Source organism: Planifilum fulgidum, from assembly GCF_900113175.1.
Lineage (GTDB): Bacteria > Bacillota > Bacilli > Thermoactinomycetales > DSM-44946 > Planifilum > Planifilum fulgidum.
Genome location: NZ_FOOK01000005.1, coordinates 1 through 115,343, shown reverse-complemented (window position 1 = coordinate 115,343; position 115,343 = coordinate 1). Strand labels below are relative to the sequence as shown.

The 115,343-nt window shown below is 60.4% G+C and carries 111 protein-coding genes (1 of these 111 running past the window's edge); 27 read left to right on the top strand and 84 right to left on the bottom strand.

Going from position 1 to position 115,343, the window contains the following annotated elements:
- From BM063_RS04435 to prfA, 10 genes are all read right to left on the bottom strand, one after another.
- Nucleotides 1-605 carry the 5' portion of a low molecular weight protein arginine phosphatase gene (locus BM063_RS04435; RefSeq protein ID WP_177198974.1) on the bottom strand. It extends 46 nt beyond the left edge of the window, so the window shows 605 of its 651 coding nt (coding positions 1-605); its start codon is at nt 603-605; the stop codon falls past the left edge of the window.
- A 28-nt stretch (nt 606-633) separates the two neighbouring features.
- Complete coding sequence (locus BM063_RS04430) at nt 634-1,353, bottom strand: ZIP family metal transporter (RefSeq protein ID WP_092036237.1); 720 nt, start codon at nt 1,351-1,353, stop codon at nt 634-636.
- A 10-nt stretch (nt 1,354-1,363) separates the two neighbouring features.
- Nucleotides 1,364-1,924, bottom strand: a complete 561-nt coding sequence (locus tag BM063_RS04425) for a manganese efflux pump MntP (RefSeq protein WP_092036235.1) — start codon at nt 1,922-1,924, stop codon at nt 1,364-1,366.
- A 386-nt stretch (nt 1,925-2,310) separates the two neighbouring features.
- Nucleotides 2,311-3,357: an L-threonylcarbamoyladenylate synthase gene (locus tag BM063_RS04415; RefSeq protein WP_483878450.1), complete on the bottom strand. Its 1,047-nt coding sequence runs from the start codon at nt 3,355-3,357 to the stop codon at nt 2,311-2,313.
- Between the two features lie 149 nt (nt 3,358-3,506).
- Nucleotides 3,507-4,037: a GNAT family N-acetyltransferase gene (locus BM063_RS04410; protein WP_092036231.1), complete on the bottom strand. Its 531-nt coding sequence runs from the start codon at nt 4,035-4,037 to the stop codon at nt 3,507-3,509.
- Between the two features lie 164 nt (nt 4,038-4,201).
- Nucleotides 4,202-4,516 carry a DMT family transporter gene (locus tag BM063_RS04405; protein WP_092036228.1) on the bottom strand — a complete coding sequence of 105 codons (315 nt, stop codon included), beginning with the start codon at nt 4,514-4,516 and terminating at the stop codon, nt 4,202-4,204.
- Nucleotides 4,516-4,848 (bottom strand): DMT family transporter, encoded by a 333-nt coding sequence (locus BM063_RS04400; RefSeq protein ID WP_245752017.1) that lies wholly within the window; start codon nt 4,846-4,848, stop codon nt 4,516-4,518. The genes BM063_RS04405 and BM063_RS04400 overlap by 1 nt, the downstream gene beginning before the upstream one ends.
- A gap of 208 nt (nt 4,849-5,056) precedes the next feature.
- Nucleotides 5,057-5,719: a stage II sporulation protein R gene (spoIIR, locus tag BM063_RS04395; RefSeq protein WP_092036222.1), complete on the bottom strand. Its 663-nt coding sequence runs from the start codon at nt 5,717-5,719 to the stop codon at nt 5,057-5,059.
- Between the two features lie 92 nt (nt 5,720-5,811).
- Nucleotides 5,812-6,705, bottom strand: coding sequence for a peptide chain release factor N(5)-glutamine methyltransferase (gene prmC, locus BM063_RS04390; RefSeq protein ID WP_092036220.1), 894 nt, complete (start codon nt 6,703-6,705; stop codon nt 5,812-5,814).
- A gap of 44 nt (nt 6,706-6,749) precedes the next feature.
- Entirely contained in the window at nt 6,750-7,817 is a 1,068-nt protein-coding gene (gene prfA, locus BM063_RS04385) for a peptide chain release factor 1 (protein WP_092036218.1), read from the bottom strand.
- 154 nt (nt 7,818-7,971) lie between these two features.
- Here prfA and BM063_RS04380 point away from each other — a divergent pair, with 154 nt between their 5' ends.
- The gene (locus BM063_RS04380; RefSeq protein ID WP_177198973.1) at nt 7,972-8,973 is read left to right on the top strand and encodes a CPBP family intramembrane glutamic endopeptidase; all 1,002 of its coding nucleotides are present in this window, start codon (nt 7,972-7,974) and stop codon (nt 8,971-8,973) included.
- A gap of 66 nt (nt 8,974-9,039) precedes the next feature.
- On the opposite strand, the gene BM063_RS04375 is transcribed toward BM063_RS04380, so the two are convergent.
- From BM063_RS04375 to BM063_RS04255, 25 genes are all read right to left on the bottom strand, one after another.
- A complete protein-coding gene (locus BM063_RS04375) occupies nt 9,040-9,474 on the bottom strand; it encodes a hypothetical protein (protein ID WP_092036214.1) in 435 nt (144 codons plus the stop codon).
- Nucleotides 9,475-9,503: 29 nt separating this feature from the next.
- Nucleotides 9,504-10,124: a thymidine kinase gene (locus BM063_RS04370; protein ID WP_177198972.1), complete on the bottom strand. Its 621-nt coding sequence runs from the start codon at nt 10,122-10,124 to the stop codon at nt 9,504-9,506.
- A gap of 129 nt (nt 10,125-10,253) precedes the next feature.
- On the bottom strand, nt 10,254-10,454 hold the full coding sequence (gene rpmE, locus BM063_RS04365; RefSeq protein ID WP_092036212.1) for a 50S ribosomal protein L31: 201 nt from the start codon (nt 10,452-10,454) through the stop codon (nt 10,254-10,256).
- A 154-nt stretch (nt 10,455-10,608) separates the two neighbouring features.
- Nucleotides 10,609-11,586 (bottom strand): M23 family metallopeptidase, encoded by a 978-nt coding sequence (locus BM063_RS04360; protein ID WP_092036210.1) that lies wholly within the window; start codon nt 11,584-11,586, stop codon nt 10,609-10,611.
- A 105-nt stretch (nt 11,587-11,691) separates the two neighbouring features.
- Complete coding sequence (rho, locus tag BM063_RS04355) at nt 11,692-12,954, bottom strand: transcription termination factor Rho (protein ID WP_425439124.1); 1,263 nt, start codon at nt 12,952-12,954, stop codon at nt 11,692-11,694.
- An 83-nt stretch (nt 12,955-13,037) separates the two neighbouring features.
- Nucleotides 13,038-14,003: a class II fructose-bisphosphatase gene (glpX, locus tag BM063_RS04350; protein ID WP_092036206.1), complete on the bottom strand. Its 966-nt coding sequence runs from the start codon at nt 14,001-14,003 to the stop codon at nt 13,038-13,040.
- A gap of 192 nt (nt 14,004-14,195) precedes the next feature.
- The gene (locus BM063_RS04345) at nt 14,196-15,443 is read right to left on the bottom strand and encodes a UDP-N-acetylglucosamine 1-carboxyvinyltransferase (RefSeq protein ID WP_092036204.1); all 1,248 of its coding nucleotides are present in this window, start codon (nt 15,441-15,443) and stop codon (nt 14,196-14,198) included.
- 39 nt (nt 15,444-15,482) lie between these two features.
- Complete coding sequence (gene fsa, locus BM063_RS04340; RefSeq protein ID WP_092036202.1) at nt 15,483-16,142, bottom strand: fructose-6-phosphate aldolase; 660 nt, start codon at nt 16,140-16,142, stop codon at nt 15,483-15,485.
- 93 nt (nt 16,143-16,235) lie between these two features.
- On the bottom strand, nt 16,236-17,090 hold the full coding sequence (locus tag BM063_RS04335) for a class II fructose-1,6-bisphosphate aldolase (protein ID WP_092036200.1): 855 nt from the start codon (nt 17,088-17,090) through the stop codon (nt 16,236-16,238).
- 81 nt (nt 17,091-17,171) lie between these two features.
- Nucleotides 17,172-17,984 carry a 3-keto-5-aminohexanoate cleavage enzyme gene (gene kce / locus BM063_RS04330; protein ID WP_092036198.1) on the bottom strand — a complete coding sequence of 271 codons (813 nt, stop codon included), beginning with the start codon at nt 17,982-17,984 and terminating at the stop codon, nt 17,172-17,174.
- Between the two features lies 1 nt (nt 17,985).
- On the bottom strand, nt 17,986-18,393 hold the full coding sequence (gene kal, locus BM063_RS04325) for a 3-aminobutyryl-CoA ammonia lyase (protein ID WP_245752013.1): 408 nt from the start codon (nt 18,391-18,393) through the stop codon (nt 17,986-17,988).
- Between the two features lie 35 nt (nt 18,394-18,428).
- Nucleotides 18,429-18,800, bottom strand: coding sequence for a response regulator (locus BM063_RS04320; protein ID WP_092036196.1), 372 nt, complete (start codon nt 18,798-18,800; stop codon nt 18,429-18,431).
- A gap of 345 nt (nt 18,801-19,145) precedes the next feature.
- Nucleotides 19,146-20,774: a CTP synthase gene (locus BM063_RS04315; protein WP_092036195.1), complete on the bottom strand. Its 1,629-nt coding sequence runs from the start codon at nt 20,772-20,774 to the stop codon at nt 19,146-19,148.
- 187 nt (nt 20,775-20,961) lie between these two features.
- Nucleotides 20,962-21,441: a DNA-directed RNA polymerase subunit delta gene (rpoE, locus tag BM063_RS04310; protein ID WP_143085231.1), complete on the bottom strand. Its 480-nt coding sequence runs from the start codon at nt 21,439-21,441 to the stop codon at nt 20,962-20,964.
- Nucleotides 21,442-21,694: 253 nt separating this feature from the next.
- Nucleotides 21,695-24,949, bottom strand: coding sequence for a fused isobutyryl-CoA mutase/GTPase IcmF (gene icmF / locus BM063_RS04305; RefSeq protein WP_092036190.1), 3,255 nt, complete (start codon nt 24,947-24,949; stop codon nt 21,695-21,697).
- The gene (locus tag BM063_RS04300) at nt 24,946-25,587 is read right to left on the bottom strand and encodes a TetR/AcrR family transcriptional regulator (RefSeq protein WP_092036188.1); all 642 of its coding nucleotides are present in this window, start codon (nt 25,585-25,587) and stop codon (nt 24,946-24,948) included. Before BM063_RS04300 ends, icmF begins: the two co-directional genes overlap by 4 nt.
- Nucleotides 25,584-26,540: a methylmalonyl Co-A mutase-associated GTPase MeaB gene (gene meaB, locus BM063_RS04295; protein ID WP_092036186.1), complete on the bottom strand. Its 957-nt coding sequence runs from the start codon at nt 26,538-26,540 to the stop codon at nt 25,584-25,586. The genes BM063_RS04300 and meaB overlap by 4 nt, the downstream gene beginning before the upstream one ends.
- A gap of 12 nt (nt 26,541-26,552) precedes the next feature.
- Nucleotides 26,553-27,695, bottom strand: coding sequence for an acyl-CoA dehydrogenase (locus tag BM063_RS04290; protein WP_092036351.1), 1,143 nt, complete (start codon nt 27,693-27,695; stop codon nt 26,553-26,555).
- A 197-nt stretch (nt 27,696-27,892) separates the two neighbouring features.
- A complete protein-coding gene (locus tag BM063_RS04285; protein ID WP_092036184.1) occupies nt 27,893-29,038 on the bottom strand; it encodes an acyl-CoA dehydrogenase in 1,146 nt (381 codons plus the stop codon).
- Nucleotides 29,039-29,097: 59 nt separating this feature from the next.
- Complete coding sequence (locus BM063_RS04280; protein ID WP_092036182.1) at nt 29,098-29,955, bottom strand: 3-hydroxybutyryl-CoA dehydrogenase; 858 nt, start codon at nt 29,953-29,955, stop codon at nt 29,098-29,100.
- A 39-nt stretch (nt 29,956-29,994) separates the two neighbouring features.
- Entirely contained in the window at nt 29,995-31,173 is a 1,179-nt protein-coding gene (locus BM063_RS04275; RefSeq protein WP_092036180.1) for an acetyl-CoA C-acetyltransferase, read from the bottom strand.
- Nucleotides 31,174-31,437: 264 nt separating this feature from the next.
- The gene (locus BM063_RS04270) at nt 31,438-32,070 is read right to left on the bottom strand and encodes a class D sortase (RefSeq protein WP_245752011.1); all 633 of its coding nucleotides are present in this window, start codon (nt 32,068-32,070) and stop codon (nt 31,438-31,440) included.
- 358 nt (nt 32,071-32,428) lie between these two features.
- On the bottom strand, nt 32,429-33,523 hold the full coding sequence (locus tag BM063_RS04265) for an LPXTG cell wall anchor domain-containing protein (protein WP_177198971.1): 1,095 nt from the start codon (nt 33,521-33,523) through the stop codon (nt 32,429-32,431).
- 370 nt (nt 33,524-33,893) lie between these two features.
- A complete protein-coding gene (locus tag BM063_RS17190) occupies nt 33,894-34,100 on the bottom strand; it encodes a hypothetical protein (protein WP_143085230.1) in 207 nt (68 codons plus the stop codon).
- Between the two features lie 318 nt (nt 34,101-34,418).
- Nucleotides 34,419-36,515 carry a (Fe-S)-binding protein gene (locus BM063_RS04255; RefSeq protein WP_092036172.1) on the bottom strand — a complete coding sequence of 699 codons (2,097 nt, stop codon included), beginning with the start codon at nt 36,513-36,515 and terminating at the stop codon, nt 34,419-34,421.
- Between the two features lie 422 nt (nt 36,516-36,937).
- Between BM063_RS04255 and BM063_RS04245 the strand changes: the two genes are divergently transcribed.
- On the top strand, nt 36,938-37,417 hold the full coding sequence (locus BM063_RS04245; RefSeq protein ID WP_143085229.1) for a hypothetical protein: 480 nt from the start codon (nt 36,938-36,940) through the stop codon (nt 37,415-37,417).
- Nucleotides 37,418-37,462: 45 nt separating this feature from the next.
- Here the strand turns inward: BM063_RS04245 and BM063_RS18135 are convergent, their stop codons facing one another.
- From BM063_RS18135 to BM063_RS04195, 9 genes are all read right to left on the bottom strand, one after another.
- Nucleotides 37,463-39,877, bottom strand: coding sequence for a M14 family metallopeptidase (locus BM063_RS18135; protein WP_218154408.1), 2,415 nt, complete (start codon nt 39,875-39,877; stop codon nt 37,463-37,465).
- A 187-nt stretch (nt 39,878-40,064) separates the two neighbouring features.
- Nucleotides 40,065-42,233: an endolytic transglycosylase MltG gene (locus tag BM063_RS04235; protein ID WP_177198970.1), complete on the bottom strand. Its 2,169-nt coding sequence runs from the start codon at nt 42,231-42,233 to the stop codon at nt 40,065-40,067.
- A gap of 364 nt (nt 42,234-42,597) precedes the next feature.
- Nucleotides 42,598-43,359: a lysine 5,6-aminomutase subunit beta gene (gene kamE, locus BM063_RS04230; protein ID WP_092036164.1), complete on the bottom strand. Its 762-nt coding sequence runs from the start codon at nt 43,357-43,359 to the stop codon at nt 42,598-42,600.
- A complete protein-coding gene (kamD, locus tag BM063_RS04225; protein ID WP_092036162.1) occupies nt 43,310-44,938 on the bottom strand; it encodes a lysine 5,6-aminomutase subunit alpha in 1,629 nt (542 codons plus the stop codon). The genes kamE and kamD overlap by 50 nt, the downstream gene beginning before the upstream one ends.
- A 90-nt stretch (nt 44,939-45,028) precedes the next feature.
- On the bottom strand, nt 45,029-46,696 hold the full coding sequence (gene kamC, locus BM063_RS04220) for a lysine 5,6-aminomutase reactivase ATPase KamC (RefSeq protein ID WP_092036160.1): 1,668 nt from the start codon (nt 46,694-46,696) through the stop codon (nt 45,029-45,031).
- Nucleotides 46,686-47,705: a lysine 5,6-aminomutase reactivase subunit KamB gene (gene kamB / locus BM063_RS04215; RefSeq protein WP_092036158.1), complete on the bottom strand. Its 1,020-nt coding sequence runs from the start codon at nt 47,703-47,705 to the stop codon at nt 46,686-46,688. Before kamB ends, kamC begins: the two co-directional genes overlap by 11 nt.
- 36 nt (nt 47,706-47,741) lie before the next feature.
- Nucleotides 47,742-49,019, bottom strand: coding sequence for a lysine 2,3-aminomutase (kamA, locus tag BM063_RS04210; protein ID WP_092036156.1), 1,278 nt, complete (start codon nt 49,017-49,019; stop codon nt 47,742-47,744).
- 81 nt (nt 49,020-49,100) lie between these two features.
- On the bottom strand, nt 49,101-50,177 hold the full coding sequence (gene kdd, locus BM063_RS04205; RefSeq protein WP_245752008.1) for an L-erythro-3,5-diaminohexanoate dehydrogenase: 1,077 nt from the start codon (nt 50,175-50,177) through the stop codon (nt 49,101-49,103).
- 371 nt (nt 50,178-50,548) lie between these two features.
- Nucleotides 50,549-51,949: a sigma-54 interaction domain-containing protein gene (locus tag BM063_RS04195; RefSeq protein WP_092036152.1), complete on the bottom strand. Its 1,401-nt coding sequence runs from the start codon at nt 51,947-51,949 to the stop codon at nt 50,549-50,551.
- A 240-nt stretch (nt 51,950-52,189) separates the two neighbouring features.
- Here BM063_RS04195 and BM063_RS04190 point away from each other — a divergent pair, with 240 nt between their 5' ends.
- Nucleotides 52,190-52,504: a cytochrome C oxidase subunit IV family protein gene (locus BM063_RS04190; RefSeq protein WP_092036150.1), complete on the top strand. Its 315-nt coding sequence runs from the start codon at nt 52,190-52,192 to the stop codon at nt 52,502-52,504.
- Between the two features lie 88 nt (nt 52,505-52,592).
- Here the strand turns inward: BM063_RS04190 and BM063_RS04185 are convergent, their stop codons facing one another.
- The 7 genes from BM063_RS04185 to BM063_RS17185 form a co-directional block, all read right to left on the bottom strand.
- Nucleotides 52,593-53,522, bottom strand: a complete 930-nt coding sequence (locus BM063_RS04185) for a phosphotransferase family protein (RefSeq protein WP_092036148.1) — start codon at nt 53,520-53,522, stop codon at nt 52,593-52,595.
- Nucleotides 53,523-53,592: 70 nt separating this feature from the next.
- Nucleotides 53,593-53,757 carry a XapX domain-containing protein gene (locus BM063_RS04180; protein WP_092036146.1) on the bottom strand — a complete coding sequence of 55 codons (165 nt, stop codon included), beginning with the start codon at nt 53,755-53,757 and terminating at the stop codon, nt 53,593-53,595.
- A gap of 73 nt (nt 53,758-53,830) precedes the next feature.
- Complete coding sequence (gene argS, locus BM063_RS04175) at nt 53,831-55,501, bottom strand: arginine--tRNA ligase (protein ID WP_092036144.1); 1,671 nt, start codon at nt 55,499-55,501, stop codon at nt 53,831-53,833.
- Nucleotides 55,464-55,919 (bottom strand): YwiB family protein, encoded by a 456-nt coding sequence (locus BM063_RS04170; protein ID WP_092036142.1) that lies wholly within the window; start codon nt 55,917-55,919, stop codon nt 55,464-55,466. Before BM063_RS04170 ends, argS begins: the two co-directional genes overlap by 38 nt.
- A gap of 31 nt (nt 55,920-55,950) precedes the next feature.
- Nucleotides 55,951-56,826 carry an agmatinase gene (gene speB, locus BM063_RS04165; RefSeq protein ID WP_092036140.1) on the bottom strand — a complete coding sequence of 292 codons (876 nt, stop codon included), beginning with the start codon at nt 56,824-56,826 and terminating at the stop codon, nt 55,951-55,953.
- Nucleotides 56,827-56,835: 9 nt separating this feature from the next.
- A complete protein-coding gene (speE, locus tag BM063_RS04160; RefSeq protein ID WP_092036343.1) occupies nt 56,836-57,663 on the bottom strand; it encodes a polyamine aminopropyltransferase in 828 nt (275 codons plus the stop codon).
- Nucleotides 57,664-57,670: 7 nt separating this feature from the next.
- Nucleotides 57,671-57,886, bottom strand: a complete 216-nt coding sequence (locus BM063_RS17185) for a hypothetical protein (RefSeq protein ID WP_143085227.1) — start codon at nt 57,884-57,886, stop codon at nt 57,671-57,673.
- On the opposite strand from BM063_RS17185, the gene BM063_RS04155 reads away from it, so the two are divergent.
- Nucleotides 57,873-59,924 carry a transglycosylase domain-containing protein gene (locus tag BM063_RS04155; RefSeq protein WP_092036137.1) on the top strand — a complete coding sequence of 684 codons (2,052 nt, stop codon included), beginning with the start codon at nt 57,873-57,875 and terminating at the stop codon, nt 59,922-59,924. The two genes, BM063_RS17185 and BM063_RS04155, sit on opposite strands and share 14 nt — an antisense overlap.
- Before the next feature lie 68 nt (nt 59,925-59,992).
- On the opposite strand, the gene BM063_RS04150 is transcribed toward BM063_RS04155, so the two are convergent.
- The gene (locus BM063_RS04150; RefSeq protein WP_092036134.1) at nt 59,993-60,217 is read right to left on the bottom strand and encodes a hypothetical protein; all 225 of its coding nucleotides are present in this window, start codon (nt 60,215-60,217) and stop codon (nt 59,993-59,995) included.
- A gap of 50 nt (nt 60,218-60,267) precedes the next feature.
- On the opposite strand from BM063_RS04150, the gene BM063_RS17560 reads away from it, so the two are divergent.
- A complete protein-coding gene (locus BM063_RS17560; protein WP_177198969.1) occupies nt 60,268-60,825 on the top strand; it encodes a hypothetical protein in 558 nt (185 codons plus the stop codon).
- Between the two features lie 534 nt (nt 60,826-61,359).
- On the opposite strand, the gene BM063_RS04140 is transcribed toward BM063_RS17560, so the two are convergent.
- Nucleotides 61,360-61,869, bottom strand: coding sequence for a YwhD family protein (locus BM063_RS04140; protein ID WP_092036131.1), 510 nt, complete (start codon nt 61,867-61,869; stop codon nt 61,360-61,362).
- A gap of 32 nt (nt 61,870-61,901) precedes the next feature.
- Complete coding sequence (locus BM063_RS04135) at nt 61,902-63,746, bottom strand: sensor histidine kinase (protein ID WP_177198968.1); 1,845 nt, start codon at nt 63,744-63,746, stop codon at nt 61,902-61,904.
- Nucleotides 63,747-63,988: 242 nt separating this feature from the next.
- Here BM063_RS04135 and BM063_RS04130 point away from each other — a divergent pair, with 242 nt between their 5' ends.
- Nucleotides 63,989-65,356: a PTS transporter subunit EIIC gene (locus tag BM063_RS04130; protein ID WP_092036128.1), complete on the top strand. Its 1,368-nt coding sequence runs from the start codon at nt 63,989-63,991 to the stop codon at nt 65,354-65,356.
- A 387-nt stretch (nt 65,357-65,743) separates the two neighbouring features.
- On the opposite strand, the gene BM063_RS04120 is transcribed toward BM063_RS04130, so the two are convergent.
- Together BM063_RS04120 and BM063_RS04115 are read right to left on the bottom strand one after the other, a co-directional pair.
- Nucleotides 65,744-66,313 carry a hypothetical protein gene (locus BM063_RS04120; RefSeq protein WP_092036123.1) on the bottom strand — a complete coding sequence of 190 codons (570 nt, stop codon included), beginning with the start codon at nt 66,311-66,313 and terminating at the stop codon, nt 65,744-65,746.
- Nucleotides 66,314-66,533: 220 nt separating this feature from the next.
- Nucleotides 66,534-67,292 (bottom strand): YheC/YheD family protein, encoded by a 759-nt coding sequence (locus BM063_RS04115; protein WP_092036121.1) that lies wholly within the window; start codon nt 67,290-67,292, stop codon nt 66,534-66,536.
- A 175-nt stretch (nt 67,293-67,467) separates the two neighbouring features.
- Here BM063_RS04115 and BM063_RS04110 point away from each other — a divergent pair, with 175 nt between their 5' ends.
- From BM063_RS04110 to BM063_RS04085, 6 genes are read left to right on the top strand one after another with little or no spacing between them, the layout of a single operon-like run.
- Nucleotides 67,468-68,346 (top strand): peptidase MA family metallohydrolase, encoded by an 879-nt coding sequence (locus tag BM063_RS04110; RefSeq protein ID WP_092036119.1) that lies wholly within the window; start codon nt 67,468-67,470, stop codon nt 68,344-68,346.
- Nucleotides 68,347-68,360: 14 nt separating this feature from the next.
- Nucleotides 68,361-69,062 (top strand): response regulator YycF, encoded by a 702-nt coding sequence (gene yycF / locus BM063_RS04105; RefSeq protein ID WP_092036341.1) that lies wholly within the window; start codon nt 68,361-68,363, stop codon nt 69,060-69,062.
- 5 nt (nt 69,063-69,067) lie between these two features.
- On the top strand, nt 69,068-70,897 hold the full coding sequence (locus BM063_RS04100; protein ID WP_092036117.1) for an ATP-binding protein: 1,830 nt from the start codon (nt 69,068-69,070) through the stop codon (nt 70,895-70,897).
- Nucleotides 70,894-72,231: a two-component system activity regulator YycH gene (gene yycH, locus BM063_RS04095; RefSeq protein ID WP_092036114.1), complete on the top strand. Its 1,338-nt coding sequence runs from the start codon at nt 70,894-70,896 to the stop codon at nt 72,229-72,231. The genes BM063_RS04100 and yycH overlap by 4 nt, the downstream gene beginning before the upstream one ends.
- A gap of 15 nt (nt 72,232-72,246) precedes the next feature.
- The gene (yycI, locus tag BM063_RS04090) at nt 72,247-72,969 is read left to right on the top strand and encodes a two-component system regulatory protein YycI (RefSeq protein ID WP_092036112.1); all 723 of its coding nucleotides are present in this window, start codon (nt 72,247-72,249) and stop codon (nt 72,967-72,969) included.
- A gap of 45 nt (nt 72,970-73,014) precedes the next feature.
- Nucleotides 73,015-73,821 carry an MBL fold metallo-hydrolase gene (locus tag BM063_RS04085; protein ID WP_092036110.1) on the top strand — a complete coding sequence of 269 codons (807 nt, stop codon included), beginning with the start codon at nt 73,015-73,017 and terminating at the stop codon, nt 73,819-73,821.
- A 69-nt stretch (nt 73,822-73,890) separates the two neighbouring features.
- Here BM063_RS04085 and BM063_RS17555 read toward each other — a convergent pair whose 3' ends face one another.
- Complete coding sequence (locus tag BM063_RS17555) at nt 73,891-74,199, bottom strand: hypothetical protein (RefSeq protein WP_177198967.1); 309 nt, start codon at nt 74,197-74,199, stop codon at nt 73,891-73,893.
- Between the two features lie 355 nt (nt 74,200-74,554).
- On the opposite strand from BM063_RS17555, the gene BM063_RS04075 reads away from it, so the two are divergent.
- The 3 genes from BM063_RS04075 to rlmH all read left to right on the top strand — a co-directional run bounded on the left by BM063_RS04075 (nt 74,555) and on the right by rlmH (nt 76,517).
- Nucleotides 74,555-75,742 (top strand): S1C family serine protease, encoded by a 1,188-nt coding sequence (locus tag BM063_RS04075; protein ID WP_245752007.1) that lies wholly within the window; start codon nt 74,555-74,557, stop codon nt 75,740-75,742.
- A 102-nt stretch (nt 75,743-75,844) separates the two neighbouring features.
- Nucleotides 75,845-76,066 (top strand): CxxH/CxxC protein, encoded by a 222-nt coding sequence (locus BM063_RS18260; RefSeq protein WP_092036106.1) that lies wholly within the window; start codon nt 75,845-75,847, stop codon nt 76,064-76,066.
- A complete protein-coding gene (gene rlmH, locus BM063_RS04065; RefSeq protein ID WP_092036104.1) occupies nt 76,038-76,517 on the top strand; it encodes a 23S rRNA (pseudouridine(1915)-N(3))-methyltransferase RlmH in 480 nt (159 codons plus the stop codon). Before BM063_RS18260 ends, rlmH begins: the two co-directional genes overlap by 29 nt.
- A gap of 63 nt (nt 76,518-76,580) precedes the next feature.
- Here the strand turns inward: rlmH and BM063_RS04060 are convergent, their stop codons facing one another.
- The 13 genes from BM063_RS04060 to BM063_RS04000 form a co-directional block, all read right to left on the bottom strand.
- Nucleotides 76,581-77,867, bottom strand: coding sequence for an adenylosuccinate synthase (locus tag BM063_RS04060; protein WP_092036102.1), 1,287 nt, complete (start codon nt 77,865-77,867; stop codon nt 76,581-76,583).
- 202 nt (nt 77,868-78,069) lie between these two features.
- A complete protein-coding gene (dnaB, locus tag BM063_RS04055) occupies nt 78,070-79,419 on the bottom strand; it encodes a replicative DNA helicase (RefSeq protein ID WP_092036100.1) in 1,350 nt (449 codons plus the stop codon).
- 100 nt (nt 79,420-79,519) lie between these two features.
- Nucleotides 79,520-79,966 carry a 50S ribosomal protein L9 gene (rplI, locus tag BM063_RS04050; protein ID WP_092036098.1) on the bottom strand — a complete coding sequence of 149 codons (447 nt, stop codon included), beginning with the start codon at nt 79,964-79,966 and terminating at the stop codon, nt 79,520-79,522.
- The gene (locus BM063_RS04045) at nt 79,963-81,915 is read right to left on the bottom strand and encodes a DHH family phosphoesterase (protein ID WP_092036096.1); all 1,953 of its coding nucleotides are present in this window, start codon (nt 81,913-81,915) and stop codon (nt 79,963-79,965) included. Before BM063_RS04045 ends, rplI begins: the two co-directional genes overlap by 4 nt.
- A 91-nt stretch (nt 81,916-82,006) precedes the next feature.
- Nucleotides 82,007-82,912: a DUF2232 domain-containing protein gene (locus BM063_RS04040; RefSeq protein ID WP_092036094.1), complete on the bottom strand. Its 906-nt coding sequence runs from the start codon at nt 82,910-82,912 to the stop codon at nt 82,007-82,009.
- A gap of 7 nt (nt 82,913-82,919) precedes the next feature.
- Nucleotides 82,920-83,231 carry a MazG-like family protein gene (locus tag BM063_RS04035; RefSeq protein ID WP_092036093.1) on the bottom strand — a complete coding sequence of 104 codons (312 nt, stop codon included), beginning with the start codon at nt 83,229-83,231 and terminating at the stop codon, nt 82,920-82,922.
- A 227-nt stretch (nt 83,232-83,458) separates the two neighbouring features.
- A complete protein-coding gene (gene rpsR, locus BM063_RS04030) occupies nt 83,459-83,686 on the bottom strand; it encodes a 30S ribosomal protein S18 (protein WP_106344074.1) in 228 nt (75 codons plus the stop codon).
- A gap of 39 nt (nt 83,687-83,725) precedes the next feature.
- Complete coding sequence (ssb, locus tag BM063_RS04025; protein ID WP_092036089.1) at nt 83,726-84,166, bottom strand: single-stranded DNA-binding protein; 441 nt, start codon at nt 84,164-84,166, stop codon at nt 83,726-83,728.
- Nucleotides 84,167-84,209: 43 nt separating this feature from the next.
- The gene (rpsF, locus tag BM063_RS04020; protein ID WP_092036088.1) at nt 84,210-84,500 is read right to left on the bottom strand and encodes a 30S ribosomal protein S6; all 291 of its coding nucleotides are present in this window, start codon (nt 84,498-84,500) and stop codon (nt 84,210-84,212) included.
- Between the two features lie 277 nt (nt 84,501-84,777).
- Nucleotides 84,778-85,878: a redox-regulated ATPase YchF gene (gene ychF / locus BM063_RS04015; RefSeq protein WP_092036086.1), complete on the bottom strand. Its 1,101-nt coding sequence runs from the start codon at nt 85,876-85,878 to the stop codon at nt 84,778-84,780.
- Nucleotides 85,879-86,001: 123 nt separating this feature from the next.
- The gene (locus BM063_RS04010) at nt 86,002-86,232 is read right to left on the bottom strand and encodes a DUF951 domain-containing protein (protein WP_092036084.1); all 231 of its coding nucleotides are present in this window, start codon (nt 86,230-86,232) and stop codon (nt 86,002-86,004) included.
- Between the two features lie 55 nt (nt 86,233-86,287).
- A complete protein-coding gene (locus BM063_RS04005; protein WP_092036082.1) occupies nt 86,288-86,917 on the bottom strand; it encodes a lysophospholipid acyltransferase family protein in 630 nt (209 codons plus the stop codon).
- 91 nt (nt 86,918-87,008) lie between these two features.
- Nucleotides 87,009-88,052 carry a YkvI family membrane protein gene (locus BM063_RS04000; RefSeq protein ID WP_092036080.1) on the bottom strand — a complete coding sequence of 348 codons (1,044 nt, stop codon included), beginning with the start codon at nt 88,050-88,052 and terminating at the stop codon, nt 87,009-87,011.
- Between the two features lie 101 nt (nt 88,053-88,153).
- Here BM063_RS04000 and yyaC point away from each other — a divergent pair, with 101 nt between their 5' ends.
- A complete protein-coding gene (gene yyaC, locus BM063_RS03995) occupies nt 88,154-88,741 on the top strand; it encodes a spore protease YyaC (protein WP_092036078.1) in 588 nt (195 codons plus the stop codon).
- 74 nt (nt 88,742-88,815) lie between these two features.
- On the opposite strand, the gene BM063_RS03990 is transcribed toward yyaC, so the two are convergent.
- From BM063_RS03990 to noc, 6 genes are all read right to left on the bottom strand, one after another.
- A complete protein-coding gene (locus BM063_RS03990; protein WP_092036076.1) occupies nt 88,816-89,685 on the bottom strand; it encodes a diacylglycerol/lipid kinase family protein in 870 nt (289 codons plus the stop codon).
- Between the two features lie 124 nt (nt 89,686-89,809).
- The gene (locus tag BM063_RS03985; protein ID WP_092036074.1) at nt 89,810-90,514 is read right to left on the bottom strand and encodes a DUF554 domain-containing protein; all 705 of its coding nucleotides are present in this window, start codon (nt 90,512-90,514) and stop codon (nt 89,810-89,812) included.
- A 26-nt stretch (nt 90,515-90,540) separates the two neighbouring features.
- Nucleotides 90,541-91,686 carry an aminotransferase class V-fold PLP-dependent enzyme gene (locus BM063_RS03980; RefSeq protein ID WP_092036072.1) on the bottom strand — a complete coding sequence of 382 codons (1,146 nt, stop codon included), beginning with the start codon at nt 91,684-91,686 and terminating at the stop codon, nt 90,541-90,543.
- A gap of 75 nt (nt 91,687-91,761) precedes the next feature.
- Nucleotides 91,762-92,628 (bottom strand): ParB/RepB/Spo0J family partition protein, encoded by an 867-nt coding sequence (locus BM063_RS03975; protein WP_092036070.1) that lies wholly within the window; start codon nt 92,626-92,628, stop codon nt 91,762-91,764.
- Entirely contained in the window at nt 92,621-93,382 is a 762-nt protein-coding gene (locus BM063_RS03970; protein WP_092036068.1) for a ParA family protein, read from the bottom strand. The genes BM063_RS03975 and BM063_RS03970 overlap by 8 nt, the downstream gene beginning before the upstream one ends.
- A gap of 199 nt (nt 93,383-93,581) precedes the next feature.
- On the bottom strand, nt 93,582-94,397 hold the full coding sequence (noc, locus tag BM063_RS03965) for a nucleoid occlusion protein (RefSeq protein WP_092036067.1): 816 nt from the start codon (nt 94,395-94,397) through the stop codon (nt 93,582-93,584).
- A gap of 345 nt (nt 94,398-94,742) precedes the next feature.
- Between noc and yfkAB the strand changes: the two genes are divergently transcribed.
- From yfkAB to BM063_RS03945, 3 genes are all read left to right on the top strand, one after another.
- Nucleotides 94,743-95,867 carry a radical SAM/CxCxxxxC motif protein YfkAB gene (yfkAB, locus tag BM063_RS03960; protein ID WP_092036339.1) on the top strand — a complete coding sequence of 375 codons (1,125 nt, stop codon included), beginning with the start codon at nt 94,743-94,745 and terminating at the stop codon, nt 95,865-95,867.
- A 205-nt stretch (nt 95,868-96,072) separates the two neighbouring features.
- A complete protein-coding gene (locus BM063_RS03955; protein ID WP_143085224.1) occupies nt 96,073-97,239 on the top strand; it encodes a ParM/StbA family protein in 1,167 nt (388 codons plus the stop codon).
- Between the two features lie 311 nt (nt 97,240-97,550).
- Nucleotides 97,551-98,924, top strand: a complete 1,374-nt coding sequence (locus BM063_RS03945; RefSeq protein ID WP_245752006.1) for an FAD-dependent oxidoreductase — start codon at nt 97,551-97,553, stop codon at nt 98,922-98,924.
- Nucleotides 98,925-98,983: 59 nt separating this feature from the next.
- Here BM063_RS03945 and rsmG read toward each other — a convergent pair whose 3' ends face one another.
- The 8 genes from rsmG to rpmH all read right to left on the bottom strand — a co-directional run bounded on the left by rsmG (nt 98,984) and on the right by rpmH (nt 105,644).
- A complete protein-coding gene (gene rsmG / locus BM063_RS03940; RefSeq protein WP_342713738.1) occupies nt 98,984-99,760 on the bottom strand; it encodes a 16S rRNA (guanine(527)-N(7))-methyltransferase RsmG in 777 nt (258 codons plus the stop codon).
- 36 nt (nt 99,761-99,796) lie between these two features.
- Nucleotides 99,797-101,683, bottom strand: a complete 1,887-nt coding sequence (mnmG, locus tag BM063_RS03935; protein WP_092036059.1) for a tRNA uridine-5-carboxymethylaminomethyl(34) synthesis enzyme MnmG — start codon at nt 101,681-101,683, stop codon at nt 99,797-99,799.
- Between the two features lie 102 nt (nt 101,684-101,785).
- The gene (gene mnmE / locus BM063_RS03930) at nt 101,786-103,162 is read right to left on the bottom strand and encodes a tRNA uridine-5-carboxymethylaminomethyl(34) synthesis GTPase MnmE (protein WP_092036057.1); all 1,377 of its coding nucleotides are present in this window, start codon (nt 103,160-103,162) and stop codon (nt 101,786-101,788) included.
- A gap of 158 nt (nt 103,163-103,320) precedes the next feature.
- Nucleotides 103,321-103,950: an RNA-binding cell elongation regulator Jag/EloR gene (gene jag / locus BM063_RS03925; protein ID WP_092036054.1), complete on the bottom strand. Its 630-nt coding sequence runs from the start codon at nt 103,948-103,950 to the stop codon at nt 103,321-103,323.
- Nucleotides 103,951-103,954: 4 nt separating this feature from the next.
- Nucleotides 103,955-104,701, bottom strand: coding sequence for a YidC/Oxa1 family membrane protein insertase (locus tag BM063_RS03920; RefSeq protein ID WP_092036052.1), 747 nt, complete (start codon nt 104,699-104,701; stop codon nt 103,955-103,957).
- 109 nt (nt 104,702-104,810) lie between these two features.
- Nucleotides 104,811-105,020 (bottom strand): membrane protein insertion efficiency factor YidD, encoded by a 210-nt coding sequence (yidD, locus tag BM063_RS03915; RefSeq protein WP_218154407.1) that lies wholly within the window; start codon nt 105,018-105,020, stop codon nt 104,811-104,813.
- Nucleotides 105,021-105,028: 8 nt separating this feature from the next.
- Nucleotides 105,029-105,388 (bottom strand): ribonuclease P protein component, encoded by a 360-nt coding sequence (rnpA, locus tag BM063_RS03910; RefSeq protein WP_092036048.1) that lies wholly within the window; start codon nt 105,386-105,388, stop codon nt 105,029-105,031.
- 121 nt (nt 105,389-105,509) lie between these two features.
- A complete protein-coding gene (gene rpmH, locus BM063_RS03905) occupies nt 105,510-105,644 on the bottom strand; it encodes a 50S ribosomal protein L34 (RefSeq protein WP_092036046.1) in 135 nt (44 codons plus the stop codon).
- 546 nt (nt 105,645-106,190) lie between these two features.
- Between rpmH and dnaA the strand changes: the two genes are divergently transcribed.
- From dnaA to BM063_RS03865, 8 genes are all read left to right on the top strand, one after another.
- A complete protein-coding gene (dnaA, locus tag BM063_RS03900; protein ID WP_092036335.1) occupies nt 106,191-107,528 on the top strand; it encodes a chromosomal replication initiator protein DnaA in 1,338 nt (445 codons plus the stop codon).
- A gap of 248 nt (nt 107,529-107,776) precedes the next feature.
- The gene (gene dnaN / locus BM063_RS03895) at nt 107,777-108,913 is read left to right on the top strand and encodes a DNA polymerase III subunit beta (RefSeq protein WP_092036044.1); all 1,137 of its coding nucleotides are present in this window, start codon (nt 107,777-107,779) and stop codon (nt 108,911-108,913) included.
- 18 nt (nt 108,914-108,931) lie between these two features.
- Nucleotides 108,932-109,147, top strand: coding sequence for a S4 domain-containing protein YaaA (gene yaaA, locus BM063_RS03890; RefSeq protein WP_092036042.1), 216 nt, complete (start codon nt 108,932-108,934; stop codon nt 109,145-109,147).
- Between the two features lie 16 nt (nt 109,148-109,163).
- Nucleotides 109,164-110,282 (top strand): DNA replication/repair protein RecF, encoded by a 1,119-nt coding sequence (gene recF, locus BM063_RS03885; RefSeq protein WP_092036040.1) that lies wholly within the window; start codon nt 109,164-109,166, stop codon nt 110,280-110,282.
- A gap of 4 nt (nt 110,283-110,286) precedes the next feature.
- Complete coding sequence (gene remB / locus BM063_RS03880; protein WP_092036038.1) at nt 110,287-110,571, top strand: extracellular matrix regulator RemB; 285 nt, start codon at nt 110,287-110,289, stop codon at nt 110,569-110,571.
- A gap of 11 nt (nt 110,572-110,582) precedes the next feature.
- Nucleotides 110,583-112,496, top strand: a complete 1,914-nt coding sequence (gene gyrB / locus BM063_RS03875) for a DNA topoisomerase (ATP-hydrolyzing) subunit B (protein ID WP_218154405.1) — start codon at nt 110,583-110,585, stop codon at nt 112,494-112,496.
- Nucleotides 112,497-112,549: 53 nt separating this feature from the next.
- Nucleotides 112,550-114,985, top strand: a complete 2,436-nt coding sequence (gyrA, locus tag BM063_RS03870) for a DNA gyrase subunit A (RefSeq protein ID WP_092036034.1) — start codon at nt 112,550-112,552, stop codon at nt 114,983-114,985.
- A gap of 115 nt (nt 114,986-115,100) precedes the next feature.
- The coding region (locus tag BM063_RS03865) for a transposase (protein ID WP_143085222.1) at nt 115,101-115,343 on the top strand (243 nt) is incomplete at its 3' end.

Genomic DNA, 115,343 nt, shown 5'->3' with positions numbered 1-115,343 from the left:
ACAATCCGGCGCAGCAGCTCCTCCAACCGATCGGCACAGCGGCGGTAGGTTTCCAGATCCCCGCCGAAGGGATCCGGAATATCCAGATCCTCCAGCGGGACGCCTTCCTTCTCGAGGGCTTCCCGCTCCCGGCGGATCGACTCCTCCAGGGAACGGATCGCATCCCCCGCATCGGAAGATTTCCCCTTTCCGGAGCCCAAGGCCCTGCGCGTCTCCAGCTCCGCGGTCATCTGTTCCAACCGCCTGATCCGCTCCCTCGTTTCACCGTCGGTCAGCGCATATTCCTTCAGGGTGAACACCTTTCCGACGCTCTCGGGATTCATCGAGATGAGGCGGCGTTTGTGGTCCAGCGTCATCGTCAAAATGAGGTCGGCCCAATCGATCAGTTCCGGACGGATCGACCGGGCGCGGTGGGAAAAACGGATTCCCCGTTCTCCGAGCACCCGGCGGGTGTTTTCCGAGGCTTCCGCGCCATCCATCGCGAACAGCCCCGCGGAACGGACGGACACCTTCAGCCCCTCCTCCCCCGCCAGGCGCGCCAGAATCGCTTCGGCCATCGGGCTGCGGCAGGTGTTGCCGGTACAGACCAGCAGAACGTTTTTCACCGGGTCCATCTCCCCCTTTGCTCCTCCATTATCCGTGAATTCTTTCGATGATATACATGAAAAGCACCCCCAATATCGCCCCGGCGGAAGCCGCGCGCCGGTCCATTTCCCATGCCCTGGGACCCACTTCCTGGGTGGCCACCCACAGGATCGTCGTGATGGCGAACACCAGTCCGGCGGACACCACATCGGGCCGATCCGCCAAAAACGCTTCGCCGATCCAGGCGCCCAGGGGAAGCATTCCTCCCGTGGCGGCGGCCGTAAGGAGAATGCGAAGGGGCGAGTGGCCGGAAACCTTCAGCGGAGCTGCCATTCCGATTCCCTCGGGCACGTTGTGCACCGCCATCGACAGGGCCAGGAGAATTCCCAGCCGGTGCTCGGTGTGAAAGCCGATGCCGATGGCCACTCCCTCCGGCGCGTTGTGGGCCGCCATCGCCAAAACCATGAGAAAACCCAGCCGGGCAAAGGTGGAGCGCTTTCCGCCGCCCCCATTCCTCCCTTCGAAGCGGTGCAGGAGGATCATCAACAACAGGGCGGCGGACATGCCCAACATCACGTGGGCCCAACTCCCGTAGCGGACAGCGGTGGAAAGGAGGCTCCCCAGGGAGACGGTCAGCATGACGCCCACCGACATCCCCAGGGAAAAGGAGAGCCCCCGCTGGGACAGGGAACCGAACCTCAGCACAACGAGGGCCCCGAGCAGGGTGGACATGCCGGAAAGGGTGCTGTATGCGATCGCTTCACTCATCGGCAGGACCTCACAGCAGGAATTTGAAGCCCAAAAGCATCAGGATCAATCCGCCCAACGCCTCGCCGTAGTTGCCCGCCCAGCTCCCCAGGAACTTCCCCAGCACCATGCCCAACCCTCCCATCATCCCGCCGAAGAAACCCATCAACCCCAAAGCCAGGGGAGTGTCCGTGGACAACATGCCGAGGGAAAATCCCGCCGACAGGGAATCCAAACTGACGCTGAAGGAGGAAACAAGCATCCCCCACAGGCTGGTGACGGAATCGGTCGACGCGCCTGCTTCCCGCAGGCTGCTCCACAACATATTCCCACCCAGGAAACATAACAAACCCCCGCCGACCCATACCGCCACATCTCCGACCAAGCCGTTCATATTCCTCCCGAGGGTCATGCCCGCCAAGGGCATCAGGACGTGCATGATGCCGATCGCGCCGCTCATCGCGAACAACTGTTGCGTCACCATTCCTTTCATTCCCAGGCCGATCCCGAGGGAGAAGGCGTCCATGCCGAGCGCGAAGGCCATCATGATTAAGGTGATCAACTGTCCCCACTGGGGCAACGTGAACTCCATGACCCTTCCCCCTCATCCGGCTTGTCTGCATATGGATATGCTCCGAAGGAAAAAAAAAGAACCGCGCCCCCCAATGGGCGCGGGCCCTTCGCCCCCCTCCTCCCGAAACGGAACTGAAACCGACATCCAGCCGCGGCCCCTTTTGGCCGCCCGGAAAAGACCCCTCCCGGCCGTCGTGAAAAAAATCCGCTGGAAAACCGCTTCGCCTTGGCCCCCATCTCCCGGGGGCGCTTTTTCGCGCGGCGGCCGCACCGGTCACCGGCCCTCCCCTTTTGTCGTCCCCGGAAGGCCGGCCGCCTCATCGGCCTTCTCTCCTTCCAATCCTCAAAAAAACGGACCGGCACGTCATGGAGCCCCGCCCGCGGGGATGACCCCGTGCGAGGAAATCACGGACCTTCGGCGCGGATGACCCGTCCGCCGGCCGCCTTGTGGAGGCGGTTCATCACCGAACGGAAAATTCCTTCCGCAGGAAAGGTTTCCGCCAGGATGTAGTCCACCCCCGCCCGGTCCATTTCCCGGAGCGCCCGGTACAGGTTGCGGGCGACGCTTTCCGGATCGGATCTTCGGCCCAGGGCCACCACCCGGTCGGCCCGATAACGGGAAAGGTTTTCCTCGGTGGTGAGAATGCCCACCCGCCGGCCGGCCCTCCGGGCATCCTCCGCCAATTCCCGGATGCGGCGGACCAGCGTTTCCCCGCTTCCCTCCACCAGCCACATCTCTCCTTCGGGGGCGTAGTGACGGTATTTCATTCCCGGCGAGCGGGGCGGATGGTCATCGCCTTCCAGTCCCGGATCCACCCGCACCTCTCCCACCGCCTCCCGCAGTTCCTCCAGGGTGACGCCCCCCGGTCGCAGCAGCAGGGGGACGGAGCCGGTGACGTCCACCACCGTGGATTCCAGGCCCACTCCGGTGGGTCCCGCATCCAGAAGGCCGTCGATTGCCTCCCCCAGATCCTCCCAAACGTGATCCGCCTCCGTCGGGCTGGGACGCCCCGACCGGTTGGCGCTGGGCGCGGCCACCGGCACGCCGCTTTCCTGAAGCAACGCCAGCGCCACCGGATGAGAGGGCATCCGCACTCCCACCGTTTCCAGTCCGGCGGTCACCTTCCGGACCACTGTCCCCCTGTGGGGAAGAACCAGCGTGAGCGGTCCAGGCCAAAAGCGGCGGACCAGCAACTCCCCCTTCGGCGGGAGCTCCGCGACCAAATCCCGCAATTGACAGAGATGGCCGATATGTACGATGAGGGGATTGTCCCCGGGCCTCCCCTTCGCGGCAAAGATTCTGGAGACGGCCTCCTCCGACCGGGCATCGGCGCCCAAACCGTAGACCGTTTCCGTCGGAAAGGCCACCAGCTTCCCCTCCCGGAGCATGCGGGCCGCTTCCCGGATCGCCGGATGTTTCCTCAGCTCCTCCGCATCGGCAGGTTGCCCGATTCGCCACCGAAGCGCCGTCTTGCCCACTTGTCCTCACCTGCCCGAAATCTTTTCCCTTTATCATACCACAGGAAGCGGCGGGACCCGGGGCTTTCCCATTTCCCGCCCGCCGCCCTTCGCTTTCGGGACAAAAGAAAGCCGGCCGGAGCTCACTGTCCGCATCCGCCGGCGGAATTGCCCCTGCCCTCAGGGTTTCGCCGAAGGGAGGGCGCCTCTTCCCTCGCGTCGAACACCCGATGCAGGCGGCACCGCATCAGTCTCGCCTCTCCGCTCCCCGCCGCCCGCCTCAGATGGCTGAATTCGCGGATCGGTTCGGGCAATTGGCCCTCCTCCACCTCCGTAAATCCGATCGCCTCAAAAAAGGGAAGAAAACCCGGGGCGGCCAGATACAGTTCGTCGATTCCCCTTTCCCGGGCGGCGGACAGGGCCAGGAGGAAAAATCGGACGCCCACTTGCGGATTCCATCGCTCCCGCTCCACGACGAAGGAGCGGAGGAGCCCCGTCCGCCCGTAAACCTCCATCCCGAGGGTTCCCGCGATGCGGGGAGGGTTTCCGATCTCCTCCAACACCCAAAAGCTGTCCGGATGCTTGTCCACGCCCTCTCCCCGCAGGCCCGCTTCCTGAAGCAGCCGCAAAATGGCGGGAACATCCCCGCTTGAGGCCGTCCGGATCACAAACATGGGACACGCCCCCTTTTCGGCTTTGTCCCTTTATGATATGAGGCAGAGGGGCTGGACAGAACCGCGGAACTCATTTTTTTGAAAAAAAGCCCGCTCAGCCGAGCGAGCCAGCCGAACGGGTGAACGGCCCGGATCCGCGGAGCACCGCCCTTTGGGCGCGTCGGCTATTCCACAAACCTCAGGGCAGCCACGCAAACGACGATCCCCAGAATGCACAGAAGGCGGAGGGGCTTCTTTGATTCCTTGAAAAAGATCATGCCCACCACCGCTCCGCCCACGGTTCCGATCCCCGTCCACACCGCGTAGGCGGTGGAAAGGGAGATGGTTTCCATCGCCTGCAGTAGCAATCGGAAGCTGACGAGAAATCCTCCGATCATGAGGATGTTGTTCGTCCAATTGTTCCGCTCGGACACCCGCTTGAGGCCGATCACGCCGACCACCTCAAACAGGCCGGCCATCACCAGCAGCAACCAGTCCATCAGCGTCCCCCCTCCCCTTCGGTCACCTTCAAACCCACGATGCACAGAAGCAGAAGGAGGAGCAGGATCACTTTCAGCGGCCCGATCCGCCCTTCGGCGACCGCCTCGACCACCACCGTGCCGACGGTGCCGATCGCGGTGAAAACGGCGTAGGTGGTTCCGACCGGGAGAACCCTGGCGGCCCGGATGATCAAATCGAAGCTGACCAAAAGGGAAATAATGACGAGGAGGTCCGGCACCTCATCGTACTTGAAGCCCGACGCCCAAACGATTTCCAGCGCCCCGCCGATCAACACGTACGCCCAGGCACGGCCCGGACTGGGCGGCTTCACTGTTTTCTCTCCGCTCATTTCCTTTCCAAACCTTCTCCTTTCCCCCGAAGGTCACCGAAGACCATTCTATCACGTTTTGGATCGAAAACCGCAGGCCTTTTTCCCCTTTGCACGTCGGGCGGCCCCGGCAGCTAAAAGGCCCCTCCGGTCCGCGGGGGCGGAGGGGCACAGGCTTGTCCCTTGGCCAAACGGGAGGGGGCGGAGGGGCTCACTTCCATCCGGCAAACACTTTCTCCAGGGTATCCAGGAGGAAAAATCTCACTTCCAGGGGCTTTTCCGCCGGAGCGGAAGGCGCCGTGTAGGCGCTGGCGGTCATCCTGCCTCCTTCCCGGGCGGAAAGGGCGTCGCCGCTCTCCATGTCGATGAAGCAGAGAGGGGGAAACAGCACGCACCACCAGTTTCCTCCCTCCCCCCGCCCGATCACGATTCGGAGGGCCTCGTACTCGCCGGCGGGATACACCCGGTTCCCGTACAATTTGGTCGGAAAGGGCACCTTGCCGTAATCCACCCTGACGGGATCATCAAAGCCGTTTCGGCGCACGGTTTCCTCGGCGATCGCCTGAAACCGCGGCAAGCGGCTCTTGATCAGGCGGCGGGCTTCGCCGATGTTCTCCGGCTGGTGCACCCAGCTCTCCATCTCCCGCAGGACGGCGTCCCTCACCTGCCGTTTCAGCCACTGGTCCCGGGGAGCATCGCTGTTCGCCAGAATCCGCAGGCGGATCGCCTCCTCGGGAATCTCCAGCTGAACGGACGGGGACGAAGGGGTTGCCTGAGCGGTGGAGGCGATCGGCAAATCGTCCGCGCTCATCATACGGATTCCAAGCAGGCTGACGGCGGCGGCCACAACCAACAGATAAGTTCGAAGCTTCATCGGGCAAACCTCCTCGCGGCAGTCCAAAAAATGAAATCCCATCCACCAGTATGGACAGGCCGCCGGAGGTTTAATCACACCGCATCAAATATTTAGAGGCCTCGGGGACCGATCCTCCCCAAAACCACCCGCTCGATTCCCGCCAGATCGGGAACGATGGAGACGGAAACCGATAGCGGCATGCTTTCCAGCATTCCGGCGACGTGCCGGCTTTGCCCCATCCCCACCTCAAAGGCGACCAGGCCGGGCAAGCGGAGCACATCCGGGATTTGTTCGATGATCCGTCGGTAGGCATCCAGCCCGTCTTCGCCCCCATCCAGGGCCAGCCGCGGCTCGAAATCCCTCACTTCCCGCTTCAGAGCGGCGATCTCCTTTGAAGGGATGTAGGGGGGGTTGGAAACCACCACATCGACCCGGTCTCCGCCCTGCCTAAGGGGCTCCAGCCACTTTCCCCGGAGAAAGCGGATCCGCTCCTCCACACCGTTGCGCCGGGCGTTCTCCCGGGCCACCGCCAGCGCCGCGGAAGAGATGTCCGTCGCAAAGACGACCCATCGGGGGCGTTCCGCCGCCAGTGTGACGGCCAAGGCGCCGCTGCCCGTCCCCACATCGCAGACGGACAGGGGGCGGCCGCCCCCGATCCGGTCCGCTTCGCGCATCACATTCTCCGCCAAAATCTCCGTTTCGGGACGCGGAATCAAGACGGCGGGGGTCACCTTGAAGGGCCTTCCGTAAAACTCCTGTTCCCGGAGAATATACTGGACCGGTTCCCCGGCCGCCCGCCGATTCAGCCACTTTCGAAATGTCGGCAGCCGATCCTCCGGAAAGGGATCTTCCATTCCGGCAAAAAAACGGGTCCGATCCCTGCCCAAAAGGTGGCGCAAGAGAAGTTCCGCTTCAAAGAGGGCTTGATCGCACCCCCGCTTCTGCAAAAAAGAAAAAGCCCAGCGATAGGCTTCTCCGACGGTCTTCAGCGGCTTGGTCTCCAATGGACTCCCTCATTTCCCGATGGAATCAGGTACGGCGCCGAAGGTTACTCCGCCTTTTTCAAAAGCTCCGCCTGTTCATTCAAAATCAGGGCGTCGATGATTTCATCCAGCTCCCCGTCCAGCACCAGATCCAGTTTGTGCAGCGTGAGGCCGATGCGATGGTCCGTCACCCGGCTTTGGGGAAAATTATAGGTTCGGATCCGCTCGCTGCGGTCCCCCGTCCCCACCTGACTCTTGCGGGCATCCGCCACCTTGGCCTGTTCTTCCCGCCGCTTCTTGTCCAAGAGGCGGGCGCGAAGCACGCGCATCGCCTTTTCCCGGTTCTTGATCTGGGATTTTTCGTCCTGACAGGAGACGACGATTCCCGTCGGCAGATGGGTGATGCGGACGGCGGACTTGGTGGTGTTGACGCTCTGTCCGCCCGGGCCGCTGGAGCAGAAGGTGTCGATGCGAAGATCCTTCTCGTTGATTTCCACATCCACCTCTTCCGCTTCGGGAAGCACGGCCACCGTCGCCGTCGACGTGTGGATCCGTCCGCCCGATTCGGTGGCGGGCACCCGCTGCACCCGGTGGGCTCCGCTTTCAAACTTGAGCCGGCTGTAGGCTCCCCGCCCCTGAACGGAAAAAATCACTTCCTTGAAACCGCCCAGACCCGTGGAATTTGCGTCCATGATCTCCGTTTTCCAACCTTGCCTTTCGGCGTAGCGGGTATACATCCGAAACAGGTCGGCGGCAAAAAGAGCCGCCTCTTCCCCGCCGGCCGCCGCCCGGATCTCCACGATCACGTTCTTTTCGTCGTTGGGGTCCTTGGGAAGCAGCAAGAGGCGGATGCGCTCCTCCAATTGCTTCTTCCGCCCGGACAGCTCCTCCATCTCATCCCGGATCCAATCGCGCGTTTCGCTGTCCAGTTTTTCTTCCAGCATGGAGCGAGCCTCGGCCAACTGATCCAAGACACCCTGATATTCGCAGGCGGCCCGGTAAATCTCCTCCAAATCCGCCTGCTCCTTGGAAACCTTGCGAAGCCGCTCGGGATCACCGATCACTTCGGGATCGCAGAGCAGCCGGCTCAGCTCCTCATAACGCTGACAAATCGATTTTAATCGCTCCAACACACCAGGGTCACTCCCGTGCAATGCGCCAGTGATTTTCCGAGGGATCTCCGATCCCGGTTTTCACGGAGACATTCATTTATTTATAATACCATAAGGAGTCCCCCGACAGAGAGAACTCCCCGCAATGCAAATCCAATCAAAGGAGAAACGATCCATGGAGAGCACTATTGTGATGCTGCTGCAATTTCTGCCTTTTCTTTTAATTTTGTGGCTGGCCAACATGGCCGAGGACAGGAGATATCCCGAGGCCCCCCGGCTGGGAAGGGGATTTGCCGTCGCCGGCTTTTTGTTGCTCGGACTGATTCACGGGGGCTTGATTTTGTCCGGATTGCTCGTCAACTTGCTATCCCTGATGCCTGTGAAAACGATGGAACCGGACATCAATTTTGGCTTGCTGGGAATCGCAATGTGGGCGCCGTCCCTGGTGGGGCTGTTATTTTTCATCCCTTCGATGAGGCGGCAGGTCGCCCGACTCATCCCCATCGATCCGGAAAACCCGGTGCACACCGTTGCCCTGTCCATGTCGACGCTGATTGTTTTTGAACTGCTGACGATTCTGGGCATCGGTTTGGAGAATATCGCCGCCATAGAGGATGAACCGGTTTCCATTTCCGATTTGTGGACCCAGGACATCGCCATGCTGCTGACCGGTCTGATCGGAGTGGGATGGCTTTCCCGGCGAAAAATGGGTGAATCCCTCGCCCGCCTGGGCATCGTCAAGCCTTCCGTTCGGGAAGTCGCCCTCGGGATGGGCATTGGTCTGGTGCTGGTGGTGCTCGCCCTCGGTTTGGAATATATCGCTTCCTTTTTCGGGATCTTGGTCGATCCGGACGTGGAGAAATTGACGGAACAATTGCTCGGCTCTTTGTACAAAACGATCCCCGGCATCCTCACCCTGGGCTTCGCCGCTGCCATCGGCGAGGAAACCGTGTTTCGGGGAGCGCTTCAGCCGCGCTTCGGCCTGCTGCTCACCTCGCTTTTGTTCGCCCTGATGCACAGCAATTACGGCTTCAGCCTCTCCACCCTGATCGTCTTCCTGGTGGGTCTCGCCCTGGGGGTGGTCCGGATGCGGTTCAACACGTCCACCGCCATGGTGGTGCACGCCACCTACAATATCACCCTGGGTGTGCTCGCCAACGTGTTTCCGGACTTTTAAAACATCCGGAAAATGGATCGATTGCAAATCGGGGCCGGATTCGGCCCCCTTTTCATTGCCCTTCCCTCACATCGGCAAACGGAAACGCGAACGGGGATTGACGGTGACGGTGAAATCATACCGGGGAAAGGCGGCCCGGAGCCGTTCCCGCGCCTCCCGCACCAGGTCGGGATAACGGTCCGCTCCGATCGAGGAATCCGGAATAATTCCCAAAAACACCCGGCCGCCGACAAAGGTCACCGTCGCATTCCGCACCCCCGGAATCCCGCGGATGATGCGTTTCATCCGGCGGGCGTCGTCGGTCTTGGTGGGCGCGTACCAATCGCCCACCCACATATTCGGGTTGGCATTGGTCATCCCGTTGTAGCCGTCATTCCGGTTGAAACGGTGGGCGGTCATCTGCGGACTTCTCCCGGCCTGTCCCTCATCGGCCGGCCGGCACGCCGCCATTCCGAAAAAAAGCAAGGCGCACAGCCCCAAAAGACACATCCTGAGCCGCACGGCAAACACCTCCCTGCACCTAGTGTGCGTCAGGAGGTGGAAAAGCTGCTCGGAAATGTTTCCCGCCGGATCACTTCGTGACAGTGGCGACACCTGGCTTCATACTGCTCGGAAGCGCCGACGCGGATCACCGGATCGTCTTCCCTGACGGGTTTGCCGTCGACGATCCGCTGGGTCCGGCTGGCCGGACCCCCGCAGCGGACACAGATGGCCTGCAACTTGGTCACAAATTCGGCCACGGCCAGCAAAGCCGGAGTCGGTCCAAAGGGGCGGCCCCTGAAATCCTGGTCCAATCCGGCGCAGATCACGCGCACTCCCCGGTCGGCCAGGTGCTGACAAACATCAACGATGGCATCATCGAAAAACTGCACCTCATCGATGGCCACCACTTGGCAATCGGGCGATACGGCGTCCAAAATCTCCTCGGCCCTCTGGACGGGCTTTGCCTCCATCAACTCGCCGTTGTGGGAAGCGATCGCTTCGCTGTGGTAACGGTCGTCGATCGCCGGCTTGAATGCGGACACCCGCTGCTTGGCGATCCGGGCGCGGCGGACGCGGCGGATGAGTTCCTCGCTCTTTCCGGAAAACATGCCGCCGCAGATCACCTCGATCCAGCCCTGTTTCTGGATTTGCACCGGTGCTTGCGCCATCTCATCCCCTCCCCCTTCTCTCTCGGCAAGGCACCCGCAGGTATTGTAGCACAGGCGCGCCAGGAAAATCATGGTTTTTCCCGAGCAATAAAAAAACAAGCCCTTAAGGCTTGCCAAGAAAACAGCCGTTCATTTGAAGTTGTACTTTTTCTTGAACCGGTCGACCCGTCCGCCCTTGTAAACCGTCTTCTGCTCCCCGGTGAAGAAGGGATGGCAAGCGGAGCAAATGTCGACGCGGATGTTTTCTTTGGTCGATCCCGTTTCAAAGGTGTTCCCGCAGGCGCAGGTAACCGTCGTCAGTTTGTATTCCGGATGAATGGCCGCCTTCATCGCAATTCACCTCTTTCCAGCAGCTCAAAGGAAATAACTCCTGTATGACACGCTAGAGTATTATATCATGAAGACCATCCCGCCGCAACCGGAAAGGAGAGAAGCGGCGCAATCACTTTGAACTGCCGCCTGCCGGAACCGAAATCGGCCGCCTTCAGGGAAGCACGGAAAGCGGGTTGACGGGCCGACCATTTCGACGCACCTCAAAATGAAGGTGAACCCCCGTCGCGTTGCCCGTTTGGCCCATGTAACCGAGGGATTGCCCCTTGCTCACCACCTGCCCTTTGCTGACGGTGATCCGGCTCAAATGAGCGTAATAGGTAACCCAGCCGTTTCCGTGGTCCACCACGACCAGATTGCCGTAGCCGTTCGAATACCCGGCCTGGATGACCCGTCCGCCCAGGGAGGCGCGGATGACGCTGCTGGTCCGCTTCTCGTTCCAGATGTCGATCCCGTTGTGCATGCGTCCGTTTCTCCACCCGTACCGGCTGGTGATCTGCCCCCAGACCGGCCAACTGAAGGATGCCGCACCGGACGCCGACGCAGTGACCCGCGCCTTTGGTTTCGACCTGCTTTCCGGGCGGGCGACCGCCTTCGGCACCTTCACCTTGACGGGACTGGGAACGGCGATGACCTGGCCCGTGTAAACCGAGCCGGCGGCGGCCACATCCGGATTCAATTTGATCAGCATCTTTTTGCTGGTCTTATGCTTCTCGGCGAGGGATTCCAGCGTCTCCCCCTCTTTGACGCGGACCCATTTCCGCTTCAGGGGGAGCTTCAGCACCTTGCCCACCGGAAGCAGTCTCGGATTCTTGATGCGGTTGTAGGCGGCCAATTTCCGGTAGTCCACGCCGTACCTTTTTCCGATTCCGTATAGGGTGTCTCCCCGCTTCACCTTGTAGGTCAGCGGTTTGGACTCTTTTCCGGCCGCCAAATTGCCTTCCGCCACGCTGGAAATGGGACTTAAGTACTGATACAGGACCGCCTCGGCCACCCGCTCATCTTTCCATCCGGACGGGTTCATCCCCTGGATGTCGTCGGCAGCATGGACCGCTTGTCCCTGACCGCTCGCCAGCCAGGAAGCGGTGCACAGCGACAGGGACGACGCGACCAACGCCTTCTTGCTTGCCATCTCACCACCCCGCACGGCAAAATATGGCGGAACGAAACGGAATTTCCGTTCCACTCCCCATTTCTATGCGGGGGATGGCGTTTTATGCCCCAAATTCCGGAATGATCAGGAAGCCGTGCTGGAGCGCCGGGGACGGGCTTCGAGGGTGGCGAGAAACTCCGCGTTGGATTTGGTGCTGGCCAGTTTGTTGATAAATGCCTCCGTGTATTCCGGTGAATCCGACATCGAACGGCGAAGCATCCACAGCTTCTCCAATTCCTCCTTGGACAGGAGCAACTCCTCCCGGCGCGTTCCCGAACGGCGGATGTCGATGGCCGGGAAGATCCTTCGCTCGGCCAACCGCCGGTCCAGATGCACCTCCAGGTTCCCGGTGCCCTTGAATTCCTCGTAGATCACGTCGTCCATCCGGGAACCCGTGTCCACCAGCGCCGTGGCTAAGATGGTGAGGCTGCCTCCCTCTTCGATGTTCCGGGCCGCACCGAAGAAGCGCTTCGGACGGTGGAAGGCGGTGGGATCGATGCCGCCGGAAAGGGTCCGGCCGCTCGGAGGCATGACCAAGTTGTAGGCCCGGGCCAGCCGGGTGATGCTGTCCAGGAGGATCACCACGTCCCGCTTGTGCTCCACCAACCGCTGGGCCCTCTCCAACACCAGCTCCGCCACCTTGATGTGGTTTTCCGGCAGCTCGTCAAAGGTGGAACTGACCACTTCCGCCTTGACCGAGCGCTGCATGTCTGTCACTTCTTCCGGACGCTCATCGATCAGGAGGACAAACAGCTCGATCTCGGGGTAATTTTCGGCGATGCTGTTGGCGATCTCCTTCAGCAGCATGGTTTTTCCCGCCTTCGGCTGGGCGACGATCAGGCCTCGCTGCCCCAGCCCGACGGGGGCGATCAGATCCATGATGCGGGTGGAGAGCCGGTCCGGAGTGGTTTCCAGGGTCAGTTTCTTTTGGGGATACAAGGGAGTGAGGGCGGGAAAGTGAAGCCGTTCGGCAGCCAGATTGGGGTCTTCCCCGTTGACCGCCTCGACGTGGAGCAGGCCGAAGTAGCGTTCATTCTCCTTCGGAGGGCGCACCTTCCCGGACACCAGGTCGCCGGGGCGCAGGTCAAACCGGCGGATCTGCGAAGCCGAGATGTAGATGTCCTCCGAGGAGGGAAGATAGTTGATCGGCCGCAAAAAGCCGTAGCCCTCGGGCAGAATGTCCAGGACTCCCTCCATGAAGAGGAGACCGTCCCGTTCTGCCTGGGCCTTCAGAATTGCGAAAATCAATTCCTTCTTTTTCATTTGGCTGTAATAGGGAATCTGGTATTCCTTCGCCAACTTGTACAAATCGGTTAAACGGCGGTTTTCCAGATCGCTGAGCGTGATCTCCATTGCTGACTCACCACGCTATTCTTGCAGAATCAGTTCACATCCATCATATCCTGATGTGCAAAGGCTTATTCTTGCCGTCATTCCAAAACCAGGTTCGGTTTTTTCTTCAGCCGGTGAGTTCCCTCAATGAAGCGGACGGTTCCCGTCTTGGCCCTCATCACCAGGGAGTGGGTGGTGGCCAGATCCCCCCGGTAGCGGACCCCCCGGAGAAGTTCTCCGTCGGTCACTCCGGTGGCGGCGAAGATGGCGTCATCCCCCTTGACGAGGTCGTCCATGAACAGCACCCTCTTTGGATCATCGATTCCCATCTCGCGGCAGCGGGACCACTGCTCCTCGTTTTCGGGAACCAACCGGCCCTGAATTTCACCACCCAGACATTTCAGGGCCACCGCCGCCAACACGCCTTCGGGTGCTCCGCCGATCCCGTACAGGACATCCACGCCCGTGTCGGGGAAGCCGGTGTTGACGGCCGCAGCCACGTCTCCGTCGGGAATCAGTTTGATCCGGGCGCCGCATCGCCTCACTTCCTCGATCAGTTCGGCATGGCGCGGGCGGTCGAGGATCACCACCACCAAATCATCCATATCCTTCCCCAATGCCCGGGCCACGGACTTCAGATTGTCCTCCACCGGCGCGTTGAGATCCACCTGTCCCGCCGCGCCGGGACCCACGGCCAGCTTCTCCATGTACATGTCGGGGGCGTGCAACAGATTGCCCCGGTCGGCGACCGCCACGACGGAAAGGGCGTTCCACAGCCCCTTCGCCACAATGTTGGTCCCCTCCAGGGGATCGACGGCCACATCCACCTCGGGCGGGACCCCCGAGCCCAGCTGTTCGCCGATGTACAGCATGGGCGCTTCATCCATCTCCCCTTCGCCGATCACCACGGTTCCCTTCATGGGAATGGTGTCGAACACCTTTCGCATTGCGGTGGTGGCCGCCTGATCCGCCTCGTCCTTCTTTCCGAAACCCATCCATCGGGCGGAAGACACGGCGGCGGCTTCCGTCACCCGCACCAATTCCATGGTCAGACTCCGGTCCATTGTGTCATCCCTCCGCTCTTCAGCTTATCCGAAAGCCGCAAAGAATCTGCGAATTCTCGGACAAACAAGGATCAATGATGATATGAGCGCAATATAGCACGGCACATTCTTTTAATATGTTACAACAATTCGGGGGGAAGTGGCGAGTAAAGAATGGCGGATTAAACAGAAGCGGAGGGATGAAAAGAGGGATTATTCCCGCCACACGTCGGCGCCGAGCCGCCTCAGCTTCCCGTCGATCTGCTCGTATCCGCGGTCGATGTGATGGATGTCGGTGATGACGGTCTCTCCTTCCGCAACCAGCCCGGCCACCACCAAGGCGGCCCCCGCCCGGAGGTCCACCGCCCTCACCTGAATTCCGTTCAGGGGCGTGCCTCCCTCGATCAGCGCCATCCGACCGTCGGTGCGGATCCGGGCGCCCATTCGGTTCAACTCCAGGGTGTGCCTCAGCCGTCCTTCAAAGACGTTTTCAATCACCAGGCTGGTGCCCGCCGCCTGGGTCAGGAGGACGGTGAAGGGGGGCTGAAGGTCCGTGGGGAACCCCGGATACGGCTGGGTTTTGATGTCCGCGGGGAGAAGGTTTTTCGTCCCTTTGACCGTGACCGATTCGTCCCCTTCCGTCACGGGAACCCCCATCTCCCGCAGCTTGGCGGAGATCGGTTCCAGATGGAGGGGAATCACCTGATCCAGGCGCACCTCTCCTCCCGTCGCGGCGGCGGCGATCATGTAGGTTCCCGCCTCGATGCGGTCGGGAATGATCGCATGGCGGCATCCGCCCAGACGGGATGTGCCGCGGATGCGGATCACATCGGTGCCCGCCCCTTTGATCCGGGCGCCCATTCCATTCAAGAAGGTGGCCACATCGACGATTTCCGGCTCCTTCGCCGCGTTTTCGATCACGGTCAAACCTTCGGCGAAGACCGCCGCCAACATGATGTTGATCGTGGCGCCGACACTGACCACGTCCAAATAGATGCGGGCCCCCTTCAGCCTGGGCGCTTTCAGATGGATCGCCCCGTCCCGCTGGGACACGGTCGCTCCCAGGGCTTCAAAGCCCTTGATGTGCTGGTCGATCGGCCGGGGTCCGAGGTGGCAGCCGCCCGGAAGACCGACAACGGCTTCCCCGAAGCGGCCGAGCAGGGCCCCCATGAGGTAACAGGAGGCGCGCAGGCTCCGCACTCCGCTGTCGGTCATCGGACGGTTGGTCACCCGGGTCGCATCCACGCGGAGGGTCGAACCCTCCGCCGCGACTTCGGCGCCCATTTGCCGAAGGAGATTTACGAAAATCTTCACATCGCGGATGTCCGGCACATTCTCGATGGTGCAAGGGGTCTCGGCGAGCAGTGTGGCCGGAAGAAGGGCGAGAGCGCTGTTTTTGGCTCCGCTGATCGGGATGGATCCGATCAAGGGACGACCACCCTTGATCTTCAAGATTTCCATTAAAACGCCCTTCCTTTCGCTCAATCCCTATTGCCGGCGTCAAACCCGGGCCGCTTCGCGCTGGGCTTTTTCCCAGTCGGCCAAAAACCGTTCCACGCCCTTGTCGGTCAGCGGATGGTTCACCATTTGCTTGATCACCTTGAAGGGAACCGTGGCGATGTGGGCGCCGCTTTCCGCCGCCTGGATGACGTGAACGGGATGCCGGATGCTGGCGGCGATGATCTGCGTGTCGATGCCGTGAAGGGAGAAGATGTGGGCCACTTGTTGGATCAGCTGGGTTCCGTCGTGGCTGATGTCATCCAGCCGGCCGACGAAGGGACTGACGAAGGTCGCCCCCGCCCGGGCCGCCATCAGCGCCTGGTTGGGGGAAAACACCAGGGTGACGTTGGTGGGAATGCCTTTCTGGGACAGGCGATGAACCGCCTTCAGCCCCTCCCAGGTCATCGGAATCTTGATGGTCACCCGGTCGGACAGGGCGGCCAGGGGCTCCGCCTCCTTCACCATGCCGTCGGCGTCCGTGGAGAGCACCTCGGCGCTGACGGGCCCTTCGGTGATCTCCAGAATCTCCTTGAGCAGCTCGACGAAGGATCGGCCCGTCTTGGCCACCAGGGTCGGGTTGGTGGTGACGCCCGACAGGATCCCCAGGGATTGCGCTTCGCGGATTTCGTTTACATCTGCGGAATCGATGAAGAGTTTCACGGCGACTCCTCCTTGTGCAAGTTCGGCGAAATGGATTCACTTCCTGCGCCTTCGAGCGAAAAGGCGGGCCAAGGCCTTTTCACGCGGCGCACCTCAAGCCTTTCCGGAACTGCCGAAAAGGCGCATTTTCTCCTTGACCACCTCTTTGATCGCTTCCCGGGCGGGGCCTAGATATTTCCGGGGGTCGATCAGATCCGGCTTTTCCTCCAGAAGGGCACGGACCTTTTGGGTGAAGGCCACCTGATTTTCCGTATTCACATTGATTTTACCCACCCCGAGGGAAATCGATCGGCGGATCGATTCATCCGGCACACCGGAACCGCCGTGAAGAACGATCGGTGCTTCAATATTTTTGCTCACCTTTTCGATGATGTCAAAGCGGATCTTCGGTTCGCCCTTGTACATGCCGTGGGCGGTTCCCACCGCGATGGCCAAGGCATCGACGCGGGTCTCCTCCCAGAAGCGGATCGCCTCCTCCGGATCGGCGAGGTGGGCATCCTCATCGTCCACCTTCAGATCGTCCTCCACACCGCCGATGGTGCCCAGCTCCCCTTCCACGGAGACGCCGACGGCATGGGCGGCTTCCACCACTTTTTTCGTCAGGCGGAGGTTCTCCTCAAAGGGATAGTGGGACCCGTCGAACATCACCGACGAAAATCCGGCCCGGATGCACTTCATCACCATTTCAAAGCTGCTGCCGTGGTCCAGGTGAAGCGCCACGGGCAGTCCGGACTCCTCGGCGGCCGCCCGGGCCAGCGCGACCACGTTCTTCAGCCCCATGTACTTGATGGCACCTTCACTCGCCCCGAAAATGAGCGGGGAACGCTCTTCCTTGGCCGCCTCGGTGATCGCTTGGGTGAACTCCAGGTTGTTGATATTGAACTGACCGACGGCATATCCTTCCTGCTTGGCTCGCGGGAGAAAATGGGACATCGGTACGAGCGGCATCCAAAAAACCCCCCTGTCGGTATGTGTGCGGGATCTTCCCATTGCATTATATCACTGGAGCAGACAAGGTCCAATAACAGGTTACCCGCTCAGGCCCAACAGGCGGCGGGCCTCATCGGGGGTGGCGATGTCCCGGTCCATCTCCCGGGCGATGCGGACCACGCGGGCCACCAGCTGGGCATTGGTGGCCAGCTGTCCCTTCCGGTACCAGATGTTGTCCTCCAGCCCCACCCGGACGTGCCCGCCCAGGACGATGCCCAACACCGCCATGGGCAGCTGCGCCCGCCCGACGCCGGCCACCGTCCACGTCGCCCCCTCCGGCAGTTGTCTCAAGAGGTGCAGCAGGTTCTCCGCCGTGGCCGGAATGCCCCCCGGCACCCCCATGACGAAGTCGAAATGGAGGTGACCCGTCACCAGCCCCTTTTTCACCAGAGACAGGGCGTTACGGATCATTCCCACATCGAAAATTTCGAATTCGGGGCGCACGCCGTATTCCTGCATCACTTTCGCAAAATGTTCAATTTCCCGCGGCGGGTTGAGGAACACCCCGTCCCCGAAATTGACCGTTCCCGTCGTCAAGGTGGCCATTTCCGGACGCAACGCGACGGGCTGAAGCCGCTCCTCGGCGGTCATGCCGACGGCTCCCCCTGTAGACACTTGTATGATGATGTCACACCGTTTGCGAATCTCCTCGATCGCCCGGCGGTACAGTTCCCGGTCCTGACTGGGCTTTCCGTCGGCGTCCCGGACGTGGATGTGGGCGATCGACGCCCCCGCCTCCCGGGCCTCCGCCGCCGCCTGACCGATCTCCTCCGGAGTGACGGGCAAATGGGGGGTGTCCTCCCGGGTCACTTCCGCTCCCACCAGCGCCGCGGTGATGATCAGCTTGTCCATCTCATTCCCCTCCACCCGAGCGCCGCTGACGTTCCTTGGGCACGACGCAGGTTCCCGATGCCCGGGTCACCAGGATCGGCTCCTCCAGAACCCGGGCGGCCGAAGGAACCTTGGGATCGATGCCCGCCTCGATCACCTTGTAGGCGGCAAAGCGCATCCGCCGGGACGTGTTGCCCACTTTCTCCAGCCAACCGACCGCTTCGATAAAATCCCCGGCGTAAACCGGAGCGCAAAACTCGACCGAATCATAAGCGACGAAAAGCCCCTCATCGCCGTCGTGACGGATCAGGAGCTCGGTGGCCACATCGCCGAACAGGGCCAAAATGCGCGCTCCGTCCACCAGATTGCCGCCGTAATGGGCGTCCGACTGACTGAGCCGAATGCGGATCTTCGCTTCCAACCGGGTCAATTCCGTTCCCTCCCCATCTCCTGAAAAAACCGGTGTTACGACACCAGCTGCTTGAGCACTTCCGAGCGCAGTTGCACGATATCAAAGGGCTTGGTCAAATGGGCCAAGGCGCCCAGTTTCGTCGCTTCCTGAACCAAGTCCAGCTCCCCGTAGGCCGTCATCATGATCACCTTGGGCATCGGCTGGACGCCCTGAAGCCGGCGAAGAAACTCGATCCCGTCCATTCCCGGCATTTTCATGTCCAACAGGATCAGATCCGGACGGACCTTTTGGATCATCTCCAGCGCCACTTGCCCGTTTTCCGCCTGGTAGACACAAAAACCGTCCTTTGAAAACACCTCTTTCAGCAGGACGCGAATGCCGTACTGGTCATCCACCACCAGAACCTTTTTATCCTGCAGCGACATCTACACCCCTCCTTTAAAAAGAAGAAGGTCCAATTCCTCCGATCGACCTCTCCCCGGAGCCGCCGCTTGCGCCGTGCCATACCCAGGCGAAACGGGGCGTTTTCCGTCCGGGCGCAAGTCCGCGCGGAAAAGAAAAAGCGGCCGAACTAGCCTTCTATCTGTATACTTCGAGTTTGCCCAAGGTTTTCCTGCATGGGAGAAATACGAATTTTTTGTAAATAAAAAACGCCCCGCGGTGATTCGCGGGGCGAACGGACCAAAGGCGGGACTTCCCAAAAAGGGGAGCCCCCTTCTCCGGAAGGCGCCGATCGGCGCGGGACCGCGGCGCCCCTTCTTCGCCTCTTCTTACGCCTTGATCGGATTTTGGACCAGTTCCGAACGCTGCCTGAGGGCGGCGGCGATGAAATCCCGGAACAGCGGGTGCGGACGGTTCGGCCGGGAACGGAATTCGGGGTGGAACTGGGTGGCCACAAACCACGGATGGTCCTCCAGTTCGACGATCTCCATCAGCCGGCCGTCCGGGGAGGTTCCCGAAAAGCGGTAACCCACCCGTTCCAGTTGTTCGCGATACTCGTTGTTGAATTCATACCGGTGGCGATGCCGCTCGTATACCAGACCGTTCCCGTAGGCCCGCTGGGCCAGGCTTCCCGGAAGCAGTTTGCAGGGGAACAGGCCGAGGCGCATCGTCCCGCCCATGTCCTCGATCTCCTTCTGTTCCGGCAGGATGTCGATGACGGGATGGGGGGTGTCCGCATCAAACTCCGTGCTGTTGGCACCCTCCAGCCCCAGCAGATGGCGCGCCCCTTCGACACAGGTCATCTGCATGCCGAGGCAGATGCCCAGGAAGGGAACGCGCCGTTCCCTGGCATATCGGATGGCGGAAATTTTCCCCTCGATGCCCCGATCGCCAAATCCGCCGGGCACGAGGATTCCGTCGGCTTCGCCGAGCCATTGATCGGCGTTTTCATCGGTCACGTCCTCGGAATTGACCCATCGGATCTCCACGTCCGCGTCATTGGCGAAACCGGCGTGCTTCAGGGATTCCACCACGCTCATGTAGGCGTCGGGAAGGGAAACGTACTTGCCGACAAGGGCGATGGTCGTCTTTTTGGACAGGTTTTTCACTTTGTTGACCAGTTCCTGCCACTCGGTCATGTCCGCCTCGCCGCATTCAAGTCCCAGGTGATTCACCACGATCCGGTCCAGTCCTTCCCGCTGCAGCATGAGGGGAACTTCATACAGCGTCTCCGCATCCCTCAGCTCGATCACCGCTTCCGGATCGATGTCGCAGAAAAGGGCCACCTTGCGCTTCAAATCTTCCGACAGGGGATGCTCGGTCCGGCAGACGATCACGTTGGGCTGGATCCCGATGCTGCGCAGTTCCTTGACGCTGTGCTGGGTGGGCTTGGTTTTCAGCTCGCCGCTGGCGGACAATTTCGGGATCAGGGTGCAGTGGATGTACATGACGTGATCCCGGCCCACGTCGTTTTTGATCTGGCGGATCGCCTCCAGGAAGGGCAGGCTCTCGATGTCGCCGACGGTTCCGCCGATCTCGGTGATCACCACATCGGGATGGGTTTCCCGGGCCGCCCGAAACACACGGTCCTTGATTTCGTTGGTGATGTGGGGAATCACCTGCACCGTCGCCCCCAGGTAATCGCCGCGCCGTTCCTTGTTGATCACCGCCGAATAGATCTTGCCGGTGGTCACGTTGCTGTTTTTGGTCAGATTGATATCGATGAACCGCTCGTAGTGGCCCAGGTCCAGATCGGTTTCCGCCCCGTCGTCGGTGACGAAAACCTCTCCGTGCTGATAGGGGCTCATGGTTCCCGGGTCCACATTGATGTAGGGATCGAATTTTTGGATGGTCACCTTCAGATTGCGGTTTTTCAGCAACCGTCCCAAGGAGGCTGCGGTGATCCCCTTTCCCAGAGAGGAAACAACCCCGCCGGTCACAAAGATGAATTTGGTCATGAAAGACCCCCCCACAAAACAGGATTCCCCGAATGATGGCAAAACGAAAAGAGCCCTCCTTCAAAAAGGGGGCTCTCATTTTTTAACCCGATATATCCCGAATCCAGTTTCAGCCCAGTTCGTAGTTTACCTCGTCGAGCGGGGAATTGTCAAGGGAGGGGTCGAGGCGCTCCTTCGCCAAAAAGTGTCAGAGACTGTCCTCCTCGTCCTCCATGTCGGCATTCACCATGGTGTCCTCGTCGTCGGGGAAAACGTCATCCCCGTCAAAACCGTCATCGAAGGCGTTTCCCCCGTATTCATCCTGATCCAGCGCTTCTTCCTCTTCCTCATACAATTCCTCGTCCAGGTCCTCGTCGTCAAAATCGTCTTTGATATTGCCGGCAACGGCCGAATCGGTGGTCTGCTCGGTGGGATACCAATGCTTCAATCCCCACAGGCTCCTGCCGACGCAGACAAAGCGGCCGTCGATGTTGATCTCCGTGTACAGCTGGGCGATATAGCGCATCGTTTCCTCTTCGGAAAATCCTTTCAACCGGGCAACCTCCTGAAGGAGATCCCGGTAGAGCATCGGCTCTCCCTTGCTCTGCAGGATCTTGTGGACAAGATCCACCATGGGCATTTCCCGCAATTCCTCTTCGGTCAGTTGGGCAGCCAGATTTTCGCTCACGCCGGACACATCCCCTTCCTATATGACCCGGTTCACCCTGGATCAAACGGTTTCACGTAGGTCTATTTTATCCAAAAAAGGTGGGAAGTCAACCATATTCCCCCGATCGGAAACCAGGGCGGACAAACGCTTGGCCGGGGTTCCCGGGCCGCTTCGGGCGCCGCCGACACCGGATTTCATAAAAAGGGCTGAGGAGCCCCCGCCGCAAGAGGCCGCCTCAGCCGCCTGCCGAATCCGGTCCGTCCGACGTCCATCACATGTTTCGCCGGTACCGGCCGCCCACTTCGTAAAGGGCGGAGGTGATCTGACCCAGGCTGGCCACCTTGACGGTTTCCATCAGTTCCGCGAACAGGTTGCCCCCCTCCCGGGCCACCTGCTTCAGCCGGGCCAGGGCCGCCGGCGCCTTGTCCCGGTTGCGCTCCTGGAACGCCCGCAGGTTTCGGATCTGCGCATCCTTCTCCTCCTTGGTCGCCCGGGTGAGGGGCAGCTCCACATCCTCCGGCGGATTGGGGTTGAGGAAGGTGTTGACGCCGATGATCGGCAGCTCTCCGGAATGTTTCTTCGTCTCGTAGAGGAGCGATTCCTCCTGGATCTTGCTCCGCTGGTACATCATTTCCATCGCCCCGAGCACGCCCCCGCGGTCGCTGATCCGCTCGAATTCCCGGAGCACGGCCTCCTCCACCAGATCGGTCAATTCCTCGATGATGAAGGATCCCTGCAGCGGGTTCTCGTTTTTGGCCAGTCCCAGCTCCTTGGTGATGATCAGCTGAATGGCCATCGCCCGGCGGACCGACTCTTCGGTGGGCGTGGTGATCGCCTCGTCATAGGCGTTGGTGTGCAGGGAATTGCACTGGTCGTAGATGGCCATCAGCGCCTGCAGGGTGGTCCGGATGTCGTTGAAGTCCACCTCCTGGGCGTGGAGGGAGCGTCCCGAGGTCTGGATGTGGTACTTCAGCTTCTGGCTCCGCTCGTTCGCCCCGTAGAGACGCTTCATCGCGATCGCCCAGATCCTGCGGGCCACCCGGCCGATCACCGCATACTCGGCATCCATCCCGTTGCTGAAGAAGAAGGAAAAGTTGGGGGCGAAATCGTCCACCTTCATCCCGCGGCTCCGGTAGTACTCCACATAGGTGAAGGCATTGGCCAGGGTGAAGGCCAATTGGGTGATGGGATTGGCCCCGGCCTCGGCGATGTGGTATCCGGAAATGCTGACGGAATAGTAATTCCGGATGCCGTGCTCGATGAAGTATTCCTGGATGTCTCCCATCATCTTCAGGGCGAACTCCGTGGAAAAGATGCAGGTGTTCTGCCCCTGGTCCTCCTTCAGGATGTCCGCCTGAACCGTGCCGCGCACCGAGCGCAGGGTGCGCTCCTTGATCTCCTCGTATTCCTCCGCTAGAGGCTCCCGGCCGTGTTCCTTCCGGAATTTGTCCACCTGCTGGTCGATGGCGGTGTTGAAATACATCGCCAGGATGATGGGGGCCGGCCCGTTGATGGTCATCGAAACGCTGGTGTTCGGGGCGCACAGATCGAATCCCTCAAACAACTTTTTCATGTCGTCCAGGGTGCAGATGCTGACGCCGGATTCCCCCACCTTCCCGTAAATGTCGGGCCGCTCATCGGGGTCCTCCCCGTAGAGAGTCACCGAATCGAAGGCGGTGGACAGACGCTTGGCGGTATCGTTTTTGGACAGATAGTGGAATCGGCGATTGGTCCGCTCCGGCGTGCCTTCCCCGGCAAATTGGCGCTTGGGATCCTCATCCGTCCGCTTCAGGGGATACACCCCGGCGGTGTAGGGGAAGCGGCCGGGCACATTTTCCAGCAGGGACCAGCGCAGGATGTCGCCCCAGTCTTCGAAGCGGGGCAGGGCCACCTTGGGAATCCGGCTGCCGGCCAGGGTTTCGGTGAAGAGGGGCATGCGGATTTCCCGGTCCCGCACCTTGTAGACGTACTCATCCTGCGCATACCGCTTCTTCAGCTCGGGCCACTCTTCCAGGATCTTTTTGTTTTCGGGGGCAAGCCGCGCCGATTCCCTTTCGATTTCCCGATCCAGCGAATCGATCACCTCTTGCGGCGCGGAACCCTCAAGGGATTCGCGGGCACCCTTCAGCTGGTACAGCCGACGGGCCACCCGGGATTGTTCCTCCACCTCCCGGCGGTATTCCCGGACCGTTTGGGCGATTTCCCGCAAATAGTTGGAACGCTCCGGGGGAATGATGTGGTGGATGCCCGGGGAACGCGTCTCCTCCGGAAGGGAGGAGACCCAGCCGAGTCCCATCTTTTCATTGATTTTGTCGATCACCGCCCGGTACAGCCGGTTCACCCCGGGATCGTGGAAGCGGTTGGCCATCGTACCGTAGATCGGCAGCCGCTCATCGGGAACGTCGAAGAGCCGGTGGTTCCGCTTGTACTGTTTGCGCACGTCCCGCAGCGCGTCTTCGGAACCCTTCCGGTCAAACTTGTTGATCGCCACCAGGTCGGCAAAATCCAGCATCTCAATCTTTTCCAGCTGGGAGGGGGCGCCGTACTCGGCGGTCATCACGTAGAGGGAGATGTCGCTCACCTCCACGATCGCGGCGTCCCCCTGACCGATTCCGCTGGTCTCCACGATGATGAAATCGTAGCCGGCCCGCTTCACGATTGAAATGGCTTCTCGAATCCCCGCGCTCAGCTCCGAGCGGGTGCGCCGCGTGGCCAGACTGCGCATGTATACCCGGGGATGATGCACGGCGTTCATCCGGATGCGGTCTCCCAGGAGGGCGCCGCCCGTCTTCTGCTTGGAGGGGTCCACCGAAAGGACGGCCACTTTTTTGTCCGAAAAATCCTCCAGAAAGCGCAGGACCAGTTCATCGGTCAGGGAGCTCTTCCCCGCACCCCCGGTTCCGGTGATCCCCAGCACCGGCACCTTGTCCCGTTCCGGTGCCTTCTCCTCCAGGGCCCCAAGGATATCCACCTTTTCCGGCAGATCGCCGCCGGCCGCCCGCTCCGCCAGGGTGATCAGCCGGGCGATGGCGCGGCGATCCCCTTCGGCGAGGCGGTCCGCCTCCCAAGTGATTTTGTTGACGGTGGGGAAATCGGTTTCGCGGAGCATGTGGTTGATCATCCCCTGGAGCCCCATCCTCCGCCCGTCCTCCGGCGAGAAGATCTTGGCCACGCCGTAGGCCTCCAGCTCGCGGATTTCCCGGGGAACGATGACGCCGCCCCCTCCGCCGAAGACCTTGATGTGGGACGCTCCCCGCTCCTTGAGCAGGTCGATCATATATTTGAAAAACTCGATGTGCCCTCCCTGATAGGAAGAGACGGCAATTCCCTGAACATCTTCCTGGATGGCCGCTTCGACGATTTCGTCCACGGAGCGGTTGTGTCCCAGGTGAATCACTTCGGCGCCCGAAGCCTGCAGCAGGCGCCGGAACAGGTTGATCGACGCGTCGTGGCCGTCAAACAGGCTGGCGGCGGTCACGAAACGCACCGTGTGTTTCGTTCGGTAGATCTCCGCCTCCACACTCATCCGCCTCCTTCGTCCAAACTCAGATCGCGCAGCAACAGCGCCGTCTGGAGCCGTGTATATTCTTCCAGGCTGTAATGCCGGGCCAGGACCCAGCGGCGGAAGGTCCACATCTGTCCCATCACCATGATGTTGTGGGCCATCAGCTTGACCGAGGAGGGGGAGAGGGAGAGGGTGCCGTCCCGGATTCCCTTTTCCAGGATCCGCTCAAAATGGCCGGTGATCTCCTCTTCCTTCTTAAGGACATATTTCATCGTCTCCTTCGGGAGCGACTTGGTCTCCTGGTAGATCAGAAGGACGTAATCGGACATCTCCCCCATGACGCGGAACAGCTGGGCGATCGCCTTCTTCAGGCTCTCCCGGCCGGAGTCCTCTTCGCGGATGGCCTCGGTCAGCCTCCGCTCCAGTTCGGAATGGATATAGTCGCAGACCAGGTAGAGGACATCCTCCTTGGTCTGGATATATTCGTACATCGTGCCGATGCTGAGACCGCAGGCCCGGGCGATTTCCCGGGTGGTCGTCTTGTGAAAACCCTTGCGGACGAACAGGTCGACGGCCCCCTGGACGATCTGCCGCCGCCGCTGTTCGACCAGCCGCTGATTCTTGATGAGAGACGGAATCGGTTTGCCGCGCTGGTTCACGACGATCCCCCCCTTTCCCCGGCCAACAGGCGGGCGAGCCATTTGCGAACCAGCCGGTGGGGCACCTCTTCCCTGCGGTGGAGCCGGTCCAGATCTTCCCGGAAGGCGGGCTCATCCATCAGTTCCGAAAGGCGCTGCCGCAGCCGGTGTTCCATCCGCCTCCGCACCTCCCGGCGCAGGTGGCCCAGGCGGCGGGCCGCCCCTTCCCCGCTCTCCTTCAGGTGGGTTTGGTGCCGTTGGAGCTGCCGCCACAGCTCGTCGATTCCCCGCCGTTCGGTGGCGACGGTGGGAATCACCGGCGGACGCCAGGCCATCTTTCCGGCCAGATCCAGCATTTCCTCCAGATCGGCGATCAATTTCCGGGCCCCGTCCCGGTCGGCCTTGTTCACCAGAAACAGATCGGCGATTTCCATGATTCCCGCTTTCCACACCTGCACGATATCTCCCGCCCCCGGCGTGAGCACCAGGACCACCGTGTCCGCCAGCTCCATGATCGTCAGTTCCGTCTGGCCGACCCCCACCGTCTCCACCAGGATGATGTCATAACCGGCGGCGTCCAGCACCCGCACCGCGTCCTGGGTGGCAGCCGCCAGCCCGCCCAGGTGGCCGCGGGTGCCCATGCTGCGGATGAAGACGCCCTCATCCACGGCGTGCTCCGTCATCCGCACCCGGTCCCCCAGCAGGGCTCCGCCGGAGAAAGGGCTGGTGGGATCGACGGCGATCACGCCCACCGTCAGTCCCTCGCCCCGCAAGTGGGCGATCAGCCGGTTCAGCAGCGTGCTTTTTCCGGCCCCCGGCGGCCCGGTGACGCCCACCACATAAGCCTTTCCCGTATGGGGGTACAGGGCTTCCGCCAGCGCGTCCGACTCGTCGGAAGCCCCCTCGATCAGGGTGATGGCCCTGGCGATGCTCCGCCGGTCTCTTCGCAGGACACCCTTGACCAGCTCCTCCAAGGCGATACCCCCTCAATCCTTCAGCAGGTGGCGGGCGATCACCAGCCGCTGAATCTCGTTGGTGCCTTCGTAGATTTGCGTGATCTTGGCATCCCGCATCATCCGCTCCACCGGATACTCCCGGGTGTAACCGTATCCTCCGAAGATCTGCACCGCCTCGATGGTCACATCCATGGCGGTATCCCCGGCGAACAGCTTCGCCATCGCCGACGCCTTTCCGTAGGGAAGCCCCCGGCTTTCCAGCCATGCCGCCTGGTAGGTGAGCAGGCGGGACGCTTCAATCCGGGTGGCCATGTCGGCCAGTTTGAACTGGATCGCCTGTTGTGCGGCGATCGGTTTGCCGAACTGCTCCCGCTCCTTGGCGTAGGCGAGGGCCGCATCGAAGGCGCCCTGAGCGATCCCCACCGCCTGGGCGGCGATGCCGTTCCGCCCGCCGTCCAGGGTCATCATGGCGATTTTGAAACCTTCGCCCTCTTCGCCCAAACGGTTTTCGGCGGGAATCCGGCAGTTGTCAAAGAGGATTTCCAGCGTGGGAGAAGACCGGATGCCCAGCTTTTGCTCTTTCTTCCCGAAGGAGAATCCCGGCGTTCCCTTTTCCACGATGAAGGCGGTGATTCCGCGGTGTTTCTTTTCCGGGTCGGTGAGGGCGAAGACGACGTAGATTTCCGCCTCCCCGCCGTTGGTGATAAAAATTTTGCTCCCGTTCAGCACGTAGGAATCCCCGTCCCGAACGGCGGTGGTCCGCATCCCGGCCGCATCCGAGCCGGATCCCGGCTCCGTCAGGCCGAAGGCGCCCAATTTTTTCCCCTCCGCCAGGGGACGCAGGAAGCGCTGTTTCTGCTCCGCCGTCCCGAATTTGTGAATCGGCCAGCTGGCGAGGGAGATGTGGGCGGACAGGGTGACGCCGACGGAAGCATCCACCCGGGACAACTCCTCCACCGCGATCACATAGCTCAGATAGTCGGCGCCGACGCCCCCCTCCTCCTCCGGCCAGGGAATTCCCGTCAGCCCCAGCTCCGCCATCTTGTCGAAGAGGGACCGGTCGAATTCCTCCTTCTCGTCCCGCTCCGCGGCGGTGGGAGCCACTTCCTTTTCCGCGAACTCCCGGACCATTTTCCGCATCATTTCATGTTCTTCGCTCAATCGAAACTCCATGGCCATCGCTCCCGTCAAAGGTTTTCGCGCAAAATCCCCGGACCGGGAGGAGCCGGGCGCACATTCCCGCCTCTCCCCCGCTCTTTCATCCGGAGAGTTCCCTTTTTCCCGGACCTCGGGGCCCTGGGATGGTCTTCCGTTCCCCGTCGGTTTCTCTCCACTCCCGCAACCGGCGGTCACCGGTTCCGTATTCTCTCTTACCGCCCCTTCAGCAGTTCCCCGGCGATGACAATCCGCTGGATCTCGTTGGTTCCCTCATAGATCTGGGTGATCTTGGCATCCCGGAAGAACCGCTCCACCGGGTATTCCCGGGTGTATCCGTATCCGCCGAAGATCTGGACCGCTTCGGTGGCGATGGCCATGGCCGTGTCGGAGGCAAACATCTTGGCCATCGCCGCCTCCTTCTTGCAGGGATGTCCCTGCTGCCGGAGCCAGGCGGCCCGGTAGACCAGGAGACGGGCCGCCTCCACCCGCGTGGCCATGTCGGCCAGTTTGAACTGGATCGCCTGCTGCGCGGCGATCGGTTTGCCGAACTGCTCCCGTTCCTTGGCGTAGGCCGTGGCCTGTTCCAGCGCCGCCGCCGCGATGCCGAGGGCCTGGGCCCCGATGCCGATTCGCCCGCCGGCCAGGTTGGACAGGGCGATTTCATATCCCTGGCCTTCTTCCCCGAGGCGGTTTTCGACGGGAACCTCCGCCCGCTCGAAAATCAACTCGGAGGTGTTGGAGCCGCCGAGCCCCATCTTTTTCTCCTTTTTCCCGACGGAAAACCCGGGGGTGTCCTTTTCCACGATAAAGGCGGTGATGCCTTTCGTTCCCTTGTCCGGATCGGTGACGGCAAAGGTGATGTACACGTCCGCCTCATTCGCGTTGGTGATGAATATTTTGCTTCCGTCCAAAATGTACTTGTCCCCGACCCTCGTGGCCCGGGTCCGGATCGCCGCCGCGTTGGAGCCTGCGTGGGGTTCGGTCAGGGCGAAGGCGCCCAGATATTCCCCGCGGGCCAGGCGGGTGACGTATTTCTTCTTCTGCTCTTCGGTCCCGTAGCGCAGGATGGGGAACGTCCCCACCGAGGTGTGGACGGCGACGATCACGCCCACGGTGGCGCTGACGCGGGAAATCTCCTCCAGGGCCAGGATGTAGGAGATGAAATCGGCTCCCGCTCCGCCCCACTTTTCCGGAATGGGAATGCCCATCAATCCGAGCTTGGCCATCTCGTCGATGACCGCCCGGGGAAATTTGTCCTCTTCATCCATCTCCTTGACGGCCGGGGCGATCCGATCCCGGGCGAAATCCCGGACCATCCGGCGCATCATTTCCTGCTCGTGAGTAAAGGTGAATTCCATGAAACATCCTCCTCGTCCGACCGCCGGCCTGACCGTCTCTTCAAGGGGCAAGCGACGGGTCACGAATCGTACACGTAAAATCCGCGTCCCGTCTTGCGGCCCAACCAACCCGCCTTCACATATTTGCGGAGAAGGGGACAGGGCCGGTACTTGGGATCGCCGAACCCTTCATACAGGGTCTCCATGATGTAGAGGCAGGTGTCCAACCCGATGAAATCGGCCAGGGTGAGGGGCCCCATCGGATGATTCATCCCCAGCTTCATCACCTCATCCACCGCTTCCGGGGTGGCTACCCCCTCATAGACCGCATAAATGGCCTCGTTGATCATCGGCATCAGGACCCGGTTGGAGACAAAGCCGGGGAAATCCTTCACTTCCACCGGGGTCTTGCCCATCCTCCGCGCCAGGGCCTCCACCTCCGCATACACCTCGTCGGCGGTGGCCAGGCCCCGGATCACTTCCACCAGCTTCATCACCGGCACCGGATTCATGAAGTGCATCCCGATCACCTTTTCCGGCCGCTTCGTCACGGCGGCGATCTCCGTGATCGGAAGGGAAGAGGTGTTGCTGGCCAGGATGGCGTGTTCCGGGCACCATTCGTCCAGTTTCCGGAACACCTCCTGCTTCACGGACATGTTTTCGACGACGGCCTCCACCACGATGTCCGCATGTTCGGCCGCCTCCTTCAGATCCGTCGTCGTGCGGATCCGGTTCAGGACCTGCGTCATTTCCTCCTCCGCGATCCGCCCCTTGTCCACCGACCGCTTCAGGTTTTTCTCGATTCCGCGGAGTCCCCTTTGGACCCGTTCCTCCTCCAGGTCGTGCATCACCACTTCCATTCCGGCCTGGGCCGCCACCTGGGCGATGCCGCTTCCCATTTGACCGGCTCCGATGACGCTGAATCGGCGAATCTCCATCGGATCAACCTCCTCGGATGTTTTATTTCCCGGGAAATGTCAATCCACCCGGACCAGGACGGCGTCGCCCTGGGCGGCCCCGCTGCAGATGGCGGCCACCCCCAGTCCGCCGCCGCGGCGACGCAGCTCGTAGATGAGCGTCAGCAAAATGCGGGCGCCGCTGGCTCCGATCGGGTGACCCAGGGCCACCGCACCGCCGTTCACGTTTACTTTCTCTTGGTCCCAACCGAGGATTTTCCCGTTGGTCAGGGTGACGGCGGCGAAGGCTTCGTTCACTTCGAACAGATCGATGTCATCGATGGTCAGATCGTGTTTTTTCAGGAGCTTTTTCACCGCATAGGCCGGAGTGATCGGGAAATAGCGGGCCTCCATCCCCACGGCGGCGTGTCCGAGAATGCGCGCCATCGGCCTTACGCCCAGCTCTTCCGCTTTCTTGGCGGAGGCGAGCACCAAGGCCGCCGCCCCGTCGTTCACCCCCGGAGCGTTGCCGGCGGTAATCGATCCGTCCTTCAGGAAAACCGGGGGAAGGGATGCCAGCTTTTCCAGACTAGTGTCCCGGCGGGGGGATTCGTCCTGATCCACCACCACCTCTTTCTTGCGGGACTTCACCGTCACCGGGACGATCTCTTCCGCCAACTTGCCGGAATCGATGGCGGCGATGGCCCTCCGGTGACTGCGCAGGGCCCACTCGTCCTGCTCTTCCCGGCTCACCGCGTACTCGGCCGCCACATTGCTTCCGTGCACCACCATGTGCACCCCGTCAAAGGCGCACCACAACCCGTCGTGGATCATCAGGTCGATGAACTTCCCGTCCCCCATCCGCTGCCCCCAGCGAGCGCCGGGAACGATATAGGGGGCGTTGCTCATGCTCTCCATCCCGCCGGCCACCACCACGTCCGCATCGCCGGCGCGGATCACCTGATCGGCGAGGGTGGCGCTTCTCAGGCCCGAGGCGCACACCTTGTTGATCGTCTCCGTCTGCACTTCCCAGGGAAGACCCGCCCGACGGGCCGCCTGACGGGAAGGAATCTGTCCGGCCCCGCCCTGCAACACCATGCCCATGATCACTTCATCCACCTGATCGTCCGGGACTTTCGACCGGTTCAGGGCCTCCCGGATGGCGATCCCGCCCAGCTCCACGGCGGGCAGATCCTTCAGCGCTCCGCCGAACTTGCCAAAGGGGGTGCGGGCACCGCCCAATACCACCGTTTCCGCCACAGGCTGTCACCTCCGTATATGTTGCGCGAAAACCTTATCGAGCGCTCGCTCGGGTTCCGTGCAAAAAGAAAACGCTTCCCTTTTAGCATATCCTTTGAATATTCTTTTGACAACCGGGTTATTTCTGGCATTCATCCGCGGAGCAGGCAGGCGGGAAATCCCATTTGCAAGGCAAACGGCGCCACTCCCCGCCGGAGGTGGCGCCTTCTTTTCCGAAACGCGAACAGGAGCGGACGGGCCGCTCCTGTCACAAGATCCCATCTTCTATTTGAGACGTTGATTCGCCGCGGGTGTGCGCACCTCGATCAGTTCGGACTGGATGATGTAACGGTCCGGCGCATTCCCGACGTAATCGAAGGGATAGCAGGTGGTCAGCGTCAAAATCGGCTCCTTTTTGGGCACAATCACCGTCCGGTCCTCCGCGTGGGTGATCCAGCGCTTGCGAATCTGATAGGTGTAGACGTTCCCGTCCTTCATCTTCACGTACAGCCGGTCACCGTCCTTCAATTCCCCGGCCCGGCGAAATACCGTGTCCCGGTGTCCGGAGAGGACCGCATGTCCCGTCTCCCCGGGAAGCACGGTTCCCCATCCCACGTAATGGCCGACCCCCTTGGCCAACTCCTCCTCGTCGGTCCCCTCGATGATGGGAAGGATCGCCCCGATCCGGGGGATGATCAACTGGCCGATCTCCTCGCCGATCTCCGGCTTCCAGTCGGTATCCACCCCCTGCTTGAGGGGCTTCTGCCAGTTCCGGTCATCCCAGTTGTCCGCGATCGACATCGCCAGTTCCGGATCATGCACCGCCACGCGGATCTGATCCCACCATTGATACCCGTTGTAGAGGAGCATGGAAGCCCCGATGACGATCAGCGCGATGGCGACCGAACGGACAACCACGTCCGCTTTCCTCCTCCCGTGGGCATTTCCCTGTCTCCGTCCCATGAGATGAAACCGCTCCTCGTGGGCGAATTGCGCTGAAAAACGGCCACATCAGTCCATTTTCATGATATCGGGTCCGGCGGGATTCCGCAACCGTCCGCAGGACCCGCATCGGAGCGGCGCCCCTTCTCCGGAAACCCGCGCCGAAGGCGGCCCTTCCGTCGGGGACGACAATCCCCGCACATCCGGAATCCTCCGGTTTCGAGCCTTCCGGAGCCCGGTTCCACCCCGGTCCTATCTCAAAACGCCGCGTCATCCGGCTGCCAATAAAAAAGGGCCCACCCCGCGCAGAAGGTGGTGAGGAAGTGCGCCCGACTCAGGTTCGCCGAATCCTTCGGATCATGAGGACAAGTCCGGCCGAGAGCATCAACCACCCCGACAAAAGGAAGAAGGGATAAGGGGTGCCCGTCTTCGGCAGCGCGCCTCCCTTGGCGCCTCCGATGATTTTTTCCCCTTTGCCGGGATCGTCGGCCGCCTTTGAGGGGGATTGGTCCGAAACCCGGATCTTGCCGGTGCCGTCCCCCTTGATCTCCACCCCTCTCAGAATGCCGGTGGCGCCCACCTCGATGCCGTCAGCCACGCCGCCAAAGGTCACCAACACATCATAGGTTCCCGGCTTCAGCTTCTTGAAAGTGTGCGCATGCGCAAGGGAGGAGAAGGAATCGGAACAATGTTCCTCCAGCAACCGGTCCTCCCTGCGGTGATCATAAACCCCGATGAACCAGGTCCCCTTCGCTTCCTTCACGCCCGACAGCTTTCCGCCGAAGGTCCGCTTTCCGTCATAGGTGACTTCGAGGCGATAGTTCCTTCCGGGAAACCGGACGGTTTTCCCGGCCTCCAGGACGACCTCTCTGCCGTCCACATTTCCTTTAAATCTTACGAAAGCTTCGTATGTACCCGGCTTGTCCACCTTAAAGGACGCCGAAGCGTTCAGTCCGCCCGCTCCGTCCTCCCAGTCCCATTCCACCGGTTTCCGCCCGTCCAGAAGAATCTCAAATTTTCCGTCGGCTGACTTTTCATACGGAAGAAGCGCATCGATGCTCACCGTGTAATCCCGTTCCCCGTCCACGATCGTGTAACCGATCCCCGCGCTGACGATCAGCCCGGGAACGGCTTTCTCTCCGTCATCCTTGCCGTCTCCCGGTTCTTCCTCGCCCCTGCTCTCTTCATTTCCGTTCGCCTCGCCGGCGGCGCCGGCATCTTCGTTTCGGGGCGGAAAGATTTCTCCGTCAAACCCCGCTGAATCGCCGTCGTCAAGAATTTCCTCCGCCCCGTTCCCGAGGTTTCCCGCACCGGTTCCCGCAGGGCCTGCCTCGTCTTCCACCTCCGTCCCCCGGCCGTCCTCGGCAAAAGCCGTCGGAATCGCGGCGAAAAGGAGCAGCACCATGAACACGGAAAAGGGTCGATTCACCAAAACGATTCATCTCCCATGGATTGTTCGCGAAATCGCGGCAATGTTCAAATTCCATTCAAGATGCGCTACCAGAAAAACCCCTCTTGATCCGCGGAATGGGAAGCTATTTCCATCATAATTCCTCCGCCTTCCTTCGCGCAACCGTTCCCCGGGAGGATTCCCCCAAAGGGCGCAATTTTTCGCCTGCACGAAAAGATGCGTCCCGGGGAAACATTGCCGCATGGATATGTCGGACGAACTTAAGCTACGACGCGCCCCCGTAATTCCCATGAAAAAGGAGCGGACCGGCGCCCGCTCCCGTGCGATGACCCCTTCGAGAAATGGAGATCTGCCTTCACCTTGCGGAATTTGAGCAGCACAAAGCCGATCAAAACATCAGCCCGCCCAGGAAGGCGAAATTAAGGTAAGGCGTGGCCGTGTCGGGCGGTTTGCCGCCCTTGGCGTTTTCGATGACTTTTTCCCTATTTCGGGATCGGCACTCACCGGAAAACGGCCGGATCATGAAACGGGTGATCTGCATCAAAGCCGCCCCGAACAATCCGGATGGTTCGTACCGGTTCAACTGCGCCCGCAACGGAATCCCTTCCTTAAAAAAAGATGAAATCCCGAGGGAAATCTTCTTGGCCGGGATCCGCCGCAGCCCTCGCTTTGACGCAAAATGCCATCCCGAAGGAAATTGACGTAAAGGAGCTGCAAAAGCAGCTGATCGCGGATGGCGCTGTTTATAGAAATCAATGAAAAGCGCACGTCCACCCCCTCCGCGGCGGACGTGCGCCTTTATGTTCGGAACGGATAAAAGATCCCAACGTTATGCACAAACGCGAACCACAATCAAAAAACTCCCCGAGGCTTCTGCCTTCGGGGAGCTTGTGCGGCCGGGCGGAAAGGAGGATCAGTGAACCCCTTCCGCCTGTTCCGCCTGGTCGTCGAAGTCGACGGCCATCTCCAACACCTCGGCCACATCCATCGTCTTGACCTGGTCTTCCACTTCCATCGCCTTGGTGCCGTCGCTCAGCATGGTGAGGCAGTAGGGGCAGGCGCTGCCGATCAGGCTGGGACGGACGGCAAGAGCCTGTTTCGTCCGGGCCGTGTTGACCCTTACGCCCTCCCTTTCCTCCATCCACATCATGCCGCCACCGGCGCCGCAGCACATGGCGTTTTCGCGGTTGCGCTCCATTTCCACCAGCTCGATGCCGGGGATCGACTGCAGAATGAACCGGGGCGCATCGTACTCGTCGTTGTAGCGGCCCAGGTAGCAGGAATCGTGATAGGTGACCCGCTCCTTCACCTCTTTGGTCGGACGGATCCGCCCCTCCCGGATCAGCTTCGCCAAAATTTGGGTATGGTGGTAAACCTCCGCCTCGAATCCCAGGTCGGGATATTCGTTCTTGAAGACATTGTAGGCGTGGGGATCCAGGGTGATGATTTTCTTCACATTATATTTTTCAAACTGCTGGATGTTGTCCATCGCCAATTGCTGGAACAGGAACTCGTTCCCCATGCGCCGGGCCGTGTCCCCGGAGTTTTTCTCCTTTTTGCCGAGGGTGGCGAACTTGACCCCCGCATGGTGCAGGAGGCGCACCAGGGCGCGGGTGACTTTCTGGCTCCGGTTGTCGTAGGAGCCCATCGAACCGACCCAGAGCAGGTATTCGAAATCCTTCTGTTCCTTCACCGTCGGAACGGGAACATCCAGATCCTCCGTCCAATTGTAGCGGTCCTTCTTGCTGATTCCCCAGGGGTTGCCCTGACGCTCGATGTTCTGGAAGGTGCGGGCCGCCTCGGCGGGCATCTCACCTTCGGTCAGAACCAGGTAACGCCGCATGTCGATGATCTTTTCCACATGCTCGTTCATCACCGGGCAAGCCTCTTCGCAGTTCCGGCAGGTGGTGCAGGCCCACAATTCCGTTTCGGTGATCACATCGCCGACCAGTTTGATCGGATAATTGTAGGAGCCGTCCTCCTCCCGGGTCACTTCCACTCCCAGGGCGGCCTGGTTGGCTCCGCTGAAGGCGAAGGCGGGCACCCAGGGCGAACGGGAAGTGATGGCCGCTCCTTTGGCGGTCAGGTGATCCCGCATCTTCACGATCAGGTCCATCGGCGACAGCATCTTCCCGGTTCCGGCGGCAGGACAGACGCTGGTGCAGCGTCCGCATTCCACGCAGGCATACAGATCGATCAGCTGCTTCTGATCAAAATCCTCGATCTTGCCCGCCCCGTAAGAGGTGGCCGACTCATCCTCAAAATCGATGAGGGACGGCTTGGCCGGGGGGCCCTGCCGCTTCAGGAAGGTGTTGATGGGCGCCACGATCAGGTGGAAGTGCTTCGACTGCGGCACGTACACCAGGAAGGTGAACAGGATCAGGGCATGGGCCCACCAGAACACATAGAAGAGCACCCCCGCCGCCTCCTCGGACAACCAGGGAGCAAAGGGCGCCGCGATCAGGGAGGAAACCGGCGTCGCCCAGGAGGCTTCATGTCCCAGCCACAGCTGTTCAAAGGCGGCGGACAGCAGGATGGAAAGCATCAACGAGGTGAGGAACCAGATCACCAGTCCCGCTTTCCATCCCCGTTTCAGCCGCGGCAGCTTCTCGATAAACCGCCGGTAATAGGCGTACAGGGCCGCCAGCAAAACGGCAAAAACCGTGATCTCCTGCAGGAGGGTGAACACCGGATAAGCCGGAACCGGCAGGTGGTAACCCGGCGCCAACCCTTTGATAAACAGGTCGATCGCTCCGAATTGAATGATGATGAAACCGTAAAACATGACCACGTGCATGATCCCGCTCTTCTTGTCCTTGAGCAGTTTGCGCTGGCCGAAAACGTTCACAAGCACCTCGTTCAGCCGGTTCTTCAGATCCTTTTTCAGATTGGCCGGTTTTCCGAGGCGGATAAAGGTGTACCGGCTGTACACCACGTAAGCGAACAGATATACGGCATATCCCGCGATCAGAAGAAATGCGATGAGGTTGATCACTTCCAAGAGAGACACCGGTGTCACTCCTTTCACGCGTTATGCGGGATCGCACAGACCGGAGGAGATTTCGGATCTGCCTTCTCAAGGTTTCCTCAAAAGGAATCCCGAACATTCCGCAGGGCCTTGCCCCGAAGACGGTTCATTCTGCTTTTTCAAAAACGTCGCGTTTGCAACAAATTATACCACAAAATGAGTGGTCATTCATTCATTTTTTCTTCCTCCGAAATGAAACCCTTTTCATCGTACTCGGATTTCGGATTCTTGTCGAGGGGAAGGAAGAAAAAGGCTTTCGAAGGGGATTTCCCGACCGGCCCCAGATGGGTCCGATTCTGCGGCGGCGAGCGCCCCGGCGCATGAAAATCCGTGCGGGTCCACAAACTACAGAGACAGAATGTCGCTCTTCCCGGTGCGGGAGTTTTTTGGCGAGGTGGTCCATATTGAGGAATCCTTGGTCTGCTGTTTGGTTGATCTTAACGGCGGTTTTCCTGTGGACGGGATGCAAGTCCAATGACCTCTCCGACGCGGAGCAGGCCGCGGTCCAGTTTTACAAGGCCGTCTGGGTCCAGGGAGACCTGGAACGGGCCGCAGCCATGCTGCAGGATCAAAAGAAGGCGGAGGACCTGAGGTGGCGCGTGGAGGAAACCCGGAAAATCCGCCCTTCCAATTCCGCCATCTTCATCACCGAATCACCCCAGGATCCTCACATCCAGCCCGGGCTGAAAACCTACCTGATCTACCGCGAGGCGGACAAAAAGGATTACATGGTGAAAGTGAGAAATGTGGGCGGAAAGTGGCGGGTGATCTCCTTCAAGCAGAGTTACAGCCTCAAGCGCGGCGGTTACAACAGCTTCGAAACCTATGAGCGGCTCAGCTACGAACATCCCCACACCGACTGGAAAAAGATCGAAAACCCCTGATTCAAGGCGACGGGGCGGAATCGATGGATTCCGCCCCGTTTCCCTCTATTTTCGGATGATGTAGGTGGCCCGCCGGTCGTTGTTCCCTTTGCCGTCCGGATCGTAGCGATTCTCGATGTTTCCGGCCATGTCCACGGCGAACCACCGGATGGTGGTCGTCTTGTCGATCCTGAGGGTCTCCGCCCCTTCCCGCAAGCCGGCGGCTTTCAGCTTGGCCGATCGGAAGGTGGGCCGGCTGCCGTCCAGCGTATAGTAGATGGTCACCGGCTCGCTCGATTCAAAACGGACTTCGACCGGCCCCTTATGGACTCCGGGACGGGGAACCGTCCGGGTCTTGGGGGGTTTTTTATCCTTTCCGTAGTCCAGGGCCACGCGGAAAAGTTCGATCAATCCGTCGCTGAATTCCATCGCCTCTTCATGTCCTTCGGAAAATGGGGGTTGGAAGCCGACGGACCGCCAACGCTTCGCCTCCGGATCCCATCGGTCGGCCCCCACTTCAAAATTCCAGGCGAAGATCCCCTTTTCATACCACAGCTGGTCCGCCGAGTTGCCCGCTGCGGAATAGAGAACATCCACCACCGGACCGGTTTGGCCGGGAAGGATCACCGTGCCCCGATGCTCCCGGATCGCGGCCAATATGCGCTCCGAAGCAGCCCAGAAGAAGGCCTCTTCTCCCGGGTCCGACCGCTTGAGCGTTTCCCGCCCATCCGGCTTGTACGCGCCGGGGGACCACATGAAATAGCCGCCGTAGCTGTGAATGTTCATGGCAAACTTGATGTTCGGATGCCGATCGACGAGCGCAATCACGTTCCGGCTCTCCGGTTCCGACAACTCTCCCGGGCCGGCGTACACCTGACTCAGGCAATCACCGGAGGCGCCGCTAAATCCGTCGAAGAAGGAACCGACCGCGTAATTCCGATTGACATCCACCCCCCACTGGTTGCGCAACCCGGGATCGGACCGCTCTTCACCGCAATGATTCGCCATGTTTTTCCGCTGCATGTTGTAATCGTAGAAACTGTAATGGGCGCCGTCCGGATTGACGGAGGGGATGATGAAGATATCGAGGTTGTCGACCAGCTTCCGCGTTTCCTTGTCGTGGGCGTAATTGCGGAGCATTCGCTCCGCCGTCTCCACCGCCACCAAGGGCGTCACCCATTCCCGGGCGTGCTCCTGGGCGTATGCCAGCACCCCCGTCCGGGAACCGTCCCGGTGCTTTCCGATGCGGATCGCCTTGACGGTGAAGGGATCCCGGGAAACATGGTCCGGGGCCTCCAGGTGATCCGACAGGGGCGTCGCCTCCTGGGGCTCCACCCGGCCGCCGCCCGGATTGCCCCGATAGGTGTGGGCCGTCACCCACCGGCCCGCCTGGTCATTCAAAGCGGCGGCCACCTCCGCGGCGCTGCTGACCGGTGAGCCGGAGGCGTCGGTGGCCAGCTCCACGGTGATGAGATCATCCTTCACCCGGACGGTGAGGGGATGATTGGGCTTTTCGGGATGGACGGCTTCAACCGCGAGCCGGTTGCCGCCTTCGTGCCCCCAGGCCCGGGAGGTGATCACCACTTTGTTGTCATCCCGGCTGCCCAGCACGGCCTGGGCTTTTCTCCGGTATCCGTTGGTTTTATAGGGCAATTCGATGATCTCCGCCAAGTGCGGATATTCCCGCGCCAGGCGCTCGATCCGCTCCATCGCTTCGGTGGGAGTCATGTAGTGGCTGATGAAATCCTTCACGTAGTGGGGAGAGGGTTTTTTCGGCCCTTTCCCCGGCCATTCCCTCACCTTCGCCTCGGCAACGCCTCCTTGGCTGCTCGTCACCTGCACGGACGACGGCCGGTGGGAGACCGGCACCAACATCCGGTGGTACATGTAAACTCCCGCGTCGGTAAACCGCTCCATCGTCGCCTCTCCACCGGAACCGGGCGGGGTGCCGGGACCTTTGTCCCACCGGGCGGTGAGAATCACTTCGGGGATCTCTCCGGAACCGGCCTTGGCCTCCACCGAGAGGAAGGCGCCCGTGTCGTTCTCAAAGTAATCCGCCCGCAGGATCTTTACGGTGTCGGCGGCGGCCGTCACCGCCCTTTTTTCGGCCAGAGCCTCCTCCCTCTCCTTCACCCGCGCGCGCCATTCAGAGGGAGTATACAGGGTTTCAACCACGCGAACCCCTTGCTTCTCCAGCTTTTTTAACTGGCTGGGCGTCACCACCACGTCCACTTCGATTCCTTCCTGCGTCCGGCGGACATATTCGGTCACGTCGGTTCCACCGGCTATCAGCCGTTCCAGGTCCGCCCGATCCGCCACGGCCACCCGGACCACGGAGGGCTCCTCGCCGCTGCCGGTGGAGACGGGATTCGGCTGAGCGATCACATTCCCGGCAATTCCGGCCGGAACGGTCAGTCCGAATCCCAGCAGGAAGATGACCGTCCACGCACCGATGCGTCGCCACAGTTTTTCCCGTTTCACGAAACCCTCGCTCCTTTAAAAGGTGTTCCTGCGGAAAACAAACGCCTTCCGCGGGACAAACCCCCTTTGCTCAGGGCGGCCGTCCATCCTCCATGGGTTAGACGGATTATTATAATGATTTCGATATTTGTAAAACTTTTCCTCCCTTCCGGAACAAGAAGGCCGAGAACCTTCCGGGTCTCGGCCTTTATTCCTGCGGGGGAGATTGCCTGTCCGCGGGGTTGATCGCCGACTGCAGGGCATCCTTCCCCGGATTGTTGATCGGACCGGGAGGAAGGCCCGGATACAAGGACGTGTAATAGCGCTTGATCCGCGAATAGGGTTGGGGAATCGACCAGATTCCCAATTTCTGCCCCCGATTCAATCGATCATACATGAGACGGGCCACATAGGGGCGGTTGGACGGATGGGGCTCCACCTGTTCAATCAGGGAGGAGACGATCACCCACTGGTCGATGCTGAGATTCCCTTTTTCCAATTTTTTTCGGGTTTTTTCGTCGAGCATCTCGTCAAAGCGGTACAGCATGGTCTCGACGATCTCCTTCGCCGATGCGTCGACGCGGAATTCATATTTCCCCGGCTGCAGATACCCTTCCAGGCGGTAGGGACGGTGATCCGGAATCTGTTGGACAAAATCGAAGGGATAATCCTTCCTGTTGGCGGCCCGTAAAAACTCTTCCTTCGGGACGCCGTAATAGGAAAGAATGTCCGCGATGTCGGAAACCGTGGCCCCCTCCGGAATCACCACCTGGTAGGTGCCTTTGGAGAGCGTGCGCATGATTTCCTCCAGGCCCATCTCCCGCGGAATCTGGTACACGCCGGGCTGTATGTACACCTGCTTGAAGAGCGAATAACCCGTGGCATAGAGCGGAAACAGGATGTAATTGTGAATCAGCTGTTTGTTCTCCAATTGTTTTCCGATCTCGAACAGATTGGCTTCCGGAGAGATTTGGACCTGAACCGTCTGGGTTCTTGGCGGGGCTTCCAGCCGAGCTTCAAAGAATCGATAGGAAAGAAGGACCGACAGGACAATCAGCGTCAAGATCGGAACGGATTTAGCCAGCGCTTTGAACAGCGCCATCATGCGCAGATCCACCAGCACGCGCCGGATGACGTCCACCAGGTTGTAACCCTTTTTGCGCGCGTACTTCCGGTATCCCAGGGCGTAAAACCAGGTGATGTAAAGGGTGGCCAGCACCATCAGCCACCACAGATTGCGCCCGCCGACAACCTCCAGCAGCCACCCGCCAATCAGCGGCCCCAGAAACAGCCCCAACTGGGAAAACTGGTTGGCGCCATAATAGGTCCCGCGCAGCCGATCGTCCGCCAGCCGGTCGATAAACAGGCTGGATACGGGAAAAATCAGAATCTCCCCGAAGGTGATCAGGATGATTCCCGTGATGAAAACGGAGGGTTCCTCACCGGCCGCGAAGGTGAAAAATCCAAATATCACAAAGGAGTTTCCGACCAGCAGGCTCGTCAGAATGCTCTTTTTTTCGGTCCACCGGGAAACGAAATACTGAAACAGCACCACGATTCCCGCATTGATGGCGAGCAGGGCGGGATACAGCTGGCTCTTTCCCAATTGCGCGAGAAAAATCGGCAGGGAAGAATCGATTTGGGCGTATACGGTAAAAAACAGAATCCCGGCCAGTACGAAATACCCCAGGGCCTGATCCCGCCGGATCACCGCCAGACATTCGGAAAAAAGAATGTGCTCGCCGCCGCGCTTGGCCGCATCCCGGCGATATTTGAGCAGGATCCTGAAAAGGAAGAACAGGTATATCGCATACACCGTTCCGGTGTAAAGAAAAACCTGGGTGCCGACGAGATAATACAGATAGGAGCCAATCACCGGGCCGACCACCATGCCCACATTGATGGCGACGTAACGCAAATTGAAGATGCGGAGGCGCTGTTCGGGGCGCGACACATCGGCCATCAAGGCCTGGGAGGTCGGTTCGAAAAACGAGCGGCAAAGGCCGTTCAATCCGTTCAGAACCAAAAAGTGAAGCGGCTGTTCCGCGAGCCAGAAACCGAAAAAAACCCCGGTCCAAGCCGCAAAGGCGATCAGCATGATCGGCCTGCGCCCCCACCGGTCCGACAGGTACCCCCCGAAAAAGCCCCCCAGGGCACCCGTCAAGCCGCTCATGCCGAGGATGATGCCGATCATGGAGGAATTCAGATGGAGGTTGTCGGAAAGATGAATGGCCAGAAACGGAAGGCTCATGAATGAGGCGACGCGGGTTACGGCGGTTCCGACGATCAAAAACCAAACGATCGGATGGTAGGTCCTGTTTTTCCGATATTTCTCCTTGCGGGAAAGCCGGACAGTTGTGTTGACTGTCTGCTCCATGAATCCAGCCCCAGCCCTAAATTTTTTGTGCGGTGTCCAATCCATCGGCCGAGTTTCTAGGAGATTGGAGGTTTGTAAATATCTGTATAATATTGAATATCAAAGTATATGTCTTGTAGATTTAATAAACACCGTCCGATTGTAATGTAATACAAAGGCCGCGAGTATTCAATATTCGAACCGGGCGGGTGACCTGAGCCAGGTTGATTTGCATCCAAGAGGGGACCCGCGATTTTTCGCGGAAGCAAAGAAAAAAAACCGGAGCGGATTTCCGCTCCGGTTTCCTTGCTTGAGTGTCTGCTTCCCGCCCCCGTCGCGGTCAGCGGCACCTCCTCCGCCTCCCGCCCGGGAAACCTTTGATGCCTCAGGCTCCGATGCGCCCCTGCTCAAGCCGCCGGGCCAGCTCCTGTACGATGAAGGAAGCCACCTCCGGCGGAAGGGTGCCGGGTCCGAAGCCGGCATCGTAACCCAGCTCCAGGGCCAGTTCGTGATCGATCCGGGGACCGCCGCACACCAGGATCAGCCGATCGCGCATCCCCTCGGCCTCCACGAGTTCCACCAGTTCCGTCAGATTGGTGATGTGGACCCCCTTCTGGGTCACCACCTGGGAGACGAGGAGCGCGTCGGCGTTCAGTTCCAGGGCCTTGGCCACCAGTTCCTCGTTGGGCACCTGGCTCCCCAGGTTGAAGGCTTCGATCTCCGGATACCGCTCCAGTCCGTATTCCCCCTTGTACCCCTTCATGTTCATAATGGCGTCGATGCCCACCGTGTGGGCGTCGGTTCCCGTACAGGCGCCCAAGACCACCACCTTGCGTCCGATCCGTTCCCGGATGAACCGGTTGATCTCGTAAAAATCCATCGTCGGCGCGTCCACCTTGGGCACGCGGATGGCGGTAAAATCCACGGTATGAATGCACTTCCCGTAAACGATAAAGTAGGTGAACCCCTCGCCCAGATCGGCCATGTGATACACCTGCGGCTCCTCCAGGCCCATCTTGGCGGCCAGCCGGCGGGCCGCCTCCCGGGCCTCCTCCCCGCAGGGAACCGGGAGGGAAAAACCGAGCTGGACCATGCCGTCATTCATCGTGTCCCCGTAGGGTTTCACGCGGGTGAGATCCACGTCCATCGACTTCATCCCCCCTTCCGGGAAGTCCGAGCCGCTCCCTGAGCGCCTCCTCAAAGGGGTTGTAGTAACCGTCCTCCTTCTCCACAACCCCCTCCAGTCCACGCCCGCCGTCGAAGGCCCGCTTCACGTCGGCAAACAGGCCCCGCTCGATGGCCCGAAACAGGCCGATCCTCCGGACTTCCTCCAGCATGGCGACGGCTTTGTCCAAGACCTCCCGGGCGCGGCGCTCGATGCGCCCCCCGGGCCGGAACCGCACTTCCTCCCCCAAATGGCGGGCATTGTTGAAGATGTATTGGGCCGATTCGATGGCCAGCTTCCGGTCGTGGATATGGGGAGTGTGCATCGCTTCGGTCATCATCCCCAGGAGCTGAATCCCCTGTCCCGTCAGGATGCCGACCAGGTTGAACATCGCATCCTGGACATGCCCCTTGAAGATGTTTCCGGTCATGTGCTTGGTGGGGGGCATGTATTTGAGGGGGGCGTCGGGAAAAATCTGACGGACCAGCTGGGCCTGGGCGATCTCCATCAGCAGCCCGTCCTCCAGGTCCGGGTCCATCTCAAAGGCGTGCCCCAGTCCCATCTGCTCCGGAGGCAGGCCGGACAGCAGGGCCAGCTGCTCATTGATGAACTGGGAAGCCAGCACCGTGTGGGCCGCTTCCACGGCGTCGGCGGTGGTCAGATAGTTGTCCTCCCCGGTGTTGATGATGATGCCGGCATAGGCGTTGATCATCCGGGAAAAGGACTGGTCGATCAGGGTCCGCTGCATGTTGATGTCCCGAAACAAAATGCCGTAGAGGGCGTCGTTCAGCATCACATCCAACCGTTCCAGGGCCCCCATGGCGGCGATCTCCGGCATGCAGAGGCCGGAACAGTAGTTGCAGAGGCGGATATATCTTCCCGTCTCTTCGCCGGCTTCATCCAGGGCCCGGCGCATGATCCGGAAATTCTCCTGGGTGGCGAAGGTCCCGCCGTAACCTTCCCGGGTCGCCCCGTAGGGGACGTAGTCGAGCAGGCTTTGCCCCGTGCTGCGGATCACGGCGATGATGTCGGCCCCCTGCCGCGCCGCCGCCTTCCCTTGGACGGCGTCCTCGTAAATGTCGCCGGTGGCCACGATCACATAAAGGTAGGGCTGTTTTCCCTCGCCCAGCCGGCGAATCCTCTCCTCCCGCTCCCGCCGGTTCCGTTCGATGAGGCCCAGGCCGGCCTCGGCCAATTCCTTCCCCTTGGTGCGAATCGCTTCACGGCCGGCCCAGGGAATGCGGGCCAGGTCGAGGGAGCCGTCCGCCACCCCTTCCGCCACTTCCTGGGGACTGGCCCCGGTGTGAAGCATGGCGTTGATCACCCAGGGTGCCGCTCCGATCCCGATTCCCCCCGACTCCCGGATCCGGTCCACCAGAACATTGGGCAGGGGAACCCCCTCGGCATCCACCCCGTCAATCCCCATCAGGCGCAGGACGGTTCGCTCCACGGCGACCGTCGTGCGATCGGCGATAAACCGATCCACATCGGCGGCGATTTCCGCCGCCGCCCGCCGGGCCCGGGCAATCTGCCCGGGATCGAGCCGCAGTTTCCCCTCCACGCATTCCCACCTCCCGCGATGAATCGTCGCTCCAAAAACCCCTGAAACTTCTCTGTCGGACAAGGTGCGCACCCTTGTGAGGCGTGCCCGTCACCCCTTTTCCGGCGCCTTCGGTCTTTCCGCCCGCTTCCTTCCATCGCTCGATCCCTCAGCGTTCCCCGATTCCCCCGCGATCCGCCGCCGGGCATCCTCCACGATCTCCCGGGGCATTCCCATCGCCTCGGCGATCCAAAGCGCCTGGCGGGGAACTCCCTCCCCCTCGGCCAGGGGGATCAGGCGAAAATCCATCCGGGAAGACCAGTCGTCCCCCGTCCAATCCTCCCGGTTTCCCCCCTCCTCCCTCAACCCGGCCGTCCGATACCTGCGAATCCCCGCCACCTCCAACACTTCCCCGTAATGGGTGACATGGACCGCCCAATGGTCGGACCGGGCGAGACGGGCGGTCACCGCCGCCGACAGGGCCGCCCCCTCCACCGGGTTGGTCCCGCGGCCAATCTCGTCGATCAGGAGAAGCCCCCCTTTTTTCCCGAACCATTCCGCCACCCGCTTCACCTCCGCCCCGAAGGTGCTGAGCCCCTCCCTGGCGTCCTGGCCGTCGCCCATCACTCCGGAAACGAAGGAAACCAGGGGCATCTCGCAACGGGCGGCGGGGACGAAAAATCCGTGCTGCGCCAAAGCGACGATCAGCCCCAGGGTTCTAAGGGCCATCGTCTTTCCTCCCATGTTGGGACCGACGATCACCGTCGCCCCTTTGTCCACCCGGATGTCCACCGGTGTGAAGCGGCACCCTTCCTTCCGCAGCCGTTCGGCCACCGCCGGATGCACTCCCCCGGAAACCCGGATGGAACCTTTGGACAACCGGGGGCGGCAGCCTCCCCATCTTCGGGCGGCCTCCATCCGGCTCCACTGCAGATCGAACCGGGCCACCGCCTCCGCAGCCCTTTCCAGGGCGGGAACATGGGGAGCGAACTCCGCCGCCAGCCTCTGCATCACCTCCCCCTCCACCGCTTCGATCCGGGCTTCCAGTTCGGCCCGCTCTTTCTTCCGCCTTTCCCCTTCCGGGGACAGCGCCGGGACGAACACGCGGTCGAAGGCACTCTCCCGCACCAAGAGGAGGCGGCGGTCCTCCGCCATCCGGCGGGAGGCATCGGACCGGCGGTCCACCACCCATTCCCCCCACCGGTTGGGGCGGACCCCGTATGCCTCCGCGATTTCCCGGACCAGCGCCTCCCGCTCCTCCCGGATTTCGCGATCCAGCCGTTCCAGCTGCCCGCGGAGAATGCCGAGCCGTTCATCGAAGGCGGGTGCGAGGGAAAAGGAGGGGGTGAGGGGAGAATCCGGATTGAGCCGGTGAAGAAGGGTCTGGCAAAGGTCTTGGTCCACATCCGACAAAAGGGATTGGAGCCCCTTTTCCGCGAGGCGCTCCCCCAGGGCCTTCACCTGCCACAAAAATCCCTTCAGCTGAAACCAGCCGGAGATGCCCGGGGATTGTCTCCCGCGCAGGAGGGGAAAAAGGGGGAGCACATCGGGAACCCGGGACAGACAGGCATCGATCCCGCGCCCCCAGTCGGGATCCCTTTCCGCCTCCCGCCGGAGCCGTTCCTGTTCCGCCAAAACTTCCGCCCACTCCCGCTCCTGGCCGGGGAGGAAAGGGGCAAGCCGCTTCCAGGCCGCCCTCCCCATCGGCGTCCGCGGATGAAATCCCCTGAGGACATCCGCCCACAGCAGGTGTTGTTTCGTCTGCTCGTCAAGGAACACCAACCCACCCCCCATCGATCCCGTCCCGGATCACATCCGTCACCGGCACGGGATGGCATGCGCGGGCGATCCGCATCTTCATCTCCCGGGGATCGAAGGCATCCCCTTCCGGGGAGACGGGATTTACCGCGACGCCGACCAGGCGGGGACGTTCGAGGTAACGGACCTCTCCGCCCCCCCGCAGAAAGGCGCGCAGCGAAGGAAGGGAGAAAAAGGCGTGGGTGGGGGAGGAAAGGACCAGGGGAAAGGAACACCCGCACTGGGCGAGCAACATCAACGTCCGGTCGGTCACGGCGCCGGGGACGGCCAGTGCGGTCCACGGCCGGCTCCCCACCGCCTCCGACAGCTTCCCCCGGTCGACCAAGAGGGACGGAAGGGGAAAGGGCACGATTCCTTCCCCGTCGACCCCCATCGGACGCCCCTCGCGCAAAGCCTTTTTTCCCGCCTTTTCCAGCAGCGGATCGCCGCAGGCCGGAAGGCTGAAGATCCGCACCCATTCCTCGGTCCGCCTCACCACCTCTTCCAGGGTCCTGCCCGCGCCGGCCCCGGCCACCAGAATCACTCCGTCGGAACGGATCGGATGCGCCGCCGCCTTCCGGTCGTAGGCTCCATCCACCAGGGCCAGGCGGACGCCGTGCCGTCTGAAACCCTCCAATACCCGATCGATCCCCTTCGCGGAGGAAATGCCCGCCAGCTTCACCGTCCCCGGCCGCAGCGCCCGCGCCAAAAAAACCTGACCCAGGAGAGAGCGGACCGGCAGCTCCTCCAGCACCTCCCAGGCGCCGGCCCGCACATCCAGGCAAGATCCGGCCGTCGCCACCACCGTTCCCCCGGAAATCAGCACCTGCGGCTTGGGCCGGCCGCTCCAGGCGTCCCGCTCCTCGCCGTCCACCCCGATGCTGACCAGCCCCGCGGGAAGGGAGCGGGAGAGGGCCCACCCCGACAAGTGATTCAACACCGTCGTTTTGCCCGCGTTTTTGGACAGCCCGACGATCGCGAGGCTCTTCATCTCCCTTCCCGTCCAAGTCTCGGGCAGCACAGTCCTTTACGCCTGGGTCGGTTCGGGGGAGCGGGATCTGCGCCGGCCCTCCCGGAGCAGGTGCTTCGGTTCCAGGTTGAGGCGTTCGTCGCTCATCAGCGCCGCAATCCCCTCCTGCTTCCCTTTGGCCTGCCGGCAGTACTCGCAGGATTCCGGATCATGGGGACGGTAATTGGGCGGTTCCGGATAAGAGGTGATCACGCCTTCGAAGTTTCTCAGTACCGTCTTGGTGGGGCTTTGGGACAGGATATAGTTGGGCGAAAGCGGAATCTTGCCGCCGCCTCCCGGAGCGTCCACCACGAAGGTGGGCACCGCGTAGCCCGAGGTGTGCCCCCGCAGGTATTCGATGATCTCCAGTCCCTTGGAGATCGGGGTGCGGAAATGGCCGATCCCCTCGGACAGATCGCACTGATAGATGTAATACGGACGGACCCGGATCTTCACCAGTTCGTGCACCAGTTTTTTCATCACATGGGGGCAGTCGTTGATCCCCGCCAGGATGACCGACTGGTTCCCCAGGGGGACGCCGGCGTCCGCCAGCATTTCACAGGCCCGTTTCGCTTCGGGGGTGATCTCCTTCGGATGGTTGAAATGGGTGTTCAACCAGATCGGATGGTACTTTTTCAGGATCTTGCACAGATTCTCCGTGATCCGTTGGGGGAAGACCACCGGGGCCCGGGTCCCGATCCGGATGATCTCCACATGGGGAATCTCCCGGAGGTTCTTCAGCAGATACTCCAGAATCCGATCGTTGACCAACAGCCCGTCTCCGCCCGAGAGAAGCACATCGCGCACCGTCGGGGTGTTGCGGATGTACTCGATGCAGGCGTCCATCTGCTTCTTCGGAACGCCCATCCCGATCTGGCCGGAGAAGCGGCGCCGGGTGCAGTAACGGCAATACATGGAGCACTGGTTGGTGATCAGAAACAGCACCCGGTCCGGATAGCGGTGGGTGAGACCCGGAACCGGCGAGTCGGTGTCCTCCAGGAGGGGGTCCTCCATGTCGTAGGGCGTCCGGATGATCTCCGACGACACGGGCACCGCCTGCATGCGGATGGGGTCCCTCGGATCGTCGGGATCCATCAGCAGGGCGTAGTAGGGCGTGATGTTGAGGGGAATCGTCTGTTTGGAAATCGCCACGCCCTCCTCCTCTTCCGGCGTCAGATTGATCACCTTCTTCAAATCGTCCAATTTGCGGATGGTGTGGGTCAACTGCCACAGCCAGTCATTCCACTGCTCCTCGGTGACATCCTTCCACAGTTCAATCTCTCGCCAATCGCGCATGGCATGCGGCTCCTTTCTTCATTAAGATCGGCGGCAGCCGACGTCACCCTTCCGGGGCCGTCATCCGCCCCGATGCGGGCGTCAAACCGTCGGTTGCCTCTCTTCTCGGGCATATCGCTCCTCGAACAACCGCCTCAGGGCGGGGGACTGCCTGAGGGTTTCCAAAGCGAGGGCCGCGTGGCCGGGAGCGTATCCGTTGCCGATCATCATGCGCACATCCTTCCCCACGCCCTCGGCCCCCAGGGCGGCGGCGGTGAAGCGGACGGCCGTGCTGAAAAAGTAAACCGTCCCGCCGTCCCGGGTGCACAGAATGCTGGACAGCTCCGTATGGGGCACATTCACGCAATTGATGGTGACATCCGCCAACCGTCCGCCGGTGGCGCGTTCCACCTTTTCCAGCACCTCGACGGGCCGCGTGGCGTCCGCCCGGATCACCTCGTCGGCGAGGGCCAGGTTCCGGATCGCCTCGCAGGCCGCCTCCCCGGCCTCCAGGGCGATCACCCGGCCGCCGGGGCCCGCCTGTTTTTTGGCGTGCCAGAGGCAGAGAAGCCCCGATTTGCCTCCCGCCCCCAGCACCGCCACCCGCTGACCGGGGCGGACCAGGCGCGCCGTCTGCGCCGGGGCCCCGCAAACGTCGAGCACGGCCAGGGCGACGGATTCCGGCAAATCATCGGGAAGGCGGGCGAAGGGACCGCTGGCGAAGAGCACCGCCTTGCCCCGCACCTCCACCTGCCCCGTCTCCAGATCCACCCGCTCCACGGCTTCCAGGGAAAGGGGGGTCAAGGTGAGGGAGACCAGCGTGGCGATCTTCTCCCCCCGCTTCAATCCTTGATCCGGAAAAGACGGGCCGATCTCGAGAACCCGGCCGATCAGCATCCCGCCGGAATTGGTGACGGGATTGTGCATTTTCCCCCTCTCGGCGACGATCCCGAGGATCCGTTCCTTCACCCGTTCCGGATCGCCGCCGGCCTCCTCCTTCAGCTGATTGAAGGAGGCGGAATCGATGTTGAGGCGGTCCACCTCGACCAAAAGCTCGTTGTCATGGCAGACCGGCCTGGCATCCAGCTTCCATGCGGGCTGGGGCATCACCCCCTTTGGCTCCAGCACCCGGTGAAGACCATACCGGTGCCCTTTCGGGTACGATTGGCATGCGGTCAATCGGGCCACCCTCCTTTTCCGGCTTCACCTTTCGCTATTGCAAGAAACATGCCAATTGCCAAAAAACAGCGCAGGCCGGACGTTTCATCCCGAAAAACAAAAAGATGTGCCGAATATTCGGCACATCTTTGCCTTTGCATGTCATCTCCCCCGATTTGGAAGCTGAGACACGGCCGCCGCCCGGAACGTCAAAAAGAGAAAGGATCAGCCCCGAAAACGCCAAACGGAGGGGCCGCCTTGCGCCCCGGCCTCCAGGCGGAACGTAACGTCCTTCATTCGGGCCGGAAGGAAAGGCGGAAGAAAGCGGCAAGCCGCCGATGGGCAAGGCGCTTCCCCTCCCAAGGCCCCGTTGGGACTGCGCTCCACGAATCTTACTTCACTCGGCGGTCCAATCCCCATTTTTGCAGCTTGTACTGCAGCGTTTGCCGCGGAATTCCCAATCGGCGGGCCGCCTGCCGCACATTTCCCCCGCAGGCGGCCAACGCTTCCCGGATCATCCGCTCCTCCACCTCGGCCAACACTTCCCGCAGGGGGCGCCCCTCCCGCTCCGGACGGGCGGCCGTTTCCCCGGGGATGAGATGGGGCGGCAAATCCTCCGGGGCGATCATCTCCCCTTCCGCCATGTTCATCGCCCCTTCGATGGCGTGCTTCAATTCCCGGACATTGCCCGGCCAATCGTAGCGCAGGAACATCTCCTCCACCTCCGGCCGAAGCCCGAAAACCCGTTTTCCCAGCTTGCCGTTGTATTCGCGGATGAAATGGGAGGTGAGAAGGGGAATGTCCTCCCGCCTCTCCCGAAGGGGCGGCAGATCGATCCGTACCACCTGGATGCGGTAAAACAGATCCTTCCGGAGGCGCCCTTCCTTCACGTTGCGGACGGGATCCTCATTGGTGGCGCACAGGATGCGCACGTCCACCCAGCGCGCGTTTGCATCCCCCACCCTCCGGACCGCCCCTTCTTCCAGCACCCGCAGCAATTTCGCCTGCAGGTCCGAGGGCATGGCGTGGATCTCATCCAGAAACAGGGTGCCCCCATCCGCCAATTCAAACAGGCCCGGCCGATCCTCCGCCCCCGTGAAGGCGCCCTTCACCGTTCCGAACAGGATTCCTTCCAGCAGGGACGAGGGAATCGCCGCGCAGTTCTGGGCGATGAAGGGCTGGTCGCGGCGGGGGGAGGCGCTGTGAATCGACTGGACAATCAGTTCCTTTCCCGTGCCCGTTTCCCCCACGACCAGGACCGGGGAGCGGGTGGCGGCGGCCCGCTTCGCCCGCTCGATGGCCTTCATCATCTCCGGGTTCCGCGTGAGAATCTGCTCGAACCGGAACAGGCGCGGCTCCGTCGCCGGCGGTTTCCGAACCGGCTTCCGGATCCTTTTCCTCAGATCGATCACCTGCTCCGCCAGCTCCTGGATGCGGGTCACATCCTTGGACACTTCCAACGCTCCCACCAGCCGGCCGCCCACCCGGAGGGGGACGGTGGAATTGACCGTCACGATCCTTTTGCCGTATCGGTTGGTGTAGGTCTGCCGCTGGTTGTAGAGGGGCTTGCCGGTCCGGATCACCTGCATCAGCGTGCTCGTCTTGCTGGTGAGCGAGGGAAACGCCTCCAGCACATGGGTTCCCAAGACCTCCTCCACCGCCATCCCGTCGAGGGAGGCCGCGACATGGTTGTAAAAAATGGTGATCCCCCGGACATCCACCACATGGATGCCCTCGTCGATGGAACGAAGCACTTCCTGCAGCAATTCTTCCGTAATCTGCGTCTGTTTCATGAATCATCCCCCGGACATCCCGCCGAAAAGCCGGCGGATTGTGCCGAAAATTCGTCACTCCCATTTTAAGCGAAAAATTAAAACTTATCGACCGGAAGGAATCATTTGCCTTGTACCCGCGGAAATTCACCGCGTGTTCATTTGTCGCAAAATTGACAAATATTCATCCTTATGTCATAATATTCATTATCATTCGGATAATTGTTTCAGTTCCTTCTCCTTCAAAAAGGAGGTTCGGTCGTGGAACCGAAAATCGATCCGTCGACGGCCAGACCCGAAAGGCGGGAAAAGCCGGAGAGCGCCGGCAAGCATGTGAAAGCCTTCGCCTTGATGATGATCCTGACCGCCGCCGCCTTTATCCTCGTCGGCACCGGCTCCGTCGCCGCCGAAGTGGTGATTCCGGTCCTGTTGCTATTGGCGTCCGTCCAGGTCGTGGTGCAGCTGTTCACCTTCATGCACCTGGATCAAAAGGGGAGCTTTTTTCCCGTTCTGTTCGTGATCTGCGGCATCGTCGGCGCCATCGTCTGCATCCTGGCACTGACCCTGTGGGTGTAGGCGAAGGCGTACGGGTGAAGGGAGGGATTCCCTTCACCCTTTTTTCGTCGGGGCGTTGTCTTTCTTAAGTCACAGGGATCCGGGCGCCTCACGGCTCAAACCCCAGCTTCTCCAGGGCCTGGGCGACAAACAAGCGGTGCCGCTTGCGCATGACGCTTTCCCGGGCATCTCCCAATCCCCATCCGGAAATCGTCGATACCGGCCGCAGTGCCGCATACAGGTCCCAACGGGGAAGATGGGTGAAATCGACGTGTGGCATCATGGATCGGTACTCCTCCGTGAACCGCCGCATCGCTTCCGCTCCGAAGGCCCACAGGATTTCCAGGCGTGCATTGGCCACATCGGCGAGCGGATCCCCCAGGGCCGCATCCTCCCAGTCGATGACGGCCACCAGCCCCCCCTCCTTCCACAGGAGATTCCCCGGCCAGAAGTCCCCGTGCAGCAGGACATCCGGATTGGACCGCGGAAACGGCCACACCCGCTCCAGAGCCCTCCGAATCCTCCCCTCGTTCCAGGCGTCCTTCGGGGAGGCGGGGCGCCTTTCCAGGATTTTGCGGGCCAGCGCCTCCTGTTTCGGCAGAAAGGACAAATCGTGCCGGGAAGCGTCCACCCGGTGGATCCGGGACAGATGGCAGGCGGTCTGGTGGAGGTATGTCCTTGGATCCGCCGGATCATCCACCGCCTCGCCTTCGATGAATTCCATCACCAGATAGGGCGCGGGAAACAGGCGGCGGGAGGTGTCCAGGGCATACGGCTTGGGAACGGGCAATCCGGCGGAGCGGAGGATGCCCAGGAGGCGGTACTCGTCGGCGGCAATCCGGGGATTCCTCCGAAGATCCCGAGCTCCGTGCTGGCGGAAGAGCAGCTTTTCCCTGCGGCCGTCCGGCCCTTCCGTCTCCAAAAGCGCCGTCCGGGCCGACACGCCCCCCGAAAGCTCCTGGAAGGAAAGCAGCCGGCGGAGCGGATCGATTTTCCGGACCACCTCTGCGAAGGCCTTATTCTCCTTAAAAACGGTCACGAAAAAACACCGCCTTTTCGATGAGACACATGAAAGCGGGCCCCTCCCGATGGGAGGAGACCCGCCCGATTCAGAAAAACCGGCTCACCCACTGGTACGCCTGGTATCCCAGGTAGATTCCGATGATGCCGAAAATGCCCGCCAGGGCCGGCGGGGCCGGGATCGGCAATCGGAGAAGGGAAAAGACAAACCCGGCGATGAAACCGGTGAAGGTGGAAAGCAAGATCAACCTCACGATGGCATCGCCTCCCAGGGCGAACGATTAGGGGGATGGGAGGCCCCGGGCCCCACCCGTGACAAACCTCCGCTTACATGTGATCCGGGGCGCTCACGCCGATCAGGGACAGGCCGTTTCGGATCACCTGGGCCACCCCCGAGAGAAGGGCCAGTCTCGCCCGCGACAGGTTCTCGTCATCGCCGATCACCCGATAGGCCCTGTAGTAGCTGTGGAACAGGGCGGCCAGATCATGCAGGTATCTCACCACCCGCTGAGGCGCCAGCTGCTCGGCCGCGCCGGCCACTTCATCGGGAAAAGCGGCCAAGGCCTTCATCAGATCGTACTCCTGTTCCTCCGCGAGCAGGGAGAGGGTTTCCGGGTCGGCGGCGGGAGCAAGCCCTCTCTCCCGGGCCTGGCGGAAGACGCTCTGAATCCGGGCGTGGGCGTATTGGACATAGTAGACCGGGTTCTCGTTGGAACGGGAAATCGCCAGGTCCATGTCGAAGTCCAGATGGCTGTCGGGACTGCGCATGACGAAGAAATAGCGGACGGCGTCCACCCCCACCTCGTCCATCAGTTCCTCCAGGGTGACGGCTTTCCCCGTCCGTTTGGACATCTTGACCAATTCCCCGCCCTGGTACAGCTTGACCATCTGGGTCACCAGCACCGTCAGGCGCTCCGGATCGTACCCCTGGGCGGCGATGGCCGCCTTCATGCGGGGAATGTAACCGTGGTGATCGGCGCCCCAGATGTTGATGAGCCGGTCGAAACCGCGGTTCAGTTTGTCGCGGTGGTAGGCGATGTCCGGGGTGAGGTAGGTGTACGAGCCGTCGCTTTTGACCAGGACGCGATCCTTGTCATCGCCGAAGGCGGTCGACTTCAACCACAGGGCGCCGTCCTTCTCGTAGGTGTACCCCCGTTCGCCCAGCTCCTTCAGCACCCGCTCCACCGCACCGGATTCATAGAGGGAGCGCTCGCTGAACCACACGTCGAAGCGGACCCGGTACCGCTCCAGATCCCGGCGGATCTTGTCCAGCATCCGCTTCAATCCGTACTCCCTCAGCCGGGCGAGCCGTTCCTCCCGGTCGAGGGAAAGGAGCGAATCGCCCTCCCGTTCCGCCAGTTCCCGGGCGATGTCGATGATGTCCTGCCCCCGATAGCCGTCCTCGGGAAAGGAGGATTCCCTGCCGAGGGCCTCCAGATAGCGGGCCTCCAGGGAAAGGGCGAGCAGCCGGATCTGGTTGCCCGCATCGTTGATGTAGTACTCCCTGGTTACATCATAACCGGCGGCCTCCAGGATATTGCACAGGGCATCCCCGACGGCGGCCCCGCGGGCATGGCCGAGATGCAGGCTGCCCGTCGGGTTGGCGCTGACGAACTCCACGTTGACCCGCTGACCACGTCCCGCTTCCGACCTTCCGTAGCGGTCGCCGGCGCTCTGAATCTCCTCCAGCACCTTCGTCAGAAAGGAGCGGTCGAGGAAAAAGTTGATAAACCCGGGCCCCGCCACTTGGATGTCGCGGACGTGAGCCCTTTTCCGATCGATCCCCTCCACGATCCGCGCGGCGATCTCCCGGGGATTGGAGCGGGCGATGCGGGTCAGTCTCATCGCCACATTGGTGGCCAGATCCCCGTGGGCCTTTTCCCGGGGGGTCTCCAACTCCACCTCCGGCATGTTTTCTTCCGAGGCCAGGCCGGCGGAAAGCACCGCCTTGCGGATTTCCTCACGGAGTGTCTCCCGTATTTTCATCAGCACGGTCATCCCACGGCTCCTCCCTCCATTGGATATGCAACGCGTAAGTCCCCAAGTGTTCCCCGCCCAACCGCAGCTCATAGGAAAAGCGGAATTCTCCGCCCCCCTCCCACCTGCGGCGGCGGTAATCCAGGGTTTTCACTTCCATTTCCGCCTCCCCCGCCGGGGTATGTACCCGGCTGGCATCCCTTCTTCCGGGACGGTAAGTGTGGCGGAAATCCAACCCGCCGCTGCGGATGACGGTGATCGAGTCCTCCCTCGCCCTCACCGTCGTCCGCATTTCCCCGTCCTCTTCGCCGCTTTCCACATACCTGAGCACCCATTCGCCCATCTTTTCCGCAAACCGTCCCTTCGCTTCCCGGCGGATCCGATCCACCCCCGCCTCACCGGTGATGGTGGAAAAAACCCGCACCCTGACCGGAACCATCGGCGCCTCCCCTCTTTTTTCCGTTGTCCCTTCAGGCCGGGACAAAACCCAGGAGCATCTCCCGCACCATCTTGGCGGCCGCCACCGCCGTCTGATCCGTCGGATCGTAGGCGGGTGCCACCTCCACCAGGTCGGCTCCCACCACCTTCACTTCGGAGCGGGCGATGGCATGAAGCGATTCCATCAGCTCCCGGGACGTGATGCCCGCCGGCTCCGGCGTCCCGGTGCCGGGAGCGAAGGCCGGGTCCAGGACGTCAATGTCCACGGTCACGTAGACCGGGCGGCCCGCCAGGGCGGGAAGCTCCTCCACAAGCGGCTTCAACACCTCGAAGGGGTGAAAGCGGATGCCGGAAGAGGCGGCGTATTCAAACTCTTCCCGGGTTCCCGAGCGGATGCCCAGCTGGATGACGTTTTCCGGACCGATCAGCTCGGCGATTTTCCGCAGGGGAGTGGCATGGGAGAGCGTTTCCCCTTCGTATTCGGTCCGCAGATCGGCGTGGGCGTCCATGTGGATGACGGCCAGATCCGGAAAGTGCTTGTACACTTCCCGCACCACCGGCCAGGTGACCAGGTGTTCTCCCCCGAGACCGATCGGCATCTTGTCCCGCTGAAGCACCTCGGCGACAAACCGTCCGATTTTCTCCAGGCTCCGCCCCGGGTTCCCGAAGGGGAGGGGAATGTCCCCGGCGTCATAAAAGGGAACCTCCCCAAGTTCCCGGCCGAGGTGGGGACTGTATTCCTCCAGGACCAACGAAACCTCGCGGATTCGGCGCGGGCCGAACCGCGATCCCGGACGAAAGCTGGCGGTCCAGTCCATCGGCATGCCGTAAATCACCGCCCGGGCCTCCTCCAGGTCCGCCTTGGCGGCGATGAACACGTTCCCGGAATAGGCTTCCTCCGCGCGCATCCAACCACCTCATTTCGTCAGCTCGGCCACGTATTTGGGCAGGGCAAACAGGGCCTTGTGGATTTCCGGAGTGTAGTACTTCGTTTCCGGACGGTGCAGCTTGATTTCGTCCACCTCCAGGGGATCATACACCTTGGAACCCAGGGTGAAGCTCCACAGCCCGCTGGGATAGGTGGGAACGCTGGCGGTGTAGAGCCTGGCGATCGGGAAAAGATCGGCAATATCGCGATAGACGCGGGCGATCAGATCCCGGTTGAACCAGGGGGATTCCGTCTGCGCCACCATGATGCCGTCCCGGCGCAGGGCGTGGAAGATCCGCTCGTAGAACTCCCGTTTGAACAATCCCACCGCCGGCCCGATCGGCTCCGTCGAATCCACGAGAATCACGTCGTAGGCGTTCTCCGCTTTTTCCACGTACCGGATGCCGTCCTCGATCCGGATCCGCACCCGGGGATCATCCAACGCGCCGGCGATGGACGGAAAGTAGGTTTTGGCCACCTCGATCACCCGTTCGTCGATCTCCACCAGGGTGGCCGTTTCCACCGTGGGATATTTGAGCACTTCACGGATCGCCCCTCCGTCCCCGCCGCCGATCACCAACACGTCCTTCGGCTCGGGATGGGTGTTCATCGCCACGTGGGCGATCATTTCGTGATAGACGAACTCATCCTTGTCGGTGGTCATCACCATGCCGTCCAGCAGAAGCATGTTGCCGAACTGCCGGGTTTCGATCACATCGACGGTCTGGTATTCCGTCTCTTCGTGATGAAGGGTGCGAACCACTTTGCTGGTGATCCCGTGATCGGGCGTTTGTTTTTCCGTAAACCACAATTCCATCTGAAGCTTATCCATAAAGCTCTCCTTCCATCCCTTCAGGTGTCAAGATCTCTGATATTTTTCCAACGTCATCCTTAGAATAATGCAACTCTCTTCCAACCTCAATGAAAAACCCGTCACCTTCCCGGAAGGTATAATCTTCCATCCCTTCTCCCATACTGTTGACGAACCATTCACAGCCGGCAGGCGCGAAAAGGGAGAGTGACGGGATGGGCGACGGCATGAACCAACTTCCCCCGGACCCGACGCTGGAGGAAATTCCCGCCTGGCGATGGCTGGTCCGGGGAAAACGGCTTCTGAAAATCGCGGGAATCCTCCTGCTTTTCCTGGGGGGCACCCTGTTGGTCACCCTCCTTTATCTCAAATCCCGCCCCCTCCCGCCGCCGGACATCCCGATGACCACCAAGGTGTACGATATCCGCGGGAACCTGATCGACCAGCTGGACAGGGGGGAACACCGGGATCCCGTCCAGCTCGGGGAGGTTCCCCGGCATCTGATCCTGGCCACCCTCGCCGCCGAGGACCAAACCTTTTACGACCATTTCGGGCTCTCCCTCCGCGGCATCGCCCGGGCCGCGCTGGTCAATCTGCGGGAAATGCGGATCGTCCAGGGAGCGAGCACGATCACCCAGCAGCTGGCGAGAAACCTGTATTTGACCAGCGACCGGACCTGGTCCCGCAAGTGGAAAGAGGCCGTGCTCGCCGTCCAGCTGGAACTGCATTTCTCCAAGGACAAAATCCTGGAGATGTACCTGAACGAAGTGTATTACGGCAACGGGGCCTACGGCATCCAGCGGGCGGCGCAAACCTATTTCGGAAAACCGGCGAAGCGCCTCACCCTGGGGGAAAGCGCCTTTCTGGCCGGCCTGCCCCGGGGTCCCAAGTTGTATTCCCCCTATACGTCGATGGAACGGGCCAAGCGTCGACAACACGCCATCCTGGACACGATGGTCCGGGCCGGCTGGATTACGCCCTCCCAGGCCGCCCGGGCAAAGGCCCAGCCAATTGCCCTGGCCCCCAGGCCGAAACCCTCCCCCTCCAAGGCCCCGTATTTTCGGGACTACATCATCCAAACGGCGATCAACCGATACGGATTGAGGGAGTCCGAACTGAGGGGGGGCGGACTCCGCATCTACACGACACTGGACATAAAGATGCAGCGCCAGGCGGAGAAAGCCGTAAAGAAGTATCTGGGAAACAAGGACGGGCTTCAAGGGGCGCTTTTGGCGATCGATCCGAAAAACGGACACATCCGGGCGATGGTCGGCGGAAAGGATTATCAAAAGTCCCAATACAACCGGGTTTTTGCTCGCCGGCAACCCGGATCCGCCTTCAAACCGTTTCTCTATCTGGCCGCCCTGGAAAAGGGGTTCACTCCCGTCACCCGCCTGGAGAGCAAGCCGACCGCCTTTCCCTATGAAGGAGGGATCTATCGTCCGGCCAACTTCCGAAACCAATACGCGGGGCGGCCGATCACCTTAAGGGAAGCGATCGCCCGGTCGGACAACGTGTACGCCGTGCACACCCATTTTCTGATCGGGCGGGATCGCCTCATGGAGACGGCGCGCCGTTTGGGGTTCACTTCCCCCCTCAAGCCCGTTCCCTCCCTCGCCCTGGGCAGCATTCCGGTATCGCCCTATGAGATGACCCGGGCCTACGCCGCCCTGGCCGCCGGGGGCGTCCTCACGGAACCGGTGGCCATCCTGCGGATCGAAGACGCCGAAGGCAACACGATCGCCGAAAGCCGTCCCGACCGGCGGCGCGTGGCTTCGGAAGCGGAAACCTTCGTGCTGACTCACCTGCTTCGAAGCGTCTTCGAATCCGGGGGAACGGGACACCGGGTCAAGCAGATTTTTCCGCATCCGAGCGCCGGCAAAACCGGCTCGACGGACTGGGACGGATGGCTGGCGGGATACACGCCCGATCTGGCCGCAACCGTCTGGGTCGGATACGACCGCGCCAAAAAACTTCCCCATGAAGAGGGACGCCTCGCCCAAATGATCTGGGGAACCTTCATGCAGAGGTCCCTCGCCGGGAAATCCGTCCGCACCTTCTCCGTCCCGGACGGGGTGAAGGGAGCGTATGTGGATCCGGAGACGGGGCATCTGGCCACAAAGCGATGCCCCAAGGTGCGCTGGGAGTATTTTGTCTCCGGCACCGAACCGAAGGAATACTGCCCCCTTCATCCCTCGCCGGAGGCGGAAAAGAAAGGCGGAGGATCCCTCTGGGATTGGATCAGAAAATGGCTTCCGGGTCTCTGAAAAAAGCAAACCCTGGGGCGTACGCCCCAGGGTTTGCCATTTGACCTTCCGGGATCTTCACGGAGAGCTCAGCACTCCCGGCTGCCGCCGACTTTCCCTTCGCCGTCGGCCCAAATCCCGTCGTTGTGAATGACGATCATCCCCGCCTGTTCCAGCTCCTTCAGCACCTCAAACAGGCTTTCCCTCTTTTCGGGCGGAAGCTCGCGGACAAACCGGTTGATCTCTTCGGGCGGAACCCGGTTGGAGAAATGAACCCCCCCGTGGCGGGCAAAATGCTCCTGCCGTTCCGGCATCGGTCCCTCCCTCCTTTCCCCCCTTAGATTGTGCGAAAAGACCCCGGTTTATGGGGGAGGAAGGGAATGTCATCCGCATTTTCCCGGGGAAATCGATGCGGTCTCCCGCCGGATCGAAACGACGGCACATTCCGGAACCCCATAACAGGTCCCTCGTAAACAAGCCGTTTGTTATCGATGGCGAGAAGGTCATCCGGCCGCGTCAGTTCGGGCGCCTTATTGCCGTGAAAGACACCGGCGTTCATCAGGATGTGGGAGACAAATTGGGAACAAAAATAGCGGTTCTTCCTTTTGACGGGCCTATTCGTGATCACTCCGAACAGCCCCAGGAAATTGTACCGGTATTTTTCCTTTTCCTTCAGGAATGCCTTTATCTGCGCCCGAATCAAGCGGAACTGTTCCTCACTCACTTCGATTCGGTATATCCGGCATTGGCTGTCGGGAAACTTCCGGAAAACACCATCCTGCAGGTTCTCTTCCACAAGACCTCCGGAAAAGGGATTGTCAGGGCTTCGCCGCCCGAAGGAGTACATCCGGGTGAAGCTGTCGTCGAAGCTGATGGAGACATGGGGATATTTTATGCGCGAAAATATGCAAATCAACCTTGAAAGCCAGGTTCCTGTTCTCGTAAAAACCAAGTATATTTCCTTATGATTCATGGGGCTAAGGGCTCCTTCAGCCGGGCGTGTCGGAAAGAAGCGGCAGAACCGGCCGGATCGCCACGGGTTCCGCCGAACTGCCTTTATCTTACAAGCCCCTTCCCTCCGATCCATCGTGCCAAAGTCCGATTTTACGTCCGCCCCGGGTCTGAAATGCCCCCGGCTTCCCCCGCGAACAATCCTCCACTGCCGCCCGAAACGGGCGCGGGGGACCCCCCCGCTCGTCACATCTTTCGGTTCATCGGATCCGATGGGTTACAAGGCAAAAAAAACCGAAGCGGCGGGCCCAATGCCCGCCGCTTCGGTGTCCTAGCTTGATGGTGTTCCGGTGACCTGGCTTCCGCTTCCGCCGAACTTCGGCGGAGCCCTTGTTGAAACGGTTGGTTTCCGCTTTCAAAAACGGAAACGCCACGCCAACCTATACACAGTGTACTGCCCATCGCGGACGGAAACAAGGCGACTTGTGAATTGTTCACACAGCGTTCATTTTTCCTCGTCGACGGCCAGCGCCTGCTTCAATTCCTCCGAAGAATTCTCCCACATTTTTTCATCGTGGCTGATCAACAGATTTCGGAGGGCCTTTTTCTCCACAGGCCCCAGCTCGCTGACGCGAATGCGCCGTTTCAGGGCATCGTCCATGCGGTTCACGTGATGCGGGAGGATTTTCCATCCCCGACGGGCTTCCCGGTCGATCAACATCGGGCAAGCCGCCACACCGGCGTAATACGGCCCCTTCTCATTTTGGTCCACCGTCACCCACACCACCCAATAAAGCTCGCCGTTGGGGACGTCCTCCTTGTTGGTGGAAAATTTGATTCCCCGTTCCACGGAACTCTTGGCGTGGATGAGGCCCAAGTCGATCTTGGCTTCATCCCCGTGGATCAATATGGAGGAAAGATTGCTCAGGTTGAGCGTGCCGGTCACATATCCCCCATGGGTGGTGAAATCGCCGGAACGAGAGATGATGTTGAAACCCTTTTTTCCCGTTTTCATGCTTGCGTTCCCCCTGTTTTTTTTATTTTATCTCACAACGAGGGGGGGCGCAAAGCCAGGAGGGTCTCCTCCGCCACCGGCTTTTCCTTGTCTTCTCCGGACCGCGCCGGAGGCTCCCCTTCGGCGCACCCGCCCTGCCGGCGGGTTCCTTCATCCTTTCCCGCCACCGGGGGGATGGCGACCGGATAAGCGTGGAACTGCTGGATCGGAAGATGGATGTTAAAGATCGTGCCGCGGCCCGGCTGGCTGGTGACATGGATTTGTCCGCCGTGATCGGAGATGATGCGGTGGCAGATGGACAGACCCATTCCCGTTCCATCTCCCTTGGTGGTGAAGAAGGGATCGAAGATCCGGGACATGTGTTCCGGCTGGATTCCGCATCCGTTATCCTGCACGCGGATATGAATCCGGTCGCGCAGCTTTCTCCACCGAATCCACACCTGTCCCTTTTCTCCGAGGGACTCCAGGCCGTTCTTGATCAAATTGATCAGCACCTGCTTCAACTTTTCCGGATCCCCTTCCACCACCACCGGGGAGGGGGGAGGTTCCGCCGTCAGCTGATGGCCGTCCAGGATGGCCTTCGGTTCCAGCAGTCGGAGCACGTCGGCGATCAGCCCGTCCAACTCAAACCGGACAAACTGGGAGGGCCTTGTGTCGCTGAGGTCCAGAAACTGCTTCAAGAGATCGTTGATCCGATCGATTTCGGGGAGGATGATCGACTCCCATTTTTTCATCTCCTCGGATTCCATCATGGAAATCTGGATGAATCCGCGGATGGAGGTGAGGGGATTGCGGATCTCGTGGGCGAGGCCCGCCGCCAGTTGACCGATCGCCGACAGTTTTTCCAAGTGGCGCTGGCGCTCCTCCTCCTCGTGCCGGATCCGCCGCTGCTCGATGGAAAGCCGGTGCTCCGCCAGGCGAAGCAGTTCGGCGGCGCTCTGCGCCTCCCGGGGATAGCTGGCCGTCGCCCAGCAGAAGTGGATGAAGCTCCGCTCCTCCCGCAGTTCGGAAAACACCGACTCGATGGCCTCCAGCGCATGGCGCAGGTCCGAATCGTCGCCGATCAACCCCACGGCAAACTGATCCCCTTCGTACCGGGCCACCTGGGCGTAGGAAGGAAGGCTCCGCTTCAGACGCCGGGCGATGGTGACCAAAAGCTGATCCCCGGCATCGGTCCCTTCCTGCAGGTTGATTTGCTGAAAATCCACCAGATCGATGCAGATGACGTGATAGGACTGGTCCGGAGCGCACCGGGCCAGGCTGCGCGTCAACTGCTCCTGAAACCCGCTGAAATTGTAGAGCCCGGTCAGATAATCGCGCCGGGACATCTCCTCCAGCTGGACGATGTACTCGTGCAGCGATCGGTGAGCTTCGTTCACCCGCTCGATCAGCTGCCGGTTTTCCCGCTTCAATTGAGCGTTCTCCTGCCGGACCTTCCGGAGGGAACGGATAAGGCAGGCGTTGAGGACAAAATAGAGGCCGACTTCAATGATTTCGGGAAAATTTTCGTAGAGCATCCCGGGGTGAAAGCTTCCCGCCAACACCTCATCCATCCAGGGCATTCCCTGGTACACCAAAAACAGCAGCGAAGCGAGCAGAAAGGTGCATTCCCTGGAAAAGCGGAGGGAAACCGCCGCTTGAGTGAGCAGAAACACCCACAAAAGGGGGAGCCAGCCTTCAGGGAACAGCGCTCGAAGAAAAATGAGTGCGCACAGAGCGGCCGCCAGATAGAGAGAGGGAGGAAGCTTTCGAAACAGCGACAGCCACAGGATCAGAAAGAGAAGGACCCCGCCGAACACGGCCCATCGCGTCGACGGATCGGTCAACGCTGTCAGGGGGATGATCAGAGCATCCAGCCGATCCGTCCATTCCCACACGAGCATCACCACCTCAGCACCCCGAATTTTGTCCCCGTTGTCGAAGTCCCTCTCATCATCTTTCCATTGTTTGCACCGAATTTCCTTCTAAGAATAAGCAATTCGACAAAATATTTCAATTTGTGACCCAAAAATGCGACCGGACGGAATATAATGAAAAGGGAGGAAACCCACGATTAAACGATCCCAAAATCGGGTACTTAGGGTATTGCCTTCAATCATTTTCCAAGGGGGGAACGGCATTGGCCGAAAAGGAGCGGGAAATCGCCCGGTCGATTCTGGAGCAGGTGGGCGGGGTGACCAACATCGACACACTCCAACACTGCATGACGCGCATCCGGTTGACCCTGCGCAACCCGGAAAAGGTAAACGAAGACAAAATCCGGGCGATTCCCAAAGTGGCCGGAATCGTGCACTCATCCAATCAGCTCCAAATCATTCTGGGTCCGGGAACCGCCGCTCAAGTCGCCCGGGAGATCTCCGAGGAAACGGGACTCCAACTCGGGGAAGTCCGCGATCCGGAGGCGGAGAAACAGGATCGCAGCCGCGGGCCGGTCCAGCGCTTTCTGCGAAAGCTCGCCAACATCTTCGTCCCGCTGATTCCGGCGATCATCGCCGGCGGGATCATCATGGGACTGACCAACACGGTAGTCTATTCCTTCGATCTTAACCAGGAGAGCACCCTGGTCCTGCTGTTGAACGCCATCAGCAAGGTGATCTTCACCTACCTCGCCGTCTTTGTCGGCATCAACACCGCCCGGGAGTTCGGCGGGACGCCGGCTTTGGGAGGCGTGGCCGGGGGATTGATCATCCTGCCCGAAATCGCGGACATCACCCTGTTCGGCACGGCCCTCGTCCCGGGGCGCGGTGGATTGATCGGGGCGCTGCTCGCCGCCTGGTTCATCAGCGTGGCGGAGCGGAACATCCGCCGCTTCGTCCCCAAAGTGATCGATATCATGGTGACCCCGCCGCTGGCCCTGCTGGTGACGGGCGTGATCACTTATCTGGTGTTGCAACCGGTCGGGGGATGGATTTCGGACGGAATCACCCAGGGACTGACCGCCTTGATGGACAAAGGGGGAATCGTCGCCGGGGCGGTGCTTGCCGGCACCTTTCTGCCCCTGGTCATGACGGGCCTTCACCACGGCCTCATCCCCATTCACATGGAACTCCTCAACAAGACGGGGCTGGATCCGCTGTGGACGATTCTGGCCATGGCCGGAGCGGGCCAGGTGGGAGCCGCGCTGGCCGTCTACGTGAAGACCCGCAGCCAACTCCTCAAAGACGTCATCAAGGGCGCCGTTCCCGTCGGCATGCTGGGAATCGGCGAACCCCTCATCTTCGGCGTCACCCTGCCCCTTGGACGCCCCTTTGTAACCGCTTGCCTCGGAGCGGCGGTGGGCGGGGCCTACCAGGCGGCGATGGACACCGCCACCGTCGCCATCGGCATATCCGGGATTCCCGCCGTCCTCCTGATGCAGCCGGGGCAGAGCCTTCTATACTTGCTGGGGGTGTTGATCGCCTACGCCGCCGGTTTCGCCTTCACCTACCTGTTCGGATTCCGCAGGGAAATGGACCGGAACTACGAATCCCAGCGCATCGGGGCATGACGTCTTCCCCCCTCAGCGCCCAAAGCGGAGAAGTTGCGGAGGGTTCGCCGCGCAAAACAAGCGGCCCCTCCGCCGCTTCCCCCGGACTGCCTCGCGCATCCGGCATCCCGGAAAGATTCGGAGGGGGCGCCGACGTTTTCCGCGGTGCGAAGACCCGCATCGGCCTCATTGCCCGCGAAACAAAAAATCATCCACGGCCATCTGGAAGATCTCCAAGAGGCCGGATGGATGACGCTTTCGATCCCACCGATCCCGCATGCAGCGGAGGAGGAGAGGGGCAAAAGCCTTGTGACGCCTCCCTCCTCCTCATTTTACGCCCCGATCAAATCCCCGGCATTCCACTGAAAATTCCAACCCCCCGCGGAATCGCCGCTTCCCGTCTTCGCCTCAGCTTCTCTTGCCGTTTTCCAGCGAACGGCCCCTTCCCGTCGCCACCAGATCCTCCCAACCGTAGGAATCCTTGATCGTTCCCGACGCAGGAAACGCCCCCGGAGAGCCGCCTTCCCAGATCATGTTCCCGACGCCTGCCCAGACCGGGGTACGGGATTCGTCACGGCGCTCCACGCCCGGGTCGGAATTATGTACCGCATATGCCGAAGAATGGAAAACAGGGCGCCGAGGAGACATCAAGGTGTGGCTGATGGTCCGCTGCAGCACGTTTTTGATCTCTTCGCTCCGAAAACCGGGTTCCAGCCGCATGACCCAATCGTAGACGGAACCGTCGTCTTCCGTAAACGTCACGTTTCGCTGGGTCGGAGGAAGGCTGGGCATGTTTTTCAGCTGTTCCCGGAAAGCGGACACTTCGCAGACGGTGTCCAGGGGAAACACCGTTCCCTTCAGATACGAAAGGATGCAGAACTTGACCAATACGGGAAACTGCCCCCGGGGCAGCGTCTCGTACCAATAGCGAATGATCCGGTCCTTCTTCCCGATATACACGCCGACGGTGATCGACATCCGATTTCACCCCATCCACACGCGTTTTTTTGGTTCCGGGATCGGCTTGTCCACCCGGAGATGATTCTTGCTTTTGCCGAAGAATCTCTGATGTTTTACCAAGATTGTTCTGAACCTTTCGTTATTACCGATACTATCAGGAGCCCGCCCGGCCGTCAACCGGATATTTTGTCGAAAATACAGAAATTTTGATATAATTTTTATGTCGAAATGCGGCGGATCATACAATCATGCGATGATACTTCAGTATTTTTGCGAAGAGATCCCTTCTGCCGATTTTAGAGAACATTTTAAATTGTGGTCTCGTGTTCACCTCAAAGATCCACGGATGGCCGTGCCGATCCAGTCCGACATCGATTCCCAGCTCCCGAAGCCCCGGAAAGCGCTCATTCAACACCTCCGCAACCCGCTCGGCCATGTGATGAAGGTTTCTGATCATCCGTTCCCTTTCCGCCGGTTCGCGAACCACCGCCTTCAAAGCGGTCTCCACCGGCAGGGGATGACCTCCCCGGCAATAGTTGGTCACAAACCTCCCGGACGCGGCCACTTTGGCCACCATGCCCGACACGATCCACCGGCGGCCCGGCCTTTGCAGCAGGATCCGGAGATCAAAGGGAGAGCCGCGGTAAAGGGAGAGGGAAATTCCCTGCTGGATCAGATAATGCTTTGCGGGGGAAAAGCAGGATTCCACGGCGGAAAAAAGGCGCATGCGTTCCACTTCCCTGCAGCGCGTCCGGAAACAGACGCGAAAGCGCCCCGCATCCCGCTTCTCGATCCGAAGGATGCCCGCGCCGCCGCCGCCTTTGTCCGGCTTGACAAAAACGACCGCGTGCCTCTCCAGCATCTCCTCCAGATTCGGGCGGGTATACCACCGGGTCTCGGGAATCACCCCCCGAAGGGAAGGATCCTGCTGAAGCACCCTGGTTTTCAACATTTTGCTGGCGATCTGCTGGTAACGGCGGATTTTCCTCTTGGTCATGCTTCGCCCCCCTGTACCATCGCTTTCCTCAGTTTATGCCTTTTCCGTCCGCCGGGAGCAAGATGTTCGCCCAAAAAAGAAGCTCATATTTTCCTCCATCTCCCAAAGGGGCCCGGTCTTTCCCCATGTTACACTGAAGGCGGAAAGATTGTTTCAGTGGAAGGATTGTGCGACAATGATGTCGAACGGAAAGCCGATTCGCGGGTTGATCCCGCTTGTCCTTTTCCTGGCGGGGCTTCTTCTGCCCGCCCTGCCCATCAATGTGCCGGCGGCGGCGCGACCCGTGATGTACGAGGGGAGCGAATGGCTGGAAGGATGGCGGTTCCGGGACAGCGCGAAGCTTGAAACGGAGCGGTTCATCCTCCATTATCCCCCGTCGATGAAAGGGAAAGCGGAGGCGATCCTCCGGGAGGCGGAGCGGGTGGCGTCCGATTTCGAACGGATGTTCGGTTTCCGCCTGAAAAAACCCGTTCCCGTCTACCTGTTTCCCGACCGCAAGACAATGCAAAAGCGCTTTTCCTGGCCGCCGGATCAAAGCGCCACCGGCGTCTACTACGCCGGAGGAATCTATCTCCTCGATCCCGAAGAATGGATGGGGGAACCCCTTGACCCGCGCCGGGAAAAGTGGCGGCGCCGCTTCCATGAAGAAGGGCCTTTGTATCACGAATTCGCCCATCTTTATCTGGATGCGGCGACCCGGGGCAACGTACCGAGATGGTACAACGAGGCCTTCGCCCAGTGGGTGGAGTACCGGGCGGTGGGATATGAGTGGCGGGTTCCCGAAAACGATCTCGACCGAAATCCGATCTACGGCTATCCGGACCTGAGAGACCGGTTTGACCTTTTGCCCAACAAGGCCATGGCCTACCGCCAGTCCTTTCTCTTTTTCTCTCATCAACTGGATGAACGGGGCTGGAAAGCCATGCGCAGGCTTCACCGGGAGCTGGCAAGGGGGCGCTCCTTTGAAAAGGCTTGGAAACGGGCCTTTGACGAGTCCGTGGAACAGTCGTTCCACAAGTGGCAACAGGCCACGATCACCGCTCGTTTCCGCTAAAAGGGGGGTTGATGATGTCCGCAAAAATCCTGGTGGTGGAAGACGAAAAGCCCATCGCAGACATCCTGCAGTTCAACCTGGAGCGGGAAGGTTTCCAGGTGGAATGCGTCCACGACGGGGAGGAAGCGCTCCGCCGCGTTTTCGCCGATCCTCCGGACCTGATCCTGCTGGACCTGATGCTGCCCAAAATGGACGGAATCGAAGTGTGTCGCCGGGTGCGCCAGTCCTTCCAAATGCCGATCATCATGGTGACGGCCAAGGACTCGGAAGTGGACAAGGTGCTGGGTCTCGAGATGGGAGCCGACGATTACGTGACCAAACCCTTCAGCAACCGGGAGCTGCTGGCGCGGATCAAGGCGAACCTCCGCCGCGTCCAGCAGCCGGAGGGAGGATCCCCCTCCAACCTCCTGCGCATCGGCGATTTGGTGATCGATTTGAACAGGTACCTGGTGACCAAGAAGGGGACGACGGTGGAACTTTCCCACCGGGAGTTTGAATTGCTCTCCTACATGGCCAAGCACGTCGGCCAGGTGCTGACCCGGGAACACTTGCTCCGATCCGTTTGGGGATACGACTACTTCGGCGACATGCGGACGGTGGACGTGGCCATAAGGAGGCTGCGCGAAAAAATCGAGGATGATCCGAGCAACCCCGAATACATCATCACCCGCCGGGGACTGGGATACACCATGCGCGATCCCTCCGCCGACAGGTGAGCGCCATGTTCGTTTCAAAACTCCGGGAACTGCTGAACAGCATCCAGTGGAAGCTGATGGTGATCTACTTTTCCCTCATCCTGATCGCCATCCAGCTGATCGGGGTCTATTTTTTCGATTGGCTGGGAGATTATTACGAGCAGGACTTCGACGAAAAGCTGGAAAAACAGGCGGCTCTTCTGGCCAGCAGCTCGCTGGCGGAAATCCTCGACCAAAAAACCGCCGAACGATCGGATCGCACCAAGGAGATTGAAAACCTCGTCCAACAGTTGTTCATCCTGGACAAGGGAACCGACACGGTTCAGGTGGTGGACTCCGACGGCATCGTGCTGAGCACGTCCTCCACCAAAAACCGCAACGTCATCGGGCAAAAAAACGTGCGGGTCACGCAGGCCCTGCAATCCTTCACCACCGACAAACAGTTCCGCGTCGACCCGGCGACCGGTTACCGGATGAAACTGCTCATCCGTCCCATCAAGAACAGTGACGGCCAGGCGGTGGGCGCCGTATACATCGAAGCGTCGATGGAGGAGATGTACGCGACGATCCGCCGCATCAGCAAAAACCTGATCCGCATCACCCTCCTCGCCCTGGGGCTGACCGCCCTTCTCGGCGTGATCCTGGCCCGCACCATCGCCAATCCGGTGAAGGAGATCACCCGCCAGGCGACGGCGATGGCGGAAGGGGATTTCGACCGGCAGGTGGATGTGAAAAGCGGTGACGAAATCGGCCGGCTGGCCGCCGCCTTCAACCATTTGGCGGAGCGGCTGAGGGAGGCCCTGTCCCAGAACGAGGAGGAAAAGGAGAAATTGGAGTCCGTGCTGGCCAACATGAGCGACGGCGTGCTGGCCACGGACGGAAAGGGGCGGGTGATCGTTCGCAACCGCCGGGCCGAGGAGATCCTGGACCGGGAGATCGCCCTCGGCGAACCGCTGGAGGAGGTGTTGCCCCTTTCCGAACCGCTGCCCCTGCCCCTGGCGGAAGAGACGCAGATCCACCTGGAACAAAACGCGGAGGACAAGGAAGAGCACTCCGTCATCAAAATCACCTTCACGCCGATCAAACGTCACGGGCAGGAAATGGTGGGATTGATCGCCGTCCTCAAGGATGTGACGGAAGAGGCCAAGCTGGACCGGCAAAGGAAAGAGTTCGTCGCCAATGTCTCCCACGAGCTGCGCACGCCGCTCACCACCATCAAAAGCTATCTGGAATCCCTGGAGGACGGGGCCATCGGCGATCCGGAACTGGCGTCCCGCTTTCTGCGGGTCACCCTTCAGGAGGCGGAGCGCATGAACCGGCTGATCAACGACCTGCTCCTGCTCTCCCGGTTGGATGCCAAGGAAACCCGTTTCCACAAACAAGCCGTCGATCTGAGGGAAATGCTGGAGGAGGTGGCGGACCGCTTTTCCATTCCCTGCGAAAAGAAGGGAATCCGCCTTGCGCTTCAGGTGTCCGGACCGCTCCCCCGGGTCTACGTGGACCGGGATCAGATCGACCAGGTGCTGGACAACCTCCTCTCCAACGCGGTCAAATTCACACCCGAAGGGGGCGCCATCACGATCCGCGCCCGCCGGCAGAAGGACGGAATGGCGGAGGTATCGGTGTCGGACACCGGCATCGGCATCCCCAAGAAGGATTTGGGACGCATTTTTGAGCGGTTTTACCGGGTGGATAAGGCCCGTTCCCGCCAAATGGGGGGAACCGGCCTCGGCCTGTCCATCGCCCGGGAGATCGTCCTGGCCCACGGCGGAGACATCGGGATCGATAGCGTATACCGCCGCGGAACGACCGTCACCTTCACCCTGCCCCCCTGGGAGCCGGAGGTGATCCGATGAAGGAACGGATCAAGTCGGCGGCGCTCTTTCTGCTGATCGTCCTCAGCATTCTGCAGACGGGGATGCTGTGGTACAGCTCCCCCTCCTATCAGGAAAATAAGCCGTCCTATATCCAACCCCCGCTGATCGGCAACGAGCAGTACAACCAGATCCCCCTGCACGAACGGGTGGCTTCCGTTCCCGTCATCGTCCACCGGGACGGACAACAGGGTTGGATCCTACCCAATGAGCCGGCGCACCGGGACTTTCTCAACCGGCTTTATAAGGCCTCGTGGGACGATCCGGAACCGGTGGTTCCCCGGCCGGAGGAGTGGAACCATCTGTACCAAAAAGCCGCGGGAGTGGAACTGCAGTTCATCAATGATCTGCCCGCCGACGCCATCGACGTGATGAACGAAGAGGAGATTTCCGCCTCCGGCATCAACCTGATCAGCAGGATCTGGATCCGCAGCGATTCGCGGGGACAAAACGTGCGCCTCTGGCTGATATCCGACCGGGAGCGGAAAGTGCTGGAGAGCGAGATCGACTTCCCGGACTTCAGCAAGTGGTTTCAGGAGATGGAGCGGAAAGCCCAGCCGGTCAAGCCCCACTTCGTCACCGGGAAGATCCCCCTGGACGAGGAAAAGGACGAAAAAATTTCCGCTTTTCCCCTGGCGGTGTATCTTCCCGATCTGCCGCCGACCGTCCGCAGTTTTACCTATCCCTTGAAACAAATCAAGGTGGAGGACATCAAATGGCTCTTCACCGATCCGAACCAAATCTGGACCCTTCCCTCTGAAGAGGGAGACACCTACACCGACGGAAACCGGATGCTGCAACACAACCAGCAGAAGCAGACGGTGGTGTACAGGGACTTGAGAGCGGAGCCGCAGCCCTCCTCGGCGGCGATCGAGCTGGAAATCCTGAACCAGTTCATGAAGACCCACAACGGGTGGACGGGCTCCTATTCCCTGGACCGGCGGATCAAGGAAGACCACATCCACCTCTACATTTTTCGCCTGACGGTCGGCGGGCTCCCGGTTTACTGGTCCGGGGAGGAAGACAAGGAAGAGGTGCGGCCCGACACGATCCGGCTGAAGGTCTCCTCCGACAGGGTGGCGGAATACCATCGTTCCCTCCGCTACCTCTCTTCGAAACCCTCCGACTCCCGGGACGCGCTGCTTCCCGGTCGGGACACGGTGATCCGGGAGCTAGCCGACCGCGGCCTCTCCTTGAATCAGCTGCGCCGTCTCATCCCGGGGTACCAGGTGAAGATGCTCAAGGATCACGTCCGCCTGTCCCCGGTGTGGATCGCCCTGAAGAAAAACGGAGAGAGCATCCTTCTCAATCCGTAACCGGGAGGGTCGGTCATGGACTGGAGCCGCGCCAAAACCCTGCTGATCATCGCCTTCGTCTTACTCAACCTGTTTTTGACCGTGCAGCTGATCCAGGCCTGGGTGGAAAAATCGCAAATGCAAAACGGAAACGATTCGATCCGCCGGGAGCTGACCCAGATCCTCAAGGAAAAGAAGATCAAAACGCCCGACATCCCGCAGAATCCGCCGCTGGTTTCCGTCCTGGAAGCGCGGATCGCATCTCCGGGGGAGGGCTGGAAGTCGCAGCCGGACGGCAGCTACGTAAAAACCTTTCATCCCTCCCTCGGCCTTTCCGGGGAGGATCATCTCCATGCCCTGCTCAAAAAGCATGTTCCCTCTTTCGGGGAGTACCGGCTGATCTCCCGGAAGGGGCGGAGCCGGACATACCTTCAGTATTGGAAAGAGCGGCCCCTCTACGGGAGCCGCCTGGAAGTGAAACTGTCGGAGGGAGGGGCCCTTCAATCCATCCGATTGATTCGCTTGTCCATCAAAGAGGGAACCGACGCCCAAACCCCCGTTCCCGCCTCCTTCGCGCTGCTCAATCTGGTGGAAAGCGGGAAAGTTCCCAAGGGGACGGTTTTCACCCGCATCGAACTGGGTTACCACGGGCAGTCCTATGACGCCAAAACCCGCGTGCTTTCTCCCGTCTGGAAATTTGCGGCCGCAGACGGCCGGACCTATTACGTCAATGCGCTGACGGGCGCCCTGCAGCCCTAAAAACGCCAAACAACGCACGCCTCTGAAAAAAGGGGAAGATCGCCGATGAAATACAGTGTCCTCGCCAGCGGCAGCACCGGGAACGCCCTGTATATCGAAACGGATCAGGTGCGCCTCCTGGTGGATGCCGGCCTTTCCGGCAAACAGTTGGAACAGCATCTGCGAAGCATCGGAGTGGATCCGAAGACGCTGACCGCCATCCTCATCTCCCATGAACACATCGACCATGTCAAGGGGCTGGGAGTGTTCGCGCGCCGGTACAATATCCCCGTCTACATGAACGAAGCCACCTGGTCGGCCCTCCCCTCCTCCGTGGGGGCGATCAACGAGGCTTGCCGCAACGTGTTGGAAAGCGGGGCCGTTCTGGAAATCGGGGACCTGAAAATCGAAACCTTCGAAGTCTCCCACGACGCGGCGGAACCGATCGGATTCCGCTTCCAGCGCGGCAACGAATCCTTGGCCCTGGTCACCGATCTCGGCTATGTCAGCCGAAGGATCATCGATCGGGTCTCCGGCGTCGATGCCCTCATTTTCGAAAGCAATCACGACGTCAACATGCTCCGCATGGGTTCTTACCCCTGGAACGTCAAGCGACGCATCCTGAGCGACGTCGGCCACCTTTCCAATGAGGACGCCGGCGAAGCCCTCGCCGAAATCCTCGCCGGCAACGGCGAACAGGTCTCCCTGGCCCACCTGAGCCAGGAAAACAATCTGATGGAACTGGCCCACATGACCGTCCGCCAATTTCTGGAGGAAGCGGATCTGAACGTGGGGAGGGACGTCCATCTGTGGGAAACCTATCCGGACCGCCCCACTCCGCTGCGCTCCGTCAAGGCCACAGGCAGATCCTGAAGGGGCTTCCCACTGACAATGAGAGAGCGCTTTTTCGCCGAAGGGTGCGAAAAAGCGCTCTCCTATTCTTTATTTCCCTTTCTTTTCCCGCTTTTCGGAGCGGTCCGGGGAAGGCCCGGATTCCCTTTTTTCCGCAGAGCCCCCCGGAATCGCCCTGATCGCCAGTTTTCGGTCCAATTCCCGGGCGACATTCCGCAATTCTTCCCGGCTGATGATCCCCTTTTCCACCAGCAATTCCACCAGCGCCAACCACAGGACGGATTGGTGGTATTGCATCTGTTTGAAATCGGCCAACTGCGCGCCCCAATTCACTTCCGACCAAGCGTCGGGCCCACGTTCGGAGGGATTCACGCGACGCGACCTGTCGCCGCCAGTCATCGTTCTACCCCCTTCATTCCGTCAACCATGGTTCAACCCCCCCATACCCGACGGTCGGAGTCCCGCCATCGGCAATCCTCGCTCTATTTTTTTCAGGTTGAAATCCTCTCCCTCTGTTTCCGGTCCGCCGAAAGTCCACGGCGGCAAACGCGTGGGTGTTTTTCTTATATGTCTCTTTCTTGCTCTCTTTCTTCTATTAAACCGGTTTCAATTCCTCTTTTCCAATTATGACCAGTTTTATTCTTCAGGAATCTCCCTCGACATTTTCCGGACACAAAAGACTAAGTATAATATGGTTGGGCCATTCAAATAATGAAGTAGTGTCTATCTCCTCATCATCAAGGAGGCGGAAGCGGTGGGTTACTACGACGACCAAACAGGGTCCAGGGGAAGGGGACTAGCCTCCCTTCTTTTCACCTCTTTGATCTCGGCCGTCATCGGAGGATTGATCGTCCTTCTGCTCACTCCCGCCCTGTCACGGGCCGGCCTCCTTCCGGCGTCCCCCGGTGGGGAAGCGGCGAATAACCGCTTTGCGGAAAAGAAGTCGATCACCGTCGATGTGACGACCGACATCACCAAGGCCGTGGAGCGGGTGCAACCGGCGGTGGTCGGCGTCGTCAACCTGCAGCGGGACAACCCCTTTCAACCGGAAGCCCTGCAGCGGGGCACCGGATCCGGAATCATTTTTGACAAGGAAAACGGAAAAGCGCGGATTGTCACCAACCACCACGTGATCGCCGGAGCGGATCACGTTCAAGTGGTCATTTCAAACGGGGACAATGCGAAACATGTGACCGCCAAGGTGTTGGGCAGCGATGACATTTCGGATCTGGCCGTCCTGGAGATCCCCGACAACCACGTAAAGGCGGTGGCCGACTTCGGCAATTCCGATGCCATCAAGGCGGGAGAACCCGCCATCGCGATCGGCAACCCCCTGGGGTTGGAATTTTCCCAGTCGGTCACGGTGGGCGTGATCAGCTCGCCGAAACGATCCATCGACGTGGCGGAAAGCATGTCCATGGATGTCATCCAGACGGATGCGGCCATCAACCCCGGCAACAGCGGCGGTGCCCTGGTCAATGTCGCCGGACAGGTGATCGGAATCAACAGCCTGAAAATCGCGGAACAGGGGGTGGAAGGGCTCGGCTTTGCCATTCCGGTCAATGATGCCCTGCCCATCATCAACGACCTGATCCGGCACGGACGGGTGCTCAGGCCCTATCTGGGAATCACCCTGATAGACCTGCAGGCGATTCCCCAGGAATACTGGGCCACGGAACTGGATCTCCCCAGCTCGGTCAACGCCGGTGTCGTGGTGAGGGATGTGATGTCCGGGACTCCCGCCGCCAAAGCGGGCCTCCGCTCCCGGGACGTGATCGTCGCCCTGGACGATCAGCCGATCCACTCCGGCTCCGAGCTGCGCAAATACCTGTACAAGGAGAAAAAGATCGGTGACGAGATCCGCATCACCTTCTACCGGGACGGATCCAAGGAAACCGTCACCACCACATTGATTCAACAACCTGTGGAAATCTTCCGTTGACGGGGAACCCGCCCTGTGCACAGGCGGGTTCCCCCTGTGTGTAACTTTGTGGATAATGTGGATAACAGGAATCCCTCCGGCCGAGGGGAGGAATGGAAGAGGATGGATCAAACCGCCCGCCATCGCTGGTTCGCCTGTGACGAACATGCCGAATGGGTACTGGATGATTTTGTGGAAAAATTCCGGACCGCCCCTTCCATCGATGCGGTTTCCCCTCCCGGATCCGCCCGCTGCCGCATGTGCGGCCGGCCCGCCGATCGGGTGTTCTTTTTCGAACGGGAGGAGGATGCAACCGGTGCATCTGGAGATTGTGGCGGTGGGTAAACTGAAGGAACGCTATCTGAAACAGGGAGTGGAGGAATACCTGAAGCGGCTGAAGCCCTACGCCCGTGTGGATGTGGTGGAAATCCCCGAGGAAAAGCCCGCGGGTTCCCTTCACGCGGCGGAGGAAGACCGGATCCGGGAAAGGGAAGGGGAGCGGATCATAAACCGCCTCCACCCCGAGGCCCATGTGATCGCTCTGGCGATTGAAGGGAAATCCCTTTCCTCGGAAGAGTTGGCGGAATACATCCGCCGCCTTGCCACCTACGGAAAAAGCCGCGTCGCCTTCGTCATCGGGGGATCCGTCGGTCTCTCCCCCCGGGTCCTCCGGTCTTCCGACCTCTTGCTCTCCTTTTCCCGGATGACCTTTCCCCACCAGCTGATGCGATTGATCCTGCTGGAGCAGCTGTACCGCTCCTTCAAGATCATCCGGGGGGAAACCTACCACAAATGACGGGGCACGCCGCCGCCCAAAAAAGTTGCGCGCCCTTAAAGGGCGCGCAATCCTTATCCGCGATCAGGCATAGGCGGGCCGGACCTGGATGGTCTGCTCCCGATCCGGACCGACGGAGAACAGCGTCAAGGGAATTCCCGTCAGCTGGGTGATTCTCTCCACATAGTGCTGGGCTTCCAGGGGCAGATCGTCCAGGCGGCGCACGCCGGTGATGTCCTCTTTCCAGCCGGGCAGTTCCTCATAGACCGGCTCGCATTCGGAGAGGATCTTCAGGCTTGCGGGAACATTCTCCAGGATCTTTCCGCGCCAGCGATAGGCGGTGCAAATTTTGACCGTCGGCAATCCCGTCAGCACGTCCAGGGAGTTGAGGGAAAGGCCGGTGATGCCGCTGACCCGCCGGGCGTGGCGCACCACCACGCTGTCAAACCAGCCGATGCGGCGGGGACGCCCGGTGGTGGTTCCGTATTCCCGGCCCTTTTCCCGAATGTAGTCGCCGACGGAATCCTTCATCTCCGAGGGGAACGGGCCGTCACCCACGCGGGTGGTGTAGGCTTTCGCCACCCCGATCACCTGATGAATTTTTGTCGGGCCCACGCCGCTTCCGATGCACACCCCTCCGGCGACCGGGTTGGAGGAAGTGACGAAGGGATAGGTGCCCTGGTCGATGTCCAGCATGACGCCCTGGGCCCCCTCAAAGAGGACGCGCCGCCCCTGGTCGATGGCATCGTTCAGCACCACGGAGGTATCCGTCACGTAGGCGCGAAACTTCTCCCCCAGCGCGAGATACTTGTCGTAGATCTCGTCGAAGGAGAATCCGCCGGTATCGTAGACCCGCTCCAACAGCCGGTTCTTTTCCTCCAGATTCCGCTTCAGCTTCTCGGCGAAAAGATCCGGGTCCATCAAATCGCCGACGCGGATGCCGATCCTGGCCGCTTTATCCATATAAGCGGGGCCGATCCCCTTTCCGGTCGTCCCGATTTTTCCTTCACCCTTCCGGGCCTCCTCCACCATGTCCAGCTTGATGTGATAGGGCAGGATGAGATGGGCCCGGTCGGAGATGCGCAGGTTTTCCGGCGATATGCCGTGGCTTTTCAGATATTCCAGCTCCTCCACCAGCGCCTCCGGATTGAGCACCATTCCGTTTCCCAGGACGCAGATCTTGTCCCGATAAAAAATGCCGGAAGGAATCAGGTGCAACTTGTAGCGGTTTCCGCCGAACACGATCGTGTGCCCCGCATTGTTTCCTCCCTGATAACGGGCGATCACTTCCGCGCTTTCAGCGAGAAAATCGGTGATCTTCCCTTTTCCCTCATCCCCCCACTGGGTTCCGACGACGACCACCGTTGACATGGGCTTGCCTCCTCTGACCAAAATCCGAACACCAACAACATTTTAACTGCAGATTTTCGGATGTGTCAACAAAAACACGAACATTATCCATACGAAAAGGGATGTATATTCGTCTTGTCCAAAAATGCGCGAGAAATAAGCCCCGGAAGCATCGCCGGGGGTAAGCGCCGCCGGCGGGCCCTTTCGGGAGGGGGAGGGATTCTCATTGGGGGGGAGGTTCGTCGTGCTTCAGGTCGAGGCTCAAAAATTTGTTGTAGTTCTTGAGGAAGAGGAGTTCCACCTTTCCGACGGGACCGTTCCGGTGCTTTCCGATAATCACTTCCATGATATTCTTTCTTTCCGACTCCTCGTTGTAATAATCGTCCCGGTACAAAAAGGCGACGATGTCCGCATCCTGTTCAATCGACCCCGATTCCCGGAGGTCCGACAACATGGGCCGCTTGTCCTGGCGCTGTTCCACCGCCCGGGACAACTGGGAAAGGGCGATGACCGGCACGTTCAGCTCCCGGGCGAGGAGTTTCAGGGAACGGGAAATTTCGGAGATCTCCTGCTGCCGACTCTCCCCGCCCCGGCCCCGGATCAACTGGAGGTAATCGATCACCACCAGCCCCAGGCCGTGTTCCGCCTGAAGCCGGCGCAATTTGGCCCGGATGTCGAAAACGGTGAGGCCGGGAGTGTCGTCGATGAAGATGGGGACTTCCGCCAGGGTGCCGATGGCCATCGTCAGCTTTTCCCAATCCTCTTCCCCCAGGTTTCCGGTGCGAAACACCTGGGCGTCGATGTTTCCCTCGGCGGAAAGCATCCGCTGCACCAGCTGGATGGCCGGCATCTCCATGTTGAAGATGGCCACCGTCTCACCGGCGTGGAGGGCCACGTTTTGAGCGAGATTGAGGGCAAATGCCGTTTTTCCCATGCTGGGGCGGGCCGCCAGGATGATCAGATCCGAACGCTGCAGTCCGGAGGTCATCCGGTCCAGATCGGGGAACCCCGTGGGAATCCCCGTCAACCCGCCCCGGTTTTCATGCATCTGCTCGATCCGCTCGTAGGTATCCATCAAAAGATCCCGGATCGGAAGAAAAGCCTTGCGGATCCGCCGTTGGGAAATATCCAGAATTTTTCGTTCCGCTTCGTCGATGATTTCCGCCACGTCATCCCCGCCGGCGTAACCGGCGGAGGCGATCTGGGTCGCGGTGCGGATCAAGCGGCGGAGAATCGCCTTCTCCTCGACGATTCGGGCGTAATGGTCCACATGGGCGGAGGTGGGGACGGAATCGGCCAATTCCGTCAGGTAGGTGACGCCTCCCACTTCCTCCAGCTGTTTGGTTTTCTGCAGCTCTTCCGTCACCGTCACCAGATCGATCGGCTCTCCCCGCTCGGCGACGTTGAGCATCGCCTGGAAGAGCCGCTGGTGTCCCTGGCGGTAGAAATCGTCGGGTCTCAGCCGTTCCGCCACCAGCGTCAACGCCTGGGGATCCATGAGAATGGCCCCCAACACGGCCCGTTCCGCCTCCAGGCTGTGCGGGGGCAGGCGGTCCGCAAACAGCTCACTCATGGTCCATCAGCCTCCGCGCATTTCAACCCTTCAACAAAAAAACGCTCCACCAGAGCGTGCGCCTCGCCGCCGGAATGGATAAACTTCCTCCGCGCGCCGATCATTCTTCCACGACTTGCACCGGAATCGTGACTGTCACCTCGGGATGGAGTTTGACCGGAACCCGGGTGACCCCGAGGGAACGGATGGGTTCCTCCAATTGAATCTTTTTCTTTTCGATCTGGATTCCGTGCGCTTCCTTCAAATGGCGGCTGATCTGCTTGGAGGTGACGGCTCCGAACAGGCGTCCCCCCTCACCGGCCTTGGCGGGGATCACGATGCGGAGATCTTTGAGGCGTTCCGCCAGTTCCTGCGCCTCGGCCCGTTCCCGCTCCCTGCGGAGGCGCTCCCTGCGCTGTTGATCCTTCAGGGCGTTCAGATTGGCGGGCGAGGCCTCGACGGCCAGCTTGCGGGGAAACAGGTAATTGCGGGCGAACCCTTCCGCCACTTCCTTCACTTCTCCCTTTTTGCCGTGACCCTTGACGTCCTGTTTAAAAATGACTTTCATTCGACAAAGCCTCCTTCCTCCAGGGTCTTCAACAGCCGCTCCCGGGCTTCCGCCAGCGTCACGCCCCTCAGCTGAACGGCGGCATCCGTCAGGTGCCCACCGCCGCCCAGGGCTTCCATCACCAACTGGACATTCAGATCTCCCTGGGAGCGGGCGCTGATCGCCACCCGCCCGTCTTCAAGGGTGCCGATGACGAAGGAGGCGGTGATCCCTTGCATGTTGAGCAGGGTATCGGCCGCCTGGGCGATGAGCAGTTGTCCGTACCGTTCATCTTCCTCGGCAACAGCAATGGCAATTTTATCGTATACCACTTCGGTGTTTTTGACAATCTCGGCCCGTTTTACAAATTGCTGCAAATCTTCCTTGAGCAGGGTTTGCACCATGGTCAAATCGGCCCCGTGCCGCCTCAGGAAGGAAGCCGCCTCAAAGGTGCGGGAACCCGCGCGGACCATGAAATGGCGCGTGTCCACCACCATCCCGGCCAAGAGGGCGGTGGCTTCCAGAGTGTCGAGGGAGATGCGGTTCCCCTGGTATTGCAGCAGTTCCGTCACCAGTTCGCTGGTGGAGGAGGCATAGGATTCCAGATACACCAGCACCGGATCCCGCACAAACTCCTCCCCGCGCCGGTGGTGATCGATCACCACCACCCGCTTCGCTTTGTCCAAAAGCCGGGGCTCGACGGTAAGCGAAGGCTTGTGGGTGTCCACGATAACGAGCAGGGTTCCCGGGTCCGCCAGCTGGAGGGCCCGCTCCGGGCTGATGATCCGGTCCTTCAACTCGTCGTGGTTGGACACGGCCTCCATCAGGAGCTCAATGGAGGGATTCCGGTCATCCAGCACGATATATCCCGGCCGTTGCTGAAGCCGAACGGCCTTCAGGACGCCGATGGCGGCCCCCATCGCATCCATGTCCGGTTTGGCATGGCCCATGATCAGCACCCGTTCGCTGTCCCGGATCAGATTGCCGAGGGCATGGGAAATGACCCGGGCGCGCACCCGGGTTCGTTTCTCGACGGCCCCCATTTTTCCGCCGAAAAACAACATCCGCTCTCCGCTCTGCACCACCGCCTGATCGCCGCCCCGGGCCAGCGCCATTTCCAGGGCCCCCTGGGCGTTTTCCGCCCGTTCCGGCAGCGTGCGCCCCACGGCGGACACACCGATGCTCAGGGTGATGGGAATCGGATTGTGGCGGGTCATCTCCCGGACCTCGTCCAGAATGCCGAAACGGCTGCCCATCACTTCATCCAGGGTTTCCCGCCTCAAAATGAGAAAAAACTTGTCGGATTCCAAGCGGCGCAGGCAGATGTCGTGCTTCTCCGCCCAACGGGTGATCGCTCCGGTCACGTTCGAAAGGAGAAGGGTGCGGCTCTGATCGCTCAGTCCCTGGCCCGCCTCCTCATAATTGTCCATGTGCAGGATCCCGAAAACCACCTGATCCTGTTCATAGCGGCGTTCAATCCGGGCCAGCCGGGTCACTTCCCGGAAATAGACGAGCCGCTCCTCGGCCCGGTGCATCACCTCGAAGGTGCGGTCCCCCACCGCGATCCGAACCGGATCCTCTCCGTTCCCCAAGTCCTTGAGGCCGGGAAAGACCTCATCCAGCGCCTTTCCCACCAGTTCCTCCTCATCGGTCATTCCGCGGACAAAGGGATTGTGCCACTCAATCCGGCGATCCTTGTTGTAGAGAAGGATCCCCAGGGGCATCTGATCCATCGCCCGCTGGTTGGCCCCCTTGATCCGATCCGTCAACGTCATGACGTATTGGATGAACTCCCTGCGAAACGCCCGTTCCGCCCGGAACAGGTGGATGGCCAGAAGGAAAAAAACGACAAGCCCTCCCACCCCGAGGATCCAATCGAAGGAGGCGAGCAGGGCGATCAGGACCAAATGGAAACACATGGCCCAGACCATGTGTTTTCCATGCCATCGCTGCAAGATAAAATTCGGCATAATTCCATCCCCTCAAAACCGCCACCGTTTATTCAGCGTATGCCGCTTCGGAGAAAAAGGCAAACGACGGTGAAATTCCCTTTGCCTCAAGTCATGACCCTTCTTCCAGCCGCTCCCTCATCCGGGTTCCCACATCCATTATTCCCAAAACGAGCAGCAGAAAGGCCGCCGGCGGAAGAAACAGCGCGAAAACGGCAAGCCACAGCCATCCCCGGCTCAATCCCTTGCGGTGAAGAAGAAAGGAAAGAAAGGACAAGCCCTGCACCGCGAACAGGATATCGAGGATCATGAAGGAGCCCGCGAAAAAGGAATAGGCCCAGCTCTCCGCATCAAACAGAAAAGCGGCGACGCACGACACCAGGTAATAGAAGAGAAAGGACTTGGGAAAACGCCACCGGTGAAACGGAGGCAACCGCTTTTCGGGAAAACCGGAGCGGACGAGGAACCTCCTCCCCGCCCAGGCGCTGAGAAGAACGGTCGGAACGGTCAGAACGGACAAAAAAAGAGGGAGTACGGCTGAAAGGGGCGGAAGGGGAGGAACAGAAGCCTCCGGAACGGAATTTTGGACCATCTCCGCCACCAGGTCCCATTGCTCCTGCCAGAGCCGCTGGAATTCCGAAAGCAATCCAAAACCGTACTGGGCCGCCGCCAACCCCAAAAGCAACACGGCGGCGCCGACGACCAATCCGGCCAGAACCACATCGGTTCCCGATGCGGCGGTAGAACGATAAAACGCCCCCATCGCCATCCCCGTCGCCGCGGCAAAAAGGACCCCGAAAATCCACAAAGGGTGAAGCAGGATCAAGGCGAGAGCGCCGAGCACCGCGGCAGGGAAAAGGGCGGAGGGCCAGGAATGTCTAACCGTATACAGGAAGAAAGGAAGCGGCAAAAACCAGATCGTCACAAGGGAAAAGGGAGTGAAGAGCGAGGCGATCAACACCGTGAAAACGCCACAGAGGATCACCCCGTCGCGGACCTTGCCGTTCGGTCCCGTCAAGTCGGCTTCACCTCTTGTTCATGTGCTGCTCCAGAGAGGACAAATCGCCGTACCAATTTTCCAACTGATGTCCTTCCCGGATGTGTTCCCTCAGTTTGCTCACCACCGCCTGATCCAGTTCGCGGAAGGAGATCCCGACCCTTCGGGCCAGCACATAGCTGACCACGACCAGACTGGCCAGGCTGTCCAGGATCAGATGCTGGTTGGCGTGATGAAGTCCCTTGAACAGGTTGGCGATCTGATCCAGGATTTCGGTCTTCAACCAGTCAATCACTTTCAAATTCTTTGCGATCTGCATCCCTCGCTCCGGATGGCTCATGGACGCGTCCTCCTCCGATGCGTTCAAGGGAGGTGAGGCGTGCGTCGGAATTGATGCGGGGCCGCCTGCGAATGCCTTCCGGCACCCTCCGGATTCTCACGCTCCCCCGTAAAAGGCCATCTCCAAAAGGACGAGGAGAAAGCCGTCACGAGGTATGTTCAACAAATCCCCGGCATTTTCCTCCTTTGCCATCCGCGCAAGAAAAAAAGGCCCGAAGGCCGAAGGATTCAGTCGGTGGTATAGGGCAGAAGCGCCATTTGTCTGGCTCGTTTGATGGCCCGGGTCAGCTGCCGTTGATACTTGGAAGACGTGCCCGTCACCCGGCGCGGCAGGATTTTCCCCCGCTCGCTGATGAACTTGCGCAGCAAGTCCACATCTTTGTAATCGATGTATTCGATCTTGTTGACCGTAAAGTAGCAGACCTTCCGCCGCTTGTGTCCACGACGGCGCGCCATGGAAATCCCTCCTTCCTTCCGGATTTTCCGCCGTATCGGTTAAAAGGGCAGATCGTCGTCGGAGATGTCAATCGGTTTTCCGTCGTCCGCAAAGGGATCGTCCATCTCGTTCCGACCTTTTCCGAACGGATCTCCCTCGGCGGCCGTCCCGGAACGCGCTCCGGCCGGTTCGAGAAACTGGACCGTGTCCGCCACCACTTCAGCCACCTTGATCCGACGCCCTTCGCTGTTTTCGTAGCTCCGGATCTGCAGCCGTCCGTCCACGCCGACCAGGCGTCCCTTTTTCAGGTAGTTGGCGCAGGTTTCGGCCAGCTGCCTCCAGGTGACGATGTTGATGAAATCGGCTTCCCGTTCTCCCTGTTGATTGGTGAACCGCCGATTCACCGCCAGGGTGAAGGTGGTGACGGCCACACCGTTCGGCGTGTACCGGAGTTCGGGATCCTGCGCGAGACGACCGACCAAAATCACCCGATTGATCATAAGAACCTCTCCCTTTGGGTTTCTCTATCCGCGACGATCCCCTTTACCGCTCATCGATTCGGATGACCATGTGCCGGATCACGTTGTCGTCGAGCCGCAGGTTCCGCTCCAGTTCCTTCACGATGTCCCCCTCGGACTGGAACTGGACGACGGTATAAACCCCTTCCCGCAGCCGCTGGATGGGGTAGGCCAGACGACGTTTCCCCATATCCTGGGTCTCCAGAATTTTCCCGCCGTTTTGGGTGATGACGGATTGCACCTTTTCCCGGTTGTTTTTCAGGGATTCCTCGTCGAGATCGGGGCGGGTGATGTACATCAACTCGTACTTCCGCAACGGTTCCACCTCCTTCTGGACTCAAGCGGCCCCCTTACGGGAGCAAGGAGTCAGCATTTCTCGACTGACAACGATAGATTGTATCAGAGACTTGAAGGCAAGGCAAGGGTTGTTCCCGCTTCCTCCCCTGGAAATTGGAAGCTATCATGGCGGAACGCGGGGCGGAGAACATCGCGGACAGGCTGTTCCGATCGGCATCCTGCCGCCGGACAGGATACCGCTCATATGTTCGATTTTACCGGATTCTGGATGTCCTGTCCACCCGCCATGAAATCCTTTAAACGGCAAAGCGGAAATGCATCACATCGCCGTCTTGCACCACATAATCCTTCCCTTCCAGGCGGACCAGCCCCCGTTCCCGGGCCTGGGCCATGGAACCGGCGGCGGTCAAATCCTCGTAGGCGATCACCTCGGCGCGGATGAATCCCTTCTCAAAGTCGGAATGGATCACGCCCGCCGCCTGGGGGGCCTTGGTCCCCTCCCGGATCGTCCAGGCGCGGACCTCCTTCTCGCCGGCGGTAAAGAAGGTGATCAGCCCCAAAAGCCGGTAAGCGGCCGCCACCAGTCGGTCCAGTCCCGAAGCCTTGAGACGCAGTTCCTCGAGGAATTGGCGCCGGTCCTCCTCCTGCAGCTCGGCGATTTCCGCCTCCAGCCGGGCGCAGATCGGGATGACGCCGGCCCCTTCCGCCTCCGCGATCCGCCGAACCGTCCGGACGTGCGGATTGGCGTCGGGGTCCGCCACGTCCGCTTCCCCCACGTTGGCGGCATAAAGCACCTTTTTGAAGGTCAGCAGATTGAGATGGCGGACCCGTTCCCGCTCCTCCTCGCTCAAACCGATCCGCCGGGCGGGGATTCCCTCGGCGAGGCCCTCCCGCAGCTTGAGCAGGGCTTCGTGCTCCTTTACGATTTCCTTGTCCCCGCTCTTTTTTTGGCGGGAGGTCCGCTCCAGCCGGCGCTCCACCGACTCCAGGTCGGCCAGGACCAGCTCCAGGTTGATCGTTTCGATATCCCCTTCGGGGTCCACCCTTCCGTCCACATGGGTGATGTTTTCGTCCTCAAAACAGCGGACGACGTGGATGATCGCATCCACTTCCCGGATGTGGGCCAGGAACTTGTTCCCCAGTCCCTCCCCTCGGCTGGCGCCCTTCACCAGGCCCGCGATGTCGACAAACTGGAAGGTGGTGGGGACGACCCTTTGGGGCTTAAACATCTCGGCCAAACGCTCCAGCCGCTCGTCGGGAACGTCCACCACCCCCACATTGGGATCGATCGTGCAGAAGGGATAGTTGGCCGATTCGGCTCCTGCGCGGGTGATCGCATTGAACAGGGTCGATTTGCCGACATTGGGCAAACCGACGATTCCGGTCATAAGCGGCATATCCGTCCACTCCCTGTGCATGAAGCGCAAGTTTGCAGAGATCCTCATCCATTATAGCGGATCCGGATCCCCCTGTCTCATGCAAAAAAGAACCCGACAGGGAAAGGTTCCGTCGGGAACACTTCAGAGGGATCCGGGACGGGAATTTTCATCTCCGTTTGATTCGGCGGGGATCAGGACCCGCTTCATCCGCTTTTCAAAGCGGGATCGGGGGAGGAGCACGCTGTGACCACATCCGGTGCACTTCATCCGGATGTCCATGCCCATTCGGATGACCTTCCAAGCATTGGTCCCGCAGGGATGCGGCTTTTTCATCTCCACGATGTCACCCAGATTGAAAACTTTCCGTTGCACCGATGATCACACTCCCGCTCGCTTGCCTCCATTATAGGAGGCGTCTTGCCACAATTCAACCGCGTTGGCGCCCTTCCTCCCTTCCTTCCGCCGCCATCCGGCGCCAGACGCGGAGAATTTCTTCGCTGATCTGCTCCTCGCTTTGCCGTCCCGTTTTCTCCGCGCCGGGCCTGATGCATTCCCCGACGACGATCCGAATCCGATGGGGGCGAATCCACACCGCATTCCGGGGCAGCGAACGATCCGTCCCCTCGATATAAACGGGGAGAATGGGCGCGCCGGTCTTGAGCGCCAGGTAGGCGGCTCCCTGTTTCAGCTCGCGCATCGGGGCGTTTTCCCGCCTCCCCCCCTCGGGAAACATGCCCAGCACCTCACCGTTTCGGAGCACGCCGATGGCGGTCTTCAAGGACTTCAGGTCCGCCTTGCCGCGATCCACGGGAAAGGCGCGGAAATGGTTCAGAAACCACCGGGCCACCGGATGGCGGAAGGATTCCTTTTTCGCCATGAAACGGATCTTTCGCGGAAAAAAGGCCCCGATATAAAAGGGGTCGAGAAGGCTGAGATGATTGCCGACCAAAATGAGGGGCCCCTCCGCCGGGACCCGATCCATCCCTTCCACGCGGGCCCGGTGGTAGATTCGAATCAAACACCGAACGACGGGTTGAAGGGTGTGATACAGAAACATGTTGGGTTCCCTCCTTCATCTCCAACCGCTCGCGATCACGTTCCGATCCCGAATGACGATTTTTCCTTTTCTTCTCCATTCGACATGGAAATCAACGTTCCTCCGAAAAGGGATAAAGCAAAAATAGAGTGAAAAGAAACAGGTTCAAAACTCCGTAAAGGGGGTAAAGAAACTGCACCAGGGGGACAAACCCCCATTGGCTGAGCGGAACCAAGACCGCCATGATGACGAGGCCGGCCGCCCACCGGGGCAAGGGGAAGCGGTCGGCGAGGCGAAAGACCAGCCCGTGCATGTTGCTGACGGCGGTCGTGTAGATGGCAAACCAGAGGACCAGGGAAATGGTCAGGTTCCAGATTGTCGAATAATCTCGGATCAGGGCGAACAAGGGAATGTTGTACTGGGATATGAGATGGGACACCTGAAGAAGCGACGCGTTGTAAAGCCCTGCGAGCACCGCGAGGCAGGAGACCCCCAGCAGACAGGCGATCCATATCTCCGCCGGATGACGGATCTGGGAACCCATGGTGGACAGGACGGCGAGCAGGGAAACCATGTTGAAGGCGGCGTAGGTGATGGCCGAGGGCCACACCGGCAACAGGGGATTTTCCGGCTCGTTTTCGATCAGCCCGGCCGTTTCACCGCCCGACCACAGGGCCTGAAGGCAGACGATGATCAATATCGCCGCCAGCGTCGGCATCAATGCCGTATTGAGAGACAGGATCCCCTTCAGGTCGAAAAAGAGGACCAGCACCACCGCCGCCGCCATCAGCAGCGTTCCCAGCGTGAAGGAGCCGTTCCACTGCTCCAGGGTGGCCCCGCTCCCCGCCACCATCACCAACACGCTCGTCAACAGGGACAGGATGACATAGCCGTCAAAATAGCGGGCCATTCTGGGGCCGATCACCGCACGGAGCACTTCCGAGTAATGTTGTGTCCGCTTTTTCCAGCCGATGTGAAGGATGATGACGCTCACGGCAAAGTATAGCGCCATCGAAAGGAGGATCCCGAACCGGCCCTCTTCCCCGTAGGATCCGAAGAACTCCCAGATTTCCCTCCCGGAAGCGAAGCCCGCGCCGATGGTCGTGCCGACAATCGTCATGCCGATTCGGAAGGATTGTCCGAGATCGATCCGCATCGCTCACCATCCCCACCCGCATACGGGTTGTCCCTACATGTATATTTACTCTCTTTTTCCCGTATACTGGTAAGGATCAAAAATTTCGGAGGTTGTCGGACATGCGTGAGCTGTTCCATTCCGATTCTGCGGCTTTCACCTTCCCTTACCGGGTGGACTACACCCACCCCCGGGCTGTGGAGATGTGTGCGGAAAAGCTCACGCTGGCGCTGGGCGCGCTTCCCCCCGGCTCCGAGCTGGTCTGCCTCTGTATCGGCACCGACCGTTCCACCGGCGACTCCCTCGGTCCCCTGGTCGGCACGATGCTGGAAAAAATGGCGTCCCCTTCCCTCCGCATTTACGGAACATTGGACGAGCCCGTTCATGCCGTCAATCTCCGCGCGACGCTGGAGGAAATGCGGAGGAATTTGAAAAATCCGCGGATCATCGCGGTGGATGCCTGTTTGGGAAATCTGCACAGCGTCGGCTCGATCCAGGTGGGGATGGGCCCCCTCAAACCGGGGGCGGGCGTGAACAAAAATCTGCCCGAAGTGGGCGAGGTTCACATCACCGGGATCGTCAACGTCGCCGGTTTCATGGAATATTTCGTCCTGCAGAACACCCGGCTCAGCATCGTCATGAAAATGGCGGACATCATCTCCCGCTCCATCCAATCCGTCGTTACCCGTCTGCACCGGGAAGCGACGTGACCCGGGGGATGCCTTCGAAAGCGGGGAAGGGGCGGCTGAACCGCATCACCGATCCCGGACCGGTGACCGCTTCTTCAGAGAAGGGTCAGCGATTGGGGGCGGACGGATATGATCACGGGCGTTTCCCCGACAATTTCCCCGTCGGCGTGAACCACCAAGGGACGTTCGGCGGACACCCGGATCTCCGCCCCCCTCAGCATCACCACATAGGGATAATTGACGTGCTTGCCGCTGAAAACCAGGGGAAACAGCCGGAGCAGTTTCCAGCGGGAAATCCCCCGGACCAGACAGATGTCCAGAAGGCCGTCATCGTTTTTCGCCTCGGGGCAGATCTTCATTCCTCCCCCGTAACAGGAAACGTTGGCGACGGCGATCAGCCAGACCCCCTCTTCCCGGATGACTTGCCCATCCACTTCCAGGGTGACGCGGGTCGGCTGAAAGCGCCGGAGTTCCTTCAGCACGCCGATGGCGTAGGAACCCTTCCCCCACCTTTGTTTCCACTTGGATTCATTCACCGTTTTTGCCACCTGTCCGTCAAAGCCGATGCCGATGGAGCTGACCATCACCCGTCCGCCAAAGTCGGCCGTGTCCACACGGCGGGGAGAGTGCTTCAACACCCGGTCAAGGGCTTTGACCGGATCCTTGGGAATCCCCTGGGCCGTGGCGAAATCATTTCCCGATCCGGCCGGTATGTATCCAAAGGGGACGTCCGTCCCGATCAGCCCGTTTCCCACCTCGTTGACGGTGCCGTCCCCGCCGACGGCCACCACCGCCCGAACCCCCGTCTTCGCCGCCTCCCGGGCCAGTTCCGTGGCATGGCCGGGACGTTCGGTGAAGGCCACCCTGTAGGGAATCCCCCTCTCCTTCAGCACCGGCTCAATCCGGGACCAACGGGCAAGGCCCCGGCCGTTGCCGGACACCCTGTTGACAATGAAATACCGCACGCGGATTTTCCCCTTTCTCGGCGAATCGCGGGAAGACTCCCCGGCGCCGGCAGGCGGCGGCCAGCTTCCCGCTCTTTTATGAAGTCTTTTCCCAACCGGTCCTTCGACAATCTCCAACAATTTTCTACAAAAACGGTATCGCGTCATAGACAGCGGCGACGACAACGGCGATCGGCAGGGCGGGCAGCCAGTCGGCGACGCGGATGCGGGTCAGGTTGAGCAGGTTGAGGCCGATGGCGATGATCATGATTCCGCCGACGGCGGTCAGATCCTCCAGGATCCGGTCCAATAAAGGTCCCTTAAACAGCCGGGTGATCCATTCGGCGGAGAGGGCAATCGCCCCCTGATAGAGAAAAACGGGGACGGCGGAAAAAAGAACGCCCACGCCCAGGGAAGAAGTGAAGATGATGGCGGTGAATCCGTCCAGCATCGCTTTGGTGAACAGCAACTCGTGCTCTCCCTTCAATCCTCCCGCCAATGCTCCCAAGACGGCCATCGGACCGACGCAGAACACCAGCGTTGCGGTGATGAAACCGGAGGCGAACCCGTCTTGTTTGTTCAAGCGCGATTCCATCCACCGGCCGAACCGCTTCAGCTGGTCATCCAGGTGCATCCAGCCGCCGACGGCCCCTCCCAACACCAGGGAAACGAGGACGACGATAATGTTTTCGGAACGCATCGCCATGGAGATCCCCATCACCGCCACCACCAAGCCGACGCCCTGCATCACCTGAACTCTCATTTCCTCCCGAAGACGGGGCAGGACAAAGCCAAGCAGGGAGCCGAGGACCACCGCCAAAGCGTTGACCACCGTTCCCAACAAAGCCATGAATGGTTCTACCTCCCATTATTCCCCTACCAATCGAAGGCTTTCCGTATCTCCCCGATGGCAATGATCAATGCTTCCGCATCCTTTTCCTCATTGAAATATCCGAAACTGGCCCGGACGGCTCCCGTCTCCTCCGTTCCGAGACTCTTGTGAGCCAGCGCGGCGCAGTGATAGCCGGCGCGCACGGCAATGCCGTAATGGGCGTCCAGGATGGCCGCCACTTCCTGGCTGTCCAGCCCGGCGAGATTGAAGGCCACCACCGGCAACCGCGGGCCTCGGGGCGTATACACCGTCACTCCCTCCATCTCGGAAAGGGCGGATCGGACGGTTTCGGCCAAGTGCATCTCTTTCCGGTGGATCTTCCCGACCCCCGTCTCCCGGACAAAGCGAACCCCCGCCGCGAGCCCGGCAATTCCCGGCGTGTTGGGTGTTCCGCTTTCAAACCCCTCCGGTCTCTCGCCGGGATGCTCCAGTTGTTCCGAGCGGCTCCCCGTCCCCCCCTGAATCAGAGGAATCAGGGGAATATCGGGACTTGCGTACAATCCCCCCGTTCCCTGGGGACCGTACAAACCCTTGTGGCCGGGAAAGGCGAGCATGTCGATCCCCAGCGCTTCCACATCGATGGGCAGATTGCCGGCAGTCTGGGCGGCATCCACCAGAAAGCGGACCCCCTTTTTCCGGGCGATGGCGCCGATCTCCTCCACCGGCATCACCGCCCCGGTCACATTGGAGCCGTGGGTTGCCGCGATGAGGCGGGTTTCCGGCCGGATCGCCCGTTCCACCTGCGCCGGATCCACCGACCCGTCGGGAGAAGCGGGGACCACCGACACGGTGATCCCCCGTTCCCGTTTCAGCGCCTCCAGGGGACGGGCCACCGCGTTGTGCTCCCAACAGGTGGTGACCACATGGTCCCCCGGCCGCAAAAACCCCTTGAGGGCCTGATTGATCGCCTGGGTGGCATTGGCGAAAAAAAAGATGTTGTCGGGATCGCGAATCCCGAACAGCTCGGCCAATTCCCGGCGGGCCTCCGCCAGGATGCCCGCCGCCTGTGCGGCCAATCGGTGGCCGGACCGGCCCGGATTGGCGCCGGTCTCCTCCAGACAACGCTTCACCGCCTGGACGACGCTCTCCGGCTTCGGCCACGTGGAAGCGGCATTATCCAAGTAAATCACGTCGGTTCACCACTTTTGCGACCATTTTTCCAAAAAGCCCGTGCGATCTCCTCAGCCATCGCATCCGTTCCGGCTTCACCCCCCGATCAGGGGATCCCGCTGGAGCAATTCCAGGAGCCGTTCCAGCTCGCTCTGCGAGAAGTATTCGATCTCGATCTTTCCCTTTCGCTTTCCGTGACGAATCCGCACCGGCGTGTTCAGGGATTCCTGAAGCATCTCCTCGTACCGTCTGATCTGCGGATCCACCTTCTCCGCTTTCTTCGGCTTTTTCTTCTTGACGCCGCTTTGATGGATCTGTTGGACCCACTCCTCCAACTGCCGGACGCTGGCTCCTTCCCTTTTCACCTTTTCCGCCAGCTTCATCTGCACCTCCGGCTCCTTCACTCCCAGCAGCGCCCGGGCATGTCCCATCGAGAGTGTTCCACGTGAAACATCCTCCTGAATCGCCGGGGGAAGCTGAAGCAAGCGCAGGAAATTGGCGACATGGGGGCGGCTTTTCCCCACCCGCGCCGCCAGCTCTTCCTGGGTCAGCGAAAAGTGATCCATCAACTTCTTGTAGGCATTGGCGATTTCCATCGGATTGAGATCTTCCCGCTGCAGATTTTCGATCAGGGCGATCTCCATCATCTGTTCATCGGTAAATTCCCGGATCACCACCGGAAACTTGGTCAGCCCCGCCTTTTTTCCCGCCCGGAAACGCCGCTCCCCCGCCACGATCTCGTACCCGTGGATGCTTTTCCGAACGACGAGGGGCTGAATGATCCCGTGCTCCTTGATCGACTCCGCCAGCTCCTCCAGGGAATCGGGATCAAATTGTTTCCTGGGCTGATAGGGATTCGCCCTGAGTTCGGAGACGTCCACCTCGTTGACGACGTCGTCTTCCGTGACATCGATCGAGGGAAGAAGCGCTCCGAGTCCTTTTCCCAACCGCTTGCTACCCATTGTGAATCACTTCCTTCGCCAGCTCGATGTAACATTCCGCTCCGCGGGAGCGGGGGTCGTAGAGGAGAATCGGCAAGCCGTGGCTGGGCGCCTCGCTCAGCCGAACATTGCGGGGGATCACCGTCTTGTACACCTTGTGCTGGAAGTACTTCTTCACTTCTTCCATCACCTGGACGGACAGATTGGTACGGGCGTCAAACATCGTCAAGAGGACGCCCTCGATCTCCAGCCGCTTGTTCAAATGTTTCTGGACGATGCGGATCGTGTTGAGCAACTGTCCCAAGCCCTCGAGGGCGTAAAATTCGCACTGGATGGGAATCAACACCGAATTGGCGGCGGTCAGGGAATTGACGGTCAAAACCCCCAGGGAAGGCGGACAATCGATCAGCACATAGTCATACCGGTCGAGGACCGGCTGCAGAGCGCGCTTCAGGCGATATTCGCGGGAAATCACCTGAACCAGCTCGATTTCGGCACCGGCCAATTGAATGGTGGCGGGGACCAGATCCAGGTTCTCAATCCCCGTCCGCACGATGACGTCGACGATGGGCACCTCATTGATCATCACATCATAAATGCACTGTTTCACGTCCGCTTTGTTGATTCCAAACCCGCTGGTGGTGTTCCCCTGGGGATCGCTGTCCACCACCAGCACCTTTCTCCCCTCCATGGCCAGACCCGCAGCCAGATTGATGGATGTGGTCGTTTTTCCGACTCCGCCCTTCTGGTTGGCGATCGCGATCACTTTTCCCACTCTTGTCACCTCTTCTTTCTCTGTTGAATCACCGGGGCATCCGACCTCACCGATAAGCCACCGCACCGACACCGCATTCTTCCGAATCCTGCCGTTCGGGCCCTCCGCGGGCAACCCCACAAGGCTTCGCCGTGCGCCACTCCTCCGGGCGTGAAAATCGATGTCTTCCGCGCCTTCCCAGTGGGAACTTTCCTCTTTTTTATTTCGGGATCCGGATGATCACTTCATAATAATTCCCCTTGTCCTGTTCATCGGCAATCACGTTCATCCCCGATTTCTGGACCATGTTCACGGATTGACGGATCGTATTGAGGGCGATGCGAATGTCGCGGGATACGGATTTGCGGCGCGCCTTCCGCTGGGAGGGCTTTTTCTCCAACAGCCGTCGCACTCTCTCCTCCGTCTGTTTCACGTTCAATCCCTTTTCCAGGATTTCTCCCAGCAGCCGAATCTGATCCTCGGAGTTTTCCAGGGAGAGAAAGGCCCGGGCGTGCCGTTCCGTGATCTTCCGCTCCAACAACGCCCGCTGGATTTCTTCGGGCAGGGTGAGCAAACGCAGTTTGTTGGCGATGGTCGACTGGCTTTTCCCCAGCCGTTGGGCCAGACTTTCCTGGGTCAATCCGTGGAGTTTGATCAGCTTCTGATAGGCGGCCGCCTCTTCAATCGCCGTCAGCCCTTCCCGCTGCAGGTTTTCAATCAGTGCCGCCGATGCTGCCTCCGTGTCGGACATCTCCCGGACCACCGCGGGAATCCGCTCCATCCCCAATTTTTTGGCGGCCCGGAGCCTGCGTTCGCCCGCGATCAGCTCGTATCCCCCTTCCCGCTTCCTCACGACGATCGGCTGGATGATCCCGTGGGTACGGATCGTGTGGCACAGCTCTTCGATCCGCTCGTCGTCAAAGACCGTCCGCGGCTGATACGGATTGGGGAGCACGGAATCCACCGGAATCCGTCGAACCACCTCCTGCCCCTTTTTCTCCGCCAACCCGAAAAAGCGTGCCAACGGCTCTTTCATCGCATCGGACACCACCTGATTCAAATCTATCCGCTGCCATATACTCCTATATTCATCATTGTACCGGAAGCCACCTCCCCTTTAAATAGAATCCGCCCCGGATGTTCCACGTGAAACATCCGGGAAACAAAGCGAAAAGCCTTCGGGTTGCAAATTTGAACAATCCCCGAATTTCCCGATGCGCGGAAAAGCGGCATCCCGAAACATACGATAGAATGAAAGGAGGCATTCCCTCCATCCGCCCCTGCTTGAATGTCACAACAAGGTTGGATATGATACGATGGGTCCTTGATCCAACAGGGCCCGTATCTCCGACACCCAGGAGGTGAAAACGTGAATCCCGCCATGGATCAACAGACAAGCAAACGCCCCTTGTCCCCCCAATGGGATCCTTGGGACCCCTGGCACACCCGCAGCACCAAGGGGCGTTACGAATTGACCAGCGTGGAATTCACCGTCACTCATCTTTGCAATCTTCGCTGCGAACATTGCGCCGTGGGGGAAATGCTCACCGAGGTGGAAGCAGAACCGATTCCCGTCGAACAGCTGATCCGCCGCCTGGAAGAAGTGGACACCCTGCAAACCCTCAGCATCACCGGCGGGGAACCCGTCTTCAATCCGAAAACGGTCAGGGAAATCATTCGGCCCCTCCTCCGCTACGCCCGGGAGCGGGGGCTATACACCCAGCTCAACACCAATCTGACCCTCCCCCTTTCCAGGTACGAGGGATGGGTGGAGGATGTGGACGTGCTCCATATCTCCTACAATTACAGGGATGCCTCGGATTTCCACCGGATCGCCTTTGCCAGGCACAAACGGGACGTTTCCCCCGCCGCCGCGGAAAAGTTGTTCGTCCAAATGGTGGAGAACGCAAAAACCCTTTCCAAAGCGGGGGTGTTCGTCTCCGCCGAAACCTTTCTCAGCCCCTTCACCGTCCCCCACATTGAGTCGATCCACCGGGACGTGGCATCCATGGGATGTCTCCGGCACGAAATCCACCCCCTGTACCCCAGCGATTTCGCCCGGGACATGGAGCTGATCTCCCTGGATGAATACCGGGATGCGGTCCGCCGACTGCTGAAGGCCCGGGTCCCGGACGTCTGGATCCTGTTCGGAACCCTTCCCTTCTACCCCTGCAGCAGCCGGGAGGAAGATGTCGAATTGTGGCGGGATCTCCACCGGGAAGAGGGCGTGACCGTCAGGCACGACCCGGACGGACGCAACCGGCTCAACGTCAACATCTTCACCGGGGACATCATCGTCACCGATTTCGGCGACATTCCTCCCCTGGGGAACATCCGGAGGGACCGGCTGAGCGACGCCTTTGACCGCTGGCTCGGACACCCCGTCGCCAGGCGCCTCCACTGCTACTGCCCGGCCGCCCGCTGCACGGGACCCAATGTCATCGTGGCGGACACCTATTATCCGGAAACCGATTTCCAAAAAAGAAAGGCCCGGATATCCCTGTGAGGGGGGAGACACCGCTTTTCGAACAGGTGTTTTACCCCCCTCTTTCCTTAAAAATTTTTTGCACCGGGAAATATGAAGCGGTGAAAAAGGGTCCCTTGATTTTTGTCACATCAAGTCATTTTTTGTTGACCCTTATCCACAAGGGCTGATAGAATCATTTTAAGAGATGGCTGACTATCAGCGAGGTATGGGGGGAAATGACAAAATGGTAACACCGGTCTACATAGGAAACGACCAGGGATATTACGGCACCAAAGTGGTCTGCCGTCACGGGGACAAATTTTACAAACTTTTTATTCGCAACATGGTCGTTCCCAATCGGGTGGGAGAGATCACCTACAACAACGATCCCCACAACATCATGTACCGGGAGTCGGAAGGGGATCGGGAATGGTTCGTGGGGAAGCTGGCCATCGAGCAATCCGGGGACGACGAACTCTTTGATTCCCACGAGCGCCGGCTGTTCAGCCCCACCTGGTTCCGCGAAAAGGAATACCTGATCATGTTCCGCGTCAGCACCGGTCTGATGCTCCAGGGATGCAAAGAGCCGATCGTGTCCGTCGCCCTTCCCACGGACAGTTACATCGACTACAAGGAAGAATTGAAACGCCGTCTGATCGGCAAGCACAGCTTTGAGGTCAAACAGGGGAACCTCCCCTACAGAAGGATCGAATTCGAAATCAAGCGGGAAAACCTGTACGTCATCAGCCAGCCGATGGCCACCCTGTTCCACATCGCCCTCGACCGGGACGGCCAGCTCCTCAACGAAGACCTGTTCATCCAAAAGGTGAGCATCAACGATCTCGGGTTCGGCACCTCCGATGTGGAAACCCTTCACGGCGAAACGATCATCAAGCGGCAGAGCTTTTCCTCTCGCCACGCCATGCTGAGCGTGTATCAGCTCCTGTCCAAGCGGCTGCTGGAGTTCACCCGGGAAATCGATCCCGACAAGACCGGCAAAGAGTATCAGATTTGGAGCCTCAACCGCGTCATCCATTCGGGAGAAATCAGCTTCAAAGGAAAAGTGTACAACGTGTCGGAAATCGTCCAGAGCTGCATCCAGGAAGTGGGTCAAGCGATGGTGGATGAGGTGTGGCATCGCCTCGATTACGCGGACGACATCACCTACATCATCCTGACCGGCGGCGCATCCATTCCCTTCAAGCCCTATTATCGCGAGCGCTTCGGAGACAAGCTCATCTTTGCGGAAGACTACGGAATCGAAGCGCAATTTGCCAACGCCTTCGGACTCTGCAAATTCTCCCAATCCAAATCCAAATCGGTTCCGGTCAAAAGCGAACAGGAAGTGGCCGCCACCATTCAGGAAGAATTTACGGTTCCCGAAAAGAAAGAAGAAACGGAGAAAAAGTGATTTCGCCCATCCTCCGATCAAAGGCGGGCTGATCCTCCCGGAGACCACTTCGGGGGGATTCCGCCCCAAAAACCGCCACAACCAATCCCTGGCCGGATCGTTACGTGTTCCCGGGGAACATGGTTCCCCATCATGGTTCGGAGCCCGGAGGTGGCTGCGGAAATCGGCAAAGCCGTCATCCCTTCGTTCCGGCTTTGTCCCGGCCTGAACGGCGGGCTTCCCCATCTCCCGCAACCGGGCCGATTCCGCAGCATCGCCGTTTTTTCTTGTCCGGACCCGGCGGGGAATTTCATTGCGAAGGAGGGACGACTGTGCAGCTTACAGGTGGAGAATTTGACGTGATCGTCATAGGCTCTGGCCGTTCGGGACGCGAAACAGCATTGGCTGCCACCCGCGAAGGGTGCTCCACCCTGTTGATCTCCCTCTCCCCGGGAACCATCGCTTCAATGATGTGGAGCACCTCCGACGAGTCTCCGTTAAAACAAGAGCTGATCCAGGCATTTATCCCCTCCGGCAGCGAACACAAGAACAAAAAGCAGCCGTCCATCACCATCCAAACCACCCTCAACCAACCGGATCGGGACTCGTCCATCTATGTCCTGCAGGCCCAGGTCCAGCGCAATGAGCATCCTCCCGGCTCCGACGAGCCCGCTGCGTTGCAGATCGGCAATCCCCGGACGCCTTCTTCCGGTCCAAGCAAAAGCCTGCGGGAGCGGGAGATGCGGATCCGGGAAAAACTGCTCCGCCGAACCAGCCGCCACCCGGAGCAGGATCCGGAACAGGATGAAGAGAAGGATGCCGCCGGCGAAAAAAGGGAGGCCAAACCAGCCGTCAGGAAAGAGATCTCTTCCATCTATCGGCAGAGGAACAACTACCTGAGACGTAAGCTGCTGGACCGTCCCAACGGCCGGGAAAAAGCCGTGCAAATCCCCCCGCAGCCTCGGCAAAAGGATGAGGAGGAAAGAACCAAAGCGCCCAAAAGGAATTCCGCCCATGCCGCTCAAGAAGCCTCACCCATCTCTCTCCTCACCTCCAAGGGCGCCACAGGGCCTCAGGAACCGCTCCTTCGCATGGACCGATCGCGCCGAAAAAAGCAGCGAAACGACGGCACGGCCAAAGTCCATCCCTTGATCTACCGGGAAAGTCCGACCCAGGAAAAAAAGCCGGGCAAAAACCGCTTTCAATCCTTGGTATGGGAGGATTCCAAAGGGGAGGACCCCGCGGCGGAACAGGAAGCAAAACCCAAGGTTCAACCCAAAACGGTGAAAATGAGGTTTGCCGACGGGGGGGCAGAAAAGAAAAAACCGATGGAAGGCGATTCGCAGTCCGTCCCTCCTCTGCATCCCAAAAAGGCGCCGCAGGAGCAGCGCATTGAACAACGGCCGGCCTCCGAACAGCGCCAAATCAACCGGCAGGGAAACAGACCGGCAAGTTCCGAGCCGGAACGGGAGAAAAGAAAGATCTCCTTCATCGAGCGGGAACAAGCCCGAAAGATCCTGGAGCAGTCGGGCAGCACCCCCCTGAAGCGGGAAGCGATCCAGTTGGAGGATCCCTACGGCTACAACGCCTGGGAAGATATCATGCCCTTTTCGAGGGGAAAAGAAAACCAATCGACGCTGGACGCGTCGGAAAAGAGAAAAATCGCCCTTCGCGGACTGCGGAACCTGATCAACAATCTGGGATGACCAGGGCCGAATCATTTCCCGGGAAATGATTCGGCCCTCTTCTTTTTTCGACCTTCCGATCATCGAAGGGGATTTTTGGCCGGAATCCCCGGTCGCCGCGGATAGGCGGCCGGAGTGGGCGACAGCTTCCTCACGATCAAAAGCCTTCTCTCCCCCATCCCTTCCGGAAGGAACAGCACCTCTTGTTTCACTTCCCCGCCCCCCAACCTTTGAAGGGCTCCCTCCGCCTCTTCCAGTTCCCTCTCCGCATCCGGCCCCTTCATCGCCACAAACCAACCGCCGACGCGCACAAAGGGCAAGCACAGTTCCGCCAACACCGGCAGGCGGGCCACCGCCCGCGCCACGGCCAGATCGAACCGTTCCCGATGGCTCTCCTGACGCGCCAGTTCCTCGGCCCGTCCGTGAATCGCCTCCGTCTGATCCAGCTTCAGCTCCCGGATCACATCCCTCAGAAAACCGACCCGTTTCCGCAGGGAATCCACCAGGACCATCCGGAGATGGGGAAAAAGGATTTTCAGCGGAAGGCCGGGAAACCCGGCGCCCGTCCCCACATCGATCACCGTGTTGATTTCCTCCATCGGCACCGGTTTGGCTACCGTAAGGGAATCGAAAAAATGCTTGATGTACACTTCCCTCTCTTCGGTGAGGGCCGTCAGATTGATCACCCGGTTTTTTGACAGCAACAGCTGCAAATAGCGGTCAAACTGCTCCGACTGCCCGGGGGAGAGTTCCCACCCCAGGTTTTTCACATGACCCAGAAACTGCGACCGGATGTCCACCATCAGATCCTCCTTCACAATCGGCAGAAATAAAGCCGGACCCGGAAGGCCTTCCATAGCCAAAGGTCCTCTCCGTGGCCCGGCGCTCGTCCATCACGCCTTGGCGAAGGATTTTCCTCCCTGTTCGATGTACACCATCAGGATCGAGATGTCCGCGGGATTGACTCCCGAGATGCGCGACGCCTGACCGAGAGACAGGGGGCGCACCTTTTTCAGCTTTTCCCGGGACTCCGAGGAAATCCCCTGGATCTTGTCATAGTCCACCCACGAGGGAATCTTTTTGTTCTCCATCCGCTTCATCTTTTCCACCTGCTGCAGCGATTTCCGGATATATCCCTCATACTTCAGCTGGATCTCCACCTGTTCCGCCACCTCCGGAGGAACCGGTTCCGGCGGCGGAGCGATGAGGCTGATCTCCCGGTACCCCAGTTCGGGCCGTTTGATCAGCTGGGCCAGCTCGACGGCGCTGTTCAATTCGCTGGACCCGGCCTCCCGCAGGATCCGCTGAACCTCGGGAGTCGGTTTCACCCTCGTCTCTCTCAGCCGCGCCATTTCCCGCTCGATCGCCTGTTTTTTGGCGACAAACCGGCGGTACCGCTCCTCGGGGATCAATCCGATCTCATAACCCAGTTCCGTCAAGCGGAGGTCCGCGTTGTCATGGCGAAGGAGAAGGCGGTATTCCGCCCGGGAGGTGAGGAGGCGGTAGGGCTCCTCCGTTCCCTTGGTCACCAGATCGTCGATCATGACGCCGATATAGGCCTGGGAACGGTCCAGGATCACCGGCTCCTTCCCCTGCACTTTCCTTGCGGCGTTGATCCCGGCCATGATTCCCTGGCCGGCGGCTTCTTCATAGCCGGAGGTGCCGTTGATCTGCCCCGCCGTAAACAGGTTCTCCACCAGCTTCGTCTCCAGGCTGGGCCACAGCTGGGTGGGGACGATGGCGTCGTATTCGATGGCATAACCGGTGCGCATCATCTCCACCTTTTCCAGGCCCCTGATCGTCCGCAGCATCTCCCGCTGCACATCCTCCGGCAAGCTGGTGGACAACCCCTGCACATACATCTCCAGGGTGTCTCTTCCCTCCGGCTCCAGGAAGATCTGGTGGCGGGCCTTGTCGGCAAAGCGGACGATCTTGTCCTCGATGGAGGGGCAGTAGCGGGGGCCCCGCCCCTCGATCATTCCGGAATACATCGGCGCCCGGTGCAAATTGCGGCGGATCACCTCATGGGTCCGCTCATTGGTGTAGGTCAGCCAACAGGGAAGCTGATCGGTGATGTACTCGGTGGTCTCATAGGAGAAGGCCCGCGGCTCCTCATCCCCCGGTTGGATCTCCATCTTGTCGGTGTCGACGGTCAGCCTGTTCACCCGGGGCGGAGTCCCCGTCTTGAATCGGACCATCTCAAAGCCCAAATCCATCAGGTTGTAGGACAGATTGACGGAGGGCTGCAGGTTGTTCGGGCCGCTTTCGTAGGACAGATCGCCGATGAAAATTTTTCCGCGCAGATAGGTCCCCGTCGTCAGCACCACGGCCCGTGAGCGGTATTCGGCGCCGGTGCGGGTGATCACCCCCCGGCACACCCCGTCCTCGACGACCAGCTTCTCCACCATCGCCTGATGGAGATCCAAATTGGGCTCCGCCTCCAGGGTCCGTTTCATCTCCTGCTGGTACTTCACCTTGTCCGCCTGGGCCCGCAGGGCGTAGACGGCCGGCCCCTTGCCGGTGTTGAGCATCCGCATCTGGATATGGGTCTTGTCGATATTTCGCGCCATTTCCCCGCCCAGGGCATCGATCTCCCGCACCACATGCCCCTTGGCCGGCCCGCCGATCGAAGGGTTGCAGGGCATGTAGGCGATGGTGTCCAGGCTCAGGGTGAGCAGGAGCGTCCGGCAACCCATCCGCGCCGCGGCCAAAGCCGCCTCACAACCGGCATGCCCCGCGCCGACGACGATCACATCGTACTCTCCAGCGCGATAACTCATTTTCTTCTCCCCTTTTTCGAAACTCGGTGAAACCATCTGGGTCCGGGAAGTGGGCCGCCCGCCACAGGACAGCTGTCATGTCATCCCGCTCTCCTGGAAGTTTCACTTGCCCAGACAGAATTGGGAAAAGATCTGATCGATCAAATCCTCGGACACCGCTTCGCCGATGATCTCCCCCAGGTGCTGCCACGCGTTTTTCAGATCGATTTCCACCATGTCGAGGGGGATATTCCCCTCGATTCCCGCGATGGCGTCCCGGACATTGCCGAGGGCCCGCTCCAGAAGGTGGATGTGGCGCACATTGCTCACGTACGTGGCCTCCGTCCCCTCCACTTTGCCGGCGAAGAAGAGTTCGCCGATCGCCTCCTCCAGCCGGTCGAGCCCCCGCTCCTCCTTCAGGGACAGGGTGACGAGCGGCGTGTCGCCGATCAGGCGGCGCACTTCCTCCAGATCAATCCGCCGCTCCAGGTCCGTCTTGTTCACCACAACGATCGCCGTATGAGAGCGCACCGCCTCAAGCAGTTTCCGGTCATCCTCCGTCAGCGGTTCCGCGTAATTGAGCACGAGCAACACCAGGTCCGCCTGTTCGAGGGCCCGGCGGGAACGCTCCACACCGATCCGTTCCACCACGTCTTCGGTTTCGCGAATGCCGGCGGTGTCCACCAGGCGAAGCGGAATGCCCCGCACGTTCACATATTCCTCGATCACATCCCGGGTGGTTCCGGGGATGTCGGTCACGATCGCCTTGTTTTCCTGGGAAAGGGCGTTCAGCAGGGACGACTTGCCCACGTTGGGCCGCCCGACGATGACCGTGGCGATTCCGTCACGCAAAATTTTTCCCTGCCGCGCGGTCTCCAGCAGCCGGAGGATCTCCCCCTCGATCTGGCGGCAACGGGAAAGAAGCGTCTTCGCCGTCAACTCTTCCGCATCATATTCCGGATAATCCACATTGACCGCCAGGTGGGCCAGGGTCTCCAGGATTTCCTGCCGCAGCTTCCGGATCAACCGGGAGAGACGGCCCCGGGCCTGATCCATCGCCACGCGGGCGGCCCGGTCCGTCTTGGAACGGATCAAATCGATGACCGCCTCCGCCTGAGAAAGGTCGATCCGCCCGTTCAGAAAGGCCCGCTTGGTAAACTCCCCCGGCTCGGCCAGACGGGCTCCCGCCGTAAGGAGCGCTTCCAGCACCTTTTGCACCGGAACCACGCCGCCGTGGCAGCTCACCTCCACCACATCCTCCCGGGTGAAGGTGCGCGGAGCCCGCATGACGGTGACCAGCACCTCGTCGAGAACCTCTTTCGTCTCCGGATGGAGAATGTGGCCGTAGTGAACCGTATGGGTGTCCACTTCCGTCAAGGACCGCTTCCCCTTATATACCCGATCGACCACCTCCACCGCCTCCGGTCCGCTCACCCGGATGACGGCGATTCCTCCCTCGCCGACGGGCGTGGAAATGGCCGCAATCGTATCATTTTCCATAGGCACTCACCCCGGATGCCCTCTTTGGCATCCTCCCCAAAGATTGCACATTCATAGGATATCCTGGGTTTTCATGATAGCATACCGCCGATGGAAATGAAAACCGCCTCCGCAAACAAAAAATGCCCTCCCCAGGAGAGCTTCCCAAGTTTTCGCTCCTATTTTTTCGGAGCAATGACGACGCGGCGTTCGGGCTCCTCCCCCTCGCTGTAAGTGGTGAGCCCTTCCACCGCCTGGATCCGGGTGTGAATCACCTTCCTGTCCGCCGGACTCATCGGTTCCAGCCTCACTTCCTTGCCGGTCCGAAGCACCTGACGGGCCAGCCGGTCCGCCAGCCCCTGGAGGGTTTTCCGCCGGCGTTCCCGAAAGCCCCCCGCATCCAGAATGATCCGTTGGCGTGTTTCGGCGCCGCGGTTTGCCACGATGTTGACCAGATACTGCAGGGCGTCCAGGGTTTGTCCGCGCCGTCCGATGACAAGTCCCAACTGTTCCCCGCGCAGATCAAAGGTGACGCTTTCCTGCTCCTTTCGCACCTCCACCTCCAGGGAAAGCCCCATGGTGGAGAGCACCTCCTTCAGAAACCGGAGGCCCTGTTCCACCGGGTTCACCGTGGAAGCGATCCGTTCCACCTGCACCTTCGCCGGACGGGCCCCGAAAAGGCCAAACCATCCCCTGCGGGGCTCCTCCAGCACCGAAATCCGCACCTGGTCCCGGGTGGCCTTGAGGCGGCCGAGGGCTTCCTCCACCGCCTCCTCCACGGTTTTCGCCGAAACAATCACCTTGTTCACCCGGTCAACCCTCCTGTTTTTTTGCACGGTATTTGTCGCTCAGGAAGTAATACTGAACCATGGAGAACAGGTTGCTGTACACCCAGTACAAAGACAGAGCCGCCGGAAACTGGTAGGCCAGGACAAAAATCATGACCGGCATCACAAAGAGCATGACCCGTGTCTGCGGATTGTCCCCCATCCCCGTGGCGATGGACTGCAGGTAGGTGGTCAACGCCGCCAGAGCGGGCAGCACAATCCAGGGATCGGGCTGGCCGAGCTGCATCCACAAAAAGTCCGATTCGGCGATGTGTTGATTGCGCATGATCGACTGGTAGAACGCGATCAGGACGGGCAACTGGATCAGGAGCGGAAGACACCCGGACATGGGATTGACGTTGTGTTTCTGGAAGAGCTTCATCGTCTCTTCCTGCAGCTTTTGCTGATTGTTCCTGTACTTCTCCTGAAGCCTCTTCAGCTCCGGCTGCAGGGCCTGCATCGCCTTGGAGCTCTTCATCTGCTTGATGGTCAGAGGAAGCAGGAGCAAACGGATGATAACCGTAACCACCAAGATGGAAAGACCGTAACTGCCGATCAGTTCATTGAACGCATCCAACGCGACGGTCAGGGGATAGACAAAAAATCTGTCCCAGATGCCGCCGTTCGGATCGACCGGTTTGAATTGCGAGGGATCCGGCGCGCAACCGGCCAGGGCGCCGAACGCCGCGGCCAGAAGCAAAAGACCGATCCATTTTCTGCGACGTTTTTGCAATAAAAACGCCCCCTTGACGGTTCCGACTCAAAAAGGTTCGGAAACTTTTTCGAGCAGTGATCGAAAAGACGCGGATATGTATGACGGCCGAGTCCCGACCGGCCCGGCCTCAGGGAACCGGATCGTAGCCTCCCGGATGAAAGGGATGGCACTTGGCGATCCGCTTCACCGTGAGCCACCCCCCGCGCAGCACGCCGTAGCGGGAAATCGCCGTCAATCCGTACTCGGAACAGGTGGGGTAAAACCGGCAGGTCGGCGGTTTCAGGGGGGAGATGAAACGGCGGTAGAAACGGATCGCCCCCAACGCGATGACCTTCATCGCCACCCTCACCTCTTTTTTTCTTCGTTTTGCTTGAGCAATTTTCCTTTGGACATCACGTGTCGCAAGCTGGACTTCACCTGATGGTAATTCATGGTCGCGGCGGGAGCGCGGGCGATGATGACCAGGTCCGTTCCTTCGGGCAGCGATTCGATCTTCTGGCGCAGAACCTCCTTCACCAGCCGCTTCACCCGGTTTCGCGTAACCGCCTTGCCCACCTTGCGGCTGACGGAGACGCCGATCCGGACCGGTCCGTCGTCAAGCCGCCTCAAACTGTACACGACAAATTGCCGGTTGGCCGTCGAGGAACCGGCGCGGAACACCCGTCGGAAATCGTTCCTCCGCCTCAGGCGGTGTTCCCGTTGCAAGGGCGCCCCTCCTTCCGGAACCTGAAAGCCTCTCAAATTTCAGTATGGAACGGATTATCCCGAAAATAAACCCTTTTCGTCCCGGAAATAGGAAAAAAGGCCACGCTGCATGACGGTGGCCTTAAGCGGACAACACTTTTCTGCCCTTGCGCCGGCGGTTTCGAAGCACTTTGCGTCCGTTTTTCGTGCTCATCCGCTTACGGAAGCCATGCACGTTCTTCCGCTTCCGCCTGCTCGGCTGATAGGTTCGTTTCATATCGCTTCCGGTGGGCGACCGCAGGCAAAGCCCCGAAGGGTCGCACCCAAAAACCCGGTACCCTCCCTTCTCCGTCTGTTTCCGCCATCGACATCCGGCGTCGGGATGACAGTCTTTCTAATTATATCGGGCCAAAAAGAAGGTTGTCAAGGAACGGGGAGAAGTCCACATGTGGATAACTCCGACGGTCCGATTCCGGGGAATCCCCAGCTTATCCTCCGGTTGTCCACACATCCCCTCCCTGTGGACAAGGGGATTCCCGGGCCCTGTGAACTGTGGATAAATGTCTCAAATCCCATTGTCATTGCTAGAATCATTTGGTATCATGTTTGTGTTTTCCCCAGTGGATAACTTCGATCGCTTCCTCCTTTATCCACGGCTTGTGGATAATTGTGTGGAAATCCACAAGATCTTGTGGATGTTTTCCTCTGACACCCTGTGGACAGTGTGGAAAACGCCTCCGCTTTCCTGCGCTCTTCGTTCCGGCCGCCCTCATGTTGTGCATAAATCTGTTGACATCACCGAAAGGAGGTTTCCCATGTGGACATGTCCATCCAGGAGCTGTGGTCCCGGGCCCTGGAATCGATCCGGGGGAAGCTGAGCAAGCCCAGTTTTGAAACGTGGCTGATGTCCACAAAAGCCGTGGATTATGATGATGACACCCTGGTGATCTCCGCCCCCAACGATTTCACCCGCGACTGGCTGGCCTCCCACTATGTCGATCTGATCCGCGACACCCTGCTGGAGATCACCGGCAAGGAAATCGAGGTGCGGATCGTCAACGCCCAGCCCGCGGAAGCGGAACAAAGGGCTGCCGGTCCGGAGAAAAAACCGGCCGCAACGGACGACCCCCCGAAGACGATGCTGAATCCCCGCTACACCTTTGACAGCTTCGTCATCGGTTCCGGCAACCGCTTCGCCCACGCGGCGTCCCTGGCCGTGGCCGAAGCGCCGGCCAAGGCGTACAATCCCCTGTTCATCTACGGCGGGGTGGGCCTGGGAAAAACCCATCTGATGCACGCCATCGGCCATTATGTCCTGGAGCACAACCCCGGCAGCCGGGTGGTCTACATCTCCTCGGAGAAGTTCACCAACGAGTTCATCAATTCGATCCGCGACAACAAGACGGTCGACTTCCGCAACAAATACCGGAATGTGGACATCCTGTTGATCGACGACATTCAGTTTTTGGCCGGAAAGGAACAAACCCAGGAGGAATTTTTCCATACCTTTAATACCCTTCACGAAGAGAGCAAACAGATCGTCATCTCCAGCGACCGGCCCCCCAAGGAGATCCCGACGCTGGAAGACCGCCTTCGCTCCCGCTTCGAATGGGGACTGATCACCGACATTCAGCCGCCGGACCTGGAAACGCGCCTCGCCATCCTTCGCAAGAAAGCGAGCGCCGACAATCTGGACATCCCCGGCGAGGTGCTGGCCTACATCGCCGACCGGATCGACACCAACATCCGGGAACTGGAAGGGGCCTTGATCCGCGTCGTCGCCTATTCCGCGCTGATGAACCAGCCGATCACTCCGGAACTGGCCGCGGAGGCCCTGAAGGACATCGTTCCGAACCACCGGGAACGGGCCGTCAGCATCCAGGACATTCAACAGGAAGTCTGCGCCTTCTACCGCCTGAGCATCGAGGATCTGAAGGCGAAGAAGCGGACCAAAAACGTCGCCTTTCCCAGGCAGATCGCCATGTATCTGTGCCGGGAGATGACCGACAGCTCCCTGCCGAAGATCGGGGAACAATTCGGGGGACGGGATCACACCACCGTCATCCACGCCCATGAGAAGATCAGCAGTTTGCTGGCCAAGGATCCCCAGCTGAAGGACGAGATCGAAGAGCTGAAAAAGCGGATTCGTCACAGGAGGTAGGTCCCCTTTCTTCACATGTGGACAAAACGGACAAACCCATGCACAGCCCTTTCCACAGCGGAATTCCTTATCCCAGCGGACTTATGGCCGGTTATCCACACCATTCACAGGGCCTATTACTTCTGCTGCTGCTCAAAAATAAATAATCTATGTATCCATCCCCGAAAATATGACTCTCTCCTCCCATACGGCCGGGGATTCCATCTTTTCGACATTTCGAAAAAATACGGGAATGAGGAGGGTTTCCCATGAAGTTCCGCATCGCCCGCTCCGCCTTGGTGGATGCGGTCTCCCAGGTGTCCAAGGCGGTCTCCACGAGAACGACCATTCCCATTCTGACGGGAATCAAAGTGACGGCAGACGAGGAAGGCATCTTCTTCACCGGAAGCAACGCCGATCTGACCATCCAGGTGCGGGTTCCCCTGCGCGAGGAGGATAAGGAAATTGTCCACTTGGAAAGAATAGGTAATACCGTTCTCCCCGGACGCATCATCGGGGAATTGGTTCGCAAGCTGCCGGAGGATGAAGTGGAATGGGAAGTGGACGAGCGGCGGGTGGCCACGATCTGCTCCGGACAGGCCCGGTTCCAACTGAACGCCATGGATCCCGAGGAATATCCCCGGCTGCCGGAGCTTGTGGAAGACCGCAAGTTCAGCCTTCCGGCCGATCTTCTGCAGACGATGATCCGGCAGACGGTGTTTGCCGTCTCCACCTCCGAGGCCCGGGGGGTCCTGATGGGCGTCCTTTGGCAGCTGGAGGGCGGCAGGCTGCGCCTCGTCGCCACCGACAGCCACCGCCTGTCCCGCCGGGAAGCGGAGGTGGAGGCCCCGGAGGGCCTGACCCTGGCCAACGTGATCGTTCCGGGGAAAAGCTTGTCGGAGGTGGGGAAAATCCTGGCCGACCGGTCCGGCTGGGTCGACATCGTCGTATCGGACAACCAGCTCTTGATCGAGACGACGCACCTGAAGTTTTTCACCCGGCTTTTGAGCGGCAATTACCCGGACACCGACCGGGTGATCCCCAGGGGAGGAAGGACGGAACTGGTCCTTTCGACCAAGGAATTGCTGGAGTCCGTGGATCGCGCCTCCCTGATCAGTCGGGACGGCCGGGATAATGTGATAAAATGGGTAGTAAGTGACGACGGACGCGTCGAAGTGAGCTCCGCCGCCCAGGACGTGGGAAGCGTCACGGAAGAGGTTTCGGCCCGGGTGAGCGGAGAGCCGATGAGCATTTCCTTCAACGCCCGCTACATGATCGAAGCGCTTCGGGCGGTGGACAGCGAGGAAATCCGAATCCTTTTGACCGGACCGATGACCCCCTTCTCGATCCGGCCGGTGGACAGCGACGATTCCCTCCACCTGATCGTGCCGATCCGGACCCGGTAGCACAGGGGGGTGACCCGCATGCGGAACATTGCGATCAACACGCCCACCATCCAGCTGGGGCAGCTGCTGAAAAAGGCGGAAATCATCGCCACCGGGGGACAGGCAAAGCACTTCCTGCTCGACGTCGAAGTGAAGGTCAACGGGGAGCGGGAGACGCGCCGAGGCCGCAAGCTCGTGCCGGGAGACACGGTGGAAATCCCCGGACATGAGCCCATCCGGGTGATTCATTCCTGACGGGAGGGGTGGCCGGTTGCGCGTCGAAGAATTGGAAGTGAGTCAATTTCGGAACATCGAGCGGCTGAACCTCGCCTGCCCGGGGGACCTTCATCTGTTCATCGGGGCCAACGCCCAGGGAAAGACCAATTTGCTGGAATCCCTCTACGTTTTGGCGCTGGGAAAATCCCACCGGGCACGGTCCCACCGGGAGCTGATTCGTTGGAATCAACCGGCCGCCCGGCTTGCCGTGCGCATCCGGAGAGGGGACCGACTCCACCGCCTGGAGGTGCGCCTTTCGGAACGGGGGAAACAGGTCGTCCGCAACGGAGTGGAACAGCGCCGCCTCAGCGAATACATCGGAACATTGGTCGTCGTCTTGTTTGCGCCGGAGGATCTGGACATCGTCAAGGGAAGCCCTCAGGTCCGGCGCCGGTTCATCGATACGGAGATCGGTCAGATCAGCCCCGCTTACGTATATCATCTGACCCGCTACAAACAACTGGTCTCCCAGCGAAACAGCCTGTTGAAGGAACTGTCGGGACGCCGCCAGGCGGATGCGGCGCTGCTTGAAGTGCTGGACGAACAGTGGATCGAAACGGCGGTTCCGGTGTGGAAGAAGCGCTTCGAATTCGTGCGCTCCCTTTCGGAGCGGGCCGGACGGATTCACCGGGCGATCAGCCGGGGAGTGGAAGAGCTGAAGGTCCTTTACGCCCCTTCCGTCGACCTCGACGAAAAAAGCTCTCCGGAGACGTGGAAACAGCAGCTCCGCCGGGAGCTGCCCCGGATCCGGGAACAGGAAATCCGGCGGGGAAGCACCCTGCTCGGCCCCCATCGGGACGACCTCCGGCTCATCGTCAACGGGTTCGATCTGTTCGCTTACGGCTCCCAGGGCCAGCAGCGAACGGCGGCGCTGGCCCTCAAATTGGCGGAAATCGAGTTGATCCATCGGGAAATCGGCCATTATCCCATCCTTTTGTTGGATGATGTTCTTTCCGAGCTGGACGACCACCGGAAGACACACCTGTTGGAGACGATCCGGGACAGGGTGCAAACCTTCGTCACCGCCACCAGCCTGGAGGGCATCGGGAAAGAGACCCTGGAGCGGGCCCGGATCTGGCGGGTGGAAGGCGGAACCTTCACGGAACTGAGGTGAGAGGGTGTTTGTTCACCTGGGCGGGAACAAGATGATACGCACCCGGGACGTGATCGCCATCCTGGACGCGTCATCCCCGCACATTTTTCCCTTCGTGGACAGGGCACGGCGGGAAGGGCGATACGTGGTCATCGCCCCCCGGGATGTCAAATCGATCATCGTGACCGACACCTTGGTCTATGCTTCCCCGATTTCGTCCCACACCCTGATGAAGCGGGCGAGTGAAGGCCCCGACCGCCTGTTGCGGTCGAGGCGCCTTCCGGGAAGCGACCAGGAATCCAGAGAGTAGGTGAACTGCAGGTGACCGTACAGCGAACCAACTATGACGAAACCCAGATTCAGGTGCTGGAGGGGCTGGAAGCGGTTCGGAAGCGGCCGGGGATGTACATCGGCTCCACCAGCAGCCGAGGCCTTCACCATCTGGTGTGGGAAGTGGTGGACAACAGCATCGACGAAGCCCTGGCCGGCCGGTGCGACACCATCGAAGTGACCATTCATCCGGACAACAGCGTGACCGTGACCGACAACGGTTCCGGCATCCCGGTGGGGATTCACCCCAAAATGGGAAGGCCGGCGGTGGAGGTGGTGATGACCACGCTCCACGCCGGAGGGAAATTCGGCGGCGACGGGTACGCTTATTCGGGCGGTTTGCACGGCGTGGGCGTGTCGGTCGTCAACGCCCTTTCCGAATGGCTGGAGGTGGAGGTGAAGCGGGAAGGGAAGATCCACCGGCAGCGTTACCGGCGGGGGGTGCCCGAAACGGACCTGCAGGTGGTGGGCGCCACAGATGAGACGGGGACCCGCGTCACCTTCAAGCCCGATCCGGAAATCTTCACGGAAACCACCGAATTCGACTACGAGGTGCTTCAAAACCGCCTCCGGGAATTGGCTTTTCTCAACCGCGGGGTGTACATATCCCTGACCGACGAGCGGGGAGAAGGAAAGTCCCAGGAATTCAAATACGACGGCGGCATCGTCTCCTTCGTGGAACACCTGAACCGGAACCGGGACGTGTTGCACGCTCCCCCCATCTACATCAAGGGAGAACGGGACGGCATCTTTGTGGAGATCTCCCTCCAGTACAACGAGTCCTACGCCAGCAACATCTATTCCTTTGCCAACAACATTCACACCTATGAGGGAGGCACCCACGAGGCGGGCTTCAAGTCGGCCCTCACCCGGGTGATCAACGACTATGCCCGGCGCAACAATCTCCTGAAGGACAATGACAGCAACCTGACCGGTGACGATGTCCGCGAAGGACTGACGGCGATCATCAGCGTCAAGATCTCCGATCCGCAGTTTGAGGGGCAGACCAAGACCAAATTGGGGAACAGCGAAGCGCGGACCGTGACGGAGTCCATCTTCGCCGACCGCTTCTTCACCTTTCTGGAGGAAAACCCCTCCGTGGCCAAACGGATCATCGGCAAGGCCGTGACGGCCGCGCGGGCCCGGGAGGCCGCCCGCAAAGCCCGGGAGCTGACCCGGCGGAAAAACGCCCTGGAGGTGAGCTCCCTGCCGGGCAAGCTGGCCGACTGCACATCCCGGAACGCCGAGATCAGCGAACTGTTCCTGGTGGAGGGGGACTCGGCGGGCGGAACGGCCAAACAGGGACGGGATCGGCGGTTTCAGGCGATCCTTCCCCTTCGGGGAAAGATCCTCAACGTGGAGAAGGCGCGGCTCGACAAGGCCCTGTCCAACGAGGAAATCCGGACGATCATCACCGCATTGGGAACGGGGATCGGAGAGGACTTCAACATCGACAAGGCCCGTTACCACAAGGTGATCATCATGACCGACGCCGACGTGGACGGGGCGCACATCCGCACCCTGCTCCTCACCTTCTTCTACCGGTACATGCGTCCCCTGATCGAGGAGGGGTACGTCTACATCGCCCAGCCTCCCCTGTACAAGATCAGCCAGGGAAAAACGATCCGCTATGCCTACAGCGACCGGGAAAAGGAGCGGATCGTCCAGGAAATGCAGGCCAGGGGAAAAGTGGAAATCCAGCGGTACAAGGGGCTGGGTGAGATGAACGCCACCCAGCTCTGGGAGACGACGATGGATCCGGAGAGCCGCACCCTGCTCCAGGTCAGCCTTCAGGACGCCATCGACGCCGATCACGTGTTTGAAACGCTGATGGGGGACAAAGTGGAGCCCCGCCGGGAATTTATCCAGGAATACGCCCGGCAGGTGCGCAATCTGGACGTCTGACGCTGCCGCGGTCGGCCGAAGGCGGCCGGATCAACGGACGGAGGGACTAACCGATGCCAGATACCGAACGGATCCAGGAAGTGAATATCAGCCAGGAGATGCGCAACTCCTTTCTCGATTACGCCATGAGCGTGATCGTCAGCCGCGCCCTGCCCGACGTGCGGGACGGGCTGAAGCCGGTTCACCGGCGGATTCTTTATTCCATGTTCGAACTGGGGATCACTCCGGACAAGCCGTACAAGAAGTCGGCCAACGTGGTGGGAAACGTGCTGGCCCGCTACCATCCCCACGGCGATGCGGCGGTCTATGACTCGATGGTCCGGATGGCCCAGGATTTTTCCTACCGGTACATGCTGATCGACGGGCACGGCAACTTCGGTTCCGTCGACGGCGATTCCCCGGCGGCGATGCGTTACACCGAGGCGCGGCTTGCGCCCATCGCCCTGGAGATGCTCCGGGACATCAAGAAGGAAACCATCGACTTCGGGCCCAACTACGACGGCAGCCTGGAGGAGCCCCTGGTGCTGCCCTCCCGCATCCCCAATCTGCTCATCAACGGAGCCTCGGGGATCGCCGTCGGCATGGCCACCAACATTCCTCCGCACAACCTCGGGGAAGTGATCGACGCCCTGGTCAAGCTGATTGAAAACCCCGACGTGACGGTGGAGGAGTTGATGAAATCGATCAAGGGCCCCGATTTTCCCACCGGCGGGGTGATCCTGGGGACGGACGGAATCCGGAAGGCCTATCGCACGGGGCGGGGCAACCTTCAGGTCCGGGCCAAGACGCGCATCGAAGAGGCCTCCGGCGGCAAGATGCGCATCGTCGTCGAGGAGCTCCCTTATCAGGTCAACAAGGCCAGGCTGGTGGAGAAGATCGCCGAACTGGTCCGGGAAAAGCGGGTGGAAGGCATCACCGACCTCCGGGACGAATCGGACCGGAACGGGATGCGCGTCGTGATCGAACTTAGGCGCGACGTCAACCCGCGGGTGGTGTTGAACAACCTGTACAAGCACACGGCGCTCCAGACGAGCTTCGGGGTGATCATGCTGGCCCTGGTGAAAGGGCAGCCCCAGGTGCTCAACCTGAAGGAGCTCCTTCACCACTACCTGGAACACCAGGTCGAAGTGATCCGCCGCAGAACCCAGTTCGACCTGCGCAAGGCGGAAGAGAGGGCCCATATTCTGGAGGGGCTGCGGATCGCCCTGGATCACATCGACGAAGTGATCGACCTGATCCGCGGCTCCCGGACGGCGGACGAGGCGAGGGCCGGCCTGATGGAGCGCTTCGGCCTGACCGAAAAGCAGGCCCAGGCCATCCTGGACATGCGGCTGCAGCGCCTGACCGGCCTGGAGCGGGAGAAGATCGAGGACGAGTACGGGGAGCTGCTCAAAACGATCGCCGAACTGAAGGCCATCCTCGCCGACGAAGCGAGGATCCGCGGGGTGGTCCGGGACGAGCTTCTGGAGATCAGGGAGAAATTCGCCGACGAGCGGAGAACGCGGATCAAGCCGGATGCGGATGAGATTGACGAGGAGGACCTGATCCCCGAGGAAGAGGTGGCGGTCCTGCTCACCCATCGCGGGTACATCAAGCGGATGCCCCTGTCCTCCTACCGGGCCCAGCGGCGCGGCGGACGGGGCGTCACCGGGATGGGCACCCGGGAGGACGATTTCGTCCAGCACCTGTTCGTCTGCAATTCCCACAACTATCTGCTCTTTTTCTCCAACCGGGGCAAGGTGTACCGGTTGAAGGCCTACGAGGTGCCGGAGCTCAGCCGGACGGCCCGGGGAACCCCGATCATCAACCTGATCCAGATTGAGCCCGGGGAGTACATCCACGCGGTCATCCCGGTGAAGGAGTTCGCGCAGGACAGAATGCTCTTCTTCGCCACCAAGCACGGGGTGATCAAGAAGACGGCCCTGGAGGAGTTTGAGCACATCCGGCGGAACGGCCTTTTCGCCATCAATCTCCGGGAGGGGGACGAGCTGGTCGGCGTCCGCCTGACCGACGGCCAGCAGGAGATCATCCTGGGGACGCGCTTCGGGATGTCGATCCGCTTCTCCGAACAGGATGTCCGGCAGATGGGCCGTTCGGCGACGGGGGTGAAGGGGATCACCCTGAGCGAAGGGGACGAAGTGATCGACATGGACATCGCTTATCCGGATCACGAGGTGATGATCGTCACCGCCAAGGGGTACGGAAAACGGACGCCCCTTTCGGAATACCGGCAGCAGTCCCGGGGCGGCAAGGGGATCAAGACCCTCACCGTCACCGAAAAGAACGGGCCCGTCGTCGGTTTGAAGATGGTGACTCCCCGGGAGGATCTGATGCTGGTCACCAACGGCGGCATGGTGATCCGCCTCAACGTCTCCGATATTTCCCAGCAGGGCCGCTACACCCAGGGGGTCAAACTGATCTCCCTGCGGGAGGGAGAAGAGGTGGCCACCGTCGCCCGGGTGCACATCGCCGACGGGGAAGAAGAGTGATCGGCAATCTGAGCCGGAGAGGATACTCTCTCCGGCTTGAGGCTGTTGACAAAGAAGGGTCAACAGCCTTTTTTGTTGAATTCGGAATAAAACAATTCCGAAGGAAGGTTTTTATATGTTCAGGACGAACCCATCCAGGGAATTTCAACCCGAAACAGTCAACATAGAAGACCTTGTTCCCCAAGATCACTTGCTTAGAAAAATCAATGAAACCATCGACTTTTCGTTTATCGCGGAAAAATGCCGCCCCTTGTATTGTCAAGATAATGGGCGTCCTTGCATCGATCCGGTCATGCTGTTCAAAATGCTTTTGATCGGTTATTTGTACGGAATTCGTTCGGAAAGACGCCTCATTGAG

What these genes read in the sequence shown, in the direction of transcription:
- yycF (WP_092036341.1), top strand. Translation starts at nt 68,361, where the DNA reads ATGTCCGCAAAAATCCTGGTGGTGGAAGACGAAAAGCCCATCGCAGAC.
- BM063_RS04155 (WP_092036137.1), top strand. Translation starts at nt 57,873, where the DNA reads ATGGGCGACGGCATGAACCAACTTCCCCCGGACCCGACGCTGGAGGAA.
- rpmH (WP_092036046.1), bottom strand. Translation starts at nt 105,644, where the DNA reads ATGAAACGAACCTATCAGCCGAGCAGGCGGAAGCGGAAGAACGTGCAT.
- noc (WP_092036067.1), bottom strand. Translation starts at nt 94,397, where the DNA reads ATGAAAGAGCCGTTGGCACGCTTTTTCGGGTTGGCGGAGAAAAAGGGG.
- BM063_RS04035 (WP_092036093.1), bottom strand. Translation starts at nt 83,231, where the DNA reads ATGAGCCATCCGGAGCGAGGGATGCAGATCGCAAAGAATTTGAAAGTG.
- BM063_RS04005 (WP_092036082.1), bottom strand. Translation starts at nt 86,917, where the DNA reads ATGTTTCTGTATCACACCCTTCAACCCGTCGTTCGGTGTTTGATTCGA.
- BM063_RS03985 (WP_092036074.1), bottom strand. Translation starts at nt 90,514, where the DNA reads ATGGCTTTGTTGGGAACGGTGGTCAACGCTTTGGCGGTGGTCCTCGGC.
- yycI (WP_092036112.1), top strand. Translation starts at nt 72,247, where the DNA reads ATGGACTGGAGCCGCGCCAAAACCCTGCTGATCATCGCCTTCGTCTTA.
- kamE (WP_092036164.1), bottom strand. Translation starts at nt 43,359, where the DNA reads ATGGACGTGGATCTCACCCGCGTGAAACCCTACGGGGACACGATGAAT.
- BM063_RS04150 (WP_092036134.1), bottom strand. Translation starts at nt 60,217, where the DNA reads ATGCCGGAACGGCAGGAGCATTTTGCCCGCCACGGGGGGGTTCATTTC.
- BM063_RS04425 (WP_092036235.1), bottom strand. Translation starts at nt 1,924, where the DNA reads ATGGAGTTCACGTTGCCCCAGTGGGGACAGTTGATCACCTTAATCATG.
- BM063_RS04345 (WP_092036204.1), bottom strand. Translation starts at nt 15,443, where the DNA reads ATGGAAATCTTGAAGATCAAGGGTGGTCGTCCCTTGATCGGATCCATC.
- dnaA (WP_092036335.1), top strand. Translation starts at nt 106,191, where the DNA reads ATGTCCATCCAGGAGCTGTGGTCCCGGGCCCTGGAATCGATCCGGGGG.
- ychF (WP_092036086.1), bottom strand. Translation starts at nt 85,878, where the DNA reads ATGCCGCTTATGACCGGAATCGTCGGTTTGCCCAATGTCGGCAAATCG.
- BM063_RS04370 (WP_177198972.1), bottom strand. Translation starts at nt 10,124, where the DNA reads ATGGCGCAAGCACCGGTGCAAATCCAGAAACAGGGCTGGATCGAGGTG.
- BM063_RS04170 (WP_092036142.1), bottom strand. Translation starts at nt 55,919, where the DNA reads ATGGTTCCGGTCAGGGTGCGGGTTTTTTCCACCATCACCGGTGAGGCG.
- BM063_RS03975 (WP_092036070.1), bottom strand. Translation starts at nt 92,628, where the DNA reads ATGGGTAGCAAGCGGTTGGGAAAAGGACTCGGAGCGCTTCTTCCCTCG.
- BM063_RS04140 (WP_092036131.1), bottom strand. Translation starts at nt 61,869, where the DNA reads ATGAAAACGGGAAAAAAGGGTTTCAACATCATCTCTCGTTCCGGCGAT.
- kamB (WP_092036158.1), bottom strand. Translation starts at nt 47,705, where the DNA reads ATGAAGAGCCTCGCGATCGTCGGGCTGTCCAAAAACGCGGGCAAAACG.
- yidD (WP_218154407.1), bottom strand. Translation starts at nt 105,020, where the DNA reads ATGAAGGTCATCGCGTTGGGGGCGATCCGTTTCTACCGCCGTTTCATC.
- BM063_RS03955 (WP_143085224.1), top strand. Translation starts at nt 96,073, where the DNA reads ATGGTAACACCGGTCTACATAGGAAACGACCAGGGATATTACGGCACC.
- kce (WP_092036198.1), bottom strand. Translation starts at nt 17,984, where the DNA reads ATGGACAAGCTGATCATCACCGCGGCGCTGGTGGGAGCGGAAGTGACC.
- yycH (WP_092036114.1), top strand. Translation starts at nt 70,894, where the DNA reads ATGAAGGAACGGATCAAGTCGGCGGCGCTCTTTCTGCTGATCGTCCTC.
- gyrA (WP_092036034.1), top strand. Translation starts at nt 112,550, where the DNA reads ATGCCAGATACCGAACGGATCCAGGAAGTGAATATCAGCCAGGAGATG.
- BM063_RS17560 (WP_177198969.1), top strand. Translation starts at nt 60,268, where the DNA reads ATGGGGGAGGAAGGGAATGTCATCCGCATTTTCCCGGGGAAATCGATG.
- BM063_RS04115 (WP_092036121.1), bottom strand. Translation starts at nt 67,292, where the DNA reads ATGACCAAGAGGAAAATCCGCCGTTACCAGCAGATCGCCAGCAAAATG.
- yaaA (WP_092036042.1), top strand. Translation starts at nt 108,932, where the DNA reads ATGCGGAACATTGCGATCAACACGCCCACCATCCAGCTGGGGCAGCTG.
- mnmE (WP_092036057.1), bottom strand. Translation starts at nt 103,162, where the DNA reads ATGGAAAATGATACGATTGCGGCCATTTCCACGCCCGTCGGCGAGGGA.
- BM063_RS18260 (WP_092036106.1), top strand. Translation starts at nt 75,845, where the DNA reads ATGGATCAAACCGCCCGCCATCGCTGGTTCGCCTGTGACGAACATGCC.
- dnaN (WP_092036044.1), top strand. Translation starts at nt 107,777, where the DNA reads ATGAAGTTCCGCATCGCCCGCTCCGCCTTGGTGGATGCGGTCTCCCAG.
- ssb (WP_092036089.1), bottom strand. Translation starts at nt 84,166, where the DNA reads ATGATCAATCGGGTGATTTTGGTCGGTCGTCTCGCGCAGGATCCCGAA.
- argS (WP_092036144.1), bottom strand. Translation starts at nt 55,501, where the DNA reads ATGACCGTGCTGATGAAAATACGGGAGACACTCCGTGAGGAAATCCGC.
- BM063_RS04000 (WP_092036080.1), bottom strand. Translation starts at nt 88,052, where the DNA reads ATGCGGATCGATCTCGGACAATCCTTCCGAATCGGCATGACGATTGTC.
- BM063_RS04100 (WP_092036117.1), top strand. Translation starts at nt 69,068, where the DNA reads ATGTTCGTTTCAAAACTCCGGGAACTGCTGAACAGCATCCAGTGGAAG.
- BM063_RS17555 (WP_177198967.1), bottom strand. Translation starts at nt 74,199, where the DNA reads ATGACTGGCGGCGACAGGTCGCGTCGCGTGAATCCCTCCGAACGTGGG.
- rpmE (WP_092036212.1), bottom strand. Translation starts at nt 10,454, where the DNA reads ATGAAGGCGGCCATTCATCCGGAATACAAACTGACGACGGTTACCTGC.
- BM063_RS04060 (WP_092036102.1), bottom strand. Translation starts at nt 77,867, where the DNA reads ATGTCAACGGTGGTCGTCGTCGGAACCCAGTGGGGGGATGAGGGAAAA.
- BM063_RS04085 (WP_092036110.1), top strand. Translation starts at nt 73,015, where the DNA reads ATGAAATACAGTGTCCTCGCCAGCGGCAGCACCGGGAACGCCCTGTAT.
- dnaB (WP_092036100.1), bottom strand. Translation starts at nt 79,419, where the DNA reads ATGAGTGAGCTGTTTGCGGACCGCCTGCCCCCGCACAGCCTGGAGGCG.
- BM063_RS04410 (WP_092036231.1), bottom strand. Translation starts at nt 4,037, where the DNA reads ATGTTTGTGATCCGGACGGCCTCAAGCGGGGATGTTCCCGCCATTTTG.
- BM063_RS04360 (WP_092036210.1), bottom strand. Translation starts at nt 11,586, where the DNA reads ATGGCAAGCAAGAAGGCGTTGGTCGCGTCGTCCCTGTCGCTGTGCACC.
- rplI (WP_092036098.1), bottom strand. Translation starts at nt 79,966, where the DNA reads ATGAAAGTCATTTTTAAACAGGACGTCAAGGGTCACGGCAAAAAGGGA.
- spoIIR (WP_092036222.1), bottom strand. Translation starts at nt 5,719, where the DNA reads ATGAAGCTTCGAACTTATCTGTTGGTTGTGGCCGCCGCCGTCAGCCTG.
- glpX (WP_092036206.1), bottom strand. Translation starts at nt 14,003, where the DNA reads ATGGACCGGAGTCTGACCATGGAATTGGTGCGGGTGACGGAAGCCGCC.
- BM063_RS04120 (WP_092036123.1), bottom strand. Translation starts at nt 66,313, where the DNA reads ATGTCGATCACCGTCGGCGTGTATATCGGGAAGAAGGACCGGATCATT.
- BM063_RS04235 (WP_177198970.1), bottom strand. Translation starts at nt 42,233, where the DNA reads ATGGAGCAGACAGTCAACACAACTGTCCGGCTTTCCCGCAAGGAGAAA.
- BM063_RS04285 (WP_092036184.1), bottom strand. Translation starts at nt 29,038, where the DNA reads ATGGAATTCACCTTTACTCACGAGCAGGAAATGATGCGCCGGATGGTC.
- yfkAB (WP_092036339.1), top strand. Translation starts at nt 94,743, where the DNA reads ATGGATCAACAGACAAGCAAACGCCCCTTGTCCCCCCAATGGGATCCT.
- speE (WP_092036343.1), bottom strand. Translation starts at nt 57,663, where the DNA reads ATGGAATTGTGGTTTACGGAAAAACAAACGCCCGATCACGGGATCACC.
- BM063_RS04430 (WP_092036237.1), bottom strand. Translation starts at nt 1,353, where the DNA reads ATGAGTGAAGCGATCGCATACAGCACCCTTTCCGGCATGTCCACCCTG.
- icmF (WP_092036190.1), bottom strand. Translation starts at nt 24,949, where the DNA reads ATGAGTGTGGAGGCGGAGATCTACCGAACGAAACACACGGTGCGTTTC.
- BM063_RS04045 (WP_092036096.1), bottom strand. Translation starts at nt 81,915, where the DNA reads ATGCCGAATTTTATCTTGCAGCGATGGCATGGAAAACACATGGTCTGG.
- BM063_RS04335 (WP_092036200.1), bottom strand. Translation starts at nt 17,090, where the DNA reads ATGCCGCTCGTACCGATGTCCCATTTTCTCCCGCGAGCCAAGCAGGAA.
- speB (WP_092036140.1), bottom strand. Translation starts at nt 56,826, where the DNA reads ATGCGCGCGGAGGAAGCCTATTCCGGGAACGTGTTCATCGCCGCCAAG.
- mnmG (WP_092036059.1), bottom strand. Translation starts at nt 101,683, where the DNA reads ATGAGTTATCGCGCTGGAGAGTACGATGTGATCGTCGTCGGCGCGGGG.
- BM063_RS04290 (WP_092036351.1), bottom strand. Translation starts at nt 27,695, where the DNA reads ATGGAGTTTCGATTGAGCGAAGAACATGAAATGATGCGGAAAATGGTC.
- BM063_RS04110 (WP_092036119.1), top strand. Translation starts at nt 67,468, where the DNA reads ATGATGTCGAACGGAAAGCCGATTCGCGGGTTGATCCCGCTTGTCCTT.
- BM063_RS04280 (WP_092036182.1), bottom strand. Translation starts at nt 29,955, where the DNA reads ATGGAGATTCGCCGATTCAGCGTCATCGGAGCCGGTCAAATGGGAAGC.
- BM063_RS04405 (WP_092036228.1), bottom strand. Translation starts at nt 4,516, where the DNA reads ATGGACTGGTTGCTGCTGGTGATGGCCGGCCTGTTTGAGGTGGTCGGC.
- rsmG (WP_342713738.1), bottom strand. Translation starts at nt 99,760, where the DNA reads ATGGAAGGCCTTCCGGGTCCGGCTTTATTTCTGCCGATTGTGAAGGAG.
- kamA (WP_092036156.1), bottom strand. Translation starts at nt 49,019, where the DNA reads ATGCGCGATTGGCGAGAGATTGAACTGTGGAAGGATGTCACCGAGGAG.
- BM063_RS04380 (WP_177198973.1), top strand. Translation starts at nt 7,972, where the DNA reads ATGGAGAGCACTATTGTGATGCTGCTGCAATTTCTGCCTTTTCTTTTA.
- yyaC (WP_092036078.1), top strand. Translation starts at nt 88,154, where the DNA reads ATGCGTGAGCTGTTCCATTCCGATTCTGCGGCTTTCACCTTCCCTTAC.
- BM063_RS04320 (WP_092036196.1), bottom strand. Translation starts at nt 18,800, where the DNA reads ATGTCGCTGCAGGATAAAAAGGTTCTGGTGGTGGATGACCAGTACGGC.
- BM063_RS17185 (WP_143085227.1), bottom strand. Translation starts at nt 57,886, where the DNA reads ATGCCGTCGCCCATCCCGTCACTCTCCCTTTTCGCGCCTGCCGGCTGT.
- BM063_RS04195 (WP_092036152.1), bottom strand. Translation starts at nt 51,949, where the DNA reads ATGAAACAGACGCAGATTACGGAAGAATTGCTGCAGGAAGTGCTTCGT.
- rpsR (WP_106344074.1), bottom strand. Translation starts at nt 83,686, where the DNA reads ATGGCGCGCCGTCGTGGACACAAGCGGCGGAAGGTCTGCTACTTTACG.
- BM063_RS04315 (WP_092036195.1), bottom strand. Translation starts at nt 20,774, where the DNA reads ATGACCAAATTCATCTTTGTGACCGGCGGGGTTGTTTCCTCTCTGGGA.